This is a genomic window from Amycolatopsis melonis (assembly GCF_040064235.1).
GTDB lineage: Bacteria > Actinomycetota > Actinomycetes > Mycobacteriales > Pseudonocardiaceae > Amycolatopsis > Amycolatopsis melonis.
This window is the reverse complement of record NZ_JBDZYD010000008.1, coordinates 335,329-429,453: the sequence shown is the minus strand read 5'-3', so window position 1 is coordinate 429,453 and position 94,125 is coordinate 335,329. Positions and strand designations below refer to the sequence as shown.

At 71.1% G+C, this 94,125-nt stretch carries 93 protein-coding genes (1 of these 93 only partly in view); 49 read left to right on the top strand and 44 right to left on the bottom strand.

The genetic code is table 11. From position 1 onward, the window contains the following. Positions 1-65: 65 nt before the first annotated feature. Together ABJI51_RS23795 and ABJI51_RS23790 are read left to right on the top strand one after the other, a co-directional pair. Entirely contained in the window at positions 66-356 is a 291-nt protein-coding gene (locus ABJI51_RS23795) for a transposase (RefSeq protein WP_348953522.1), read from the top strand. After that, positions 353-1,234, top strand: a complete 882-nt coding sequence (locus ABJI51_RS23790) for an IS3 family transposase (RefSeq protein WP_348953521.1) — start codon at positions 353-355, stop codon at positions 1,232-1,234. Before ABJI51_RS23795 ends, ABJI51_RS23790 begins: the two co-directional genes overlap by 4 nt. Positions 1,235-1,459: 225 nt before the next feature. Here ABJI51_RS23790 and ABJI51_RS23785 read toward each other — a convergent pair whose 3' ends face one another. Then, a complete protein-coding gene (locus ABJI51_RS23785) occupies positions 1,460-1,912 on the bottom strand; it encodes a hypothetical protein (RefSeq protein WP_348953520.1) in 453 nt (150 codons plus the stop codon). 195 nt (positions 1,913-2,107) lie between these two features. Between ABJI51_RS23785 and ABJI51_RS23780 the strand changes: the two genes are divergently transcribed. Further along, on the top strand, positions 2,108-2,293 hold the full coding sequence (locus ABJI51_RS23780; protein WP_348953519.1) for a hypothetical protein: 186 nt from the start codon (positions 2,108-2,110) through the stop codon (positions 2,291-2,293). Here ABJI51_RS23780 and ABJI51_RS23775 read toward each other — a convergent pair. Then, complete coding sequence (locus ABJI51_RS23775) at positions 2,268-2,903, bottom strand: DsbA family oxidoreductase (protein WP_348953553.1); 636 nt, start codon at positions 2,901-2,903, stop codon at positions 2,268-2,270. The genes ABJI51_RS23780 and ABJI51_RS23775 overlap by 26 nt on opposite strands. An 85-nt stretch (positions 2,904-2,988) precedes the next feature. Between ABJI51_RS23775 and ABJI51_RS23770 the strand changes: the two genes are divergently transcribed. From ABJI51_RS23770 to ABJI51_RS23760, 3 genes are all read left to right on the top strand, one after another. Then, on the top strand, positions 2,989-3,585 hold the full coding sequence (locus ABJI51_RS23770; protein ID WP_348953518.1) for a QsdR family transcriptional regulator: 597 nt from the start codon (positions 2,989-2,991) through the stop codon (positions 3,583-3,585). Positions 3,586-3,897: 312 nt separating this feature from the next. Further along, entirely contained in the window at positions 3,898-4,827 is a 930-nt protein-coding gene (bdeA, locus tag ABJI51_RS23765) for a bis(hydroxyethyl) terephthalate hydrolase (RefSeq protein ID WP_348953516.1), read from the top strand. Positions 4,828-4,900: 73 nt separating this feature from the next. Further along, positions 4,901-5,908: an LLM class flavin-dependent oxidoreductase gene (locus ABJI51_RS23760; protein WP_348953515.1), complete on the top strand. Its 1,008-nt coding sequence runs from the start codon at positions 4,901-4,903 to the stop codon at positions 5,906-5,908. Here ABJI51_RS23760 and ABJI51_RS23755 read toward each other — a convergent pair whose 3' ends face one another. From ABJI51_RS23755 to sigK, 4 genes are all read right to left on the bottom strand, one after another. Continuing rightward, positions 5,909-6,574: a fasciclin domain-containing protein gene (locus ABJI51_RS23755; protein ID WP_348953514.1), complete on the bottom strand. Its 666-nt coding sequence runs from the start codon at positions 6,572-6,574 to the stop codon at positions 5,909-5,911. A 92-nt stretch (positions 6,575-6,666) separates the two neighbouring features. Beyond that, positions 6,667-8,157 (bottom strand): molybdopterin-dependent oxidoreductase, encoded by a 1,491-nt coding sequence (locus ABJI51_RS23750; RefSeq protein ID WP_348953512.1) that lies wholly within the window; start codon positions 8,155-8,157, stop codon positions 6,667-6,669. Beyond that, entirely contained in the window at positions 8,154-8,846 is a 693-nt protein-coding gene (locus ABJI51_RS23745; RefSeq protein WP_348953511.1) for an anti-sigma factor, read from the bottom strand. The genes ABJI51_RS23750 and ABJI51_RS23745 overlap by 4 nt, the downstream gene beginning before the upstream one ends. Beyond that, a complete protein-coding gene (gene sigK / locus ABJI51_RS23740) occupies positions 8,843-9,439 on the bottom strand; it encodes an ECF RNA polymerase sigma factor SigK (RefSeq protein ID WP_348953509.1) in 597 nt (198 codons plus the stop codon). The genes ABJI51_RS23745 and sigK overlap by 4 nt, the downstream gene beginning before the upstream one ends. 454 nt (positions 9,440-9,893) lie before the next feature. Between sigK and ABJI51_RS23735 the strand changes: the two genes are divergently transcribed. Both ABJI51_RS23735 and ABJI51_RS23730 read left to right on the top strand, forming a co-directional pair. After that, positions 9,894-10,307, top strand: coding sequence for an SsgA family sporulation/cell division regulator (locus ABJI51_RS23735; protein ID WP_348953508.1), 414 nt, complete (start codon positions 9,894-9,896; stop codon positions 10,305-10,307). Positions 10,308-10,321: 14 nt separating this feature from the next. Next, the gene (locus tag ABJI51_RS23730) at positions 10,322-11,689 is read left to right on the top strand and encodes a class I adenylate-forming enzyme family protein (RefSeq protein ID WP_348953507.1); all 1,368 of its coding nucleotides are present in this window, start codon (positions 10,322-10,324) and stop codon (positions 11,687-11,689) included. On the opposite strand, the gene ilvD is transcribed toward ABJI51_RS23730, so the two are convergent. Then, positions 11,668-13,359 carry a dihydroxy-acid dehydratase gene (ilvD, locus tag ABJI51_RS23725; protein ID WP_348953506.1) on the bottom strand — a complete coding sequence of 564 codons (1,692 nt, stop codon included), beginning with the start codon at positions 13,357-13,359 and terminating at the stop codon, positions 11,668-11,670. The two genes, ABJI51_RS23730 and ilvD, sit on opposite strands and share 22 nt — an antisense overlap. A 114-nt stretch (positions 13,360-13,473) precedes the next feature. Here ilvD and ABJI51_RS23720 point away from each other — a divergent pair, with 114 nt between their 5' ends. Both ABJI51_RS23720 and ABJI51_RS23715 read left to right on the top strand, forming a co-directional pair. Beyond that, positions 13,474-14,550, top strand: coding sequence for an NAD(P)H-dependent amine dehydrogenase family protein (locus ABJI51_RS23720; protein ID WP_348953505.1), 1,077 nt, complete (start codon positions 13,474-13,476; stop codon positions 14,548-14,550). Then, positions 14,547-15,029, top strand: a complete 483-nt coding sequence (locus ABJI51_RS23715) for a carboxymuconolactone decarboxylase family protein (RefSeq protein ID WP_348953503.1) — start codon at positions 14,547-14,549, stop codon at positions 15,027-15,029. The genes ABJI51_RS23720 and ABJI51_RS23715 overlap by 4 nt, the downstream gene beginning before the upstream one ends. A 54-nt stretch (positions 15,030-15,083) precedes the next feature. Here the strand turns inward: ABJI51_RS23715 and ABJI51_RS23710 are convergent, their stop codons facing one another. Then, a complete protein-coding gene (locus ABJI51_RS23710; RefSeq protein WP_348953501.1) occupies positions 15,084-16,637 on the bottom strand; it encodes a GMC oxidoreductase in 1,554 nt (517 codons plus the stop codon). A gap of 208 nt (positions 16,638-16,845) precedes the next feature. Between ABJI51_RS23710 and ABJI51_RS23705 the strand changes: the two genes are divergently transcribed. Both ABJI51_RS23705 and ABJI51_RS23700 read left to right on the top strand, forming a co-directional pair. After that, positions 16,846-17,211: an RNA-binding S4 domain-containing protein gene (locus ABJI51_RS23705; protein ID WP_348953500.1), complete on the top strand. Its 366-nt coding sequence runs from the start codon at positions 16,846-16,848 to the stop codon at positions 17,209-17,211. A gap of 143 nt (positions 17,212-17,354) precedes the next feature. Further along, positions 17,355-17,876 carry a sigma-70 family RNA polymerase sigma factor gene (locus ABJI51_RS23700; protein WP_348953499.1) on the top strand — a complete coding sequence of 174 codons (522 nt, stop codon included), beginning with the start codon at positions 17,355-17,357 and terminating at the stop codon, positions 17,874-17,876. Between the two features lie 164 nt (positions 17,877-18,040). Here the strand turns inward: ABJI51_RS23700 and shbA are convergent, their stop codons facing one another. Beyond that, positions 18,041-18,673, bottom strand: a complete 633-nt coding sequence (gene shbA, locus ABJI51_RS23695) for an RNA polymerase sigma factor ShbA (protein WP_348953552.1) — start codon at positions 18,671-18,673, stop codon at positions 18,041-18,043. Between the two features lie 143 nt (positions 18,674-18,816). Beyond that, positions 18,817-19,776, bottom strand: coding sequence for a hypothetical protein (locus ABJI51_RS23690; protein ID WP_348953498.1), 960 nt, complete (start codon positions 19,774-19,776; stop codon positions 18,817-18,819). 196 nt (positions 19,777-19,972) lie between these two features. Here ABJI51_RS23690 and ABJI51_RS23685 point away from each other — a divergent pair, with 196 nt between their 5' ends. Both ABJI51_RS23685 and ABJI51_RS23680 read left to right on the top strand, forming a co-directional pair. Further along, positions 19,973-20,125 (top strand): hypothetical protein, encoded by a 153-nt coding sequence (locus ABJI51_RS23685; RefSeq protein ID WP_348953497.1) that lies wholly within the window; start codon positions 19,973-19,975, stop codon positions 20,123-20,125. Positions 20,126-20,187: 62 nt separating this feature from the next. Then, positions 20,188-20,358, top strand: coding sequence for a hypothetical protein (locus tag ABJI51_RS23680; RefSeq protein ID WP_348953495.1), 171 nt, complete (start codon positions 20,188-20,190; stop codon positions 20,356-20,358). Between the two features lie 63 nt (positions 20,359-20,421). On the opposite strand, the gene ABJI51_RS23675 is transcribed toward ABJI51_RS23680, so the two are convergent. Beyond that, positions 20,422-21,492: an amidohydrolase family protein gene (locus tag ABJI51_RS23675; RefSeq protein ID WP_348953494.1), complete on the bottom strand. Its 1,071-nt coding sequence runs from the start codon at positions 21,490-21,492 to the stop codon at positions 20,422-20,424. A gap of 118 nt (positions 21,493-21,610) precedes the next feature. Between ABJI51_RS23675 and ABJI51_RS23670 the strand changes: the two genes are divergently transcribed. From ABJI51_RS23670 to ABJI51_RS23655, 4 genes are all read left to right on the top strand, one after another. Next, positions 21,611-22,156, top strand: a complete 546-nt coding sequence (locus ABJI51_RS23670; RefSeq protein WP_348953492.1) for a hypothetical protein — start codon at positions 21,611-21,613, stop codon at positions 22,154-22,156. Then, complete coding sequence (locus tag ABJI51_RS23665) at positions 22,065-22,958, top strand: ABC transporter ATP-binding protein (RefSeq protein WP_348953491.1); 894 nt, start codon at positions 22,065-22,067, stop codon at positions 22,956-22,958. The genes ABJI51_RS23670 and ABJI51_RS23665 overlap by 92 nt, the downstream gene beginning before the upstream one ends. Continuing rightward, on the top strand, positions 22,948-23,766 hold the full coding sequence (locus ABJI51_RS23660) for a DUF2705 family protein (protein WP_348953490.1): 819 nt from the start codon (positions 22,948-22,950) through the stop codon (positions 23,764-23,766). Before ABJI51_RS23665 ends, ABJI51_RS23660 begins: the two co-directional genes overlap by 11 nt. Positions 23,767-23,851: 85 nt before the next feature. After that, entirely contained in the window at positions 23,852-26,146 is a 2,295-nt protein-coding gene (locus ABJI51_RS23655; RefSeq protein ID WP_348953489.1) for a putative bifunctional diguanylate cyclase/phosphodiesterase, read from the top strand. A gap of 72 nt (positions 26,147-26,218) precedes the next feature. Here the strand turns inward: ABJI51_RS23655 and ABJI51_RS23650 are convergent, their stop codons facing one another. Continuing rightward, positions 26,219-27,031 carry a cyclase family protein gene (locus tag ABJI51_RS23650; protein ID WP_348953488.1) on the bottom strand — a complete coding sequence of 271 codons (813 nt, stop codon included), beginning with the start codon at positions 27,029-27,031 and terminating at the stop codon, positions 26,219-26,221. Positions 27,032-27,134: 103 nt separating this feature from the next. Between ABJI51_RS23650 and ABJI51_RS23645 the strand changes: the two genes are divergently transcribed. The 3 genes from ABJI51_RS23645 to ABJI51_RS23635 all read left to right on the top strand — a co-directional run bounded on the left by ABJI51_RS23645 (position 27,135) and on the right by ABJI51_RS23635 (position 28,283). Next, positions 27,135-27,557 carry a DUF5709 domain-containing protein gene (locus ABJI51_RS23645; RefSeq protein WP_348953551.1) on the top strand — a complete coding sequence of 141 codons (423 nt, stop codon included), beginning with the start codon at positions 27,135-27,137 and terminating at the stop codon, positions 27,555-27,557. 116 nt (positions 27,558-27,673) lie between these two features. Continuing rightward, positions 27,674-27,961, top strand: coding sequence for a hypothetical protein (locus ABJI51_RS23640; RefSeq protein ID WP_348953486.1), 288 nt, complete (start codon positions 27,674-27,676; stop codon positions 27,959-27,961). A 148-nt stretch (positions 27,962-28,109) separates the two neighbouring features. Continuing rightward, entirely contained in the window at positions 28,110-28,283 is a 174-nt protein-coding gene (locus tag ABJI51_RS23635) for a hypothetical protein (protein ID WP_348953485.1), read from the top strand. Between the two features lie 7 nt (positions 28,284-28,290). Here the strand turns inward: ABJI51_RS23635 and ABJI51_RS23630 are convergent, their stop codons facing one another. Further along, a complete protein-coding gene (locus ABJI51_RS23630) occupies positions 28,291-28,665 on the bottom strand; it encodes a MerR family transcriptional regulator (protein ID WP_348953484.1) in 375 nt (124 codons plus the stop codon). A gap of 54 nt (positions 28,666-28,719) precedes the next feature. Between ABJI51_RS23630 and ABJI51_RS23625 the strand changes: the two genes are divergently transcribed. Then, positions 28,720-29,886, top strand: coding sequence for an MFS transporter (locus ABJI51_RS23625; protein WP_348953482.1), 1,167 nt, complete (start codon positions 28,720-28,722; stop codon positions 29,884-29,886). A 43-nt stretch (positions 29,887-29,929) separates the two neighbouring features. Continuing rightward, positions 29,930-30,463: a GNAT family N-acetyltransferase gene (locus ABJI51_RS23620; RefSeq protein ID WP_348953481.1), complete on the top strand. Its 534-nt coding sequence runs from the start codon at positions 29,930-29,932 to the stop codon at positions 30,461-30,463. Here ABJI51_RS23620 and ABJI51_RS23615 read toward each other — a convergent pair. Further along, the gene (locus ABJI51_RS23615; protein WP_348953550.1) at positions 30,453-30,917 is read right to left on the bottom strand and encodes a nitroreductase family deazaflavin-dependent oxidoreductase; all 465 of its coding nucleotides are present in this window, start codon (positions 30,915-30,917) and stop codon (positions 30,453-30,455) included. The two genes, ABJI51_RS23620 and ABJI51_RS23615, sit on opposite strands and share 11 nt — an antisense overlap. A 55-nt stretch (positions 30,918-30,972) precedes the next feature. Between ABJI51_RS23615 and ABJI51_RS23610 the strand changes: the two genes are divergently transcribed. The 3 genes from ABJI51_RS23610 to ABJI51_RS23600 all read left to right on the top strand — a co-directional run bounded on the left by ABJI51_RS23610 (position 30,973) and on the right by ABJI51_RS23600 (position 32,398). Further along, on the top strand, positions 30,973-31,605 hold the full coding sequence (locus ABJI51_RS23610) for a class I SAM-dependent methyltransferase (protein WP_348953480.1): 633 nt from the start codon (positions 30,973-30,975) through the stop codon (positions 31,603-31,605). 95 nt (positions 31,606-31,700) lie between these two features. Then, a complete protein-coding gene (locus ABJI51_RS23605; protein WP_348953479.1) occupies positions 31,701-32,180 on the top strand; it encodes a DUF2975 domain-containing protein in 480 nt (159 codons plus the stop codon). Next, on the top strand, positions 32,180-32,398 hold the full coding sequence (locus ABJI51_RS23600) for a helix-turn-helix domain-containing protein (protein WP_348953478.1): 219 nt from the start codon (positions 32,180-32,182) through the stop codon (positions 32,396-32,398). Before ABJI51_RS23605 ends, ABJI51_RS23600 begins: the two co-directional genes overlap by 1 nt. 33 nt (positions 32,399-32,431) lie before the next feature. Here ABJI51_RS23600 and ABJI51_RS23595 read toward each other — a convergent pair whose 3' ends face one another. Then, positions 32,432-37,294, bottom strand: coding sequence for a phospholipase A2 (locus ABJI51_RS23595; RefSeq protein WP_348953477.1), 4,863 nt, complete (start codon positions 37,292-37,294; stop codon positions 32,432-32,434). A gap of 239 nt (positions 37,295-37,533) precedes the next feature. Further along, positions 37,534-38,016, bottom strand: coding sequence for a MarR family winged helix-turn-helix transcriptional regulator (locus tag ABJI51_RS23590; RefSeq protein WP_348953475.1), 483 nt, complete (start codon positions 38,014-38,016; stop codon positions 37,534-37,536). Positions 38,017-38,108: 92 nt separating this feature from the next. Between ABJI51_RS23590 and ABJI51_RS23585 the strand changes: the two genes are divergently transcribed. Then, positions 38,109-38,543 carry a RidA family protein gene (locus ABJI51_RS23585; protein WP_348953474.1) on the top strand — a complete coding sequence of 145 codons (435 nt, stop codon included), beginning with the start codon at positions 38,109-38,111 and terminating at the stop codon, positions 38,541-38,543. 161 nt (positions 38,544-38,704) lie between these two features. Then, positions 38,705-39,505 carry a glycoside hydrolase family 25 domain-containing protein gene (locus ABJI51_RS23580; protein ID WP_348953473.1) on the top strand — a complete coding sequence of 267 codons (801 nt, stop codon included), beginning with the start codon at positions 38,705-38,707 and terminating at the stop codon, positions 39,503-39,505. A gap of 3 nt (positions 39,506-39,508) precedes the next feature. Here ABJI51_RS23580 and pdxR read toward each other — a convergent pair whose 3' ends face one another. Continuing rightward, complete coding sequence (pdxR, locus tag ABJI51_RS23575; protein ID WP_348953471.1) at positions 39,509-40,909, bottom strand: MocR-like pyridoxine biosynthesis transcription factor PdxR; 1,401 nt, start codon at positions 40,907-40,909, stop codon at positions 39,509-39,511. Positions 40,910-40,955: 46 nt separating this feature from the next. Here pdxR and ABJI51_RS23570 point away from each other — a divergent pair, with 46 nt between their 5' ends. Beyond that, positions 40,956-41,411, top strand: a complete 456-nt coding sequence (locus tag ABJI51_RS23570; RefSeq protein WP_348953469.1) for a carboxymuconolactone decarboxylase family protein — start codon at positions 40,956-40,958, stop codon at positions 41,409-41,411. Positions 41,412-41,504: 93 nt separating this feature from the next. Here ABJI51_RS23570 and ABJI51_RS23565 read toward each other — a convergent pair whose 3' ends face one another. Beyond that, the gene (locus ABJI51_RS23565) at positions 41,505-42,962 is read right to left on the bottom strand and encodes an MFS transporter (RefSeq protein WP_348953468.1); all 1,458 of its coding nucleotides are present in this window, start codon (positions 42,960-42,962) and stop codon (positions 41,505-41,507) included. 86 nt (positions 42,963-43,048) lie between these two features. Between ABJI51_RS23565 and ABJI51_RS23560 the strand changes: the two genes are divergently transcribed. Beyond that, positions 43,049-43,423 (top strand): MarR family winged helix-turn-helix transcriptional regulator, encoded by a 375-nt coding sequence (locus ABJI51_RS23560; protein WP_348953467.1) that lies wholly within the window; start codon positions 43,049-43,051, stop codon positions 43,421-43,423. Between the two features lie 3 nt (positions 43,424-43,426). Here ABJI51_RS23560 and ABJI51_RS23555 read toward each other — a convergent pair whose 3' ends face one another. Beyond that, positions 43,427-44,665, bottom strand: a complete 1,239-nt coding sequence (locus tag ABJI51_RS23555) for a S1C family serine protease (RefSeq protein ID WP_348953466.1) — start codon at positions 44,663-44,665, stop codon at positions 43,427-43,429. A gap of 186 nt (positions 44,666-44,851) precedes the next feature. On the opposite strand from ABJI51_RS23555, the gene ABJI51_RS23550 reads away from it, so the two are divergent. Next, positions 44,852-45,265 carry a hypothetical protein gene (locus ABJI51_RS23550; RefSeq protein WP_348953465.1) on the top strand — a complete coding sequence of 138 codons (414 nt, stop codon included), beginning with the start codon at positions 44,852-44,854 and terminating at the stop codon, positions 45,263-45,265. A gap of 6 nt (positions 45,266-45,271) precedes the next feature. On the opposite strand, the gene ABJI51_RS23545 is transcribed toward ABJI51_RS23550, so the two are convergent. From ABJI51_RS23545 to glyA, 7 genes are read right to left on the bottom strand one after another with little or no spacing between them, the layout of a single operon-like run. Beyond that, positions 45,272-47,698, bottom strand: coding sequence for a GcvT family protein (locus ABJI51_RS23545; RefSeq protein ID WP_348953464.1), 2,427 nt, complete (start codon positions 47,696-47,698; stop codon positions 45,272-45,274). Positions 47,699-47,708: 10 nt separating this feature from the next. After that, positions 47,709-48,551 (bottom strand): formyltetrahydrofolate deformylase, encoded by an 843-nt coding sequence (gene purU, locus ABJI51_RS23540; RefSeq protein ID WP_348953463.1) that lies wholly within the window; start codon positions 48,549-48,551, stop codon positions 47,709-47,711. Further along, positions 48,548-49,021, bottom strand: a complete 474-nt coding sequence (locus tag ABJI51_RS23535) for a sarcosine oxidase subunit gamma (protein ID WP_348953462.1) — start codon at positions 49,019-49,021, stop codon at positions 48,548-48,550. Before ABJI51_RS23535 ends, purU begins: the two co-directional genes overlap by 4 nt. Continuing rightward, the gene (locus ABJI51_RS23530; protein ID WP_348953461.1) at positions 49,011-51,554 is read right to left on the bottom strand and encodes a 2Fe-2S iron-sulfur cluster-binding protein; all 2,544 of its coding nucleotides are present in this window, start codon (positions 51,552-51,554) and stop codon (positions 49,011-49,013) included. The genes ABJI51_RS23535 and ABJI51_RS23530 overlap by 11 nt, the downstream gene beginning before the upstream one ends. Continuing rightward, entirely contained in the window at positions 51,551-51,829 is a 279-nt protein-coding gene (locus ABJI51_RS23525; RefSeq protein WP_348953460.1) for a sarcosine oxidase subunit delta, read from the bottom strand. The genes ABJI51_RS23530 and ABJI51_RS23525 overlap by 4 nt, the downstream gene beginning before the upstream one ends. Positions 51,830-51,838: 9 nt before the next feature. Continuing rightward, positions 51,839-53,050: a sarcosine oxidase subunit beta family protein gene (locus ABJI51_RS23520; RefSeq protein ID WP_348953459.1), complete on the bottom strand. Its 1,212-nt coding sequence runs from the start codon at positions 53,048-53,050 to the stop codon at positions 51,839-51,841. Continuing rightward, positions 53,047-54,294 carry a serine hydroxymethyltransferase gene (glyA, locus tag ABJI51_RS23515; RefSeq protein ID WP_348953458.1) on the bottom strand — a complete coding sequence of 416 codons (1,248 nt, stop codon included), beginning with the start codon at positions 54,292-54,294 and terminating at the stop codon, positions 53,047-53,049. The genes ABJI51_RS23520 and glyA overlap by 4 nt, the downstream gene beginning before the upstream one ends. A gap of 57 nt (positions 54,295-54,351) precedes the next feature. Between glyA and ABJI51_RS23510 the strand changes: the two genes are divergently transcribed. Next, positions 54,352-54,999 carry a GntR family transcriptional regulator gene (locus ABJI51_RS23510; RefSeq protein ID WP_348953457.1) on the top strand — a complete coding sequence of 216 codons (648 nt, stop codon included), beginning with the start codon at positions 54,352-54,354 and terminating at the stop codon, positions 54,997-54,999. On the opposite strand, the gene ABJI51_RS23505 is transcribed toward ABJI51_RS23510, so the two are convergent. After that, entirely contained in the window at positions 54,996-56,117 is a 1,122-nt protein-coding gene (locus tag ABJI51_RS23505) for an aromatic ring-hydroxylating oxygenase subunit alpha (protein WP_348953456.1), read from the bottom strand. The two genes, ABJI51_RS23510 and ABJI51_RS23505, sit on opposite strands and share 4 nt — an antisense overlap. A gap of 294 nt (positions 56,118-56,411) precedes the next feature. Continuing rightward, entirely contained in the window at positions 56,412-56,990 is a 579-nt protein-coding gene (locus ABJI51_RS23500; RefSeq protein ID WP_348953455.1) for a TetR/AcrR family transcriptional regulator, read from the bottom strand. A 98-nt stretch (positions 56,991-57,088) separates the two neighbouring features. Here ABJI51_RS23500 and ABJI51_RS23495 point away from each other — a divergent pair, with 98 nt between their 5' ends. From ABJI51_RS23495 to ABJI51_RS23475, 5 genes are all read left to right on the top strand, one after another. Beyond that, a complete protein-coding gene (locus ABJI51_RS23495; RefSeq protein ID WP_348953454.1) occupies positions 57,089-58,555 on the top strand; it encodes an aldehyde dehydrogenase family protein in 1,467 nt (488 codons plus the stop codon). 32 nt (positions 58,556-58,587) lie between these two features. Continuing rightward, positions 58,588-60,156, top strand: coding sequence for an amino acid permease (locus tag ABJI51_RS23490; RefSeq protein ID WP_348953453.1), 1,569 nt, complete (start codon positions 58,588-58,590; stop codon positions 60,154-60,156). Positions 60,157-60,165: 9 nt separating this feature from the next. After that, on the top strand, positions 60,166-61,833 hold the full coding sequence (gene betA, locus ABJI51_RS23485; RefSeq protein ID WP_348953452.1) for a choline dehydrogenase: 1,668 nt from the start codon (positions 60,166-60,168) through the stop codon (positions 61,831-61,833). 222 nt (positions 61,834-62,055) lie between these two features. Further along, entirely contained in the window at positions 62,056-62,376 is a 321-nt protein-coding gene (locus tag ABJI51_RS23480; protein ID WP_348953450.1) for a bifunctional 3-phenylpropionate/cinnamic acid dioxygenase ferredoxin subunit, read from the top strand. Continuing rightward, a complete protein-coding gene (locus ABJI51_RS23475) occupies positions 62,373-63,506 on the top strand; it encodes an NAD(P)/FAD-dependent oxidoreductase (RefSeq protein ID WP_348953449.1) in 1,134 nt (377 codons plus the stop codon). Before ABJI51_RS23480 ends, ABJI51_RS23475 begins: the two co-directional genes overlap by 4 nt. 135 nt (positions 63,507-63,641) lie before the next feature. Here ABJI51_RS23475 and ABJI51_RS23470 read toward each other — a convergent pair whose 3' ends face one another. Genes ABJI51_RS23470 through pdhA form a run of 5 tightly spaced genes read right to left on the bottom strand, consistent with a single transcriptional unit; the run spans position 63,642 to position 68,448 of the window. Next, positions 63,642-64,628: a hypothetical protein gene (locus ABJI51_RS23470; protein ID WP_348953448.1), complete on the bottom strand. Its 987-nt coding sequence runs from the start codon at positions 64,626-64,628 to the stop codon at positions 63,642-63,644. Beyond that, on the bottom strand, positions 64,625-65,173 hold the full coding sequence (locus tag ABJI51_RS23465; RefSeq protein ID WP_348953446.1) for a hypothetical protein: 549 nt from the start codon (positions 65,171-65,173) through the stop codon (positions 64,625-64,627). The genes ABJI51_RS23470 and ABJI51_RS23465 overlap by 4 nt, the downstream gene beginning before the upstream one ends. A gap of 53 nt (positions 65,174-65,226) precedes the next feature. Then, positions 65,227-66,399, bottom strand: coding sequence for a dihydrolipoamide acetyltransferase family protein (locus tag ABJI51_RS23460; protein ID WP_348953444.1), 1,173 nt, complete (start codon positions 66,397-66,399; stop codon positions 65,227-65,229). Then, positions 66,392-67,387: an alpha-ketoacid dehydrogenase subunit beta gene (locus ABJI51_RS23455; protein ID WP_348953443.1), complete on the bottom strand. Its 996-nt coding sequence runs from the start codon at positions 67,385-67,387 to the stop codon at positions 66,392-66,394. The genes ABJI51_RS23460 and ABJI51_RS23455 overlap by 8 nt, the downstream gene beginning before the upstream one ends. Further along, positions 67,387-68,448, bottom strand: a complete 1,062-nt coding sequence (gene pdhA, locus ABJI51_RS23450) for a pyruvate dehydrogenase (acetyl-transferring) E1 component subunit alpha (protein ID WP_431605659.1) — start codon at positions 68,446-68,448, stop codon at positions 67,387-67,389. Before pdhA ends, ABJI51_RS23455 begins: the two co-directional genes overlap by 1 nt. A 210-nt stretch (positions 68,449-68,658) precedes the next feature. Here pdhA and ABJI51_RS23445 point away from each other — a divergent pair, with 210 nt between their 5' ends. Beyond that, positions 68,659-69,075 (top strand): Lrp/AsnC family transcriptional regulator, encoded by a 417-nt coding sequence (locus ABJI51_RS23445; RefSeq protein ID WP_431605658.1) that lies wholly within the window; start codon positions 68,659-68,661, stop codon positions 69,073-69,075. Positions 69,076-69,081: 6 nt separating this feature from the next. Here ABJI51_RS23445 and ABJI51_RS23440 read toward each other — a convergent pair whose 3' ends face one another. Next, positions 69,082-70,314 carry a pentapeptide repeat-containing protein gene (locus tag ABJI51_RS23440; RefSeq protein ID WP_348953441.1) on the bottom strand — a complete coding sequence of 411 codons (1,233 nt, stop codon included), beginning with the start codon at positions 70,312-70,314 and terminating at the stop codon, positions 69,082-69,084. 72 nt (positions 70,315-70,386) lie between these two features. Between ABJI51_RS23440 and ABJI51_RS23435 the strand changes: the two genes are divergently transcribed. The 5 genes from ABJI51_RS23435 to ABJI51_RS23415 all read left to right on the top strand — a co-directional run bounded on the left by ABJI51_RS23435 (position 70,387) and on the right by ABJI51_RS23415 (position 77,943). Next, positions 70,387-70,893, top strand: a complete 507-nt coding sequence (locus tag ABJI51_RS23435) for a DUF2199 domain-containing protein (protein WP_348953440.1) — start codon at positions 70,387-70,389, stop codon at positions 70,891-70,893. A 233-nt stretch (positions 70,894-71,126) separates the two neighbouring features. Continuing rightward, complete coding sequence (locus ABJI51_RS23430; protein WP_348953547.1) at positions 71,127-73,718, top strand: glycoside hydrolase family 3 N-terminal domain-containing protein; 2,592 nt, start codon at positions 71,127-71,129, stop codon at positions 73,716-73,718. 64 nt (positions 73,719-73,782) lie between these two features. Further along, positions 73,783-75,441 carry a DUF885 domain-containing protein gene (locus ABJI51_RS23425; protein WP_348953438.1) on the top strand — a complete coding sequence of 553 codons (1,659 nt, stop codon included), beginning with the start codon at positions 73,783-73,785 and terminating at the stop codon, positions 75,439-75,441. 53 nt (positions 75,442-75,494) lie between these two features. After that, positions 75,495-76,190 carry a response regulator transcription factor gene (locus ABJI51_RS23420; protein ID WP_348953437.1) on the top strand — a complete coding sequence of 232 codons (696 nt, stop codon included), beginning with the start codon at positions 75,495-75,497 and terminating at the stop codon, positions 76,188-76,190. Beyond that, positions 76,183-77,943, top strand: a complete 1,761-nt coding sequence (locus tag ABJI51_RS23415; RefSeq protein WP_348953436.1) for a sensor histidine kinase — start codon at positions 76,183-76,185, stop codon at positions 77,941-77,943. Before ABJI51_RS23420 ends, ABJI51_RS23415 begins: the two co-directional genes overlap by 8 nt. Here ABJI51_RS23415 and ABJI51_RS23410 read toward each other — a convergent pair. The 4 genes from ABJI51_RS23410 to ABJI51_RS23395 form a co-directional block, all read right to left on the bottom strand. After that, the gene (locus ABJI51_RS23410) at positions 77,922-79,076 is read right to left on the bottom strand and encodes a 4-hydroxybenzoate 3-monooxygenase (RefSeq protein ID WP_348953434.1); all 1,155 of its coding nucleotides are present in this window, start codon (positions 79,074-79,076) and stop codon (positions 77,922-77,924) included. The two genes, ABJI51_RS23415 and ABJI51_RS23410, sit on opposite strands and share 22 nt — an antisense overlap. A 72-nt stretch (positions 79,077-79,148) precedes the next feature. Next, a complete protein-coding gene (locus ABJI51_RS23405; protein ID WP_348953546.1) occupies positions 79,149-79,901 on the bottom strand; it encodes an IclR family transcriptional regulator in 753 nt (250 codons plus the stop codon). Between the two features lie 15 nt (positions 79,902-79,916). Further along, positions 79,917-81,674 (bottom strand): chitinase, encoded by a 1,758-nt coding sequence (locus ABJI51_RS23400; RefSeq protein WP_348953433.1) that lies wholly within the window; start codon positions 81,672-81,674, stop codon positions 79,917-79,919. A gap of 641 nt (positions 81,675-82,315) precedes the next feature. After that, positions 82,316-82,879 (bottom strand): AAA family ATPase, encoded by a 564-nt coding sequence (locus ABJI51_RS23395; protein WP_348953431.1) that lies wholly within the window; start codon positions 82,877-82,879, stop codon positions 82,316-82,318. Positions 82,880-83,160: 281 nt separating this feature from the next. On the opposite strand from ABJI51_RS23395, the gene ABJI51_RS23390 reads away from it, so the two are divergent. Next, positions 83,161-83,583, top strand: a complete 423-nt coding sequence (locus tag ABJI51_RS23390; RefSeq protein ID WP_348953429.1) for a hypothetical protein — start codon at positions 83,161-83,163, stop codon at positions 83,581-83,583. Here the strand turns inward: ABJI51_RS23390 and ABJI51_RS23385 are convergent. Continuing rightward, complete coding sequence (locus ABJI51_RS23385) at positions 83,561-85,405, bottom strand: serine/threonine-protein kinase (RefSeq protein WP_348953428.1); 1,845 nt, start codon at positions 85,403-85,405, stop codon at positions 83,561-83,563. The two genes, ABJI51_RS23390 and ABJI51_RS23385, sit on opposite strands and share 23 nt — an antisense overlap. Continuing rightward, on the bottom strand, positions 85,402-86,163 hold the full coding sequence (locus ABJI51_RS23380) for a hypothetical protein (protein ID WP_348953426.1): 762 nt from the start codon (positions 86,161-86,163) through the stop codon (positions 85,402-85,404). Before ABJI51_RS23380 ends, ABJI51_RS23385 begins: the two co-directional genes overlap by 4 nt. A gap of 273 nt (positions 86,164-86,436) precedes the next feature. Here ABJI51_RS23380 and ABJI51_RS23375 point away from each other — a divergent pair, with 273 nt between their 5' ends. The 5 genes from ABJI51_RS23375 (at position 86,437) to ABJI51_RS23355 (ending at position 92,176) form a co-directional block, all read left to right on the top strand. Continuing rightward, positions 86,437-87,105, top strand: a complete 669-nt coding sequence (locus ABJI51_RS23375; protein ID WP_348953425.1) for a hypothetical protein — start codon at positions 86,437-86,439, stop codon at positions 87,103-87,105. Positions 87,106-87,183: 78 nt separating this feature from the next. Beyond that, on the top strand, positions 87,184-87,960 hold the full coding sequence (locus ABJI51_RS23370; RefSeq protein ID WP_348953424.1) for an ArsR/SmtB family transcription factor: 777 nt from the start codon (positions 87,184-87,186) through the stop codon (positions 87,958-87,960). A gap of 198 nt (positions 87,961-88,158) precedes the next feature. Then, positions 88,159-89,328, top strand: coding sequence for an EfeM/EfeO family lipoprotein (locus ABJI51_RS23365; protein WP_348953423.1), 1,170 nt, complete (start codon positions 88,159-88,161; stop codon positions 89,326-89,328). Beyond that, the gene (locus ABJI51_RS23360; RefSeq protein WP_348953422.1) at positions 89,325-90,524 is read left to right on the top strand and encodes a Dyp-type peroxidase; all 1,200 of its coding nucleotides are present in this window, start codon (positions 89,325-89,327) and stop codon (positions 90,522-90,524) included. The genes ABJI51_RS23365 and ABJI51_RS23360 overlap by 4 nt, the downstream gene beginning before the upstream one ends. A 29-nt stretch (positions 90,525-90,553) precedes the next feature. Then, a complete protein-coding gene (locus tag ABJI51_RS23355; RefSeq protein ID WP_348953421.1) occupies positions 90,554-92,176 on the top strand; it encodes a phospholipase C in 1,623 nt (540 codons plus the stop codon). Between the two features lie 68 nt (positions 92,177-92,244). On the opposite strand, the gene ABJI51_RS23350 is transcribed toward ABJI51_RS23355, so the two are convergent. The 4 genes in view from ABJI51_RS23350 to ABJI51_RS23335 are tightly spaced (at most 34 nt apart) and all read right to left on the bottom strand, a layout consistent with a single transcriptional unit that may run on beyond the window. Beyond that, complete coding sequence (locus tag ABJI51_RS23350; protein WP_348953420.1) at positions 92,245-92,655, bottom strand: ATP-binding protein; 411 nt, start codon at positions 92,653-92,655, stop codon at positions 92,245-92,247. Beyond that, entirely contained in the window at positions 92,652-93,008 is a 357-nt protein-coding gene (locus tag ABJI51_RS23345) for an STAS domain-containing protein (protein WP_348953419.1), read from the bottom strand. Before ABJI51_RS23345 ends, ABJI51_RS23350 begins: the two co-directional genes overlap by 4 nt. A 34-nt stretch (positions 93,009-93,042) precedes the next feature. Then, positions 93,043-93,483: a response regulator gene (locus ABJI51_RS23340; RefSeq protein WP_348953418.1), complete on the bottom strand. Its 441-nt coding sequence runs from the start codon at positions 93,481-93,483 to the stop codon at positions 93,043-93,045. Further along, on the bottom strand, positions 93,480-94,125 hold the final stretch of the coding sequence (locus tag ABJI51_RS23335; protein WP_348953417.1) for a sensor histidine kinase. 875 nt of this gene lie beyond the right edge of the window; 646 of the gene's 1,521 nt are visible here — the last part of the coding sequence; the start codon falls outside the window, past its right edge; its stop codon occupies positions 93,480-93,482. Before ABJI51_RS23335 ends, ABJI51_RS23340 begins: the two co-directional genes overlap by 4 nt.

The window sequence follows — 94,125 nt, the reverse complement described above, 5'->3', positions numbered from 1 at the left end:
GTGGAGTTGCCCCCTGGGGCCGGACACCTTGATTCCAGACAGTGGTCTGGAGGGAGGATGTCCTGGTGTCTCGCAGGTCGAAGTATCCGGAGCAGTTCCGTCGTGACGCGGTCGAGCTGGTCAACTCCAGTGACCGGCCGTTGCGGCAGATCGCTAGGGAGCTGGGGGTTAACCACGAGACGCTGCGCTCGTGGGTGAACACCGCCAAGCAGGCCACCGAGGCCGGCCCGCCAGCAGAGGACCCGGCCACCCTCGATGAGGTGGCGCGGTTGCGTAAACAGGTCGCTGAGCTGCAGAAAGAGAAGGAGATCCTGCGGAAAGCGGCCGCCTATTTTGCGCGCGAGATGGATCGATGATCTACCGCTACCGGTTCATCTCCGAACACCGCACCGAGTTCGGTGTGCAGCGGTTGTGCCAGGTCCTGGGCCTGCGCCGGCAGGGCTTCCACGAATGGGTCGCCGCCGAAGCCGGCCGTGCCCGGCGGGCCGAGGCCGAGGCCGACCTGGTGCAGGTGATCGCCGGGATCCATGCCGAGCACCGCGGTGCCTACGGCGTCCCGCGGATCACCGCCGAACTCCACCGCCGCGGGATCGTGGTGAATCACAAGCGGGTCGAGCGGCTGATGCGCGAACACGGGCTGGCCGGGATCACCCGCCGCAAACGCCGCACCACCACCCGACCCGCGGCCGGGCCGGTCACCCCAGCCGGCGATCTGATCCGCCGGGACTTCACCGCCACCGCACCCGGGACCCGGTTGGTCGGGGACATCACCTGCCTGCCCACCTTCCAAGGCTGGCTCTACCTGGCCACCGTCATCGACCTGCACACCCGCGAAATCATCGGCCACGCCATGGCCGACCACATGCGCACCACCCTGGTCTGCGACGCCATAGACCTCGCCACCGCCCGCGGCCTCATCCAGCCTGATGCGGTGTTTCACTCCGACCGCGGCGTCCAATACACCTCCGGCCAGTTCCGCACCGCCCTCGCCGAGCACCGGATCCGCCCGTCGGTCGGGCGGGTCGGGTCCTGCTACGACAACGCCGTCGCCGAAGCCTTCTTCGCCACCCTCAAAACCGAGATCGGTGTCTCGATCTGGCCCACCCGCGCCCAAGCCCGCCACGACGTGTTCACCTGGCTGCAGTACTACAACCACCACCGGCTGCACTCCACCATCGGCCACCACACCCCAGCCGAAACCCGAACCAACTACGCTCAGGCCCTAGCTGCCTGAAACCCCGTGTCCGCCCCACCGGGGCAACTCCACGTGATTGAGCGGGCATCACGTGTGGCTCGACGGGCATCACGTGTGCCGGAACAGGAACCGCCGGGGCCCGGGCGCGGCAGCCTGATTCCCCTCCAATCACGCGTGATGCCTCCCCAGACACGTGTGATGCCCCGGCAATCACGCGTGATGCCCGGTTGAGCACGCGGACTCGCCGTACGGAAAGCCGTGGTACTACTCGCGGGGCCGTTCGCGGATCTGCCACCGCCCCGACTTGTAACTCCAGTCCGTGCTGGTGTCGTTGCCCAGCACCGAAACCTTCGACGGGACCAGGACGTCGCCCTGGCTCCGGCTCGTCTGCAGCTTGACCTCGGTGATCTGGACGTCGCGGAAGCTCGCGCGGACCTGGTCGGACATGCGGTCGTAGAGGACGTGGACCGCCGCCGGGCAGTCGGGGGCGTGGACCTTGGCCGCGAACTCGATTGCCGTTCGGGACTCGAGGAGGCCGCAGATGATGCCCGTGTTGCCCGTGCTCCACGCGTCGAGGTACGCGCGGGCCGCTTCGCGGAGGCCTGCCTCGTCCTGGCTCGTGCCGATCGAGCCGAGTTCGCCGGTGCCCGGCTGGTCGTCGCCGCAGCCTGCCGCCAGTGTCAGGACGATCGCCGCGATGAACAGTCCGCGTCGCATGGTTCCCCCCGGTCGCCTTTTCCGCCGGGCGCGACCTTAGCGCGGAACCTGCCGGGCCTGCCCGGGAAAAGTACCCACAGCCCGTTTCAGCCCGGGATGCGACGGGCATTACCGGCCACCAAGCCGGAATCCGCCGGTACCGCGAACGTCGCAGCGGCAGGGACCGTTCGGCCCCGCCGCGGAAACGAGGCCGTCATGCTCGCCATTCTCGCCGCCGTGCTCTTCGGGCTCGCCCTGCTCATGGAACTGGCCGGGTTCGGGCTCGGCCCCGTCGTCACGACCGGGACGCTCACCACCGCCGGCCTGCTCTGCGTCGCCCTGCACCTGGCCGGTGTCGCCACCGACCGGTCGCGGTTCACCCGGCGGCGTCGCCGGCGGTGACCTCGGCCGCGCGGCGCAGCACCTGGGCGAACACCTCGGGTGACTGGGCGCCCGCGACGCCGAACCTGCGGTCGATCACGAAGAACGGCACCCCGGTCGCGCCCAGCGCCCTGGCCTGCTCGCCGTCCGCCGCGACTTCGGCTTCGTAGGCGTCCGATTCGAGCGTCGCGCGGGCCTCCGCCGCGTCCAGCCCGGCCTCCGCCGCCAGCTCGACCAGCGAGTCGCGGTCGAACAGCGACCGCCGCTCGGTGAAGTGGGCGCGGTAGAAGCGGTCGACGACGGCGTCGGCCAGCCCGTGGCCTGCCGCGAGGTGGACCAGGCGGTGGCCGTCGACGGTGTTGCCCATGTGGACGCCGTCGAGGTGGTACTCGAGGCCGTCGGCGGCGGCGCGCTGTTCCATCTGCGCCTCCATCTCGTCGGCTTCCTCGAGCGTCCGGCCGTACTTCTCGGCCAGCACCTCGCGCGTCGGCCGCGACGTCCCCCGCGGGAACGACGGGTCGAGCTGGAACGAGTGATGCACCACCTCGACCTCGACGCCGGTTTCGGCGACCGCCCGCTCGAAGCGGCGTTTGCCGAGATAGCACCAGGGACAGACCAGATCGGACCAGATGTCGACTCGCACCCGGCCACGCTAACCCGCGACACCGCGCGCACTTCAAGGTAACCGGCCGCGACCTGCGGACTAGGGTGGGCCGGTGACCGTCTCGACCGACGACATCGTCCGGCACGCGGCGCGGCTGCTGGCCGCGGGCACCCGCCTCGACCTCGGCCGGATGGCGGCCGAGCTGGGGATCTCGCGCACGACGTTCTTCCGGCGCGTCGGCAACCGCGAAGACCTCATGGGCGCGGGGCTGCGGCTGATGTCCGACCGGACGTGGCAGCGCGCCCTCGACGCCTGGCGCGCGGCACACGGCGACGCGGTCCGCTCGCCGGACGGACGGCTGCGGTGCCTGTGGATCATGGAGCGGTACCGCCGCGAGGTCGCCGGCAGCGACGGCATGCGCAAGCTGATCGAGGCGGAGCCGGGGGTGGCGCTGCGCGTGCTGACCGACCCGCGCGGCGCGGTCCAGCCGGTGCTGGTCGACGCGCACGTCGAGCTGTTCCGCGCGGACGCGGCCGCGGCCGGGCTCACGCCGCTGGTCGGCCTGCCGGACCTGGCGTTCGCGGTGGTGCGGCTGGGCGAGTCGTTCCTGTACTCCGACGTCCTGGCCGCGCGGACGGTGGACCTGGCGGTCGCGACGACCCTGGTGGACACCCTGGTGCGGGGTGCGCTGGAGCCTGCCGCCCGCTGACCGCACCGCGCCCTGCCGCCGTCGCCCGCCGTGGTGCCGTGCCGAACGACATGAACGACTCGTTCATGTCATCTGACGACATGAACGAGTCGTTCATGTCGTCAGAAGCCGCGGCCACCCGCGTGAGCGACCGCCCAGTTCGTCAACCACTCACCCGTACGGAGGATGTGGAACATTTCGCCGAGGTGTTTCATATCTCCCACGGGAAAGCGGTTACCGCCGCCCCTGTTCGCGTTGCCGCACCACGGTTGTCTCGATCCGCCCGTCCGTGTCCGGGCGTGCTTTCGCCTGCCCGGGGAAAGAGAGCGAGTCATGTCCGCACTCACCAGCCCGCCGACGTCGTCAGGCCTGGGTGAGAAAGTTTCCCGCCGCCGCCCGTGGCGGTCCAGGGCCGCCGGTGTCGTGCTGGCCGCCTTGGCGCTGACCACCGGCGTCGCCGCGCCGGCTCCCGCTGCCGCCAACCCCTACGAACGCGGTCCCGACCCCACGACCGCCAGCATCGAGGCCACCCGTGGCCCCTTCGCGACCAGCACGATCACCGTTTCGCGGCTGGCCGTCACCGGTTTCGGCGGCGGCACCATCTACTACCCGACGACCACGACCGCCGGCACGTTCGGCGCCCTCTCGATCGCGCCCGGCTTCACCGCCACCCAGTCGAGCATCGCCTGGCTGGGCCCACGCCTGGCGTCACAGGGCTTCGTGGTCTTCACCATCGACACCCTCACCACCAGCGACCAGCCCGACAGCCGCGGCAGGCAGCTGCTGGCCTCGCTGGACTACCTGACCCAGCAGAGCGCGGTGCGCTCGCGCATCGACAGCACCCGGCTCGGCGTCGTCGGCCACTCGATGGGCGGCGGCGGCACGCTCGAAGCGGCGCGCTCGCGCCCGTCGCTGCAGGCCGCGGTGCCGCTGACCGGCTGGAACCTCACCAAGAACTGGTCGACCCTGCAGGTGCCGACGCTCGTCGTCGGCGCCGAAGCGGACACCATCGCGCCGGTGGCGTCGCACTCGATCCCGTTCTACACGAGCCTGCCGTCCACTCTGGACCGTGCCTACCTCGAACTGCGCGGCGCCAGCCACTTCGCGCCGAACTCGCCCAACACGACGATCGCGAAGTACACGCTGTCGTGGCTCAAGCGCTTCATCGACAACGACACGCGGTACGAGCAGTTCCTCTGCCCGCTCCCGCGGCCCGATCTGTCCATTTCGGACTATCGCGGCAACTGCCCGCACAACGGCTAGCCGGGTGGCCCCGGGCCACCCGGGGCCATCCCATTCCGTGGAACACCCGGCGGGCGGGAGCAGAATCGGCAGGGTGTCCCGTCCTCTGCGGAAGCTCGGCTTCCTGACCATCGGCCTGTTCGACCCGGCCGACCCGCGCCGCGGCCACGAATCCACCCTGGAGATCATCGAGCTGGGCGAACGGCTCGGGTTCGACAGCGCCTGGGTGCGGCACCGGCACCTGCAGCACGGCATCTCCTCGCCGGTGGCCGTGCTGGCCGCCGCGTCGCAGCGGACCAGCCGGATCGAGCTGGGGACCGCCGTCATCCCGCTCGGCTGGGAGAACCCGCTGCGGCTCGCCGAGGACCTCGCCACCGTCGACCTGCTCTCCGGCGGACGGCTCAACCCCGGCGTCAGCGTCGGCCCGCCGCTGCGCTGGGACGACGTCAAGCACGCCCTCTACCCGGACACCGCCGACGTCGAGGACTTCGGCTACGACCGCGTCCGGCGGCTGCTGGACTTCGTCCGCGGCGAGCCCGCCACGGGCTTCAGCGGGACGCAGGGCTTCGAGGTCTTCTCCGACCGCGTCCAGCCGCAGTCCCCCGGCCTCGCCCGCCGCCTGTGGTACGGCGGGGGCAGCCTGCGCTCGGCCGAGTGGGCGGGCAAGCACGCCATGAACTTCCTGACCAGCAGCGTGGTCAGGGCCGAAGCCGACAGCACGGACTTCGCCGAGATCCAGCTGTCCCTCATCCGGACGTTCCGCGCGCATCACCCGGACGGCGAGGCCGCGCGCGTCTCGCAGGGCCTGGTGGTCATCCCGACCGACAGCGCGACGCCGCGGCAGCGCGCCAAGTACGAGGAGTACGCCCAGGCACGGCTGCCGCGCACGGCCGAACCGCAGGGCCCGGCGCGGATGCTGTTCTCGCCCGACTACGTCGGCACGTCGGCCGAGATCGCCGAGCGGCTGCGCGAGCAGGCCGCGTTCCGCGAGGTCGACGAGGTGGCGTTCGCCCTGCCGTTCACCTTCGACCACGAAGACTACGTGCAGATCCTCACCGACATCGCCGGACGGCTCGGCCCCGAACTCGGGTGGCGCGGCTGACTACTGGGTGGTGCCCGGCGTCAGCACCTTGTCGATCACGAAGACCGTGGCGTTCTTGGTGGGGATGTTGCCGCACAGGATCTTCGCGCCGTTGACGGTCATGTTCTCGCCGGAGCCCTCGATCTTCAGCGGACCGCCGGCGGTGTTCAACGACTCGACCGTGCCCGCGGCGGCGAGCCCCTTGGCGTCGTAGCGCTTGCCGACGACGTGGTACTGCAGGATCGGCGCCAGCTGGTCCGGCTTGCCCGCCAGCTCGGTGAACTTGGCGTCGCCCAGCGCGGCGAACGCCGGGTCGGCCGGGGCGAACACCGTGATGGCCTGCTGGCTGTTGAGGGTGTCGACCAGGTTGGTGGCCTTGACCGCGGCCACCAGCTTGGTCAGCAACGGGTTGGTCGACGCGGCGGAGGCGACCGGCTGCGGGCCCATCGAGTCCAGCGAACCGGGCGCGGAACCCTGCGGCAGCTGCGAGCAGGCCGGGCCGAAGACGTCGGCGTTGGTGGTCACGCCGTCCGCGGAACCGGAGGCCATGCTGGTGGCCGGGGCGGGCACCGAGGACGACGAGGCCATCGAGCTGCCCGAGGAAGCGGTGTCGCTGCTGCTGCATGCGGTCAGCGAAAGCGCGGCGACGGCGGCGGCACCGATTCCGGCGACACGAAGCTTGGTCACGAAAATCACTCCAATTGGCGGCTGAGAACTGCTTCTTGCCGATGATTCGGAACCCACCCGGAAACGGATGGGACCCATTCAGGTGATCCGGGTCACTGCACGGTGAAAGAAATGCTGTGCCACCCGGTCGCGCCATCGGGAACCGTGCCCGCGCGCTGGCCGGTCTGCGTGTACCCGTTCTTGTCGGTGGCCCGGCAGACGACCTGGTGCCCGCCGGGCGGGACGTCGAACTCGATCCACCACATGCGCCAGGTGTCCCGGTTGACCTCGTGGGACAGCATGGCTTCGCGCCACGGGCCGGTGTCGAGGCGCACTTCGACCTTCTCGATCCCGGTGTGCTGGGCCCAGGCGATCCCGGCGACGCGCACCTTCCCGCCCGGCACCGTTTCAAACCCTTTCGGCGTATCGATGCGCGATTGTGTCTTGATCGGCGCTTCCCGGCCCCAGCCGCGTTTCAGCCAATAGGCCTGACGCGCCTGCCAGGTCGTCACTTCGAGGTCGGTCACCCATTTCGTGGCCGACACATAGCCGTACAACCCGGGAATGACAAGCCGGGCCGGGAAACCGTGCTCGAGCGGCAGCGGCTCGCCGTTCATCCCGATGGCGAGCATGGCGCCTCGCGTGCGGTCCATCGCCGCGGCGACCGGGCTGCCGGACGTCCAGCCGTCCACACTGGACGAGAAGAGCTGCTCGGCGCCCGGCCGCACCCGGGCTTCGCCGAGCAGGTCAGCCAGGTCGACGCCGACGAAGTTCGCCGTGGACACATACGTTCCGCCGACCTCGTTGGAGACACAGGTCATCGTGATGGTGCGTTCCACCAGCGGCCGGTCGCGGATGTCGGCGTAGCGATACCGCACCTCGCGCTCGACCATGCCGTGCAGCCGCAGGCTCCAGTCCTCGGCCCGCACCTGCGGCACGGTCAACGCGGTGTCGACGCGGTAGAAGCCGGCGTTGCGGGTGACGAACTCCGGGGTGCCGAGCTTCACGAAGTCGGCGTCGGCGGGAATCACCGGCGCGGTCCGGGCCGGGATCAGCGGCCCGACGGCGGCCCGTGACGACGCGGCGTCCCGGCGTCCGGCGAGCAGCTGCCCGCCGATTCCCGCCGCGGCGGCACCGGCGACGGCGAGCAGCACCTTGCGCCGCGAGGAGCTCGGGGCGGCGCCGGGCCGGACCCGGTACAGGAGGGCGAACGTGCCGACGCCGGTGACCAGGCTCGCGAGCGGGGCCCACAGGGCGAGCGCGCCGAGATCGGGGCGGGTGTACACCGCCACGAGCCCGACGAGGCCGAACGCGGTGATCACGACGAGACCCGGCCACGGCGTGCGGCGGGAAATGAGCCCCGCCGCCACCGCGGCCAGCACCAGCACGACGGCCATCCCCGACAGCAGCACGAGCTTGTCGTAGGTGCCGAAGGTGCGGACCGCGAAGTCCTTGAGCCATCCGGGAGTCAGGTCGATGGCGCCGTTGCCCACGGCGAGGAACGGCGAGGCGTTGACGCCGACGAGCCCGGCGACGAGGTGCCCGGCGGCCAGGGCCGCGGCGAGCGCGACCAGGGCGGTGATCCACCGGTGTGCGCTGCTCATGATGCTCCGGTCAGGGAAATGCGGGTGACGGCCGGGGTGGTCGGGCCGGGCGAGCCGCCCGCGGGTTCGACGGTGATGCCGATCCGGTCGGTGCCGGGCGGCAGCTCGGTGACGAGCATCCGCTGCGACGGCTCGGCGGTCATCAGTCCCGCCGAGTGCGCGCCGCCGCGGCCGATGAGCCAGACCTGGTAGACGTGCGCGGCGTCCAGCGCCGGCAGCCCGGACGCGAGGAGCACGGCCTGGTTCCGGCTGCGCGACAGCACGAGCGTGGCGCTGCCCTGGCCCGCCCCCGGGATGGCCGACGCATCGGGCGCCGACAGCACCGAGTCGACCGGAGACGGCACGGGCGGACGGGCCTGGACACCGATCACGACCGCGGCCACGGCCGCCGCGGCGGCCCCGAGCAGCGCGGTGCGCAGCTGCCATATCCCGGCCCTGCCAAGCTCCCGAGCCACCTTCGGCGGTAACTGCCGGGTCCGAGCCACCTCGGCCAGCACCACCGCCTTCAGCTCCGGCGGGACCTCGACCGCCGCGGCGGCGCCCAGCCGGGCACCCGTCGCGCGCAGCTCCGCCACCTCCTGGCGGCACGCCGCGCACTCCCCCAGGTGCCGCTCGAACTCGCCACGGTCCACATCGGACACCGCGTCGAGCGCGTAGGCCCCGGTCAGCATGTGCAGCTCGGCGGTCACCGGTCCACCCCCAGGCAGTCGCGCAGGCGGATCAGGCCGTCGCGGATGCGGGTCTTCACGGTGCCCGGCGCGACCTGCAGCACCTCCGCCACCTCCGGGTAGGTGTAGCCGTTGTAGTAGGCCAGCACGATCGACTCGCGCTGCAGGGCGGTCAGCGCCGCCAGGCACTGGCGCACCCGCTGCTGGTCCAGTGTCGCCAGCGTGGACTCGGTGACGTCGTCGAACGGCCGCCGGACGTCCATCCGGCCCGCCCGTTCCTCCCGGTCGAGCCCGGCCTGGTGCGAGCGCACCCGGTCCACCGCCCGGCGGTGGGCGATCGTCAGCACCCACGACAGCGCGCTGCCGCGCCCGGGCGCGTACCGGGTGGCTTTGCGCCACACCTCCACCAGCACCTCCTGTGCCACTTCCTCGGCCTGGGCGTGGTTGCGCAGCACGCGCGTCACCAGCCCGAGCACCGGCCCGGCGATGAGGTCGTACAGCGCCGAGAACGCCGTTTCGTCCCCGGCCGCGACCCGCCGCAGCAGCTCTTCGGCGTCCGGCGCGGGCGCCGGCACCTCGTCCGGCCGCAGCCGCAGCCGTCCACGCTCACCCATGCCCGGCACCCTCCACGTCACCCTGTCCCTTGCCGGGCGTTCGCGGCCGCGGCACGGACCGGACTGGTGGCCGGTGACGCTTCCCACCCGGACGGCGCAACTCCGCCGCAGGAACCCATCCGGGCAGGCCGCGGCTCCGAAAGGCACCTTCGGCGCACATCCCAGCCCACCCGCCAGGTACCGGATCGGCTGGGTTGTCGTGAGTGGTAATGAGGGTTAGAACACTGTTATTCACTCACGACCGCGAACCGGCGGCGAGCACGAAAGCCCGGCGACCTGCAACTTGCTCACCGCATGTGACGGAATTGCCTTTTCGGCCACTCCTCAGGTGACCTCCACCACTTCTTGATCACCCCTAAGTGTGAAAGATTTTCGGATCGCTGGGCGTTGACCTCACCATGGGTTATCCCTGGAACAAGATCATTCCGCTCCACCCGACCCGAAGGTGTCCCCCATGGCCGACCCGCACAGCGTGACCAGCGCCGCCCTCGACTTCGCCCTGCGCACCTTCGGCGCCGGGCCGCGGCCGGTGCCCGCCGAGCTGGAGTACGACACCCGTGACCCGTACGCGGTCGCCGTGGTGCTGCACGCCGGCCCCAGCGCCGTCCGCTGGCTGTTCGGCCGCGACCTGCTCGCCGACGGCCTGCTCGCCCGCTGCGGCGACGGGGACGTCCGGATCGGGCCCGCCGCCGACCCCGCCCTGGTCGTGGTCGAACTCAGCTCCCCCGACGGCGCCGCGGTGCTCGAAGCCCCCGCGAAGGAGATCGCCGCCTTCCTCGACCGGACCTACGACGTCGTGCCGGCCGGGAGCGAGAGCGACTGGTTCGACTTCGACGCCGAGCTGGGGAAGCTGTCGTACCTGGACTGAGTACCGTCTCGCCGGTGAGCTTCTTCCTGACGAAAGTGCTCGCCGCGCTCGACGCCGGTGGTGACCGCGTCCTGTTCCACGCCGGCGGCGTCCCCACCACCTACCACCAGGCCCGTGACCGCCTGCGCCGCCTCCACGGCGGCCTCGGCCCGGTCCGGACCCTGGCCGTCGACCTGCGCAACCGCCCCGACACAGTGCTCGTTCAGCTCGCCGCCCTGCTGCGCGGCGCGACCGTGGTCATGGTCCCGGCCTCGGCCCCGAAGGCCGCCCGGCTCGCCGCGGCCCGCGACGCCCTCGTCGTCACCGACCGCCCGGACGACTGGCCCGGCGACGACGTACGGACCCCCGGCGACCTCGACGGCGACCCGGAACCCCTGGAACTGCCGGAGAAGGTCCGCCTGCTGTTCCCCACCGGCGGCACCACCGGCCCCCCGAAGCTCATCCGCCACAGCGGCATCTACGACGGCATGGCGCACATCTTCGCGCCGTCGCCGGACGGCCCGGGCCGCACCCTGCTCGTCGCGCCGATGACGCACATGACCGGCAACGCCACGGTGCTCGGCGCGCTGCTGCGTCGGGACACCGTCGTCGTGCACGACGGCTTCGACGCGGGCGCCGTCCTGGCCGCCATCGAAGAACACCGGATCGACACGCTCTCGCTGACCCCTCCGCGGCTGGCGGCCCTCCTGGACCATCCCCGCCGTCCGCGGACGGACCTCAGCAGCGTCCGGTCGCTGTCGCTCGGCGCCGCGCCGCTGCCGCCGCACCGGCTCGCGCAGGCCCTCGACGTCTTCGGCCCGGTCGTCGGCCAGGGGTACGGCCTCACCGAGGCCCCGATGATCGCGAGTATCTCCGCCGCCGAGCTGCTCGGCCGCCCGGACCGGCTGGGCTCGGTCGGCCGGATCGTCCCCGGCATGGAGGCCCGGATCACCGACGGCGAGGTCGAAGTGCGCGGACTGTCCATGATGGACGGTTACGCCGGCGCGCCGCCGATCGGCGGCGGCTGGCTGCGCACCGGCGACCTCGGCCGCTTCGACGACGAGGGCTACCTCTACCTGCTCGGCCGCGCGGACGACGTCGTCGTGGCGGGCGAGCACGGCACGAAGGTACCCGCCACCGTCGTCGAACACGCACTGGCCACGCACCCGGCCGTGCGCAGTGCCGCCGTCTTCGGCCGCGACACCGCCGACGGCCAGGTCCTGCACGCCGTCGTGGTGCCGTCGGGAACCGTGACCGCCGAGGAAATCCGGGCACACGCCCGGAAAGCCTTCGGGCAGGAGCACTACGTGCCCGCCGCGGTGGACTTCGTGGCCGCGCTGCCCCTGACCGCCGTCGGCAAGGTCGACAAACGCGCGCTGGCTCAGCTCGTGACGGCGCCGTAGGACGACGACCGGACCAGCTTCACGTACTTGCCCAGCACCCCTTCGCCGAACTTCGACGGCAGCGGCTCCCAGCCCTCCCGCCGCCGCGCCAGCTCGGCCGGGTCGACCAGCAGATCGATGCTGCGGGCCTTGATGTCGACGGCGATCCGGTCGCCGGTGCGGACGAACGCGATCGGGCCGCCGTCGACCGCTTCGGGCGCGACGTGGCCGATGCACAGGCCGGTCGTGCCGCCGGAGAACCGGCCGTCGGTCAGCAGCAGGACATCCCGCCCGAGGCCGGCACCCTTGATCGCCGCGGTGATCGCGAGCATCTCGCGCATGCCCGGACCGCCCTTGGGCCCTTCGTAACGAATGACGACGACGTCGCCGGGCGCGATGCGGCCCTCGTTCAGCGCGGTCATCGCCTCCTGCTCGCGCTCGAACACCCGCGCCGGGCCTTCGAAACTGGCGGTGTCGAACCCGGCGGACTTCACGACCGCGCCCTCTGGCGCAAGCGAGCCACGCAGGATGGTGATGCCGCCGGTCGGGTGCAGCGGGTTGTCCAGGCGCCGCAGGACTTCGCCGTCGATCGGGTCGGGGTCCAGCTCGGCGAGGTTCTCGGCGACCGTGCGGCCGGTGACGGTCAGCGCGTCGCCGTGGATCAGCCCCTCGTCCAGCAGGGCCTTCATCAGCACGGGAATGCCGCCGTGGCGGTCGATGTCGCTCATGACGTACTTGCCGAACGGCTTCAGGTCGCCCAGGTGCGGGACGCGGTCGCCGATCCGGTTGAAGTCGTCGAGCGTCAGCCCGACCTTCGCCTCGTGCGCGATGGCCAGCAGGTGCAGCACGGCATTGGTCGAACCACCGAGGGCCATCACGACCGTGATGGCGTTCTCGAACGCCTCGCGCGTCAGGATGTCGCGGGCGGTGATGCCGCGTTCGAGCAGGCCGACGACGGCTTCCCCGGACAGGCGCGCGTAGTGGTCGCGGCGGCGGTCCGCCGACGGCGGCGCGGCCGACCCCGGCATGCTCATCCCCATCGCTTCGGCCGCCGACGCCATCGTGTTCGCCGTGTACATGCCGCCGCAGGCGCCTTCGCCGGGGCAGATGGCGCGCTCGATCCGGTCCAGGTCGGCGGTCTTCATGCGCCCGGCCCGGCACGCGCCGACCGCCTCGAAGGCGTCGATGATGCTGACGTCCTTCTCGGTGCCGTCGGTGAGCTTCACCCAGCCGGGCGCGATCGTGCCCGCGTAGAGGAACACCGACGCCAGGTCGAGCCGCGCGGCCGCCATCAGCATGCCCGGCAGCGACTTGTCGCAGCCTGCCAGCAGGATCGAGCCGTCGAGCCGCTCGGCCTGCATGACCGTCTCGACCGAGTCGGCGATGACCTCGCGCGAGACGAGCGAGAAGTGCATGCCGTCGTGGCCCATGGAAATGCCGTCGGACACCGAGATCGTGCCGAACTGCAGCGGGTAGCCGCCGCCGGCGTGCACGCCCTCCTTGGCCGCCTGCGCGAGCCGGTCCAGCGACAGGTTGCAGGGCGTGATCTCGTTCCACGAACTGGCGACGCCGATGATCGGCTTGGCCCAGTCGCCGTCCCCCATCCCGACGGCGCGCAGCATGCCCCTGGCGGGCGCGGCCTCGATCCCGTCGGTCACCGTGCGGCTGCGGGGCTTCGGGTCGATCGTCATCGCGGGCCCTCCGATACGACGTCCGGACGAACTGCATGGTACCAACGTTCACGCGGTCCGCTGGCCGGAACGAACTGCTACCCGCACCCGCGCGGGAAGCGAAAACTTCGGCGCATGATCGCCACAATGGTGTGGGGGACGGGCAATGTCGGCCGGGCGGCCATCCGGGCCGTCGACGCCCATCCGGCGCTGAAGCTGACCGCGGTGCTCGTCCACGATCCGGCGAAGGTCGGCCGGGACGCGGGTGAACTGGCGGGCATCCGGGAACTCGGCGTGGCCGCCACGGACGACGTCGAAACCGCGCTGGCCGCGAGCCCGCGCGCGGTCGTGTACGCCGCTTCGGGTGACGTCCGGTTCGACGACGCCTTCGCCGACGTCGTGCGCGCGATCCGGGCAGGCGCGGTCGTCGTGACCCCGGCGCTCTACCCGCTCTACGACCAGCGGAACGCGCCTTCCGAGCTGCGGGAGCCCGTGCTGGCGGCGATCGCCGAAGGCGGCGGCTCGCTGTTCGTCTCCGGCGTCGACCCCGGCTGGGGCAACGATGTGCTGCCCGTGCTGGTCAGCGGGCTCGGCACCACCATCGAGGCCATCCGGTGCCAGGAGATCTTCGACTACTCGACCTACGACCAGCCCGACTCCGTCCGGTACCTGGTCGGCATGGGCCAGCCGATGGACTACGCGCCGCCGATGCTCATGACCGGCGTCCCCACCATGGTGTGGGGCGGCCAGGTCCGGCTGATCGCGCGGGCTCTGGACGTCGAGATCGACGAAATCCGGGAGACACTGGACCGGCGTCCGCTCGAGGAAACCGTGTCCACTGCGGCCATGGGCGAGTTCGAGAAGGGCACGCAGGGCGCGGTGCGGTTCGAGGTACAGGGCATCGTCGGCGGCGAGCCGCGGATCGTCGTCGAACACGTCACGCGCATCCACCCGTCGTGCGCACCGGACTGGCCGGTGCCGCCCAGCGGCGACGGCGCCCACCGCGTGATCATCGAAGGCCGTCCGCGCATCGAGGTCACCGTCGAGGCGAGCGACGAGGGCGAAAACCGGTCGGCGGGCGGCAACGCCACCGCCGTCGGGCGCCTGGTCGGCGCCATCGACTGGCTGGCCGCCGCGGAACCCGGCCTCTACGACGCACTCGACGTCCCGCTGCGCCCGGCAGCAGGCAAGCTCGGAAGGAGGCGTCCGTGAACATCGACATCCCCGCAGGCAAGGACCCGATCGGGTACGTCTGGGGCGAGATGGTGCCCGGCATCGGGATCGCCGCGTCGCAGTTCTCGCTGGCCGTGTACGAGCACACCACGCTGGGGCTGCGGGAGTTCGAAGCCGCGCGGCTGCGGATCGCGCAGATCAACGGCTGCGTCTTCTGCCTCGACTGGCGCACCGAACGCGACGGGCAGAAGGTCGAGGAGGAGTTCGCCGACGCCGTCCTGCAGTGGCGCACGACCGACCGCTTCGACGACCGGACGCGCCTGGCGGCCGAGTACGCCGAGCGCTACGCGACCGACCACCACAACCTCGACGACGAGTTCTGGCACCGGATGTCGGCGCACTACACACAGCGGGAGATCGTCGAGCTGAGCATGAGCCTCGGCGCGTGGCTGGCGTTCGGCCGCCACACCCCCGGCGGGGGGGTGCAAACGTTCTGGTTGCGGCCGCACTCGTCGTGAGTGAGAAACAGTGTTCTAACCCTGTTTCTCACTCACGACAAGCCGCGGCAGACCTCAGAAGTCGGTTGCGATGATCTTCTCGATGTTGCGCTCGGCCAGTGCCGTGATGGTGACGAACGGGTTGACGCTCGTGTTGCCCGGGATCAGCGAGCCGTCGATCGCGTAGAGACCCCGGTAGCCGGCGAGCCTGCCGTAGTTGTCGGTCGCCCTGCCGAGCACCGCGCCGCCGAGCGGGTGGTAGGTGAGATGGTCGCCCCAGATCTTGTACGCGCCGAAGAGGTCGGTCCGGTAGATCGTGCCCTCGGTCGCGTTGATCTTGTCGAAGATGGACTTCGCCATGTCGATCGCCGGCTGCTTCCACGCCGTCTGCCAGTTCAGGTCCACCATCCGCGTCGAGGGGTTCCAGGTGAACTGCCCGCGGTTCGGGTTCTTCGTGATCGACAGGTAGAACGACGCGTACGTCTCGATCCCGGTCGGCAGCGGCGCGACCTCGGCGAACGCGCCCCCCGCGGCCCAGTTGTCGATGCCGCCGCACGGGATGGACGACTGCAGGGCGCCGGTCGGGTCCCACATGTGGTTGGCACGCCCGCACATGACGTTCCCGTTGTCGCCCCAGCCCTTCCCGACCTCGCTGCTGAGGTCGGGAAGCGCGCCGGTCGCCTTGAGCTTCACCAGCAGCTTGCTCGTCCCCACGCTGCCCGCGGCGAAGAACACCTTGTCCGCCGTGACGGTCTTCATCGCCGACACCGCGCCCGCGGTGGTGAGCTGTTCGAGCGTGACGGTGTAGCCGCCGCCGGAGGCGGGCACCACCTGCGTCACGCGGTGCAGCGGCGAGATGGTGACCCGGCCGGTCGCCGCGATCCGCGGCAGGTAGGTCTTCTGCAGGGACTTCTTGCCGTAGTTGTTGCCGTACAGGATTTCCCCGGCCAGCGCCGACTTCGGCACGGTGCCGGCGGCCTCCTGCTCCATGTAGTCCCAGTCGTACACGTCGGGCACGAACACGAACGGGAACCCGGACCGCTGGGCCTGTTTGCGGCCGACGCGCGCGTACTGGTAGCAGTCGGTGGTGTCGAACCAGGCGGGGCGGACGGTCGCGACGCCGAGGGCGGCGTTGGCGCGCGGGTAGTAGACGTCGTACATCTCGTTCGCGTCGACGGTCGGCAGGATGGCGCCGAAGTTCTCCCGCCGCGGCGTGACGGCCATGCCGCCGTTGACCAGCGAGCCGCCGCCGACCCCGCGGCCCTGGTACACGGTGATCCCGCTGAACTCCTCGGCGTCGAGGATGCCGGTGTAGCGCGGGATGTCCCGGTCGATGGGAAAGCCGAGGAAGTTGGACAGCGGCTGCTTGGTCCGGGTGCGCAGCCAGTACGAGCGCTGGTCGGGGCTGGTGGTGTTGGCGAAGATCTTGCCGTCCGCGCCCGGGGTGTCCCAGGCCATGCCCATTTCGACCATGTGGACGTCGATGCCGGCTTCGGCGAGCCGCAGCGCGGCGACCGAGCCGCCGTAGCCGGAGCCGATGACCAGCACGGGGACGCGTGCGGCGTCGGTGATGACGGCGGCCGCCCGCGGCGTTGCGGAAGCCTGGCCGCCTATGACAGCCCCCGCCAATATAGAACCAGTTCCAGCAATGAAGAGACGGCGGGATATGGCGCCAGAAGGTGTTCTCCACACGGGTTCGTCACTCATGTGTTGTTCCTCACCGTTGAGGTATTTAGAACAAGTTATAGCTCGGTGGTGCAGACAAGTCGACATATACCGACGAGTAACCTGGCGGGGTCACGCGGCCGTGCCGCCGAATGGGCCATGATGGACGGCTGTGGAGTCGACCCGAGTGGACCGCTGGCTCTGGGCGGTCCGGCTGACGAAGACCCGCCCGGACGCGGCGGCGGCGTGCCGAGGCGGGCACGTGCGCGTCAACGACAAGCCCGCGAAGCCGGCGACGACGGTCGTGCCGGGCGACGAAGTGCGCCTGCGCATCGGCGGCACGACCCGCGTCCTCGACGTGGTCCGGGTGATCCAGAAACGCGTGGGCGCGGCGGACGCGGCAACGTGCTTCGTGGACCGGACACCGAAACCCCCGCCGGAGTCGGTGATCCCGGTCGCCCGCCGCGACCGCGGCGCGGGACGGCCGACCAAAAAGGAGCGTCGCGTCCTGGACGCCTTCCGCGCCCAGGAACCCTGAGCAGCCTTAGGTCAACTTCCCCGTTGACCTAGGGATCGCGTCCCCCGGCCGGGGTTTGCCGGAAATAGCCGGGAATCCGGACGGCGCCGGTCGGAGTGGACGCAAAGTGGGTAGTCCCCTGCCGGACCGGACGGAGGGGAACGATGACGACCGTAGAGGAAGCCCCGGATCGCCTGCTGGCCGCGGCGCGGCCGCTCGTCGTCCGGTACTGCCGCGCACGCCTCGGCACACCGGACGCCGACGACGTCGCGCAGGACGTCTGCCTGGCCGTGCTCAAGGCCCTCCCGGGCCGCCCACCGGAGCGGCCGTTCCCGAACTTCGTCGCGGGCATCGCCCGCTACAAGGTCGCGGCCGCCCGCAAGGCCGCGGCCCGCCAGCACGACGAGCCGGTCGCCGACCCACCGGACGCGATCGACGTGTCGATGGACCCCGAGCTGCACGCCCTGCGCCGCGAACTTGGGGAACGCATGGCGAAGCTGCTGCAGGTCCTGCCGGAGAAGCAGCGGGAGATCGTGGTGTTGAGGGTGGTGGTCGGCCTGTCGGCAGAGGAGACGGCGGCGGCGGTGGGGTCGACGCCGGGCGCGGTGCGGGTGGCTCAGCACCGGGCGCTCGGTCAGCTGCGGAAGGTTGTCACGGACGCGGCTGGGGCGCACTCGGGCGGCTGAAGGGCGGTGCGGGGCGTGCTCGCCGGTCATGCGGCGCGGGTCGGCCGGGCCGCATGAGCAGGGCTGGAGCCCGACCGCAACCCGCCTCGCACCTCCGCCGCCCAGGCACCCACGGCCACACCTGGCATCTCGGCCCCCACCCGGCCGAGCGACCACGCCACCCCTCAAAGCCCACCCTCGCCGATCATTCCCCTCAACTTGCCCAGCGCGCGGTACTGCGTGATGCGGACGTTGCCCGCCGAGATGCCCAGTGCCTCCGCCGTCTCCGTTGCCGACAGGCCTCCGACCACCCTCAGCGCCAGGATCTCCTGGTGGAGCCGTGGGAGCGTGGCCAGCAGCCTGCCCAGCCTGACGCCCAGGTCCAGCTCCAGTGCGTGGGCCTCCGGCTCGTTGCCGCCCAGGGGGTGGTCCGGAAGCTCCGGGACCGGCTTCGCGCGGTCGCGGGCCACCGCGCGGAACGCGTCGGCTACCTTGTTTGCCGCGATTGCGCGTACCAGGTACAGGAACGAGCCGCCGCGGTCCTGGTAGTTCGGGAGCACCTTGAGGACCGCCAGGCAGACCTCCTGGGCGACGTCGTCGGCCGAGAGGTAGGACAGGTCGCGGCCGCCGATGCGGGCTCGGCAGTACCGCACCACCGTCGGCTTGACCAGGCGCAGCAGTGCCTGGACCGCGTCCGGGTCGCCCGTGCGGGCCGCCGCGACCAGCGGGTCGAGGCGCTCCTTCGCCAGCCTGCCGTCCGGGCGCGGCGATTCCTCGAGCACGACGTAACCGTCGACCGGTGCCTCCACCGGGAGCATGGTTTCCACGGATCCCTCCTCGCGTCCGCCACCGGCACGTCCGTCCACTGTGGAGCACACCGGTGCTTCGACGGTCCGGGTCCGGCATATGGCGTAATCGAGGGGCTGACCAGCAACGTTGCAGGGCGGCAGGATTTGTCCGGCTATTGTCCGGTCCGGCCCCACCGGACGCCGTACGCGAAGCCGGGTGCCAGGTCACGGAACCGCACGTGCACCTCGCCCGCGTCGTCGGCGGCCAGCTCGGCGCCGCGCGGACGGCGGGTCCCGGCGTCGGCCGCGTCGCTCTGGAAGACCTTCTCCAGCCGCACGATCCGCTCCGGCACCCGCGCACCGAACCGGACGTGCAGATCGAACAGGTCGCACGGGTGCCGCGGCACGCAGACGTACCGCGGGCCGCCGAGGTGCGCCCGGAACCGGAGGCCGATCTCGTGCCGCGCGCCGCGCCGCAACGGCTCCGGCAGCCGCAGTGCCAGCCCGACCCGGTCACTCGATTCCATCACGCGGCCGGCGAGCACTCCGCCGTGGAAGACGTCGACCGCCAGATCACCGGGCCCGGATTCACCCGATACGGGTAACGTCAACGCCAGGTCGAGCACGGCGATTTCGTCGGCGTCGGCGATCACCCTGCGGAATTCGAACGCTTCCGGCACCGGCTGGTCGAGAGCGAGCGTGACGCGCAGTTCTTCGGTGTGCCAGCTGCGGCTCGGATAGCGCGGCCGCAGTTCCGCTTCGCGGGTCGCGACGGCCATTGCGGCGATCTGTTCGATGCCCTCGTCGATCCGCCGCCGGACCGTCCGGTCGTCGCGGTCGAGCGTGCTCGCCGCCCAGTGCACCCGCTCCTGGTAGAACGGCTTGCGCGCCCGCTCGTCCAGCGCGAACGCCGCCCGCAGCGCGATCTTCAGGTCGTCCGGCAGCGACTCGACCAGCGGCCGCAGCCGGTCGAGCAGCTTGCGGCGCATCTCCACGGTGCCGTCGGCTTCCGAAATGCCACAAGTGGTGCGCAATGCGGGGCCGATCCGGTCCGCGAGCGGCGTCGTGAAAATTGCCCTCCCTTTGCGCAGTGCCTTGAGCTCGCCGACCACGTCCGCCGCACTGAGGTCCACCGTTCCTCCCCTTTCCACGCACGGGGAGTCAATGTTCGTCAGTGCCACCGCGGATGTCCAGCCGATCACGGCCCGGCAAACGGATCGTTATCCCGGGGTTTCCTTTCCCGCTGCGACGGGAAACGGGAAACTCCTTGCGGTCGCGTTCCCCGCGGCCGCATTCTCGGGTTCGGCCACACGATTCGAAGGAGCCGAAATGAAGATCGTCTGTTCGTTCTCTCAGCTGCTGCGGGCGGGTTTCTGGCTCACGGCGGTGGCACTCGTGACCGGGCTCGCCCTCGGCGGGCAGGACGGCCCGGCGCCGGCGCACCCGCGTCCCCCGGTGGTGGCCGCGGCCCCGGCCGGGTGATCGTGACCCGGCCGTTGCCCCGGCCCCGGTTGGGGGCGGCGGGCGGCGGGTACTTGTTGATCATGAGCCCGAGGATGTGGCGCCTGCTGATCTCGGGGTCGCTGCGGCTGTTCCTGATCAGTGCCGTGCCGGCCGCCGCCCACCTGTCCGTACTCGCCGGCCTGGCGGCGACGGTCATCGCGTTCGTCGTGCCTGCCCCACGGCAGCCGCGCGAGCCCGGCGGCCCCGGCTGACCCGCAGGCGGTCTGCCGCGGCTTGTCGTGAGTGGTAATTAGGGTTAGAACCCGAATTACCACTCACGAGCCCGGACCGGCCACCCAGCCGCGGCGCCGGACGCACCGGCCCCGCAGCACGACCGCGGCCGGATCGGCCAGCTGGGCCAGGTCCTCCCGCGGGTCCCGGTCGTAGACGACCGCGTCGGCCGGGGCGCCCGGTTCCAGGCCGCGCAGTCCCAGGTACTCGCGCGCACTCCACGACGCCGCCGCCAGCGCGTCGTGCGGCTTGACTCCCGCCGCGGCCAGCGCGCGGATCTCGGCCACGATTCCCCCGTGCGGCAGGGAATCCGTGCCCGCCAGCACCCGCACGCCCGCCTCCGCGGCCGCGGCCGTCAGCGCGCCGTGCACCCGCGCGCCGCTCAGGTACCACGTGCGGGCCGGGCTGTCCGGCTCGTTCTCCCGCCGCCGCAGGCTTCCGGTGATCACCGACAACGTCGGCGTCAGCGCCGTCCCCTGCTCGGCCATCCGGGCCAGCAGGCCCGGGTCGAGGCACATCCCGTGCTCCAGGCTGTCGACGCCCGCCGCCACCGCCGCCGCGCCGCCTTCCGGGTGCTGGCTGTGCACCGCCACCCGGCCGCCTGCCGCGTGCACCTCGCGCACCACGGCCCGCAGCACGTCCACCGGCACCGCGGCATCACCGACGCGCCAGTCCGCGATGATCTTCGCCCAGCCCGTCCGCGCGGCCTGCGCGGCCGCCAGTGCGGGCAGCTCGCCGTGGTCCGCGCGACGGCCCCAGCCGTCGAAGAACTGGCCGTGCTGCGCCAGCCACGGGCCCGCGTGCCGGGCGCGCGGCACGTCGGGGTCCTCGCCGAACCACGCGGGCGGCTCGCCCGGCAGTCCCGGGGAGCGGATCAGCGTCACCCCCGCGTCGACGTGCTGGTGCAGCTGTTCCCGGAGCAGCCCGGCGTCCATCGGCTGCCCGGGCGCGGCCGCGCCGGGATGGGTGTGCGCGTCGACCAGGCCGGGCACCAGCCAGCCCTCGGCCACCAGCGTCGCGCCCGGGACCGGGTCGGTCGTCCAGCGGTCCCCGTCGGCGTAGAGGTCGGCGTACTCGCCGTCCGGCAGCGCGTACCCCCTGATGCGCGTGATCACCACGCCGAACGTACCCGCGTACGCAGCCCGGCGTAGGCGCAAGTGCCGTACGCCGTCGGACGACCGCGGGCGCCCGGATCCCGAGGATGGGAGCCACCGAAACCCCGAGGAGGCGACCATGACCCGGCTGGGCATCCGGACCCGCAAGACCTTTCTCGTCGCGCACATCGTGGCGGCCGGGGCGTGGATCGGGATCGACGCGGTCCTCGGCATCCTCGTCACGACCGCGCTCGTCACCGGCGACGCGGGCGTCCGCACCACCAGCCTGGCGGCACTCGGCCTGTTCGCCGTGTGGCCGATGCTGACCGCCGCCGTCCTGACGCTCGCCACCGGCGTCGTGCTCGGCCTCGGCACCCGGTACGGCCTCCTCCGCTACTGGTGGGTGGCCGTGAAGCTCGTGATCAACGTCCTGATGGCAGTGCTGATCCTCGTCGCGCTGCGCCCGGGAATCGCCCAGGCCACCGCGGACCCGCAAGGCCTGCTCTACCCCGTGGTCGTCGCCCCTGCCCTGTTGCTGTTCGCCAGCGTCCTCTCGGTCTTCAAGCCGTGGGGCCGCATCCGGAAGGAGCACCATGACCCTGCCCGTCGCCACGACCGCGCTGACCAAGCGCTACGGACCGGCCGCCGCCGTCGAGGACCTGAACCTGTCCGTGCGGGCCGGTGAGGTGTACGGCTTCCTCGGCCCCAACGGCGCCGGCAAGACGACCACCCTGCGCATGCTGCTCGGCCTGATCCGGCCGACGTCCGGCCGGGTACGGCTGCTCGGCGCCGAACCGGGACCGGCCAGCCTCGCCCGTGTCGGCGCCCTGATCGAAGGACCCGCGTTCTACCCGTACCTGTCCGGCCGGGCCAACCTGCGGGTCCTCGCCGACCACGCCGGGGTGCGGCGGACGCGCGTCGAGGAGGTGCTCGACGTCGTCAGCCTCACCGAGCGCGCCAAGGACCGGTACTCGACGTACTCGCTCGGCATGAAGCAGCGGCTCGGCCTGGCCGCGGCGCTGCTGAAGGACCCCGAGCTGGTGGTACTCGACGAGCCCACCAACGGCCTCGACCCGGCGGGCATGGCCGACATGCGGGTCACCCTGCGCAAGCTGGCCGCCGGCGGGTGCACCGTGCTGCTGTCCAGCCACCTGCTGGCCGAGGTCGAGCAGATCTGCGACCGCGTGGGCGTGCTCGACCGCGGACGGCTCGTCGCCGAGACCACGGTCGCGGACCTGCGGTCCGGCGGCGCGCTGCGCGTCGTCGCCGAGCCGCTCGAGCAGGCACGCGACCACCTGCGGCACCGCTACGGCGGCGTCCGCGTCGACGGCCGGGCCCTCGAACTCGACGTCGACCCCGGTGAGGCCGGCCGCGTCAACGCCGGGCTGGTCGGCGCCGGCTGCACCGTCACCGAGCTGCGCTGGCACGAACCCGACCTGGAACAGACCTTCCTCGCCCTGACCGGAGGTACCCCCGATGCTGCGTGACATCCGCGCCGAGCTGACCAAGCAGGCCCGCCGCCCCGCGACCTGGCTGCTGCTGGCCGTCGCCGTCGTCCTGACCCTCACCTTCGGCTACGCCGTCCCGTACGCGGGCCTGAGCGGGGCCACGTCCGGGCCGCCGGGCTCCGGCCGCGGGCTGGCCGCGATGCTGCCGGACGCTTTCGTCGGCAGCGCCCTCGGCGGCCTGCCGATCTTCGTCGGCGCCCTCGCGCTGATCTTCGGCGTGCTGGTCGCGGGCAGCGAATACGGCTACGGCACGTGGAAAACCGTGCTGGTGCAACACCCTTCGCGCGTCGCGGTGTACGGCGCGAAGCTGGTCACCGTCGCACTGGCGACGCTCGCGGCGGTGCTGACGCTGTTCGCGGCGACGGCGGGGGCGAGCGCACTCGTGGCGTCGCTCGAAGGCCAGGCGCTGACCTGGCCCGCCGTCTCCGACGTCCTGCTCGGCCTCGGCGCCGGCTGGCTGGTCACGACCATGTGGGGCGCGCTCGGCGTGCTGCTGGCGATCGGCCTGCGCTCGGTCGCGCTGCCGATCGGGCTGGGCCTGGTGTGGCTGCTCGCGGTGCAGAACCTCCTCGCGTCGATCGCCGCGCCGCTGCTGGACTGGGTCGCGCAGCTGCAGAAGGTGCTGCCCGGCCCGAACGCGGGTGCGCTGGCCGCGGCGTTCGGGGCGAGCGCGCCGGGCGTCGGGCAGGTCGTCGGATCGGGGCAGGCGACCGCCGTGCTGGCCGGGTACCTGGTCGTGTTCGGCGTCCTCGGCGGCTGGCTGCTGCACCGCCGCGACATCGCCTGACCTGCGCCCGGTGCGGTGAGGCGGGGGCCGGTCACGCCCGGTGTAGGGTTTCCCGGTTCCGACGACCGCGTGAGGTGCCATGACAGTGCGGCGGTACCCAGTCGCGATCCTGCTCGTCGTCCTCACGGTCACCCTGGTCGTGGTCAACGGCTTCGCGTTCTGGGGCGACACCCTCGCGCAGTGGGCCGACGACGCGATGCAGCTCTCGGCCGGGATCGCCGCGGTCGTCAGCGGGGTCCTGCTTGCCCGCCGGACCCGCGGCCACCAGCGCTGGTGGCGGCTGCTCATCGCGTTCGGCATGACGGGCTGGTCGCTCGGCCAGTGCGTCTGGTCGTGGTACCAGCTCGTCGACGGCCGCGGGCTGCCCTCGCCGTCACTGGCCGACGTCGGCTACCTGAGCTTCCCGGTGTTCGCGCTCGCCGCACTGTTCACCCTGGCCAGGGCCCGGATCCGGCCGGACCGCGCACGACGGCTGCCCGCGCAGTGGACGGCCCACTTCGGCGTCGCGGTGGTGCTCGACGGCCTGGTCGTCACCGGCTCGCTGTTCATCCTCACCTGGACCGCGGCACTCGGGCAGGTGGTCAGGGCCACCGGGCCGGACGCGCTGACCTGGGCGGTCGCCATCGCCTACCCGCTGTCCGACCTGGTGATCGTGGTCGTCGCGCTGCTGCTGGTGGTGTTCGACCGGGTGGACCGCCCGTACCGCGCGAACCTGCTGCTGCTCGCCGTCGGGATCGTCGCGCTGGCCTGCTCCGACAGCGTGTTCGCCTACCTGGTCAGCATCGGCGCGGAGAGCATGAAGCCGTGGTCGGACGGCGGGTTCGTGCTCGGGCCGCTGTTCATCGCCTACGCACTGCTGGTGACGCCGAACCAGCGGCGGCGGGACGAGGCGGGCCAGCCGGTCGGCGTCGACTGGTGGCAGCTGGCGCTGCCGTACGTGCCGGTCACCGCGGTCGCGCTGCTGATCACCGTGCAGGTCGTGGCCGGTGCCGGGCCGGACGTCGTCGAGGTCTCGGTCGGGGTGCTGGTCATCTTCCTCGTGCTGGCCCGGCAGCTGCTTTCCCTGCTGGACAACCGGGTGCTGCTGCGCCGGGTGTACGAGGGCCAGCAGCAGCTGACCCACCAGGCCTACCACGACCCGCTGACCGGGCTGGCCAACCGCGCGCTGTTCGCCGACCGGCTGGACCGGGCGGTCGAGGAGGCGCACCGGCCGCTGGTGCTGATCTTCGTCGACCTCGACGACTTCAAGGAGGTCAACGACCGGTTCGGGCACGCGGGCGGCGACGTCCTGCTGCACGCGGTCGCCCAGCGGCTGCTGAGCTGCGTCCGCGCGGGCGACACGGTGGCGCGCCTGGGCGGCGACGAGTTCGCGATCCTGCTGGAGGGCGAGCTGGATGCCCCGCAGGCCGTCGCCGACCGGATCCAGGGCGCGCTGCGGCGGCCGTTCGCCGTCAACGGCACGCTGGTCCCGGTCCGCGCGAGCATGGGACTGGTGGTGCCGGACCCGGACGAGCCGGCGATCACGGCGGACGTGCTGCTGGGCCGCGCGGACACGTCGATGTACGCGGGCAAGCGGCTGGGCAAGGACACCACCGTCGTCTACCGCCCGTCGGAGGACGCGCCACCGGACTTCCCGGCGGCACTGCGCCGCGCGGACGGCGGCATCCCGGAGGGGTTCGGGCTGGTGTTCCAGCCGATCGTCCGGCTGCCCGGCGGCGCCCCGCAGGCGGTGGAGGCACTGGCGCGCTGGACGGCCCGCGACGGCACGGCGGTGTCCCCCGAGACGTTCGTCCGCGCCGCCGAGGGCGCGGGTCTGGGCGCCGAGCTCGACGCGCTGGTGCTGGACCTGGCCTGCCGCGAGATCACCACGGCAGGGGTGGACCTGACGGTGCACGTCAACGTGTGCGCGAGCCGGCTCGGCGCGGCAGCGCTGGAGCAGAGCGTCGGCGCGGCACTGGACCGCTACGGCCTGCCCGCGGAGCGGCTGGTCGTCGAGATCACCGAGACGGTGCCGGTCCCGGACCTGGCCGCGGGCGCGGCGGCGATCCGGCGCCTGCAGGACCTCGGCGTCCGGGTGGCCCTCGACGACTTCGGCGCGGGCTACAGCTCGCTGACGGTCCTGCACGCGCTGCCGGTCGACCTGGTCAAGCTGGACCGCGCCCTGATGACCGGCGACCGCCCGGACCGCGACGCGGCCCTGTGCCGGTCACTGGTCGGGCTGTGCGCCGACCTCGGCGTCGACGTGGTCGCCGAGGGCATCGAGACACGCGCGCAGGCGGAGCTGGTGACGGGCGCGGGCTGCCCGGCGGCCCAGGGCTACCTCTTCGGCCGCCCGGCCCCGCTGACCACCCTCCGGCTTTCGACCCTCTCCGCCGGCTAGCTGTCCAGCGTGCTCTGAAGGCCACCATCAAGGCATCTGGTGCTGTGATGGTGGCCTTCAGAGGCTTTGGAGTCAGCTCACCCCCGAGGGCAGCACACCGAAAATCGTCGCCGTCGAACCCGCTCCACGGCGGTTGATCGGGCCACCCGCCAGCACCCACGCCCCCGTCGTGGGCAGGGCCGCGAGGTTGGCCAGGATCTCCAGGCTGATCCGGTGCCGCCGGTAGACCAGCTTGGACACCGTGTACGTCTCGTCGGTGCCGACGTCGGGGCTGAACGTGTCGGTGCCCGTGCCGCCGCGGCGGCCCAGGCGTCCGGTGTCGATCAGCCACTGGACCGCGGGGACCGAGAAGCCCGGCTGGTGCAGGACGCCGTCCGCGCCGGTGTTGGGGAACGCCGGGGTGCCCCACTTGGCGTCCCAGCCGGTCCAGAGGACGACCACGGACTCCGCCGGGATCCGGCCGTGGCGCTTCTCCCATGCCTTGAGGTCGTCGATCGTCACCGCGTAGTCGGGGTTCGCCGCGGCCTTCGCCCGGACGTCGATCTTCACCGCGGGCCGGAACAGGTCGCCGGGGTCCAGCTCGTCGGCGAGCGGCTCGCCGGTGTTGAAGTGCCCGGGCGCGCCCCAGTGCGTGCCCGTGTGCTCGCCTTCGCGGACGTACTGCAGGTAGTAGCCGTCCTGCGGGATGGTCGCGATGGTCTCCAGCTCGAACGCCGGGTCCCCGGGGAAGACGTTGGTGGTGGCCGGATCGTTGACGTGCGACAGGCTGACCAGGTTCAGCTGGTCGAGCCGCACCGGCGGCGCGGCCTGTGCGGTCCGCCCGGACAGCGCGGCGCCGAACACCCCGGCCAGCCCCGCGGCCAGCACCCTGCGTCTCATCGGCATGAGGGATCACCTTTCACCGGTCCGGCCGCCGCCCGTGCGGCGGCCCTGCCGGTGATATCACCCGTGCTGGGCGGGGCCAAGGAGTTGCGCGAAGATGACGTCCGTGGACGACGACATCGAAGACAACGCCGACACCGGCATCCTCGACCCCGAGGACACCCTCGACGACCGCGACGAGCTGGCGGAAGGGTACTCGCCGCCGGAACGCGCGCAGGCCACCGAGGGCTGGGGCACCACCGCGCGCGAGACGGCGGAGGGCGAGAGCTGGGCGGGCCGCCTCGCCCGCGAAGTCCCGGACGTGACCGACGACGGCGGCGACGGCCTCGGCGACACGGCCGACACCGACGGCGAGCCGTGGGACGACGAGGTCGGCGACGTCCGCGCGGGCCGCCTGGTCGCGTCCGACGAAGGCTTCGGCGAGGACACCGACGAAGAGCTGTACGCCTCCGACGCGGGCATCGACGGCGGCGCGGCGTCGGCGGAGGAAGCGGCCGTCCACGTGATCGACCCGTCCCGGCGCTGGTGATTCCTGCCCGGTTCCGCCCTTGCCGGGAATTCACTGCGGATTTCGCCGCTTCTGCCTCGTCCGGCCGCGGGCGCTCTTTTACGCTCGCGGCCGAACGAGGCAGAAAGGACATTTCTGTGAATCGCATCGAATCGGCCGCCCAGCGCGTCACGTCGGACGACATCGTCCCGCTCACCCCGCTGGAGCCGGTGAGCTGCGCATGGGCGGTGTGGCGCGCGGTCACCCGCCTGGCCTGCGCCCAGCGCGCGACGGCCGAGCGCGAGTTCGCCCGCGCGATCAACCAGGGCACCCCGGACATCAACATCGGCTTCCACCCGTCGGCGGCCGAAGCGGTCCACCACGCGGCGGCTCCGGGCGGCGTGTCGGTGCTGCAGCTGCTGCGCGCCGTCGAGACGCACCTCTGAGGTCGTCAGCACCCTTTCCCGTCATTCTCCGCGATTCTCGGATTCCCCGTCGCCCTTCGGCCGGGGAAAATCGGCTCCCGCCGATACCACGAGAAGGATGACAGTGAATCGCATTGAGAAGGCAGCCGCCGACGTTCGACTGACGCCGTTGGAATGCGTCACGCCCCGGATCCCGGCAACCTGCGCCGACGCGTTCGTCGCCGCCGCGGAGGTCGCGGCCTACGCGACCCGGCGGAACGCCGTGATGCGCGCCATGGTCGCGGCAACCGAACGGACGGCCAACGCCGTGGGCGGCCGCACCTTCGACGTCGGATTCCGCTAACGCACGGTCACACCTGGACGCGGTTGTACTCCCGCACCGCGTCCAGGTACTCCCCGATCGCATCCCGGTTACGCAGCAGGCATTCCGCCCGCCGGGTCATGCGGTCACGTTCCGCCTCCAGAGTCGCGATCATCTCCGGAGTAGCGTCGGGAAAGTAGATCGTCCGCGGCTTGTCGAGGCACGGCAGGATCTGCTTGATGATCCGCGTCGGCAGGCCGGCGTCGAGCAGGCCGCGGACCTGGATGACCCGGTCGACCGTCGGCTCGTCGTAGTCGCGGTAGCCGTTGGGGCCGCGGCCTGCCACGATCAGTCCCTGTTCCTCGTAGTACCGGAGCAGCCGGCGGGACGTGCCGGTGCGCTCCGCGAGCTCGCCGATCCGCATGTGTGCCACCTCACGTAGACCTTCACATCAATGTGAGGGTTTGAGCATAGCCGCATGACCGATCTCCGCACCCGACCGCTTCCCCTGACCGCACTCCTCGCCCTGACGACCGCCGCGTTCGTCACCGTGCTCACCGAGGCGCTGCCCGCCGGTGTGCTGCCCGGGATGAGCGCCGGCCTCGGTGTCGGTGAATCCGCCGCGGGCCAGGCCGTGACGATCTACGCGCTCGGCACCGCCCTCACCGCGATCCCGCTCTCCGCGGCCACCGCGGCCTGGCGCCGCAAGCGCTTGCTGCTGGCCGGGGTCGCCGGGTTCGCCGTCGCCAACACCGTGACGGCCCTGTCGTCGGACTACGTCCTGACGATGGCCGCCCGGTTCGTCGCCGGTGTCGCCGCGGGTGTCGTCTGGGCACTGCTGGCCGGGTACGCGCGGCGGCTGGCGCCCGCGCACCTGCAGGGCAAGGCCATCGCGATCGTGATGACCGGCATCCCGCTGGCCCTGTCGCTGGGCATCCCCGCCGGGACGTTCCTCGGCGGCCTGCTCGGCTGGCGCTCGGCGTTCGCCGTGATGTCGGCGATCGCGGTCGTGCTCCTGGCCTGGATCACCGCCGCGGTCCCGGACCAGCCCGGGCAGACCGGCGCCCGCGTGCCCGTCCTGCGCACGCTGAGTGTGCCGGGTGTGCTCCCGGTGCTGGCCGTGACGCTGGTGTTCGTGCTCGCGCACACCGTGCTCTACACCTATGTCGCCGCGTTCCTCGGGCACGCCGGGATGGGCGGCGCGGTGGACGTCGTCCTGCTCGTGTTCGGCGTCGCGTCGATGGCCGGGATCTGGGCGGTCGGCGCGGTGATCGACCGCGCGCTGCGGACGCTGATGGTCCTCGCCACGATCCTGGTCGCGGTGGCCGCGGCGCTGCTGGCGGTGTTCGCGGGCAGTCCCGCCCTGGTCTACCTCGCCGTGGCGCTCTGGGGCCTGGGCTGGGGCGGCGTCCCGACACTGCTCCAGACGGCGGCCGGGAACGTCGGCGGCGAGGCCGCGGACAACGCGCAGGCCATGCTGGTCACGCTCTGGAACGCGGCGATGGCCGCGGGCGGCGTGGCGGGCGGTGTCCTGCTCGACGCCGCCGGGCCCGCGGCGTTCCCGTGGGCGCTGCTGCTGCTCCTGCTGCCGGTGCTCGCGGTGGTCCTCGGCGCCCGGCGGCACGGATTTCCGGCGCGGTCCTGAGTGGACGGGAACAATCCCCGGCCTTCCGGCGTAACGTCCGGGTATGGAGACCCCGTTGAGCACCGACCGTCTCGTGATCCGGGACTGGACGCCTGCCGACGCCGAAGCCGCGTTCGCGGTCTACGGCGCGGAGGACGTGACGCACTGGCTCACCCCCGCCATGGACCGCGTCGGCGACATCGGCGCGATGCGCTCGGTCCTGCACGCCTGGCAGGAGGCGCAGCCGAACCTGCCGCCGCCGCGGGGCCGCTGGGCCGTCGAGCGCAAGGAGGACGGCGCGGTGATCGGCGGCCTCGGCATCCGGCTGCTGCCGCCGTTCGAGGAGGACCTCGAACTCAGCTGGCAGCTGAATCCCGAGGTCTGGGGCCAGGGCTACGCGTCGGAAGCGGCGTCCGCGCTGATCGAGTGGGCGTTCACGCAGGACACCGAAGAGCTCTTCGCGGTCGCGCGGCCGAACAACACCCGCGCGATCGCCGTGGCGAAGCGGCTCGGGATGCGGTGGGTCGGCGAGACCGACAAGTACTACAACCTGCGGCTGCAGGTGTACCGGATCCGGCACACCGACCTCATCGGCTGACCGGCTCCAGCAGGAACACGCGGATCTCGCGGTGCGCGGCCCGCTCGGCGTAACGGTCGTAGGCGGGCCAGTACGCGGCCACCGCGTCCCACGTCTCCTGGCGCTCCCGGCCGGTCAGGAGCCGTCCGGTGACGTCGATCGTGCGCCCGTCCACGGTCGCCCGCGCCGCCGGGTGCGCCAGGAGGTTCGCCGACCACGCCGGGTGCGCTTCGCCGCCCCAGTTGGAGCCGATCACGACATAGCCGCCGCGTTCGACGTACAGCAGCGGGACCTGGCGGGGTTCGCCGCTGCGCCGTCCGGTCGTGGTGAGCAGCAGGGTCCGCAGCCCGACGGCCGCGCCGACCCCCAGCCGCCCGCCGCTGATCCGCAGCAGCACCCGGTCGGCGGGCACGAGCGCCCGCCCGAGCACCGCGAACGCGCGGCTCTTGCCGAGCCCGGCGAAGACTTTCCGCATCACGCGGGAATCCTAACGTCGCGCAGGCGGGCGCCGGTCTGGCAAGGTCGCGCTCATGACGCGTCCCGAAACGGCCGCCGAGGTGTTCGACGCCCTCGGCACGGACTACGAACACGCCTTCCGCACCGCCACCGCGCAGCGGGCGGCGCTCACCGACCTGCTCGCGGCCCTGCCCCCGGAGGCGAAGGTGCTCGACCTCGGCGCGGGCACCGGGCGGCCCACCGCGGAGCTGCTGGTCGCGGCGGGCCACGACGTCACCGGCTACGACGTCGCGCCGAAGATGGTCGAGATCGCCAGGGCCCAGGTGCCCGCCGCCCGGTTCGAGCACGGGGACATGCGCGAACTGTCCTTTCCGGACGGAACGTGGGACGCGATCACGGCGTTCTTCTCGATGCTGCAGCTGCCCCGCGCCGAGCAGGAGACGATGATCGGCCGGCTGGCGGCCTGGCTGAAGCCGGGCGGGCTGCTGCTGTTCGCGACCGTGCCCGCCGACGTCGACGGCGTCGACATCGTGTTCATGGGCCACCCGGTCCGGGCGAGCAGCTTCCCCGCCGAGGCGCTGGCCGATCGGCTGCGCGCGGCGGGCCTGGAGGTCGTCCGCGAGGACCAGGCGGAGTTCACGCCCGACCACCCGGACGCCGGCCCCGAGCCGCACGTCTACCTGACCGCTCGCAAGCCGATCGATTGACCGCGGAGTTCACCCCCGGCCACCCCGAACCGCACACCTGACCACCTGCAAGCCGATCGATTGACTTTCGATAGAAATCGAGCGATAGTCGGCACATGATAAGCGAGAAGTGGGCCGTCGCCGCGCTCCGGGTGTTCCTCGTCGTGCTCTTCGGCGTCCTCGTCGTGTTCCAGACGCTGTCGCTGCCGGGCGGGATCGCCTACCACACGCAGCAGAACCCGCACGACGCGAACCTGCGCTGGCCGCTGACCGCGATCGCGGTGTTCCTGGTGCTGTGCGTGCAGGCGGTGCTCGTCGCGACCTGGAAGCTGCTGACCCTGGTCAAGAAGGACCGGATCTTCACCAGCGCGTCCCTGAAGTGGGTCGACGTCATCGTCTGGGCGGTGGCCGCGGCGTGGCTGGTGTTCGCCGGCCTGCTGGTGTTCGTCGGGATCAACGCCGACGACCCCGGCATGCCGATGGTGCTGTTCCTGGTGACGGTCGGCATCACCGTGATCGGGCTGCTGATGGTGGTCATGCGCGCGCTGCTGCGCCAGGCCACCACGCTGCGGTCCGACCTGGAAGGGGTCATCTGATGCCGATCGTCGTGCGCATCGACGTCGAGCTGGCCAAGCGCAAGATGAGTGTCGGGGAGTTCGCGGAGAAGGTCGGCCTGACCCCGGCGAACGTCGCGGTGCTGAAGAACGGCCGCGCGAAGGCGGTCCGGTTCAGCACGCTGGAGGCGATGTGCCGCGTGCTCGGCTGCCAGCCCGGCGACCTGCTGGAGTGGGTCGACGGCGAAGACGAACCCTAGGCACACCCCCGCAGGTGGCCGGGTGCCCACCGCTCAGTGCCCGCCCGCGTTCCACGCGTCCTGGGCGAAGTTCTCCACCGCCAAGGAATAAGTGCTGGCCAGCGCGTAACAGCTGCCCCGTTGCCACCAGCTCTGCCCGTCGCACATCCGGCGCAGGTCCCAGTACATCGTGGCGTTGATGCGGTGGAACCAGGGCTGGCTGTCGAGGCCGGCCGTGTAGTGGTTGCGGTAGCCGAAGTCGTGGCGCATGCAGTACGGGCGGAAGTTGAACGCCAGCGGGAAATCGGCCCAGGTGCCGGGCACCCCCGGTACCGAGCAGCCGTCGGTCGACCAGTCGAAGTGGTAGAGGCTCCAGTAGTCGTTGTTGCGGGCGAAGGCCCACTTCGCGTAGCTGTCCGACGTCGGCCCGGTGAAGTCGACGTACACGCTGGCGAAGTTGGGCCATGCCTTCGCCGTCTTCCAGTCCGAGACCGTCTCCCCGGCCAGGTTGTGGGCGATGACCCGGAAGTCGAAGTCCTGGAACGGCAGCAGCGAGGTCTCCGGCACTTCGGCGAAGTAGCTGCTGGTCCCCGGGTTCGCGATGATCGGGGCGTAGGTGTTCACCCAGACGTTGGACGTCGACGGGCCCCGGTGCTGCAGCTGGAAGTACAGCCCGTCGGAGTAGGGGCTTTCCCATTCCGTGCGCACCATCCCGGTCCGCGCGATCGGGAACGCCCGCATCGTCGGTTTCGCGGGCAGCGGTGGCAGGGGCCGGGCGCTGACGGTGTTCGAGAACCCGCTCTGCCCGGCCGCGTTCGCCGCCGTCACCTTGTACTCGATCGTGAAGCCGTTCCACTGTCCGGTGTGGACGAACGAGGTGCCGTAGACCGGCTTCGGGTGATACAGCCACGCGCTCTGTCCCTGCGGGCGGTAGTACACCCAGTAGTACACGTTCGGCGACGGGCTGGCGTTCCACGACAGCGACACCTGCCGGTCGCCCGCCACCGCGGTCAGGCCCGACGGCGCGGCCGGGACCGGCAGGAACGGTGTCGCCGACACCGTGTTCGAGAACCCGCTCTGCCCGCCGAGGTTCGCCGCGGTGACCTTGTACTCCACGCTGAAGCCGTTGAACAGCGGCTTGTGCACAAAGGACGTTCCGCGCACCGGCGTCGCCACGTTGTACCAGGCCGACTGGCCCTGCGGCCGAAAGTAGACCCAGTAGTAGACGTCCGGCGTCGGGCTGGCGTTCCACGACAGGGTCACCTGGGAGTTGCCCGCGGTGGCCCGCAGGTTCGACGGCGCCGACGGCGGTGGCGGCACCGGGGTCGCCGCGACCACATTGGACGGTGCGCTTTCCCCGGCGACATTGTTGCCGAAGACCCGGAACTCGTACCGGTGGCCGTTGGTGAGCGACCGCACCGTCACCGCGTAGGCGTTGATGCCCGCGGGACCCTGCGTCCAGCCCTGCTGCCCGGCCGTGGTGTCGCGGTACTCGACCCGGAACGCGGTCGCGTGCTCGGCGCCCTGCCAGCCGAGGCCGACCTCGCCGTTGCCCGCGATCGCCGTCAGCGACGGCGCCGCCGGGACCGGCGGCAGCGGCCGCGCGCTCGCCACCGGTGTCGTCCTGCTGTCCCCTGCCCAGTTCGTCGTCGCGACCTTGACCTCGTAGGTGTGCCCGTTGGTCAGCGGCGACAGGGTTGCCGTGGTCCCGCTGAACGGCACCGAAAGCTTGCGGAACGACTCCCCGGTGCTCGCGTCGCGGTAGTAGACCCAGTAGTAGACGTCCGATGTCGTGCTCGCGGTCCAGTTGACGACGATCTGGCCGTTGCCGGGGGTGAGCCGGAGGTTGGTCGGCGGCGCCGGGAGCCCGCCGTGCGCGGTCACGGAGACGGTGTTCGACGGCGCACCGAGCCCGCCCGCGTTCTCCGCCCGCACCTGGAACTCGTAGACGTGGCTGTCCTGCAGCCCTTCCCAGCTCGCCGAGGTCTGGTCGGTCGGGTAGAGGGCCTTGGTGAAGGCGGTCTCGCCCGCGGTGACGTCCCGCCGGTACATCCAGTAGTACATGTTCGGCCCGGCGGAGTCCCACGCGAGGTCGACGCTGCCGTCGCCGGCCGCGATGCCGGTGAGGTTGCCGGGCGCGCCCGGCACCGCCACGCTCGCCACGGCGCCGACGACGTCGGAGTCGGGGCCGTCGCCTGCCAGGTTCGTCGCGGCGACCTTGAAGTCGTACCGGTGCCCGTTCGTCAGCAGGCCGACGGTCGTCGACGGCTCGGCCGACGGGTACGGGAGCTTGGTGTACGCCCCGCCCGCCGTGCTGTCGCGGTAGTAAACCCAGTAGTAGACGGCGTTCTGCGCGGTCCAGGTCAGCTTGACCGTGCCGTCGGCCTGCGGGGCCGCGGCCAGGCCGGTGACCTTGGCGGGCAGCGGCGGCAGCGGCTTGGCCGTCACGACCGCGCTGGCGGCGCCCTCCCCGCCCGCGTTGACGGCGGAGACCTTGAACTCGTAGGCGTGCCCGTTGGCCAGCAGCCCGAGTGTCGCGGTCGTGCCGTCGGTGATCGGGTACTGGGCCTGGGTGAAGTTCGTTTCCCCGGCGGTGGTGTCGCGGTAGTAGATCCAGTACCAGAGATCGGGTCCCGGCGCCGTCCACGACAGCGAGACCTGCCCGTCGCCGGGCGTGGCGGTCAGCCCGGTGGGGGCCGGCGGCTTGTCGTAGCGGGCCGTCGCCCTCGCGGGCGCGCTGACCGGGCCGTCGCCGCCGGCGTTGATCGCGGCGACCTGGAATTCGTACTCGTGGCCCGCCATCAGGTAGCCGGGACGGAAGGAAGTCCCGTCGGTGATGGGGTATTCGAGCTTGGTGAACGCGGTTTCCCCCGCGGTGACGTCCCGCTGGTAGATCCAGTACCAGAGGTTGTCCCCCGGCGACGGCGCCGTCCACTGCAGGCTCACCGAGCCGTCGTTGTTCGCCGTGGCCGTCAGCCCGGACGGCGCGCCCGGCTTGTCGTAGCGGATGGTGGCGCGGGCAGGCGCGCTGCGCGGCCCTTCGCCGCCGGCGTTGATCGCGGACACGGCGAACTCGTACTCGTGGCCGTTGAGGAAGCCGCCCGGCTTCGCCGTCGTCCCGTCGGTGACCGGGTAGGTCATCTGCGTGAAGTTCGTTTCGCCCGCGGTGACGTCGCGTTCGTAGATCCAGTACCAGTTGCGGCCCGGCGGTGCCGACCAGGACAGCTGGACGGCGCCGAGGCCGTCCGCCGTGGCGGTCAGCCCGCCCGGCGCGAGCGGCTTGTCGTACCGGGCGGTGGCCTGGACCAGGTTGCTCGGCCCGCTCTCGCCACCGCCGTTGCTCGCGGTCACCTTGAACTCGTAGACGTGCTGGCTGGCCAGGTCCGGCGCGGTCGCGGACGTGGCGAGCGGATCCGGCACGGCCACCGGTGTGAAGTCGGTCTGCCCGGCGGTGACGTCCCGCAGGTACACCGAATAGCGCGCGGTGACACCGACCGGGGCCCAGGTCAGGGCGACCCCGCCCGCGCCGTTCGCGGTGGCCTGCAGGTTCGCCGGTGCCGGTGGCGGCTCGACGTGGACGGTCACGCTCGCCACGGCGCTCGCCGGTCCTTCACCCGCGCTGTTCACGGCGGCGACCTTGAATTCGTAGGTCACCCCGTCTTCGAGGAAGCCGAGATCGGTGGTCGTGGCGGTGTAGCTCGCCGGCATCCGGCTGAAGTAGGTCTGGCCGTGCGTGACGTCGCGGCGGTAGAGGCGGTAGGACGTCGCGCCGGTCACCGGCTGCCAGGACACGGTGACGGGGCTGCCCGTGCCGGTCAGCGTCAGGCCGGTCGGCGCGGCGGGTCCCGTTCCCGGGGCCGACGGCGGCCAGGCGACCTCGGTGAAACGGGCCCGGTAGATCCGGGCGTCGGCGAAGTTCTGGGCGTTGTCGAGCGAGTTGACGTTGTAGGAGATCAGCAGCTTGCCGTTCGCGGCCAGCTCGGGATGGGTACGCGGGTCGTAGATCTGCTGCTGCTTGCCGTTGCCGGGCTCGGGTGCGTCGAACAGGTACCGCGGCGCGTCGAACGGGCCGGTGGGCGCGGGCGCGACGTGCGCGACGATCGACGGCGAGAACGGGGTGTCGGCGTCCTGCGTGACCAGCACGTACTGCGAGCCGATCTTGTCGACGGAGAACGCCGTTCCGACGCCGCTCAGCAGGCGGGTGGACGCGCTTTCGCTCGACGACCAGCCGGTGCCGGTCCAGAACTCCCAGGCACCGGACAGCCCGAGCGGCGTCCGGGCGAGGTGGGCGAACTTCAGCGAGCCGGCGGACTCGGTGCCGTACACGTAGGTGTAGCCGCCGTCGTCCAGCACGGCGGAACCCCAGCCGATCGTGGTGCCGAGGGGCAGCGGCTGGACGCTCGACACGGTGAGGGCGGGCAGCGCGAAGGTGACCAGGGCGGTTCCGGCGAGCGTGAAGTCGAGCGGGCCGTCACCCGTGCGGTGGTAGCGGTTGTAGAACACCTTGAGCGCGCCGCCCGCGACCGTGCCGTCGCCGACCCAGTACATGTCCGCGGGGTCGGTGGCTTCGACCACGGCCTTCGGCGCCGACGCGGTGCCGCCGTAAATGGTCTGGGTCGGTGCGGTCCCGTCCTGCACGACGATGGTGTTGTGCACCATGGGCGTGCCCGGCGGCCGGGAGAAGTCCGGGTTGACGGTGCCGAGGAAGGTGTCGGAGAACAGCCAGGCGATCCGCCCGTCCGGCAGCGGCACCGACGTCGTGCTGTCGGCCCCGGTCCAGTGCCCGCCCTGGTTGCCGTAGGTGGCGAACATGGTGGTGAGCTCGGCCGCCGACATCGTCGCCGGCACCGCCGCGGCGGCGGGCCGGGCGACCGGCGTGCCGAGGCCGAGAACCAGCAGCAGCGGCAGGAGGAGCATCCGGAATCTGCGTGCGGACCGTCGAGAACCCACCGTCGTCCCCCCAGTTCGTCCACCGCCGCAGCGGAAGTTCCGGGAGCATACGTTCGGCACACTTCCGTCCACCAGGGACCGAACGGCCTAACGGAGCATTGTGGACAACCACCCGGCCCGCGTGGTCTGCCGCGGCTTGTCGTGAGTGGTAATTCGGGTTAGAACCCTCATTACCACTCACGACACGGTGGGTCCGCGGACTTGGGCTAGGCCAGGTCGGTGGGGCGCACCCGGAGCTTGGCGGCGATGCGGGCCAGCGCCTGCTGGTCGGCCGCGGTGAGCGGGTCGAGCACGTCCAGCACCGTGCGGACGTGCACCGGCGCGGCCGCGACCACCTTCTCGAAACCGGCGTCGGTCAGCGCGACCAGGGTGTAGCGGCCGTCCTCGGGGTCGGGTGAGCGCCGCACCCAGCCACGCTGCTCGAAGCGTTTGACCACATTGGACAGCCGGGACAGGGAACCGTTGGCCAGGTAGGCCAGTTCGCTCATCCGCAGGCGGCGCCCGGGCGCCTCGGAGACGTGGCTGAGCGTGAGGTACTCGAAGAGCGTCAGGCCCGCTTCGCGGTGCAGCGGCGCCTCGAGCCGTCCCGGCAGCAGCAGGATGAGCGAGACCAGGCCGGTCCAGGCTTCCTTTTCGGCAGCGTTGAGCCAGCGTGGCTGCTCCACGCCTGCTCCGCCGCCCGTGCTCATGACGGCACCATAACCCACCACCCATGACTTCACGTTTGAAGTAAATCCGTGCTACCTTGACTTCAAGCGTGAAGTAAACCGAAGGGATCCCCATGACCGCGCCGCAGTTCTTCGTCACCCCGGGCTACGGCCCCCGCCACCTCGACGCCCTGCACTACACCCAGGCCGTCCGGATCGGCGACCGCGTCGAAATCTCGGGACAGGGCGGCTGGGACGACGACACCGTCTTCCCCGCGGCCCTCGAGGACGAGATCGTCCGTGCCTTCGACAACGTCGAGCGCACGCTCGCCACCGCCGGCGCCAGCTGGGCCGACGTCGTCGCGGTGGATTCGTTCCACGTTCCCACCGCCGGGGACACCATCGGCGACGACCACACCCGCGTCATGGTCGAGCAGTTCCGCAAGCGCATGGGCGAGCGCGCCCCGATCTGGACCCAGCTCGGCGTCGCGGCGCTGGGCGCGCCGGGAATGCGCGTCGAAATCCGCGTCACGGCGATCACCGGGCAGAATACGACTCCGGCCGGGTGAGCCCGCCGTCACCGCCGGTGCATGAATTCGCGGTGAAGGAATTGCGCGGTGGGCCGTTTTGGTGACGGGCAATGCTTTCTCCGCCGTTTTCGCTTGACCGCCATCCCACGGGGGTAACTGCACGATGGCGGATCGCGAAGGCACCGAACGGAGAAGGAACCGTGCGCACGATGTACGACGCGGTGACGGCCGCGAACATCCCCGCCGATGCCGGAATGGTCGCGGGATACATCGACCGGATCAAGCTGGAACCCTGGTCGGCGGCGGACTGGGCGCGGTTTCCCCGTGCCGTCAAGGTCACCATTGTCAAGAAGGCGTCCACCGACGCCGGCCACGTCCTGGACGTCGAGCCGGGCGACGCGACGCCGGCCGAGGCGCCCGGCTGGGTGCGGATGCGCCGCGCGGCGGGCGCCGACCCGACGGTCTACTGCAACCTCTCGACCTGGCCGTCGGTGCGGTCGGCGTTCTCCTACGCCGGGGTCGCGCAGCCGCACTACTGGATCGCGCACTACGACGGCGATCCCGCCATTCCCGACGGCGCGGTCGCCAAGCAGTACCTGGGAAACGTCGCTCCCGGCTACGACGTCTCGTCCGTCGTCGACTACTGGCCGGGCGTGGACGACGCCGGTTCCGCCTCGACTGGAGTGGAGATCATGGAGCGCATCACCGTCACCCCGCCGAACGCCGACCAGAACGCGGTCCGGGTGTTCTTGTCCGGCAGCCCGGGCGCGGCCGTCGTCATCCGGCCGCGCCTCGGCGGTGACGGCTTTTCGAAGCCGATGTGGATCGGGGACATCTTCGCGTGGGGCAGCGACCACCAGGGCGTCGGCCACAACCCCACGCAAACTCCTGGCTACAACAACAAACTGACCTCACACCGGCGTTACGACCTGCCGGGCGCAGTGTGGGCGGACATCAACTACAGCTCCACCGACCCCTTCGAAATCGACATCGTCGGATAGCGCTCACGCCGGCGGCAGCGCACGGCAGAGTGCGTCGAGCGCCGCGGCATAGGCGTGCTCGGGCGGCGTCGCATATCCGACGACCAGGCCGTCCATTGTGGACATCGTGCTGTCCGGGTGGCGGAAACCGGCGAGGCCGTCGAGCGCAAGTCCTTGCCAGGCCGCGGCTTTCAGCGCGGCCCGTTCCGTGCCCGGCGGCAGGCGCAGCACGGCGTGCAGGCCGGCGGCGATGCCGGTGGGGGTCACGTGCGGTGCCCGCTCGGCGAGGGTCGCGACGAGCTGGTCGCGCCGGCGGCGGTAGCGCTGCCGCATCCGGCGGAGGTGACGGTCGTACGCACCCGCGGTGATGAACTCGGCGAGCGTGAGCTGGTCGAGCACACCCGCCCACGCCTCGCGCTCGCCCTTCACCGCCAGCACGGGGTCGACGAGCCGCTCCGGCAGCACCAGCCAGCCGAGCCGCAGCGCCGGGGACAGGCTCTTGCTGACCGAGCCGACGTAGACGACGTGCTCGGGGTCGAGCCCCTGGACCGCCCCGACGGGCTTGCGGTCGTAGCGGAATTCGCCGTCGTAGTCGTCCTCGATGAGCAGGCCACCGGTGGCGCGGACGTGCCCGACGACCGCGGCCCGGCGGTCGTGGTGCAGCGGGCCGCCGGTCGGGAACTGGTGCGCGGGCGTCAGCAGCACGAGCGGCTCGGCCAGCTCCTCGACGCGTGCGCCGTTTTCGTCCAGGGCAAGGGGAATAGTGCGGACGTTCGCGGCGGCGAAGATCGCGCGGTGGAACGCGAGGCCGTAGGACTCGACGGCGAGCGGGCCGGGCAGCACGGCCGGGAACAGCAGCCGCAGGGCGTGCGCGAACCCGGAGCACACGACGATCCGCTCCGGCGACGTCCGCACGCCGCGGGCCCGCGCGAGGTACTGCGCCAGCGCTTCCCGCAGTTCGCGGCGGCCGCGCGGATCACCGGGCCCGAAGGCGTCGTGCGGGGCGACGTTCAGCGCGCGACGCGCGGCGGCGAGCCATTCGGTGCGCGGGAACGACGTCGCGTCGGGCTGGCCCTGCCGGAGGTTGTGCACCGGCCGCGGCGACCCGGGCGCCTTCTTCGGCGTCCGCACGGGCGCGAGCGGTTCGGCACGTTCGGCGACCCGGGTGCCGGAGCCCTGCACGGCGGTGAGCCAGCCCTCGGCGACCAGCTCGGCGTAGGCGTCGGCCACGGTGTTGCGGGCCAGCCCGAGGTCGGCGGCCAGCGAGCGGTAGGGCGGCAGCCGCGTCCCGGGAGCGAGCCGCCCGGCCCGGACGGCGTCCCGCAGCGCGACGATCAGCGCGGCCCGCCTGCCCCGGCCGTCCCCCAGCTCCAGATGCAGGTCGGCGCCGAGCCGCTCCCCCGAATTGACCCACGATTCCGGCACGGAAATGCACCCTACACGGGGGTCAACCGGCCCCTAGGTTTGTGTCATGACGAACCGAGTGAACTTCGCCAAGACCGCCCCGAAGGCCTTCAAGGCCCTGATCGGCTTCGACGCCGCCGCCCGCGCCGGCCTCGACCCCGCGCTGGTCGAACTGGTCCAGATCCGCGCGTCCCAGCTCAACCGCTGCGCGTACTGCCTCCACATGCACACCTCCGACGCCCGCAAGGCAGGCGAAAGCGAGGAGCGGCTGCACATGGTGGCGGTGTGGCACGAGGCCACGAACTTCTTCAGCAAGAAGGAGCAGGCGGCGCTGGCCCTGACCGAAGCGGTCACGCTGATCTCCGGCGGCGTCCCCGACGACGTCTACGCCCGCGCCGCCGCGGAGTTCGGCGAGGAGGAACTAGCCCAGCTGCTCGCGCTGATCTTCACGATCAACACGTGGAACCGCATCGCCATCGCGACGGCGAAGGTGCCGGGCACCGACGAGCGGGTCGCCCGCTGACCCGCCCGGACGCGGTGGGCCCGCAAAAGACGGCGCCCCAAGGTGGCCTTCGGTGCATCCAGCGCACCGAAGGCCACCTTGGGATCTCCCGGTTCAGTCGGCGAGGGCCAGCAGGTCCCCTTCGGCGACCGGCTCCTCGGCGGTCCGCTTCCGGGCCACCAGGCCACTGATCGCCACGAGCAGTCCGAGCACCGCGATGCCGGTGACCACGCTCAGCGCCGGTGTCAGGCCGGTCAGCAGTGCCGCCGGGGAGGCCTCGCGGCCGCCGTTGGCGGTCAGGACCGCCGTCACCACCGCCAGGCCGATTGCGCCGCCCACCTGGAGGGACGTGTTCAGGAGGCCGCCCGCCAGGCCCTGCTCGTCGTCCGCGATGCCGGCCGTGGCCTGGATGTTCAGCGACGAGAACGCCAGCGTGAAGCCGATGCCGAGCAGGATCATGCTCGGCAGCACGCTGCCCGCGTATCCCGAGTGCTCGTCGATGCGCAGGAACAGCGCATAGCCGATGACGTGCGCGACGACGCCCGCGAAGATCGTGCGCGGCGTGCCGAGCCGGTCGATCAGCGGCTCGATGCGCGGTGAGCCGAACGCCACGATCAGCGCCGCCGGCAGGAAGCCGAGTGCCGTCTGCAGGGCCGACCAGCCCAGCACCCGCTGCAGGTACAGCATCACCACGAACTGGAATCCGATGTACGCGCCGAAGAACAGCGCGCCGCCGAGGTTGGCGCGGGCCAGCGGGCCGGACCGGAAGATGCCCAGCCGCAGCAGCGGGTGGCGGCTGCGCTTCTCGATGAGGACGAACGTCACCAGCAGCGCGGCCGCCACGACGAACGTGATCAGCGTGCGCGGCGCCGCCCAGCCCACCTCCGGGGCCTCGACCACGCCGAACACCAGCAGCAGCGAGCCCGCCGCACCGGTGATCGCGCCGGGGAAGTCGTAGCCGCCGGTCTGCTCGGCGCGGTAGGACGGGATCAGCTTCCACGCCGCGACCAGCGCGACCAGGGCGATCGGCGCGGGCAGCAGGAACGTCCAGCGCCAGCCGACCTCGGTCAGCAGCCCGGAGAACACGAGACCGGCGGAGTAACCGCTGGCGCCGAACACGGCGAAGATGCTGATCGCCTTGTTGCGGGCCGGGCCCTCCTGGAACGTCGTGGTGATGATGGACAGCGCGGCCGGCGCGGTGAAGGCGGCGGCCAGGCCCTTGACGAAGCGGCTCGCGATGAGCAGGGCACCGTCGTCGACGAGCCCGCCGAGCAGCGACGCCAGCGCGAACACCGCGACGGCGGTGAGGAAGACGCGGCGGCGGCCGAGCAGGTCGGCGGTGCGCCCGCCGAGCAGCAGCAGCCCGCCGTAGCCCAGCACGTACCCGCTGACGACCCATTGCAGTGCGCTGGTGGACAGGCCGAGGTCGGCCTGGATGGCGGGCAGCGCGACCCCGACCATCGACACGTCGAGCGCGTCGAGACCGATGACGATCGACACGGTGAGCAGGACACCCCAGAGACGTGCGTCCCACCGGGTTGAAGTGGTGGACAAGGACACGGAAGAGCTCATGGCGGCGACAGTACATGCACGCGCATCTAATGTCTACGCATTTAATGAACTTGCATCTGATGCCTGTGCATGCTAAGTTGGTCGCCGTGAGCGACGTCGCCGAGCAGGCATTGGTGCAGGAGTGGCGCGAGCTGCTGGCGCGCTACTCGGCGGTGTTCAGCACGCTCGAGTGCCGCCTGCAGGAGCGCCACGGAATCGGCGCGAACGAGTTCGAGGCCCTGGAACGCCTGGCGACCTGCGACTTCAAGTGCCGCTCCGCCGACCTGACCGAAGCGGTCCACCTCAGCCAGAGCGCGACGTCCCGCCTGGTCGCCCGCCTGGAGAAGGAGGGCCTGGTCGAGCGGGCCCTGTGCGAGATGGACCGGCGCGGCATCTTCGTCACCATCACCGACGCGGGCCGGGAACGCTACCTCGCGGCGAAGCAGACGCACCGCGAGGTGCTCAACGAAACCCTGCGCTGACCCTCAGCCCACCGGGCCTTCGATGGCCTTGACCTGAACCTGCCGCTGCCCACCCGAGGCGTCCACCACCGTCAGCGTCAGCTCGTCGCCCGGATGATGGGTGTCCATCACCGCGGTCAACGCCGTCGCCGAGCCGGTCGCCCGGCCGTCGATCGCCGTGATGACGTCGCCCGCCGCCAGGCCCGCCCGCTGGCCCGGGCCGCGCGGGACCACCTGGCGGATCCGGGCGCCGCCCTGGCCGTCCGACACCGAGACGCCGATGAACGCCGTCTTGCCGATGTGGATCTTGTCCGACGCGGTGCCCGCCACGATCCGGTGGGCGATGTCGACGGCCTTGTTGATCGGGATCGCGAAGCCCTGGCCGCCCGCGCCGCTGCGGCGGCCGTTCAGCTGGTAGCCGGTGGACGCGGCGGTGTTGACGCCGATCACCTGCGCGTCCGCGTTGACGAGCGGGCCGCCCGAGTCGCCCGACTGGATGTCCGCCCGCACCTGGATCACGCCGGTGAGCTGCTCGGACGACCCGGTCGACTCGTCCGACGCGGTGATCGACTGGTCCAGCGCGGCGACCGTGCCCGGCGCGGGCACCGGGTCGCCGCCGCGGCCGCCGGCGTTGCCGAGGCCGAGGATCTGGTCGCCCACCTGGACGGCCGACGAGTCGCCGATGACCGCGGTCGGCAGCCCGGACGCACCCTCCAGCCGCAGCACCGCGACGTCCTCGCTGCGGTCGTAGCCGACGACCTCGGCGCGGTAGGTCCGGCCGGTGCCGATGCTGGTGGCCTTGATGCTGGTCGCCCCGGCGACGACGTGGTTGTTGGTGAGCACCTCGCCGTCCGCGGTCAGCACGATGCCCGTGCCCGCGGCGGCCGCGCCCTGCAGGCCGAGCTGCGAGGTGATGTTGACGATGGCCGGGTTGACCTTGGCCGACACGGCGTCGACGTCGAGGACCGTCCTGGCGGTCTGCGGCTGCCCGGAGAAGCCGAAGTTCTGGTTGCCCGCGACGGGACTGTTCGACGCCGAGATGAGGTGCCCGATCCCGAGCCCGGCGACGACGGCCAGCGCAATGGCGACGACGGTGACGGTCAGCGCGCGCAGCGGGTGCCGCCTGGGTGGCGGCGGCGGTGGCTCGTACGCGGGGTAGCCGTACATCGGCTGGGTGTACTGCGGCGGCGGGTACGGCTGACCCCACTGGTCGCGGGGCTGGTCGTAGTACCCGCCCTGCGGTCCTCGGTCGTACTCGCTCATGCACAGCTCCAACCCTCGGCGTGCGTCCGGCACGTCCAGGAAACTCCTGTTTCCTGAGAAAATCCTTGTCCGGTTCGATGGAGTTGCTATGAATGTCGCAGTGGCGCGAAGCGCCTCCGTTGAGGGCGGCGGCGGGGAGGAAGGTGGATATACCCGTCGTGGACCGGGTCCCGTTAGTTTCCGGTTATGACCCGCGTCACCGTCCTCCTCGCTGCCGCTCTCCTCACCGCCGGTTGCTCGACGACCGGCGGGACGCCCTCGCCCGCCCCGGCGACGACGACGTCGGCCAGTTCCCCGGCCAGCTCCCCGGCCGGGGAGCCGCACCGGCTGGTCTTCGCCGTCACCGGCACGGCGGTCATCACCACGCTGACCTGCACCATCGACGGCAAAGCGACCGAAGAGAAGAACGTGAAGCTGCCGTGGAACCGCACCTTCACGTTCCCGCCCCACACGGGCAAGCACACCTACGACGTCGTCCTCAAGTACACGAACGGGGACGTGAGCGCCACGGCCACGATCGACGGGCAGCCGTGGGGCAGCAGCCGGGGCAGCGGTGACGGCCCGTCGACCCTGTCGCTCAACGGCGACTTCAGCGACTGACCGCCGTCACCGCCGGATCCGCTCCATGCCCGGGTCGACCAGCGGCTCGGCGGCCACCGTCGCGGCGACCCGGCGGCCGAAGTACTCGATCTCGACGCTGCTGCCCACGCCCACCGACGCCGGCAGCCACGCGTACGCGATCGGGCGGCCGACCGTGTAGCCGTAGGCCGCGCTCGTGACGTACCCCGCCGCGACGCCGTCGGCGAACACCGGTTCCTTGCCCAGCACCACCGTGCGGCCGTCGTCGATGGTCAGGCAGCGCAGCCGCCGCGGCGACGGACGGCTCTCCAGTGCGTCCCGGCCCAGGAACGGTCCCTTGGCCGGGCGCACCGCGAACCCGAGACCGGCCTCCTCCGGCGTGTGCTCGGTCGTCATGTCGGTGCCCCACAGGCGGTAGCCCTTCTCCAGCCGCAGGCTGTTGAACGCCGCCCGCCCGGCCGCGATGACGCCGAGCGGCTGCCCCGCCGCCCAAAGTGCGTCCCACAGCCGCAGGCCGTTGTCCGCGCTCGTGTAGATCTCCCAGCCGAGTTCGCCCACATAGGACAGTCGCATCGCGGTCACCGGAACCCCGGCGATGCGCGCCTTCCGTGCCCGGAAGTACTTGAGACCGGCGTTCGAGAAGTCCTCATGCGACAGTGGCTGCACGAGGTCCCGCGCCAGCGGCCCCCACACGCCAAGGCAGCACGTCCCGCCGGTGACGTCCCGGACCCGCACCCCGGGCGGCGCGTGCTTGACGAAGTGGTCGACGTCGATGCCGCCGTTGATCCCGACCTGGAACACCTCCGGCTCCAGCCGCGCCACCGTGACGTCGCTGCGGACGCCGCCGGCGTTGTCCAGCATCAGGGTGTACGTCACCGAACCCACCGACTTGTCCAGCTGGTTCGTCGTCAGCGACTGCAGGAACTCCAGCGATCCCGGCCCGCTGATCTCCACCCGCTTCAGCGGGGTCATGTCGTACAGCGCGACGCCGTTGCGCGTGTGCCACGCCTCGGCCGCCGCGATCGGTGAGTGGAACTGGGCCGACCACGCGTCCCGCGCCGGCGGCAGCCAGTCGTGCGGCAGCTTCTTGAGCAGCGGCGCGTTGGCTTCGAACCAGTGTGGCCGCTCCCAGCCACCCGCCTCCAGGAACACCGCGCCCAGGTCCCGCTGCCGGGCGTGGAACGGCGTCACCCGCAGGTCGCGCGGGGACAGCTTGGGCTGCAACGGGTGCAGGATGTCGTAGACCTCGACGAAGTTCTGCTGTGCCGTCTCGCTCACATAGGACGGTGCAAGCTGGACCTCCTCGAAGCGGTGAACGTCGATGTCGTGCGTGTCCACTTCGGAATGTCCGGTGACGATCAGTTCGGCGACGGCCTTGGCGATACCCGCGGAGTGCGTCACCCAGATCGCTTCGGCGAGCCAGAACCCGCGGACGTCGGCCGACTCGCCGACCAGTGACTGGCCGTCCGGGGTGAAGGAGAAGATCCCGTTGAAGCCCTCCTCCACTTTGGTCTGCCGCAGCGCGGGCAGCAGCAGCTTGCTCTGCTCCCACGACGGCGCGAAGTCGTCCTCGGTGAACGGCAGCATCGACGGCATGGCCGTGTCCGTCACCGCGGGATCCAAAGTGGACTCCTCGACCGGCATCGGCCGGTGTGCGTAGGACCCGATGCCGAGCCGGTCGACGTGCTCGCGGAAGTACAGGTCCTGGTCCTGGTGACGCAGGATCGGCAGGCTCGCCTCGGCCTCCTCGGTGTTGCGCCCCACCAGCTCGGCGACCTGCCCGGTCTTCACGTACTGGTGGGCCAGCGGCAGCAGCGGGACGTCCATGCCGGCCATCGCCCCGATCGACCGGCCCCAGAACCCCGCGCACGAGACGACGACGTCGGCCGGGACGTCACCCTGGTCGGTCCGGACACCGGTGACGCGCCCGTGTTCCTGCAGGATGCCGGTGACGCGGGTGCCGCCGGCGAACCGGGCGCCGCGCGAGGTCGCCCGCGCGGCCAGCACCTCCACCGCCTTCGCCGCGCGCGCCAGTCCGTCGGTCGGGACGTACAGCGCGCCGAAGATCCGCGAGCCGTCGAGCAGCGGCCAGCGCCGGACGCACTCCCCGGCGTCGATCAGCTGTCCCTCGACGCCCCACGACGTCGCCCAGCCGTGCTTGCGCTTGAGGTCCTCCCAGCGGGCCGGGGTGGTCGCGACCTCCATGCCGCCGACCTGCTGGAAGCAGTCCAGGGACAGGAGTTTCTCGACGGTGTAGCGCGCGAAGTCCGTCATGGCCTTGGACGCGTTGGTCTGGAACACCAGGCCGGGCGCGTGCGAGGTGGACCCGCCGGTGCGCGGCAGCGGGCCCTGGTCGAGCACGGTGACGTCGGTCCAGCCGCGGGCGGTCAGCTCGTCGGCCAGGTTCGCGCCGACGATGCCGGCGCCGATGATCACGACCTTCGGTGCGGTCATGGCGGAACTCCTATCGGAAGACGACGGTGCTGTTGCCGTTGAGCAGGACGCGGCGTTCGCAGTGCCAGCGGACCGCGCGGGACAGGGCGAGGGCTTCGGCGTCGCGGCCGACGGTCACCAGCTCGCGCGGCGAGTACGTGTGGTCGACGCGCTGGACCTCCTGCTCGATGATCGGGCCCTCGTCGAGGTCGGGGGTGACGTAGTGCGCGGTGGCGCCGACGTACTTGACGCCGCGGTCGTAGGCCTGGTGGTAGGGCTTGGCGCCCTTGAACCCGGGCAGGAACGAGTGGTGGATGTTGATCGCGCGGCCTTCCAGCTTCCGGCAGAGCGCGTCGGAGAGCACCTGCATGTACCGCGCGAGCACGACGAGGTCCGCTTCGTACTCCCCGACGAGGTCGAGCAGCCGCTGCTCGGCCTCCGGCTTCGTCTCCGGCGTGACCGGGACGTGCACGAACGGCACGCCCGCGGCCTCGGCCATCGGGCGCAGGTCCTCGTGGTTGGACACGACGACGGCGATGTCCGCGCCGAGGCTGCCCGCGCGCCAGCGGAAGAGCAGGTCGTTGAGGCAGTGCCCGAACTTCGAGACCATGACGAGGATCCGTGGCGGGGTCCCGTCGGAGAACTCGAACTCCATCGCGAAGTCCCCGGCCACCGGGGCGAACGAACGGGTCAGATCGTCCACTGTGGTCTTTTCCGCGCACCGGAACGAGGTGCGCAGGAACAGCGAGCCGCGGACGTCGTCGTCGAACTGCTGGTGCTCGACGATGTCGCAGCCCTGTCCCACCAGGAACGTGGTGACGGCGTGCACGATCCCGGCGCGTTCCGGGCACTTGAGGGTCAGGGTGAAGGTCATGCGGCGTACTCCAGGCTCGCGTCGGCCAGCCAGGCCTTGAGGTAGTCCGAAAAGGACTGGCGCACCAGGATGGTAAACCCCTCTTCCCGGACCATGAGCACGATCCCGGTCCGGGCGAGCAGCGTCTGCACGCACGTCCCCGGCGGCGCCACTTCCAGGTCGATCGAGCACCCGTGCGCCAGCACGTCGGCGGCGTGCTTCCCCTCCAGCCGCACGACGACGCGCTGCCCCGACACATCCACGACAGCGTCACTTTCACGTGAAAGTGCCGCCTCCAGGTCGCCACTTTCACGGGAAAGTGGCGGGCCCAGCACGAGGTACTCGTCGGGGCCCATCCAGAGGATGTCGACGCCGTTGCCGCTGGTGTAGGTGCACGGTTCCGGCAGGGCGACGCCGAGCAGCGTGCCGCCGTCGCGGAGGCGGACGGTGAGCTGGGTGCGGACCGGTTCCTCGGTCATCTCAACCGTCACGGCGGGCTCCTTCCTTGTCGAAGAGCACGGATTCGGTCACGGTCACCGGCACCACCTGGTCGCCGACGGGCACGTACAGCGTTTCGCCGATCCGCTCGCGGCCGGAGCGCACCAGGGCGAGGGCGAACGTGCGGCCGAGTGCGGCGCTGTCGTAGCTGGAGGTGACGTGGCCGAGCATCCGCACCGGCGGTTCGGGGACCACTTCGGACTCGATGATCTGCGCGCCTTCGGGCAGCAGCACCGACGGGTCCTGCGGCAGCAGGCCGACGAAGTGCTTGCGGTCCGGACGGCGGTTCTCGGCGCGGGCGAAGGAGCGCTTGCCGATGAAGTCGGCCTTCTTCTTCGACACCACCCAGGACATCCCGAGGTCGTGCGGGGTGACCGTGCCGTCGGTGTCCTGGCCGATGATCGGGTAGCCCTTCTCGGCCCGCAGGATGTGCATGGTTTCGGTGCCGTACGGCGTGGCCCCCTGGTCCACTATGGACTGCCAGAGCGCGGGCCCCTGCCACGACGGGACGTTGATCTCGTAGGCCAGCTCACCGGAGAAGCTGATCCGGCAGACGCGCGCGGCGATCCCGGCGACCTCGGCGTCCTGCCAGGTCATGAACCCGAACGCCTCGTTGCGCACGTCCAGCCCCGGTGCCAGGCGGCCGAGTACCTCCCGCGAGCGCGGCCCGACCAGCGGGATCGTGGCCCAGTGCTCGGTGACCGACGTCGCGTAGACCTGCCGGTGCGGCCACTCCGTCTGGAGCCACTCCTCCATCCAGTCGAGGATCTTCGCCGCGTTGCCGGTCGTCGTGGTGACCAGGAACCGGTTCTCGGCGACGCGGATGACCGTGCCGTCGTCGATCACCATGCCGTCCACCCCGCACATCACGCCGTAGCGGATCCGGCCGACCTTGAGGGTGCTCATCAGGTTCGTGTAGAGCATGTCGAGGAACCAGCCGGCGTCCGGGCCCTGGACGTCGATCTTGCCCAAAGTGGACCCGTCCATGACGGCGACGTCCGTGCGTGCCGCGCGGCATTCGCGCTGGACGGCGTCGTGCATCGTCTCGCCGGGACGCGGGTAGTACCACGGCCGCTTCCACTGCCCGACGTTCTCGAACACCGCACCGTGCTCGACGTGCCACGGGTGGATCGTGGTGACCCGCACGGGATCGTGCAGCTCGCCGCGGTTCCGCCCGGCCAGCGCGGCGAACGACACCGGCGTGTAGGGCGGCCGGAACGTCGTCGGACGGCGGTCGGCGAGGTCGGCACCCAGTGCCTCCGCGGTGATGCCCGCGGCGAGCATGCCGGACGTCCGGCCCTGGTCGTGCGCGGTGCCGATGGTGGTGTAGCGCTTGACGTGCTCCAGCGAGGTCAGCCCGGCACCGGTCGCGCGCAGGACGTCGGACACCGTGGCGTCGCGCTGCTGGTCGACGAACCGCGTGTCCACTTCGGACTCCGGGGCGGGCACCTGCCAGAGCACCTTGGTCTCCGGCAGGCCCTCGCCCGCGGCAGCCCCGACGACCGTCACGTTCGGCAGGCGGCCGTCCGGGACGTACGCGCCGAGCCCGGCGTCGTACCGCAGTGTGCCGCGGGCCTGGCTGTAGAGGTGCACGGCCGGGTTCCAGCCGCCGGACACGAGCAGCAGGTCGCACTCGACGCGCTCCCCCTGCAGTTCGCCCAGTTTCGCGATGTGCGCCGCGGTGATGTGCCCGTCGGCGCCGCCGTCGGTGCCGATGACGCCGTATCCCTCACGCGCGTCGACGATCCGCACGATCTCGGCTCCGGCGCGGGCCAGGTCGGCGGCGGCGTCGAGCGCGGAGTCGTTGGTGGTGAACACGATCACCCGGCGTCCGGCCAGGACGCCGTAGCGGTTCAGGTAGGTCCGGGCGGCCGAGGCGAGCATGATGCCGGGACGGTCGTTGTCCGGGAACACGATCGGCCGCTCGTGGGCACCGGTGGCGAGGACGATCCGCTTCGCCCGGATCCGCCACACCCGCTGCCGCGAAATCCGTTCCGGGGCCGCGGGTTCGCCCCGGCGTTCCAGCGCCAGCACGAATCCGTCGTCGTAGATGCCGAACGCCGTCGTGCGCGAAAGGAACCGGACACCGTCCGGAGCTTCGCCGCCGGGCTGGTCGTCGACGAGCAGAACACGGCCTTCCGCCGCCCGGGCCGCCGCGAGGCCCGCGGGCCCGGCGCCGACGACCAGGACATCGCAGTGGGCGTGCTTGGCGTCGTACCGCGCCGGGTCCGGTTCGGTGGCCAGCCGTCCCTGACCACGCAGGCCACGGGCCTCCAGGCCGTCGTACAACTCGACGGTCGTGGCGCTCAGCATCGGTTCGGGGAACGGCTTTTCGATCTGCACCAAGGCGTTCGGGTCCTCGACCCCGGCGCCGACGATGCCGCGCGGCCGTCCGTACTTGATGCTGGTGGCGACCCGGTGGATGCCGTTGGCCAGCAGCGCGGACGCCAGTGTGTCGCCGAGGTACCCGGTCAGCTCCCGGCCGTCGAAGGTGAACTTGAGCGGGATGCCGGACAGCCGGGTCACGGGATCACCGGCCGGGGCTCGTCGAGGCGGTAGACCGCCAGGAGGTCGTGGGTGCGGGTGTCGCGGACGGCGTTGAACCACCGGCGGCAGCCCGCCGAGTGGCTCCACCGCTCGGCGAACGGGCCGCTCGGGTTCTCGCGGAAGAAGACGAACTTCGCCCAGTCCTCATCGGACAGTGCGGCCGGGTCCGCCGGGTAAGCGACGTGGGCCTGGCCGCCGTAGTGGAACTCGGCTTCCTCACGGGGCCCGCACCACGGGCAAGGGATCAGTTGCATCGAAGTCTCCTAGTGCGCGACGGCGGCAGCGCCGTGCTCGTCGACGAGGGCACCGGTGGTGAACCGGTCCAAAGTGAACGGTTCGGCGTACTCGTGTGGCTTGCCGCGCGCGATGGTCTGCGCGAAGACGTCGCCGACGCCGGGGGTGGCCTTGAACCCGCCGGTCCCCCAGCCGCAGTTGAGGAACAGGTTCTCCACCGGGGTGAGCCCGATGATCGGCGAGGCGTCCGGGCTGACGTCGACGATGCCCGCCCACGTCCGCAGCAGGTGCGCCCGCGCGAACACGGGGAACAGCTCCAGTGCGGCCGCCATCTGCTGCTCGATGATGTGGAACGAGCCGCGCTGGCCGTAGCCGGTGTAGCTGTCGATTCCGGCGCCCATCACCAGTTCCCCCTTGTGTGCCTGGGAAACGTAGACGTGCACGGCGTTCGACATGACGACCGTCGGGTGGACCGGCTCCAGCAGCTCGGACACCAGCGCCTGCAACGGGTGCGACACCAGGGGCAGGTCCAGGCTCACCATCTTCGCGAGGACCGACGTGTGCCCGGCCGCACACAACGCGACCTTGCCCGCGGCGATCCGGCCACGGGACGTCTCGACGCCGGTCACCCGGTCGTCCACTGTGGATATTCCGGTGACCTCGCAGTTCTGGACGAGGTCCACGCCCATCGCGTGGGCGGCGCGCGCGAAACCCCAGGCCACGTAGTCGTGTTTCGCGATGCCCGCGCGGGGCTGGAAGGTCGCGCCGAGCACGGGATAGCGGACGTCCGGGGAGGTGTTGACGATCGGGCAGATCTCCTTGACGCCGTCGGCGTCCACCCACTCGGCGTCGATCCCGTTGAGCTTGTTGGCTTCGACGCGGCGGACGCTGTCGCGGACGTCCTGCAGGCTGTGCGCCAGGTTGAGCACCCCGCGCTGGCTGAACAGGATCGGGTAGCCGAGGTCCTCTTCGAGGCCTTCCCACAGCTTGAGGGAGTGCTCGTAGATGCCGGAGCTTTCGTCCCAGAGGTAGTTGGAGCGGATGATCGTGGTGTTGCGGGCCATGTTGCCGCCCGCGAGCCAGCCCTTCTCCAGCACGGCGACGTTCGTGATGCCCTGCTTGGCCAGGTAGTACGCGGTGGCCAGGCCGTGCCCGCCACCGCCGACGACGATGACGTCGTAGGCCTTCTTGGGTTCCGGATCGCGCCAGAGGAAGTCCGGGTGCTCCGGCAGGTCGGTCATCGGGTCTCCTCCGGGTACAGCGGGAACTGCGCGGCCAGTGCGGCGACGCGGGCCCTGAGCTTTTCGGCGTCGTAGCCCGGTTTGAGCGTCTCGGCGATGACGTCGGCGGCCTCGCGGAACTCGGCGTCGCCGAAGCCGCGGGTCGCCAGTGCCGGGGTCCCGATCCGCAGGCCGGAGGTCACCATCGGCGGCCGCGGGTCGAACGGGACGGCGTTGCGGTTGACCGTGATGCCGACTTCGTGCAGCCGGTCCTCGGCCTGCTTTCCGTCCAAATCGGACCGGCGAAGGTCCACCAGCACCAGGTGGACGTCGGTGCCGCCGGTCAGGACGTCGATGCCTTCCTCCAGCAGCCGCTCGGCGAGGATCTTCGCGCCGCGCAGGGTGCGCTGCTGGCGTTCGGCGAACGCCGGCTCGCCCGCCATCTTGAACGCGACGGCCTTGGCGGCGACGACGTGCTCCAGCGGGCCGCCCTGCTGGCCGGGGAACACCGCGGAGTTGACCTTCTTGGCCAGCGCGGGGTCGTCGGTGAGGACGACACCGCCGCGCGGGCCGCCGAGGGTCTTGTGCGTGGTGGTCGTCGTGACGTGGGCGTGCGGGACCGGCGACGGATGCAGGCCCGCCGCGACCAGCCCGGCGAAGTGGGCCATGTCGACCAGGAGGTACGCGCCCACTTCGTCGGCGATTTCCCGGAACCGCGCGAAGTCGAGGTGCCGCGGATAGGCCGACCAGCCGGCGATGATCAGCTTCGGCCGGTGCTCCTTCGCCAGCCGTTCGACTTCGGCCATGTCGACGCGGTAGTCCTTTTCGGACACTTCGTACGCGGCGACGTCGTAGAGCAGGCCGGAGAAGTTGATCCGCATGCCGTGTGTCAGGTGGCCGCCGTGGGCGAGCGAGAGGCCGAGGATCTTGTCGCCGGGCTTGATGAGCGCGGCCATGGCGGCGGCGTTGGCCTGCGCGCCCGAGTGCGGCTGGACGTTGGCGAACCCGGCGCCGAACAGCGCCTTGACGCGGTCGATGGCGAGCTGTTCGAGGACGTCGACGTGCTCGCAGCCGCCGTAGTAGCGACGTCCGGGGTAGCCCTCGGCGTACTTGTTGGTCAGCACCGAGCCCTGGGCCTGCAGGACACTCAGCGGCGCGAAGTTCTCCGACGCGATCATCTCCAGCGTCGTCCGCTGGCGGCGCAGCTCCGCGCCGATCGCTTCGGCGACCACGGGGTCGTATTCGGCCAAGGAGCGGTTGAGCATCGCAGTCCTTCCGTGGTCGACTTCTGATATATCAATCGTCGATGTAGGCTAGGCGTCATGTACCCGCAGGTCAATGCCCCCTCACTGGCGGAGCAGGCGTACCTCTTCGTCCGCGACCGCCTGGTCATGCTCGACATCCCGCCGGGCTCCCCCATCAACGAAGAGGAACTCGGCACGGCACTCGGCATGGGCCGGACGCCGATCCGCGAGGCGTTGAAGCGGCTGGAGTCCGAACGCCTGGTCGTCGCCTACCCGCGACGCGGGACGTTCGCCACCGACGTCAACATCTCCGACCTCGCGCACATCTCCGAGGTGCGGCGCACGCTGGAGCCGATGGCGACGGCCGCCGCGGCCGCCCGCGCCACCGACGCCGACCGGGCCACGCTGACCGAGCTGCGCGCGCAGCTCGACGCGGGCGTCCCCAGCGGGGACAACGCCGAGCTGCTGCGCACCGACCTCGCCCTGCACCGGGCGATCTACCGGTGCGTGCACAACCCGTTCCTCGAAGACACGCTGATCCGGTACGACAACCTGGCCACCCGGATCTGGTGCGTGTTCGTGCCCCGGCTGTCCGGGATGGCCGGTCACGTCGACGAGCACGTCCCGCTCCTCACCGCGATCATCGAGGGCGACGCCGAGAAGGCCGCCGCGTTGACGCTGGAGCACGTCACCGGGTTCGAGGCGGCCATCCGGGCGCTGATCTAGAGCTCCAGCCGCGTCCTGACCCAGTCGTGGAAGGCGCCGATGTGGTGCTCGCTGGGCACGAGCACGCCGCCGTTGGCGTACGAGCGGGAGTCCATTGCCAGCTGGCAGCGTTCGCACGCTTCGAAGTCCTGCAGGTTGACGCGGTGGAACAGCTCGACCGAGCGGGAAAGGTCCGTGCCGGATTCGACGACTTCGGGCAGGTAGAGCCAGTCGCAGCGGACCAGCGTCCGGTCCGGCGCGAGGGGGATCATCCGGTGCAGGATGACGTGGTCCGGGACGAGGTTGACGAAGACCTGCGGCTTGATCGTGATGGCGTAGTACCTGCGGTCCTGTGCCTCGGTGACGCCGGGGAGGCGGTCGACGCCCTCGCTGCCGTCGACGGTGAAGCCCTTGATGTCGCCGCCGAACTCGGCGCCGTGGCCGACGTAGTACTGCGCGGCGTACCCGCCGGCGAACTCCGGGAGGACCTCGGTCAGCTCCGGGTGGATCGTCGCGCAGTGGTAGCACTCCATGAAGTTTTCGATGATCTGTTTCCAGTTCGCCTTCACGTCGTACTCGATGCGCTTGCCCAGCGCCAGGCCGTCGATGCCGTAGGCGTCGATCTCGGTGGGCCCGCCCAGCCGTTCGGTGACGGCGCCGATCACGGTGTCTTCGAACGACGGCGGTTCGTCGGCCAGGCAGACCCAGGCGTACCCGAGCCACTCCCGCAGGTGGAGTTTCGTCAGGCCGAATTCGGTGCGGTCGACGTCCGGCATCCCGGTGAGGTTCGGCGCGGCGACGAGCTTCCCGTCGAGGCCGTAGGTCCAGGCGTGGTAGGGACACTGGAAGGCACGCTTGACGCTGCCGCTTTCGGACGTGCACAGCCGCGCGCCGCGATGGCGGCAGACGTTGAGGAAGGCGTTGAGCTTCCCGTCCCGCCTCCGCGCGACGAGCACGCTTTCCTTGCCGATCTGAACGGTCTCGAACGAGCCGGCGTCCGGCAGGTCCGCGCTGCGCACGGCGCAGAACCAGTCCGCCTCGAAGATCTTCGCCTGCTCCAGCGCGAAGATCGCCGGATCGGTGTAGAAGGTGCCGGGCAGCGTGGCGAGCAGGCTCGGCGGCAGATCGGTAGTGGTCACCGGCGTGGTCCTCTCCGCGGATCAGGACGGGAGTAGTTGCGCAGAACGCGTCTTGTTGCTCACTCCGCACCAGAGTGACTGCCCCCACACGCCCCTGTCAACCCAAGATTTTTCAACCCCGCCAAGCATTCCTGCGCCATTCGGGGCATCACGCGTGACTGAGCGGGCATCACGCGTGACTGGAAGGGCATCACGCGTGATCCAGCGGGCATCAGCGCGATGCCCCTCCAATCACGAGTCATGCCCCTCCAATCACACGTGATGCCTCTCCAATCACGCGTGATGCCCCTTCCGTCACATGGCGGGGCCGTGGATGGCTCGGCGGAAGAGGGTTTCGATCTCTTCGCGGGACGGGCGGGGGTCGGCCAGGGCCGCCTGCATCAGGAGGCCGCAGAACAGGCCGGCCAGGAGACGGCCGGTGAGCGGGTCGGTGCGGGAGCCGAAGAACGCGATCAGGGCGTCGTCCCAGGCCGCGCTCGCCTTGCGGAGCCGGGGACGGTGCAGGGCCGCGACGTACAGGTCGTACTCGACGACCGTTGCGCGGTACTGCTCGTTGATGTAGCCCATCACCAGGTCGGCGAGCGCCGCGGCGAAGTCGGCGTCCGGCGGGAGCGCCGACTCCCACTCCTTCAGCGCGTGGACGTTCTTCTCGGCCGCCTCGGCCAGCGCGACTTCCAGCAGGTCGTCGAGGGTGGCGAAGTGGTAGGTCGTCGAGCCGAGCGGGACGCCGGCGGCGGCCGCGACCGCGCGGTGGGTGAGCCCGTCGATGCCCCTCTCGGCGACGACTTCGATCGCCGCACGGGCGATCCGCGAACGCCGCTCCGGGTCGTTGGGGCCGCGGCGGCGGGTCGCCGCGGCTTCCTTGTTCGCCATCGGTGCCGAACCCCCTTGTTGGACATCTGTACACACTTCGCGTACAAATGTACGCACTCAAGGCACCGAGCAGCCACTACCGATCCGGGAAGGGCCGCATGAAGGACCTCTACATCGACGGAATCTGGACGGACGCCTCCGCCGAAGCCCACTTCGACGTGCTGAATCCCGCCACCGGCGAGGTCATCGAGACCGTCGCCGAAGCGGGCCGCGAGGAGGTCGAGGCCGCCGTCAGAGCCGCGAGGCGGGCCTTCGACGAGGGCCCGTGGCGCCGCACCACCGCGGCCGAGCGCGGCGAACTCCTGCGCCGGACCGCCGACCTGCTGGTCCGCGACCGCGAGGACCTCGCCCGCACCGAAAGCCTCGACACCGGCAAGACGCTGGGCGAAGGCCGCATCGACATCGACGATGTGACGAACGTCTTCCGCTACTACGCCGACCTCGCCGACAAGGACGCCGGGCGCCTGGTCGACGCGGGCAGCGCGAGTGTCGTCAGCCGGATCGTGCACGAGCCCGTCGGCGTCTGCGCGCTGATCGCGCCGTGGAACTACCCGCTGCTGCAGATGTCGTGGAAGGTCGCGCCCGCCCTCGCCGCGGGCAACACCGTGGTGCTCAAGCCCAGCGAGGTCACGCCACTGACGACGATCAAGCTCGTCGCCCTGCTCGAAGAGGCCGGGGCACCGCCGGGTGTGGTCAATCTCCTGCTCGGCCCGGGTCACGTCGGCGCGGCCATGGTCGAGCACCCGGCCGTGGACCTCGTCTCCTTCACCGGCGGCTACGCGACCGGCGAGAAGATCATGACCGCGGCGGCGAAGGGCGTCCGCCGTGTCGCGCTGGAACTCGGCGGCAAGAACCCCAATGTGATCTTCGCCGACGCCGACTACGAAACCGCGCTGGACTACGCCCTGATGGCCGCGTTTGTCCATTCCGGACAAGTCTGTTCGGCGGGCGCGCGGCTCATCGTCCAAGATGGAATCCATGACCGGTTCGTCGCGGACCTCGCCGCGCGCGCCGACCGGATCCGCGTCGGCAACGGCATGGACCCGGACACCGAAACGGGCCCGCTCGTTTCGGCACAGCACCGCGCGAAGGTCGAGGCCTACATCGAAAGCGCTCTCACCGAGGGCGCGAAACTGGAGGCGGGCGGCAACCGTCCCGAGGGCCCGGAGTACGAAAACGGGTTCTTCCTGCGCCCCACCGTGTTCTCCGGCTGCACCCGGGACATGGCGATCGTCCGGGACGAGGTCTTCGGCCCGGTCGTCACCGTGGAACGGTTCACCGAAGAGGCCGAAGCGATCGCGCTGGCCAACGACACCGAGTACGGGCTCGCCGGTGCCGTGTGGACGTCGGACGCGTCCCGCGCCCAGCGGGTCGCCGGGGCCCTGCGCCACGGCACCGTGTGGATCAACGACTACCACCCCTACCTGCCGCAGGCGGAATGGGGCGGTTTCGGCAAGTCCGGCATCGGCCGCGAACTGGGGCCGTCCGGGCTGGCCGAGTACCAGGAGAGCAAGCACATCTACCAGAACATCGATCCCGTTCCGCAGCACTGGTTCAAGGGCTGATTCCCCGTCCCCCACCACGTGAGGACACGACGATGACCACACAGGAAATACCGGCGGGCGGGGGGCCTGCTGCCGACGACTCGTCGGAACTCGAAAAGTTCGGCTACCGCCAGGAACTCGAGCGCTCGCTCGGGTCGTTCTCCAGTTTCGCCGCCGGCTTCAGCTACATCTCCATCCTGACCGGCGTGTTCCAGCTCTTCTTCTTCGGCTTCGGTTCGGGGGGACCGGCCTTCATCTGGACGTGGCCGCTGGTCTTCATCGGACAGTTCGCCGTCGCGCTGTGCTTCGCCGAGCTGGCCGGGCAGTTCCCGCTCGCCGGCTCGGTCTACCAGTGGGCCAAGCAGATCGCCAAGCCCGCGACGTCGTGGCTGGCAGGCTGGATCATGATCATCGGCGCGATCGTGACGGCGGCGGCCGTCGCGGTCGCCTACCAGATCATCCTGCCGCAGGTGTCGACCGCGTTCCAGATCGTCGGCAGCGACTCCGACGCCGGGCTGACGTCGACGCCGGGCGGCGCGCAGAACGCCATCATCCTGGCACTGGTGCTGGTGGTGTTCGCCACGATCGTCAACATCATCGGCGTCAAGCTGATGGCCAAGATCAACAACTTCGGCGTCGCCGTGGAACTCGGCGCGAGCATCCTGCTGGTGATCGCGCTGGCCGTCCACATCAAGCGCGGTCCCGGCCTCGTCTTCGACACCCACGGCACCGGCGAGGGTCACTCGTTCGGGTATCTCGGGGCGTTCCTGGTGGCGTCGCTGATGAGCGCGTACGTCTTCTACGGCTTCGACACCGCGGGTTCGCTGGCCGAGGAGACGACCCAGCCGCGGCGCCACGCCCCGCGCGCGATCCTGCGCGCCATCACCGCCGCGTTCATCGTCGGCGGGCTGATGATGCTGTTCGGCATGATGGCCGTCGGCAACCTGAACGCCGAAGAGCTGACCACGTCCGGCATGCCGTACCTGCTGAAGAGCACGCTCGGCGAGGGGCTCGGCGACGCCTTCCTGATCTGCTCGGCGATCGCGATCACCGTGTGCTGCCTGGCCGTGCAGACCGCGGCCATCCGGATGACGTGGGCGATGGCCCGCGACGGCCGCCTGCCGTTCAGCAGGGCGATGTCCAAAGTGTCCCCCCGCTCCAAGACGCCGGTGCTGCCCGCGCTGCTCACCGGCGGCCTGACCGTCGTCGTGCTGCTGATCAACCTCGGCAACCAGCGGGCGTTCTTCATCCTGACCTCGACGGCGATCATCCTGTTCTACATCCCCTACCTGATGGTCACCGGCCCGATGCTGGTGCGCCGCCTGCGCGGGCACTGGCCGCGCCCGGAGCACGGCCCGTACTTCAAGCTGGGCCGCTGGGGCACGCTGGTGAACCTGGTCGCGGTGCTCTACGGCGCCGCCATGACGGTCAACCTGATCTGGCCGCGCGCCGAGGTCTACGGCGACGACCACTGGTACTTCCAGTGGGGCGCGGTGATCGTCACCGCGCTGATCGTGATCATCGGCGCGATAATGCTCTACGTCCGGCGCCGCACCTGGGGTTCCGCGCACACCAGCCCCGAGCACCTGCCCGACACGGCACCGGATTCCCTGCCCGGCTGAGGAGGCTCCATGAGTACCGAAACCTACGACTTCGTCATCGTCGGCGGCGGCTCGGCGGGCTGCGCGCTGGCCAACCGGCTCTCCGCCGACCCGTCGAACAAGGTCCTCGTCCTGGAGGCGGGCCGCTCGGACTGGAAGTGGGACGTCTTCATCCACATGCCTGCCGCGCTGACCTTCCCGATCGGGTCGAAGTTCTACGACTGGGGCTACCGCAGCGAACCCGAGCCGTACATGAACCGCCGTCGCATCTACCACGCGCGCGGCAAGGTGCTCGGCGGGTCGTCCAGCATCAACGGGATGATCTTCCAGCGCGGCAACCCGATGGACTACGAGCGCTGGGCGAGCGACCCCGGGATGTCCACTTGGGACTACGCGCACTGCCTGCCGTACTTCCAGCGCATGGAGAACTGCCTCGCCGACCCGCCGGACGGGCAGTGGCGAGGCCACAGTGGACCGCTGGAGCTGGAACGCGGCCCGGCGACGAACCCGTTGTTCCAGGCCTTCTTCGACGCCGCCGAGCAGGCGGGCTACCCGCGCACCGACGACGTCAACGGCTACCGGCAGGAGGGCTTCGCGGCGTTCGACCGGAACGTCCGAAAAGGACGTCGGCTGTCGGCTTCGGGCGCGTACCTCCACCCGGTGATGCACCGGCCCAACCTCACGGTGAAGACGCACGCGTTCGTGTCGCAGATCCTCTTCGACGGCACGCGCGCGGTCGGCGTCGAGTACGCGCAGGGCCGGGGCGTGCCGGGCGAGGTGTACGGCAAGGAGATCATCCTCTGCGGCGGCGCGATCAACACGCCGCAGCTGCTGCAGCTTTCGGGCGTCGGCAACGCCGCCGAGCTGGAGAAGCTCGGCATCGACGTCGTCAAGGACCTGCCGGGCGTCGGCGAAAACCTGCAGGACCACCTGGAGGTGTACATCCAGTACGCCTGCAAGCAGCCGGTGTCGATGCAGCCGTCGCTGGCGAAGTGGAAGCGGCCCTACATCGGGGCGCAGTGGCTGTTCCTGCGGTCCGGGCCCGCCGCCACCAACCACTTCGAGGGCGGCGGGTTCGTCCGGTCCAACGACGAGGTGAAGTACCCGAACCTGATGTTCCACTTCCTGCCGGTGGCGATCCGCTACGACGGGTCGGCGCCCACGGAAGGCCACGGCTACCAGGTGCACGTCGGCCCGATGTACGCCGACACCCGGGGCTCGGTGAAGATCAAGTCGACCGACCCGCGGGAGCACCCGGCGATCCGGTTCAACTACCTGTCGACCGAGAACGACCGGCGCGAATGGGTCGAGGCCGTGCGGGTGGCGCGGAAGATCCTCAACCAGCCCGCGCTCGACCCCTACAACGGCGGGGAGATCTCGCCGGGGCCGTCGGTGGAGACCGACGAGGAGATCCTCGACTGGGTCGCCAAGGACGCCGAGACCGCGCTGCACCCGTCGTGCACCGCGAAGATGGGCGTTGACGAGAAGTCCGTCGTCGACCCGGAGAGCATGCGCGTGCACGGCACCGAAGGCCTGCGCGTCGTCGACGCGTCGGTCATGCCCTACATCACCAACGGCAACATCTACGCGCCGGTGATGATGACCGCCGAGAAGGCCGCCGACCTGATCCTCGGCAACACCCCGCTCGCCCCGATCAAGCTGCCGTTCTACCGGCACGGCGAGCCCGCCGCGAAGTAGCCGCCCGGTGCCACTTTCACGTGAAAGTGGCACCGGCCCGGCTCCGGAGCGCCCGTGCCGCCATCCCCGGTACGGGCGCTCCGGCATGTTCGCGATCTCCGTTACCCGGTAACGGAAACTACCCGGGCGTACCCCCTTGACGCGGCCTCCCGGCGGACTCAGACTTGAGTTGCGTATCGCAGTGAAAGTTCCCCAATGCGCAACAATTCTCCCGGAGGCGTCATGATTCGCGCGTGCACGGTGGACGAGCTGCCCCCTGGCGAGTCCGTCCGGATTGCCGGCACCCCGGCCATCGCGGTGTTCCACACCGAGGACGGGCAGCTGTACGCCATCGACGACACGTGCACCCACCAGGACGCCTCCCTCGCCGACGGCTGGCTCGAAGGCTGCTTCGTCGAGTGCCCGCTGCACGCGGCGCTGTTCGACCTGCGCACCGGCATGCCAACCTGCCTGCCGGCGAAGGACCCCGTGCGCACGTACGCGGTCGTGGTCGAGGACGGCGTCATCTACGTCCAGGACCCGGCGAACGAAGACGCCGCGTGAAGCGCGTCGCGATCGTCGGTGCCTCGCTCGCCGGGGTCCGGGCCGCGCAGGAGCTGCGCGCACAGGGCTACGACGGCGGCATCGTGCTGATCGGCGCGGAGAAACACCTGCCGTACGACCGGCCACCGCTGTCGAAGGCGTTCCTGGCCGGGACGGCCGCACGCGAGTCGCTGGACCTGCTCGACGCCGGGGACCTCGCGTCGCTGGCGCTGGACTTCCGGCTCGGCGTCCACGCGACGGCACTGGACCCGGCGAACCGCCGGATCCTGCTGTCGGACGGCGGCTCGGTGCACGCCGACGGCGTCGTCATCGCCACCGGCGGCCGCCCGCGCACGTTGCCGGGCTTCGAAGGTGCCCACACGCTGCGGACGGTCGACGACGCTTTGGCGCTGCGGGCGGCCCTGGTCCCGGGGGTGCGCGTGGTCGTCGTCGGCGCCGGGTTCATCGGCGCCGAGGTGGCTTCGACCTGCCGGGCGCTGGGGCTCGACGTGGTCGTCCTCGAGGCGCTGCCCGCGCCGCTGGCGCCGGTCCTGGGCCCGGAGCTGGCGGCGGTGTGCGCCCGGCTGCATGCCGAGCACGGCACCGACCTGCGCTGCGGGGTGTCGGCGACGGGCATGGACGCGGCCGGCGTCCACCTGGCCGACGGTTCCCTCGTCCCGGCCGACGTGGTCGTGGTCGGCGTCGGCATGACCCCCGCGACGGAATGGCTGGCCGGCTCGGGTTTGAAGGTCGGCAACGGCGTCCACACGGACGCGGGCCTGGTGACCGACCTGCCGCAGGTGGTGGCGATCGGGGACGTCGCCCGGTATGCCGGACGGCGGCACGAGCACTGGACGAACGCGTCGGAGCAGGCCCCGGTCGCGGTGGCGAACCTGCTGGCCGGGCGGACGGTGCGGACGTACGAGCCGAGCGGGTACGTCTGGTCTGACCAGTACGCGGGGACGTTGCAGCTGGCGGGCCACCCGCGTCCGGACGACACGCTGTCCTTCGTCGAAGGTTCGGCGGCGGACTCGTCGTTCGTGGCGACGTTCTCGCGGAACGAGGAGACGGTGGGAGTGTTCGCGTTGAACAACGCGAAGCTGTTCAACCGCCTGCGACGGCAGGCACTGCGCCGTCCGGCCACGGTCTGAAGGTCTCAACGGGCATCACGCGTGACTGGAGAGGCATCACCCGTGATTGAAGGGGCATCACCCCGATGCCCGCCGGATCACACGTGATGCCCGCTCAATCACGCGAGATGCCCGCCGGATCACGCGAGAGCCGGGCTAGAGGGCGAGGTCGTCGAGTTCGGATTCCAGCCTGGCCCGCCAGGTCCAGCGGCGTTCGGTCTTGTCCGCGCCGTCCGGGGCCGGTGGGCCCAGCGGCAACGCCTGGTCGGTGACCCCGAACGTCACCCGGTACGCCAGCACCGACGCGGCCGTCCGGATCCATGCGTCCCCGGAGGTACCGGCAGGCGGGGCCACGCCCAAAGCGTGGCCGAACCACGTCGGGAGCAGCGCGTTCGATCCCAGCGCGTCGGTGATCCGGGTCCGCAGCCGGACCTGCAGGTCGTGCCACGCGCGTTCGGCGCGCTCCAGCTGCGGGACCACCCGCGCCTCGACCGCGTCCGCCTCGCGCAACGCCAGCCGCGCCGTCTCCGCCGCCTCCGTCGCCGCCGGGATCTCCTCGTCCAGCAGCGTGCGGCGGCGGGTCGTCAATGCCCGCAGGCGGGACTCCGCGTCGCCGCGGGCGCGGGACCCGCGGTCCGTCGACGCCAGGACCTCGATGACGTCCAGCAGGTCCAGGTCGCACTGCGCGTGCGCCGCGCGTACCACCTCCAGCCGGGCGATCTCCTGCTCGTGCCGCGCGCGCTGCTCCTTCGTCACCAGCTCCTTGTGCAGGTCGTCCCAGCGCGCCGCCTCCGCCGCGAGTGCCCGGGTCTCCGGCCCGACGTCGTCGAGGTCGGCCTGCGGGACCCCGTCGGACACGCGCACCGCGCGCTCCAGGGCCTGCACCTGCTGCTGCAGCCGGTCCAGCCGTCGTCCGAGCAGGTCGAGCCGGTCCTCCTGGGCGCCCGCACCGCCGGTTTCGAGCCGTTCGGTCAGGTCGGCGACGTCCTGGCGCAGGCGGTCGTCGGTCTCCTCGACCGCCGCGCGCAGCCCGTCGACCGCCGCGAACAGCTCGTCGAGGTCGCGCCGGGTCGTGTCGACGGGCTCGACGTACTGCTCCTCGAACTCCGGGTCGTCGCCGTAGGTCGCGTAGCCGTGGCTCACGGGATCCGGCTTTCCCGCCACAGCAGGGCGATCGTGCCCGCGACGCCCAGCGCCGTCAGGATCGTGCAGACGACGGCCGCCGGCCACGGCAGCAGCGCCAGGACCAGCAGCACGGCCGTGGCGCTGCCCGCCCAGGCCGCCCACGTCCGTTCGCGGATCACCTCGGCCACGCGGCGGACCGGCGCGAAGCCGATCCACAGGCCCGCCGCGAACAACGGCACCAGCGCGAACAGCCACATCGGCGACAGCACGTCGAACAGCACGAGTGCCCCGGCGACCAGCGGCACCAGCGCGGGCGCGGCCGCGAACCAGACGACCGCGCGCTGCGTCGCCGCGTGCCGCGCCTCCAGCTCGGCGTTCGCGAGCCGGTGCTTGGCCTCGTCGAACGCCTGCTCGGCGTCGAGCAGGCGGTGGGCGGTCGCCACGAGCCGGTCCATCGTCCCGACGTCCCCGGGCGGGTGCGCCAGCCCGTCCCGCAGGTCCTGCTTGAGCCGGGTCACGCGGGCTTTCGCCTGGTCCCGGTCGTGCTGGGCTGGAGTCGTCACGCCGCCACTTTAAGTGCCGCGGCCGTCACCACCGGCCAATGCGGCCGGTGCGTCTACAAATCACCGAGGGCGGTGACGGGTGACTCGACGCAGTCGGCGACGAACCGCAGGAACCCGCCCGCCGTGCCGCCGTCGCAGACGCGGTGGTCGAAGGCCAGCGTCAGCTCGCAGATCTTCCGCGCGACCAGTGCGCCGCCGACGACCCACGGCCGGTCGATGATCCGGCCGATGCCGAGGATCGCCGCCTCGGGGTGGTTGATGATCGCGGCCGAGCCGTCGACGCCGAAGACGCCGTAGTTGTTCACGGTGAAGGTGCCGCCGGTCAGTTCGGCGGGCGCCAGCTTGCCCTCGCGGGCGGTGCGGGCGCGGTCGCCGATCGCCGCCGACAGGTCCCGGGTGGACAGCTCCCCCGCGTTCCGCACGACCGGCACGACCAGCCCGCGGTCGGTCTGCGCCGCGAACCCGAGGTGGATCTCGTCGAGCAGGACGATCTCGTCGCCCTCGACGCGCGAGTTCAGCTCCGGGAACTTGCGCAGCCCCGCGACGGCGAACCGCGCGATCAGGCCGAGCAGGCTGACCGGCCGGTCGGACTTGGCGTTCAGCGCGGCCCGCGCGGCGACCAGCTCGGTCGCGTCGACGTCCACCCAGACCGTCGCCTCGGGGATCTCGCGCCGCGACGCCGTGAGCTTGTCCGCGACGGCCTTGCGCACCCCCGTCAGCGGAATCCGGCGGCCCGGCGTCTTCGGCCGCGCGAGAAGGGCTTCGACGTCGGCGCGGCGGATGATCCCGTCCGGGCCGGTGCCGGTGACCTTCGCCAGGTCGATCCCGTTGTCGGCGGCCAGTTTCCGCACGAACGGCGAAATCACGCCGGGTGCCTGCTTCGGCCGGGACGGCGCGGGGCGCCGGACACGCTTACGCCGGGTCGCAGGCGCGGTGCCGTAGCCGATGAGGACGTTGCCGCTGCCGGACGACGTCGTGACACCGGGCTCGGCGAACCCGCCGACGGTCAGGAGCGGCGCGCCGACCGGCAGCAGCTGGCCCGGCTCGCCGTGCAGCGCGGCCACCACGCCGGCGAACGGCACCGGCACCTCGACCGCCGCCTTCGCCGTCTCGACCTCGACGACGACCTGGTCGACCTCGACCGTGTCGCCGACCTTCACGCGCCAGTCCACGATCGCCGCCTCGGTCAGGCCCTCGCCGAGGTCCGGCAGCAGGAAGTCAGGCACCGGCCACCACCAGGGTGTCGTCCCACTGCAGGCGCGCGACGGCGTCGAGGATCCGGTCGACGTCCGGCAGGTGGTGGCGCTCCAGTTTCGGCGCCGGATAGGGGATGTCGAGCCCGGTGACGCGCAGCACGGGCGCGTGCAGCTGGTGGAAGCACTGCTCGGTGACGCGGGCGACGACTTCGGCGCCGTAGCCGCCGAAGCCCGCGGCTTCGTGCACGACCACCGCCCGGCCGGTGCGGCGCACGGACGCCGTCACGGTCTCGTCGTCGAACGGCGACAGCGACCGCAGGTCGACGACCTCGACGTCCCAGCCCTCGGCCGTCGCCGCCTCGGCGGTTTCCAGCGCGGTGGCGACCATCGGGCCGTACGCGATGAGCGTGACGTCCTTGCCTGCCCGGCGCACGACCGCCTTGTCCATGGCCGGGCCCGTCCGGGTGAAGCTCACCTCTTCGCCGGACCAGTAGCGGGCCTTCGGTTCGAGGAAGATCACCGGATCCGGTGAGTCGATGGCGTCGCGCAGCAGGTCGTAGGCGTCCTGCGCGGTGCCGGGCGTGACGACGCGCAGGCCGGGCGTGTGCGCGTAGTAGGCCTCGCTGGAGTCGCAGTGGTGCTCGACGCCGCCGATGCCGCCGGCGTAGGGAATGCGGATCACCATGGGCAGCGACAGCGCGCCGCGGGTGCGGTTGCGCAGCTTCGCCACGTGCGAGGTGATCTGCTCGAACGCCGGATAGGCGAAGGCGTCGAACTGCATTTCGACGACCGGGCGGAACCCGCCCATCGCCATCCCGACGGCGAAGCCGACGATGCCGGACTCGGCCAGCGGGGTGTCGAAGCAGCGGTCCTCGCCGAAGTCGGCGGTGATGCCGTCGGTGACCCGGAAGACGCCGCCGAGCGCGCCGACGTCCTCGCCGAACACGAGCACCCGGTCGTCGTCCTTGAGGGCGTCGCGCAGGGCGGCGTTGAGTGCCTGCGCCATCGTGGTCGTCATCAGGCCTCCAGCTCGGCTCGGAGTGCGGCCCGCTGGGCTTCGAGGTGGCGGGTCGGCTCGGCGTAGACGTGGTCGAACAGCGACAGCGGGTCCAGCTCGGGTTCGGCGTTCAGGGTGTCGCGGACGGTCTGGGCGAACGTCTCGGCGTCGGCCTTGAACTGCTCGATCTCCTGCTCCTGAAGCAGGTCCCGGCTCTTGAGGTAGGTCTCGAGCCGCTTGAGCGGATCCGCTTCACGCCACTTCGCGACTTCGCTCGCGTCGCGGTAGCGGGTCGCGTCGTCGGCGTTGGTGTGGGCGTCGATGCGGTAGGTGTGGGCCTCGACGAGGACCGGCCCGCGGCCTGCGCGGGCGTGCTGCACGGCGTCGCCGAGGACGGCCAGGACGGCGACGGCGTCGTTGCCGTCGACCTGCTCCGAGCGCATGCCGTAGCCGATGCCCTTGTACGCGAGCGCGGCCGCGGCGCTCTGCTTCTCGAAGGGCACCGAGATCGCGTAGCGGTTGTTCTGCACGAAGAACACTGCGGGTGCCTTGAAGACGGCCGCGAAGTTGAGCGCCTCGTGGAAGTCGCCTTCGCTGGTGGCGCCGTCCCCGATGAGCGCGAGCGCGACGGCGTCTTCGCCGCGTCGCTGCATAGCGTGCGCGAGACCGGCGGCGTGCAACGTCTGCGTCGCGAGCGGAGTGCACTGGGGCGCAACGCTCGTCTCGACGGGGTTGTAGCCGCAGTGCGCGTCGCCGCGAAGCAGCGTCAGCACTTCGCCGGGCTTCAGGCCGCGGGCGACGAGGGCGACGGAGTCGCGGTAGGTCGGGAATAGCCAGTCGCGGTCTTCGAGGACCAGCGCGGCGGCGACCTGGCAGGCCTCCTGTCCGGCGCTGGAGGGGTAGACGGCGAGGCGGCCCTGCTTGGTGAGCGCGGTGGCCTGGACGTCGAACCGGCGGCCGAGGACCATCAGCCGGTAGGCCTCCCTGAGCCGGTCGCTCGCGGGTTCGGCGTAGGCGCCGTGCCGGTCGGCGCGAGTCCCGTCCTCGGCGACGAACCGCACCGGCGACGCCGACGGCAGCATCGTTTCCTGCGGCAAAACGCACACCACCTCTCGGCAGACATATGATGCTGAGATGGTGGTTCCTGCTGGTCGTCTGTTCAAGGTCCCGGCGAAATGAGCGACAAACGGCCTCCCGAAGCGGCTGCGGCCGACCAAACGTCCGCGTCGCCGCTGGCCGTGGCCGGGCTCACGGGACGAACGGCCCCGGCCCTCGACGACATCGACCGCGCGATGCTGGCCGAGCTGGCGGCGGACGGACGTCTCGCGGTCCGCGCCTTGGCGGAAAGGCTGCACATTTCGCGCACGAACGCGTACGCGCGGCTGGAGCGCCTGATGGCGGAGGGAGTGATCACGGGCTTCGGCGCCCGCATCGACCCACGCCGGGCGGGCCTGGGCACCTCGGCGTACATCATGGTGACGGTGGAGCAGACGTCGTGGCGCACAATGGCAACGGAGCTGCACGCAATCCCGTACGTCGACCACGTAGCCCTGGTCGGCGGCGACTTCGACATCCTGCTGCTGGTCCGGACGCCGGACAACCAGACGCTGCGCGACGTGGTCCTGGAGCGGCTGCAGGCCCTGGAGGGCGTGCGGTCGACGCGGACCTGGCTGATCTTTGAGGAACTGCCGGGCTCGATCCTGGGCTGACGGGGGTCAGTCGAGGTCGTCGTCCGGCGGCCGCGGCTTCCACTCGGGCGGCACGTACGGAACGCCGTCCAGCGCACAGCCCACGAACCGGACGGCCTCGCTGAACCTGACGTTCTTGAAGTCGACCTGGCCGCCGAACTCGACGTCGATGAACCAGCCGTCCCGCGCGAAGGTCACCTCCACGAACCGGGCGTCCCGGCCGAAGTCGACCCCGGGCAGGTAAGCCTCGTCGGCAAAGGTGGCCCGGGAGAAGTCGGCGCCGCCACTGAACGCGGACCTGCTGAAGATGACCTTCCCGGCGAACTCCGCCTTCTCGAACCGCGCCGGACCGTGGAACCGCGCGCCGCGGAACACCGTCGCCCCGCGGAAGGTCGCTTCGTCGAACCTCGCGTCGCCGTGGAAGGTGACCCCGTCGAACCGGGTGCTGTCCGAGAACTCCGCCTCCGCGAACCAGGCTTCCCCTTCGAAGACCGCATCGTCGAACCGCGTGCTTCCGCGGAACTTGATGCCCAGCAGCGACGCCTGCCCGACGAACCTGGCTCGCGCGAAGTTCGCGTTCCGCAGGGAGCAGTCGTGCAGCTTCAGGTCGATCAGCACAGCGCCGCCGAGATCCAGATCGAGGTCCGCCCAGAAGCGGCCGCGGTCGGCACCGGCCGGCGCGAGATGCCCGGTGAGGATCTGCTGCGCGGTCATCCGCACCTCGCGTTCCTCCAGGCAGGCGCGGTGCTCCGGCTTCGGCGTGCCCTCGCCCGGCGGGTCGTACGGCATCCGCAGGTACGCGCTGATCACGTTGACGATCGTCTGCCGGTGCGCGCGGTTGTCCTGCGCCAGCCGCTCCAGGGCGTAGAGCCCGGCCAGCCGGACCGGCGCCTTCTCCGCGCCGAGCTGCTCGACGGCCTTGAGGTACAGGTCGCTGATCCGCCGCTCGGCGGCGTCGTGGCGGGCGTCGTCGTTCGCCTGCTCGCGCAGGAGGACGTCCCGGCGTTTCGTCGCCAGGTCGTGCTCGGCCGTCTGCTGGCGGCGGGCCGCCAGCAGCAACGCGATGAAACCACCCGCGCCGAGCACGATGGTGCCGACCGTGCGGACGCTCTCCAGCCGTGCTTTGTCGGCGTCGGTTCCGCGGCCGTAGAGCGCGAGCAGCACCCAGCACGCCCCCGCGGCAACCAGGATCAGGACGACCGCGGCCACCAGGATCGTGCGGTTCGACAGCAGCCGATTGCCCCCGTGCCCCTCCGCCATCATCCCAGGATCGCAGTTTTTCCGGCGCGTCCCCGAGATTCGCCCGGTCGGCCGACACCCTAGGCTCGCCGGATGACGACCGACCTGGGGTACACCTGCACCTGCTGCGGCGAGAGACACGACGAACTCCCCTTCGCCTACGGCGCTCCCGCACCCGCCTTCTGGAACGACAGCCTGGCCGGAACGCCGGGCAACGTCCTCGAACCCGAACGCTGCGTCCTCGGCGGCACGCACTTCTTCCTCCGCGGCCGCCTTGTGCTGCCGGTTCTCGACGCCGGCGACGACTTCGAATGGGGCGTCTGGGTGTCGGTCAGCCGGGAAAACTTCCTCCGCGCCGAGGAACTCTGGGACGACCCGGCCCGCGTGTCCGAGCCGCCGTATTTCGGCTGGCTGGCGACCGAGCTGCCCGGCTACGAGCCCGCCACCCTGAACCTCAAGACCAACCTGCACACCCGGCCACCCGGCGAACGGCCCCTCGTCGAGGTCGAGCCCACCGGACACCCCCTCGCCGTCGAGCAGCGCGAGGGCATCACGCTCGTCCGCGTCCAGGCCGTCGCCGAACTGCTGCGGCATCCATGACCGAACGGGCAAACCCCTTGCCCGGCAGTCCCCTTGACCCCGCGCGACCTGCGGGTTAAGAAGTGACTCAGCATCATCAGGACTCTTAGTTTATGTCGAAAAATAACTATTGACGCCATGGCCTCCGCCCGGTGAGGATCGGCCGGTCCGCCGTTCGACGCAGAATGGACCAGACCATGGCCGGAAGATCACGCGCGTGGGCTCGTGCGCGCCGAAGTTCGCTCGTCACGCTGATGAGCCTGAGCCTGCTGGGTGCCGCGGCACACGCCACCCCGGCCCAAGCCGACGCCCCCGCTCAGCCCGTCATCGGGCAGCCCGCCAAAGACAAGGACGGCTGCGCCCGGATCGAAAAGAGCCTGCCGACCCTCGCGGACTGGCCCAAGGTCGACAGCCGGTTCAAGGGGAAGGCCGGTGACGAGCAGCGGATCGCCGAAATCCTCAAGGGCATGACCCTCGAGGAGAAGGTCGGGCAGATGACGCAGCCCGAGATCGCCGCCATCACCCCCGACGAGGTCCGCCAGTACGCCATCGGCTCGGTCCTCAACGGCGGCGGCTCCTGGCCCGGCGGGAAGAAGCACGCCACCCAGCAGGACTGGCTGAACCTCGCCGACGCCTACTGGAACGCCTCGAAGACCAGCCGCACGAAGATCCCCGTCATCTGGGGCATCGACGCCGTGCACGGCAACAACAACGTCTACGGCACCACCGTCTTCCCGCACAACATCGGCCTCGGCGCCGCACACGACCCCTGCCTGGTCCGCGACGTCGCCGGCGCCACCGCGCGGCAGATCCGCGCCACCGGGCAGGACTGGGCCTTCTCGCCCACCCTCGCCGTCGTGCAGGACGACCGCTGGGGCCGCACCTACGAAGGCTTCTCCGAGGACCCGCGCATCACCCGCGCGTACGGCTTCGAAGCCATCAACGGCCTCCAGGACGGCGCCACCAAGCGCATCGGCTACAACGGCGTCATCGCCACCGCCAAGCACTTCATCGGCGACGGCGGCACCCTCAACGGCCAGGACCAGGGCGTCAACCCGTCGTCCGAAGCGGCCATGATCAACATCCACGGCCAGGGCTACTACGGCGCGCTCGCCGCGGGCTCGCAGACCGTGATGGTGTCGTTCAACAGCTGGACCAACGCCGACCTCGGGATCAACGAGGGCAAGCTGCACGGCAGCGACAAGGCGCTCAACCAGATCCTCAAGGGCAAGATCGGCTTCGACGGCCTGGTCGTGTCCGACTGGAACGGCATCGGCCAGGTCACCGGCTGCACGAACTCCTCGTGCCCGCAGGCGATCAACGCCGGCATCGACATCGTGATGGTGCCGAACGACTGGAAGGCGTTCATCACCAACACCGTCGCGCAGGTCCAGAACGGCCAGATCCCGATGTCCCGCATCGACGACGCCGTCACCCGCATCCTGCGTGTCAAGCTGCGCGACGGCCTGTTCGAGTCGCAGAAGCCGTCCGACCGCTCCTACGCCAACTCCGACGAGGCGCTGAAGGACAACTGGCTGGCGCGGGACGCGGTCCGCGAGTCGCAGACGCTGCTGAAGAACAACGGCAACGTGCTGCCGCTCAAGCCGTCGTCGAAGGTCCTGGTCGTCGGCAAGAGCGCCGACAGCATCCAGAACCAGACCGGCGGCTGGACGCTCAGCTGGCAGGGCACCGGCAACACCAACGCCGACTTCCCCAACGCCACCTCGATCCTGGGCGGCCTCAAGGAGGATCTCGGCGCCGCGAACGTCACCTTCGACCCCACCGGCACCGTGGACCCGAAGGGCTTCGACGCGGTCATCGCCGTCATCGGCGAGACGCCGTACGCGGAAGGCGTCGGCGACCTGACCCGCAAGAGCCTCGAAGCGGCGCGCCTCTACCCCGAGGACCTGGCCGTGCTGGACAAGGTCAGCGGCAAGGGCACCCCGGTCGTCACCGTGTACGTCGGCGGCCGTCCGCTGTACATGAACAAGGAGATCAACCGCTCCGACGCGTTCGTGGCGGCCTGGCTGCCCGGCACCGAGGGCGGCGGCGTCGCGGACATGATGGTGCGGGGCAAGGACGGCACGGGTTACCGGGGCACGCTGTCGTACTCGTGGCCGAAGAGCGCGTGCCAGACGCCGCTGAACCCGTGGTCGCCGGACTACGACCCGCTGTTCAAGCTGGGCTACGGCCTCAAGACCGGCCAGCAGGCCACGGTCGGCAAGCTCGACGAGACGCCCGGGCCGGCATCGTGCACCGCGACCGGCGGCGGCGGGACGGCGACCGAGGACCTGGCGATCTTCGACCGCACCGACGTCCCGCCGTACACGAGCCAGATCGGCTCGGCGGAGAACTGGGGCGGCACGGTGATCGGCCCCGACGGCACGGCGGCGCACACCGAGATCAACGTGGTCCCCACGGACGTCAACGTGCAGGGCGACGGACTGAAGACGACCTGGACGGGAGCCGGACCGGGCCAGCTGTACATGCAGAACACGGCGGGCACGAACGACCTGCGCGGCTACCTCAACGCGGACGCGGCGCTGGAGTTCGACACGATCGTCCACCAGGCACCGGCCAACCGGACGGTGATCAGCATGCACTGCGTGTACCCGTGCTTCTCCGAGGTCAACGCGACAAAGCTGTTCACCGACCTGGCGGGCGGCCCGAAGACGACGGTGAAGATCCCGGTGTCCTGCTTCGACAACGGGCTCGACTTCGAGCACATCAACACCCCGTTCCTGGTCTACACCGACGGCACGTTCCAGGCTTCGTTCGCGAACGTGCGGTGGGTCCCGCAGGGGGCGAAGGATCCCGACGCGAGACCCTGTTCGAGCTTGACCTGACGGCGACCGGGCCGGGAGCGCAGTTCGCTCCCGGCCCGGTCCGGTTTTCGGCCACGATGGGGAGATGACCGCCGAAGCGCGCGCACTCGCCGACGAACTCCTCGACGTCCTGGGCTCCTGGACACCGCTCGAAGCGACCTTCGCAGGCATTCCCGGCCACGACGCCGAGCTGCCCGATCCGAGTGAAGCCGCCCACGCGGAGTTGCGCGCGCGGGCTGCCGACATCCTGGGCCGTGCCCGGGCTTCCGGCGATCCCGACCGCGTCACGCTCGGCGTCGTCGAGCAGCAGGCCGAAGCCGTCCTCATCCGGCTCGACGCGAAAGACGTCGAGTTCACCCTCGCCGATCCCCTGTCCGCCATCGGGATGTCCCATCTCGCCTTCCTGCCCCAGGTCGTGCAGGCCGAGGAGGACTTCCTGACGCGGCTGGCCGCGCTCCCCGCGTTCTACGAAGCGCTGGCGCAGCGCCAACGCAACGGCCTGCGCGCCGGACGGACACCGGTGGACCGCGCGGCGCACAACGCGATCGCGTTCGCCGACCGGTTCCTGGCGCAGGAAACGCCGTTTCCCCAGCTGCTCACCGGGGACCGCGGCGAGCGGCTGGTGACCGAGGTCGTCCGGCCTGCCCTCGAGCGCTACCGGGAGTTCCTCGCGACCGAAGTCGCCGGGCACGGCCGTCCCGACGACCGGCCGGGCCTCTGCTGGCTCGAAGACGGCGAAGCGCACTACGCAGCCCTGGCCCGCCTTCACACGACGACCGATCGCACGCCGCAGGAGCTGCACCAGCTGGGTCTCGACGTCCTCGCGGGGCTCGAAGCCGAGTACGCCGAGATCGGCGGCCGCATCTTCGGGCTGACCGATCCGGCGGAGGTCCGCAGGCGGCTGCGCAGCGACGAAAGCCTCCGCTGGCGCGACGCCGAGGAGATGCTCGAGACCGCACGCGCCGCCGTCGCCCGCGCGACCGCGGCCGCACCGGACTGGTTCCCCCGGATGCCGTCGGCCGAGTGCGTCGTCCGGGCGGTCCCGGAAGCGGAGGCGCCGGTCGCCGCGGCGGCGTACTACATGCCACCCGCCCCCGACGGCTCACGGCCGGGTGTCTACTACACCAACACGTACGAGGTGCAGACGCGGGACCGGTTCATCGCCGAGACGGTGGCGTTCCACGAAGCGGTGCCGGGCCACCACTTCGCGGAGTCGCTGGCGCTGGAGCTGACCAATCTGCCGCAGCTGCGCCGGATCGCGATGATCACCGCCTACGGCGAGGGCTGGGCGCTCTACACCGAACGGCTCGCCGACGAGATGAGCCTGTTCTCCGATGACCTGATGCGCCTGGGCATGGTGGCCGAGGACTCGGTCCGCGCGGCACGCCTGGTGGTCGACACGGGCTTGCACGCGCTGCGGTGGACGCGGCAGCAGTGCGTCGAGTTCCTGCGTTCGCACACGGTGCTGAGCGAGGTCGAGGTGCAGTCCGAAACGGACCGGTACATCGAGTGCCCCGGCCAGGCACTGGCATACATGACCGGACGGCTGGAAATCCTGCGCCTGCGCCGGTTCGCGGAGGAGAAGCTGGGCGAGTCGTTCGACATCAAGGAGTTCCACGGCGTCGTGCTCGGCGGTGGGCAGCTGCCGATGAAGGTGCTGGACGAGGTCGTGCGCGCGTGGGTGGATCGGTGCCTCAGCCCGTCCGGGTCAGACACACGCGGCCCTGCCACCCCCAACGTATGAAGATCCGGTCAGGATCCGGTCGCGACGGTGTCAGGGCGCCTAACCTCGACGCCGTGTGCGCACGTGTGCTGGTCGCCGAGGACGACGAGAAGCAGGCCGAAGTCCTCCGGCTCTACCTCGAAAGCGAAGGCCACTCCGTGGTGCTCGCCCCGGATGGCCGGGCGGCGCTCGACGAGGCCCGGCGTACCCCGCCTGACCTGCTGGTTCTCGACGTGATGATGCCGCAGGTCGACGGCCTGGACGTCTGCCGGATCCTGCGGGCCGAGTCCGATGTCGCCGTGCTGATGCTCACCGCGCGGGCCACCGAAGACGATCTGCTGCTCGGCCTCGACCTCGGCGCGGACGACTACCTCACCAAGCCGTACAGCCCGCGGGAGCTGATGGCGCGGGTCCGGACGCTGCTGCGGCGGACCGCGGCCCGGCGGGAACCGCCGGACACCGCCTTGCGGGCCGGCGGGCTGCGGCTGGATCCGGTGCGGCACGAGGTGTCGGTCGACGGCCGCCCGGTGGACACCACGCCGGGTGAGTTCCAGCTGCTGGAGGTGCTGATCCGGCAGCCCGGCCGGGTGTTCACCCGGCGGCAGCTGCTGGAGCTCACGCGCGGGGACGACCGGTTCGTCAGCACCCGGATCATCGACGTCCACGTGCTCAACCTGCGCAAGAAGCTCGAAGCGGACCCGCAGCACCCCGTCTACCTGCGGACGGTGTTCGGCGTCGGCTACAAGCTGACCGCGGCGGACGGTGCGTAGCTTCCCGCGCCGGCGCAGCCTGGTCGTCCGGCTCACCGCCGTCTCGCTGCTCATCGCGCTCGCCTCGATCGCGGCGACCGCGTGGCTCGCCGTGCAGACGACCACGCGGGCCATCCAGCAGGAGCAGGGGCAGGCACTGTCCGGCGACGCCACGATCTACACCGAGCTGCTTGGATACGCCGCGGTCAACCACACCTGGGACCAGGCCGGGCCCCGGCTGAAGACGCTGTCGGAGCAGACCGGCCGCCGGATCGTGCTGACCACGCTGGACCGCCGCGTCCTGGCCGACTCCGGCGGCGCGCCGGTCACGCTGCCGGTCAAGGCGACCGCGTCGGTCGACCCGCTGCACGTCGACCCGGTGCTGCTGCCGCAGGCCGGGACCAGCGGCATCGACCCGCGGGCGGTGGGCCCGTTCCGGCTGCCGCCCGCCGAGCGCGCCGAGGTCGACGCGCTGGCCAAGCGGGCCGCCGCCTGCCTGACGGCGTTCGGCCTCCCCAGCCAGGTGCGGGACTCGCCGAGCGGGCGCGCGCAGCTCACCGGGCTCGACCCGCTCGCCGCCCGCTACCTCGCGGGCAAGTGCGGGCTGTACGAGCTGGCCACCCCGACGCCGACCGAGCAGGCCGCGCTGACCAGCCTGAACGAAGCGGTGAACAAGTGCCTGGAGAAGCAGGGTGCCGAGCAGGTGAAACTGGGGCTCGACCTGCAGGTCCTCGGCGCCACCGACCAGCAGCCGACGCAGGGGTGCGTCGACTCCGCACGCCGCGCGCAGCTCGCCCCATATGTCGCGCCGCCCGCGCTGCTGTTCACCCTCGGCCCGGGCGGGTCGCAGCTGCCGACGTTCACGCTGTCGAAGGAGAATCTGACGCGCATCCTCGCGGTCACCGGCGGTGTGCTGCTGCTGGCCGTCGCGCTGACCGTGCTGGTGGCGCGCCGTCTGTCCCGTCCGCTGCGGGCGCTGACCGAGGCCGCGAAGCTGGACCGCCCGGCGCCGGTGAAGTCCCGCGACGAGGTGGGTTACCTCGCCGCCGCGTTCAACGACCTCACCGCGCGGCGGGAACGCATCGAGGAGCAGCGCAAGGCGATGGTCAGCGACATCGCCCACGAGCTGCGCAACCCGCTCAACGTCATCCGCGGCAGGCTGGAGGCGGCCGAGGACGGGCACCTGCCGTTCGACCGGGCGCTGACCGCGTCGCTGCTGGAGGAGACGGTGCTGCTCCAGCACATCGTCGACGACCTGCAGGACCTCGCCGCGGCCGACGCCGGGCAGCTGCGCCTGCACCCGGAGCTGCTGGACGCGGCCGAGCTGGCCGGCCACGTCGTGACGGCGCACGCCGACCGCGCCGCCGCGGCGGGCGTCACGCTGACCGTCGAGGCGTCCGGCGAGGCGGCACTGACGGCGGATCCGGTGCGGCTGCGCCAGGTCGTGGGCAACCTGGTGACGAACGCGATCCGCCACACCCCGCCCGGCGGCCGGGTGACGGTGCACGTGTCGTCCACTGTGGACGAGGTGACGCTCGCGGTGGCCGACACCGGCAGCGGCATCGCCGCCGAGGACCTGCCGCACGTGTTCGAGCGGTTCTGGCGCGCGGAGAAGTCACGCAGCCGCCAGACCGGCGGCAGCGGGCTGGGCCTGGCGATCGTCCGGCACCTCGTGCAGGCACACGGCGGCACGGTGACCGCGGAGTCCGAAGTAGACGCCGGATCGACGTTCACCGTCCGGCTTCCGGTGCGCTACAACGGCAATCCGGCGTAGTTGTCGGCCAGCTCCTTCGCCGCGGCTTCCGAGGTCACCGTCCGGTGCAGCTGGGCCAGCTGGAGCCGGGCGTCGAAGTCGTCGCCGTGGCGGTGCAGCATCGACGTCATCCACCACGAGAAGTGCGTGCACCGCCAGACCCGCCGCAACGCCGTCTCCGAATACTGCGCGGCAAGCTCGTCCTGCCCGTGCTTGAGCGACGCGGTCAGCGCGGTCGCCAGCAGCGCGACGTCGGCCACCGCCAGGTTCAGCCCCTTCGCGCCGGTCGGCGGCACGATGTGGGCGGCGTCCCCGGCCAGGTAGAGGTTGCCGTACCGCATCGGCGTCGCGACGAAGCTGCGCATCGGCAGCACGCTCTTCTCCGTGATCGGCCCGGTCCGCAGCGTCCAGCCCGCCACGCCCAGCCGCTCCGCCAGCGCCGTCCAGATCCGGTCGTCGCTCCACCGCGCGACGTCCTCGTCCGGCGCGACCTGCAGGTAGAACCGGCTCACCCGCGGCGACCGCATGCTGTGCAGCGCGAAGCCGTCCGGGTGCCAGGCGTAGATCAGCTCATCCGCCGACGGCGCGACGTCGGCCAGCACGCCCAGCCACGCGAACGGGTACGTCCGTTCCCAGACCTGCGGCGCGGGGATCGCGGCGCGGCTGGGCCCGTGGAACCCGTCGCAGCCGACAACCACGTCGGCGTCGATCCGCCGGGCCGCGCCGTCACTGTCCACAAAGGTCACATACGGGCTGCCGGTGACGTCGTGCAGCGTGACGTCCGACGCCGAGTAGTACGCCGGGCGGCCCGCTTTCTCCCGTGCCGCCATGAGGTCCTTCGTGACTTCCGTCTGCCCGTAGACGGTCACCGACCGTCCGACGAGGTCGACGAAGTCCACGTGGTGCCGGTTTTCCGGCCACTGCAGGTAGATCCCGCGGTGTTCCATGCCCTCGACGGCGAGCCGGTCGCCGAGCCCGGCCTCGCGCAGCAGCCGGACCGTGCCTGCCTCCAGGATGCCCGCGCGGATGCGGGACTGGACGTACTCGGCGGTCTGCCGTTCGAGCAGCACGGAGTCGATGCCTTCGCGGCCGAGCAGGTGGGACAGCAGCAGGCCGGCCGGGCCGGCGCCGACGATGACGACCTGGGTACGCACGCCGAACGTCCTTTCACGCGGGGAGCCCCGAGCATGGAACGCCCGGTGCGACGCGCTCCAGGCCATTCTCATTCAGTGAGAGGAATTCCCCATCGCGCGGGAGATGCCGCGGGCCGCCGCCTGCAACGCGGGGATCTGCGCCCGCGCGTTCCGGTCGTTGGGGACGATCACCGACAGCGCCGCGACGACGTCGCCGCCCGCCCCTCGCAGCGGGACGGCGATGCCGGTGGTCTCCTCGTCGATGAAGCCCGCGCAGAACGCGTAGCCGTTCCGCCGGACGTCGGCGAGGAACCGCCGCAGCCGCGCCGGCTCGGTCAGCGTGGTGCGGCGGAAGGCGCCGAGTGGGCCGGCCAGCACCTGTTCCTGCAGGTCGGCGGGCGCGTGGGCGAGCAGCACGAGCCCGGACGACGACGCGTGCAGCGGCAGCCGCCCGGCCACGCGCGTCACGTTGAGCGTCGCGCCGGGCGCCGAAAGCCGCTCGACGAACAGCACCTCGCGGTCCTCCAGCACCGCGAGCTGGGTGTGGTGCCCGACGACGGCGTGCAGGTCCTCCATGAACGGCATGGCGGCTTCGCGCAGCCCGAGCGTCGGCGACGCGCGCGAGGCGAGTTCCCACAGCCGGACGCCGACGCGCACGCGCCGGTCGGGGTCGCGCTTCAGCCAGCCGTGCCCGACCAGCTCGTCGATCAGCCGCGACGCGGTCGCGACGTGCAGCCCGGCCCGCCGCGCGATGTCGGTGACGCGCAGCGCGGGCGTGTCCGGGCCGAACGTCTCGAAGATGCGGACGACGCGCGAGAGCACCGACTCGCCCTGCGCCGGCTTCACCACGTCAGCAGTGTGTCACGGGAGGCCGTTGAGGAAGGGTTCGTGGCTGTTCTGGAACTCCCAGTTGTAGTACCGGTCCCAGTTGATCGACCAGGTCATCAGGCCGCGCAGGGCGGGCGAGGTGCCGCCACGCAGCGTGTACGAGCCGCAGCCGGTGCCCTTGACCAGGCAGTTCACCGCGGTCTGGACGTCGGCGGGCGAGGTGTAGCCGTTGCCTGCGCTGACCGCGGCGGGCAGGCCGATCGCGATCTGGTCCGGGCGCAGGCCGGGGAAGAACTGGCCGGTGTTCGCCACGGTGAAGCCGGCCTTGAGCATGTCGGTCATGGCGATGTGGAACTCCGGGCCGCCCATGGTGTGGTACTGGTTGTCCAGGCCCATGACCGGGCCGGAGTTGTAGTCCTGGACGTGCAGCACGGTGAGCGAGTCGCGCAGGGCGTGGATGACCGGCAGGTAGGCGCCGGTACGTGCGTCGCCGGCGCCCGAGCCGCCGTAGAACTGGTAGCCGACCTGCACGAAGAACGTCTCCGGCGCCATCGTGAGGACGAAACCGGTGCCGTACTTGGCCTTGAGCGTCTTCAGCGCGGAGATCAGGTTGACGATCACCGGTGTGGTCGGGTTGCGGAAGTCGGTGTCGCCGGGGTTCAGTGACAGTGAGTGACCTTCGAAGTCGATGTCGAGGCCGTTGAGGCCGTACTTGTCGATGATGGCGGAGACGGAACTGACGAACTTGTCCCGCGCGGCGGTGGTGGTCAGCTGGACCTGGCCGTTCTGCCCGCCGATGGAGATGAGGACCTTCTTGCCCTGAGCCTGTTTCGCCTTGATCGCGGCAACGAAGTCGGCGTCGCTCTCGACGTTCGGGCACTCGGTGACGGGACACCGGGTGAAGCGGATGTCGCCGGAGGTGACGGAGGTCGGCTCCCCGAAGGCGAGATCGACGATGTCCCAGGCGGCGGGGACGTCGGCCATCCGGACGTAGCCGGAGCCGTTGGCGAAGCTGGCGTGCAGGTAGCCGACGAGCGCGTGCTTCGGCAGCCCGGTGTCGACACAGCCGGTGGTGGTGGCACTGACGGCCGAGCTGCGCGGAGACTCCCCGGCGCTGTTGTAGGAGGCGACGACGTAACTGTGCGTAGAGCAGGCGGCCAGCCCGCTGACGGTGGCACTCGTTCCGGTGACGGTGGCGACGACGGCGTTGCCTTCGTAGACGCGGTACCCGGCGACGGTACCGGTGCTCGCACCCCAGCTGAGTCCGACGGAGGAGTAGCTGACGGCGGTGGTCCGAGGGGCGCCGGGAGTGCTTGGTGTGCCGGGGGTGCCGCCGCCGGGGCCGTCGAGGACGACGTCGTCGGCGTAGTAGGTGCCCGCGCCGTACCAGCCGTGGAGGTAGAGCTGGGCGGAGGTCTGGTTGGCGGTGGTGAAGGTGAGGGTGAGCTGGTTGTAGGCGCTCTGGTTGCCCGACCAGGTGGAGGCGCCGCCGGTGATGCCGAGGTAGACGGGGTTGCCGCGCACCCAGGCGGAGACGGTGTAGGTGGTGTTGGGCTGAACGGAGACGGTCTGCGAGCACTGACCGTAATCGGAGGCGGCGAGGGCATACCCGCCGGAGTGAACGGGACTGGTGACGACGGAGGCGCCCGGGCTGGAGCACGTCCAGCCGGAGAGCGAGCCGGCCTCGAAGCCGGGATTGTCGAGAAGGTTGGCAGCTTCGGCTCTCGGCGACAGCCCGGCGAGGGCGAGCAGGCAGGCGGCGAGGGTTACGGACAGTCGGGAACGCCTCATGGGGTCCTCCAGTCGGGGAGTTCCCCTGTATTGTCTGGACCAATTTGGGAAATGTCCAGACCAACTCGGGCGACACCGGGCTTGGGCGGTCTGCCGCGGCTTGTCGTGAGTGAGAAACAGTGTTCTAACCCTGTTTCTCACTCACGACTGCGGACCGGCAGCAAGCAGCCCGCACGCCGTTGCCAGCCCGGGCCGTCCGCCGACCCCACAGCCCGCGCCCGTCCCCAGCCGAGGCCGCCGCAGCCCGCAGCCGCCCCCAGCCCCAGGCCGCCACTCAGACCCGCCGCGGCCCGCGCTCGCCCCCCCAGCCCGCATCCCGTCGCAAGCCAAACCGCCCGCCAAACCCACCACAGCCCGCCACCCCAGCCCGGGCCGCCACCCAAGCCCGCTGCAGCCCGCGGTCGTCCCCAGTCCACACACCCCGGCCCGTCCGCCAAACCCGCCACAGCCCGCCGCCGTCAGCCCGCATTCCGTCGCCAACCCGGCCCGTCCGCCAAACCCACCGCAGCCCGCCGCCGCCAGCCCGCATCACGTCGCCAACCCGGACTGCCCGCCAAACCCACCACAACCCGCGGCCACCTCAGCCCGGGCCGCCAGTCGAACCCGCTGCAGCCCGCGGTCGCCCCCAGCCGGGCCGCCGCCTAATCCCGCCGCGAACCGCTCAACTCCCCGGCCACCAGCCGCGTTCGTTCCGCCTGGTGGCGATCGATCACCCGTACTTCCCGCCACCCCGGCGGCACCCGCCCGGCGAGCAGTTCCTCCCGCCACTTCCCCACCCGCCGCACATGCCGCGCGAACGACCGCGGCCGCACCAGCCTTCCGCGGCTGTGCTGCCCTGCCAGGGCCTGCTCTGCCGTCACGTCCAGGAACAACAGCCGCACCGATCTGCCGGTTGCCGCGCCGATCAGGGCCAGCAGGGCTCGGGTCGAGGCTCGCGTCGAGGGCTCGTGGACGACGATCGGCCCGTCCGCCGCGAACGCCCGGCCGGCTATGCGGAGCCGGTGGCACGCGTGCACCAGCGGCCGGTACCAGCGATACGGCACCGACGGCACCACCGCGCCGAGCCGGGCGCGGACCTCGTCGGAGTCCAGGACCGGCAGCCCGGGCGCCGCGTGGCGGAGCATCGTCGTCTTGCCCGCTCCGGGCAGGCCCGCCACGACCAGCATGTCGCGTGGCCCGAGTTCGAGGACGGCAGGCTCGCTCATGTCCGCCCAACGCCCCAGCAAAAGTAATGGTTCCTTTACCTTCACTTCACGCACAGTGACCGGCGTTCGCGATGAGCCACCCGGGCATCGGATACCACCCGGCCGGACGCACTGTCGTCACGCGGCGTGCCACGCGTCACCCACTGGCCTGAAAACCCATGCGCGGCAAGGCATTCGACGCCGGAAACCGCTTCGGGTGAAGATCGGCCGCAGGCCTTCCCGGCGCCCGGAAAATCCCTATCTTCTGAAAGGGACGCTCGGCTAGAACAGGGGAACTCGTCATGACCCAGTCGCTGGAACTCCCGGTCCAGGAATTCTGTCTCGATTGGACGCTCACGGGCGACGAAGGCGCCCGGGTCGGGGTCACCCTCTCCGGGCAGGTGTCCCTGCTCGACAACAACCGGTTCTACAAGATCGACGGCGTCGTCTACGTCACGGAGGGTGACGAAGACATCCGCGCGGTCGGCAATCCGCGGATCTCCGTGCGCCGCAACGGCGTCGAGAAGAGCGGGCGGCAGTGGGGCTGGGAGATGTGCTCGGCCCGCAAGACACTCGGCGCGCTGAACACAATGGAGGGCTACTTCGTCCGCACCGGTTACTGGGCGCCGGCCGACCGGGCGATCCAGCTGAGCCTGTGCGCCGAGCACGGGTGGAGCCGGCGCAAGAGCTACAGCCCGCACGTCACCGTCCGGATGATCGACTGACCACTGTGGACGCTCGCCACCGCGCCGCCGCGACGACCAGCCCGGCCGCGACGGCGCCCGCGACAGCACACCCGGCGCCGAACCCCGGCGACGGTTCGTGCACGCGCAGGACGGAAACGCACAGCCACAGCGCGGCGCCGAACAGCAGTCCCAGCACCGGCCCGCCGACGGTCGCGCCACGCCAGCGGTGGCCGTTGCGGAGGGTGCGCAGCCCGGATTCCAGGTAGGCGAGGGCGAACAGCGCCAGGATGAGGCTGCCCGCGCCCATGGCGCTGGCGAGCGGGTGCTGGCTGGTGAGCAGCGTGAAGGTGTGAGTGGAGGCGCCGGTCCGCACCTCGGCGGTGACGGCACCGCCGACGATCCACCGCGCAATCCCCGGCAGGGTGAGCTGCGCGGTGAAGCCGTTGCCGCCGGGTTTCGCGTCGGCGACGGCGGAGCCGAGCGGAATCCCGGCGGCGGAGAGATCGAGCACGACCCGCCCGGGATTCCCGGGCCCGCTGAGCGTGAGCGGCTTGCTGAGATCAACCTCGACCGGCGCGGCCACGGGCGCACCCCCGAGATCGAGGCCGGTCGCCACGGGATGCGGCAGCCGCGCGGGGTTGAGCAGGGCCAGCACGATCAGTACGACGGCGGCAGCACCCGCGGCCAGCCGCAGCCACAGGACGACGGCTTGGGAGGAGCTGCCCGGACCGCCGGACCCCGCTTCAGCGCCCGCCGCCGAACCGGCCGGGCCGCCGGATCCAACCTCAGCGCCCGGCGCGGACCCACCCGGACCGCCCGGCCACCCAGAACCGGCCTCAACACCCGCCGCGGAACCACCCGAACCAACCCACCCCGCAGCACCCGGATCCACCAGCGTCGCTCCCGGCCGCGACACCGGTCGCGTCCGGGCCTCCCCCGGAACCGATGGCACCGTCGCCGCGTTCAGCCCAGCGATCACCCGGGGTGTCAAATGCAGGACCGGGACCTCCGCCCGCTCCAGCCAGCCCGGCCCGAACACCGCCGTCGCCGCTGCCGCCAAGTCGGCCGCGAACGACTCCGCCTCTCGGTACCTCGATTCCAGCTCCCGTGCCAGGCTTCGCATCACCACCGCCGCGATCGGGGCCGGGACGCCCGCTATCGGCTTCGGGTCCGTGAACATGTGCTGGCGCATCATGCTGATCGCGCCGCGGGTGTTGTCGAACGGGAGCTCTCCCGACAGCAGCTCGTACAGCACCGTTCCCGCCGCGTACACGTCCGCCGCCGGGCTCAGGGCGTTGCCCATTGCCTGCTCCGGGGCGATGTACGCCGGGGTTCCGAGGATCTCGCCACCGTGTGTCACCAGTGTTGCGCCCTCGCTGATCACCCGGGCTATGCCGAAGTCGGCCACCTTCATCACGCCCTGGGTGGTGAACAGCAGGTTCCGCGGCTTGACGTCGAGGTGCAGCACCCCCGCCCGGTGCGCCGCGTGCAGCCCGGCCAGCGTCGCCAGCCCGATCGCGCACGCCTGCTCGCCGCTGACCCCTCCGCCGTGGAAGCGGCTGTGGACCGTTCCGCCGTCGAGCCGTTCCATCACCAGCAGGTGCTCGCGGCCCGTGCGCACGTAGTCGTACACCGGCACGATGTGCGGGTGGTCCAGGCTGGCCAGCACCCGCGCCTCACGGTCGAACAGCTCGCTGCTCGCCGCGTGGTTGAGCACGTCCCACGGCAGCTGCTTGATCGCGACGCTGCGGCCCAGCGTCCGGTGCACCCCCGCGAACACCACGCCCATGCCGCCTTCGCCGATCGACTCGCCGATCTCGTACTGCGGCAGGGCGGCGACCAGCTCGGCCGGTGCGCTCATCGGGTGAATTCCAGCCGGACCGTGGTGTCACTGCCGGTGACGACCGGGTTCGGGGTCAGGTAGCCGAGCAGGAACGCGATCGCCGCCGCGCCGAGCACCACCGGGAGCTCGATCGCCGGCTCGGGCGGGACCAGCCGCAGCACCGACAGGCTGATCACCGCGACCAGCCCGGTGCCGAACCCGGCTGGCAGGAACCGCAGGCCACGGCGCCAGCGGTTCGGCGCCAGCCGGTGGCGGGCGAGCGCCAGCAGCGCCGTCACCCAGGCCAGCACCGTGAGCACGAGCATCGCCAGCCCGAAGACGCCGTACACCGACCAGAAGGACCCTTGGACGTCGGCGACCGTCGTCACTTCACCGAGCGTGACACGCTGCGCGTCGAGCAGCTCGACCGACGCCGGCAGCAGCCCGGTCGCCTGCCCGCTCAGGTCGGCCAGATCCAGGACGAACGTCCGGGTGACCGTGCCGTGGGCCGGGACTTCGAAGGGGGCCGTCGTGTCGTAGGCGAAGAACGTCAGCGCGAGCGCGACGCCGGACAGGCGCACGCTGCGGACCTTCACCGGTGCGGTGCCGGAGTTGGTGGCCACCACCTGCAGCTCGACCTGGTTCGCGGGGTCGATGGGCACCGTGGCGTCCTCGACCGGCCGCCGGTCGATCGACACCTGCAGGCCCAGCGAGCCGGAATCGGCCACCGCGGGCGGCGCGCCGAGCAGCACCGCACACAGGCCCAACGCAACCCCCGCCGCGATGACACGTCCCATTGGGCATCCCCTACTTGCGTTCTCCGACTGGTCCGGAATGCTACAGCGAGCACACCGGGGAGGGACGTCCCAATGCGATTCGTGGTTCGGCTGTTTTCCGGCACCGTGGCCGGAACGTTGCTTCTTCTCGCCGTTGCGGGTACCGCCCACGCACAATACACCTCGTCGGTTGGTTTGAAACCGTCGAGCGGCGCGGCCGGGAGTTCCTTCACCATTTCCTGGAATTTCTATCCCTGCAAAGGACCGGTCACCTTTTCCTGGAACGGGACGCCGATGTGGTCGGCCGACGCCACCCTCGACAACACCAGCGGCACCGTCGCGGCCAAGGTGCCCGCCGGCGCCCAGCCCGGCACCTACCCGGTCACCGGCACGTGCACCAACGCCCGGACCGGCCTGCCGCTCAGCGCGGGCAGCCGGTTCACCGTGACCGGGACACCCACGACCACGCCGCCACCTCCGGTGACCACCACCCCGCCGCCGCCCGTGACGACGCCACCGACCAGGCCGAGCAGGCCGACCACCACCACAACCCCGCCCACGACCACCACGACCCCGCCGCCGACGACCACGCCGAGCGTCCCGCCGCCGACGTCGAGCACCCCGCCGAAGCCCGGCGAGCTGGTGCTCGACCACCCGAGCATCCAGCCCGGCGACCGGCTGTCGGCGTCGGGCAAGGGCTGCGCGCCGAGCCGGCTGGTGACGCTGACGTCGGACGGCGTCGAGGTCGGGTCCGCCTACACCGACAGCGTCGGAGCCTTCACCGCGCCGGTCGAGTTCACCCGCATCGAGGCCGGGCGCCACACCGTGATCGCCGAGTGCGGCGTGCGGCTGACCGGCGCCGTCGACCAGGTGGTGACCCGCTCCTCCGGAGGGCAGACCGGCACGCTGGCCGTCCTGGTCTTCTTCGTTCTCGCGGGGATCACGGTGATCCGTTTCCGCTGAGTCCCGGTTGACATGCAGCCAGTCGGCTGCCTATCGTCAAAAGGCAGCCAAACGGCTGCATGTCAACCGAGAGGCGCGATGGACGAGGTCTTCAAGGCGCTGGCCGATCCCAGCCGCCGTCAGCTGCTCGACGTGCTCAACGAGCGCAACGGCCAGACCCTGCGCGAACTGTGCGCGGGACTGGACATGGCCCGCCAGTCGGTGAGCAAGCACCTGGCCGTGCTCGAAGCCGCCGGCCTGGTCACGACGACCTGGCGCGGCCGGGAGAAGCTGCACTACCTCGACGCGGCGCCGATCAACGCGATCGCCGAACGCTGGATGACCCGCTACGACCGCAGGCGGGCCGGCGCGCTGGCCGACCTGAAACGAGCACTGGAGTCCGCACCGATGAACGACTTCGCCTACACGACCTACATCAACACGACGCCGGAAAAACTCTGGCAAGCGCTTACCGATCCCGCTTTCACGCGGCAGTACTGGGGCGTGTCCTTCGAAACCGACTGGAAAACGGGTTCGCCGATGACGTGGACCGAGCGGGACGCGACAACCAGCGATCCGGAACAAATCGTCCTCGAAGCGGATCCGTATCGGCGGCTGTCCTACACCTGGCACACTTTCACCGCGGAATGGGCGAAAGCGAACGACATCGACGAGGAAACGCTCGCGAAACTGCAGGGCGAAAGCCGCACCAAAGTCACTTTCACTCTCGAACCACACGGGGATTCGGTGAAGCTGACGGTCCTGCACGACGGCTTCGACCCCGGCAGCACAGCGCTCACGATGTGCAGCCAGGGCTGGCCCGCCCTGCTGTCCAGCCTGAAGACGCTGCTGGAGACCGGCGTCCCCCTTCCGTGATCCCGGCCAATCGGTCGTTCGGCCCGAACGGGACGGACCTGGCACAGGGAAACGTCTGATTTCTCCCCCTTTCGTGTTACGGACGCCGAAATCCCGGTGAACTTCCTTCTCTCGACGCCATCCGATGCGGTTTTGCGGGCGTTAGGCTCGCATAATCCGTGACCGGTGATAGTCCGATCGAGTGACAGGAGAACGTGCGTGCCGGGGTCAGTCCGCGTCCGCTGGATCGTGGCGGCGGTCGTGCTCGCCGTGGTGGCGGGTGCCGTCGTGGTGTTCTGGCCCGATGACGCCGTCGCGAGCGATCCCGAGATCGCCGTCTCGCGCTCGGCGTGCGGTACCGGCTGGTCCGACCCGAAGCCGGGGCCGCAGACGTTCCGCCTGCACAACACCGGATCCGTGACGGCCGAGGTCGACCTGATCGACCCCGCGACCGGTGTCATCTACGGCGAGGTCGAGGGCCTCGGCCCCGCGACGACCCGGCCGCTGCAGGTCAACCTCGGCAACGGCAGTTACGCCTTCCGCTGCCTGCCCGAAGACGCGGGCGCGATCGTCGGGCCCGCTGTGCGGATCACCGGCGGCGCCGAGCGGAGCGGCCCGGGCGTCGCGCCGGTGACGCACGACGAGCTGCTCGGTCCGCTCAAGGCCTACCAGCAGCACGTCACGGCCGGGCTCGGCGAGCTGGTCGCGAACACCGGCGCGCTGAAGAACGCCGTCCACGGCGGCGACCGCGCCGCGAGCCAGGCCGCCTGGCTGACCGCGCACCTGACCTACGAGCGGCTGGGCGCGGCCTACGACGCGTTCGGCGACTCCGACGGCGCGCTCAACGGCACGGCCGACGGCCTGCCGGGCGGCCCGGCGGACGCGGGATTCACCGGCTTCCACCGGCTGGAGCAGGGCCTCTGGCACGGCGAAGACCTGGGCGCGCTCACGGCCGTCGCCGACCGGCTGGACACCGACGCGCGCGCGTTGCAGACGTCCTTCGCCGACAGCCAGGTCGACGGGAACGACCTCGGCCTGCGCGCGCACGAGATCATGGAGAACACGCTGCAGTTCGAACTCACCGGCCGCACCGACTACGGCAGCGGCACCAACCTGGCCACGGCGCGGGCCAACCTCGACGGCACCCGCGCGGTCCTGGACGTCCTGCGGCCGCTGCTGGCACCCCGCTACCCCGGTCTGTCCAAGGTGGACAGCTGGCTGGCCCGCACCCAGTCCGCTTTGGACGCCACGCGCCGTCCGGACGGCAGCTGGACACCGCTGGCGCAGCTGGACGCCAAGCAGCGGCAGAAGCTGAACGCCGACGTGAGCGAGCTGACCGAGCTGCTGGCCCCGATCGCCGCCATCGCCGAGCCGAGGAGGGTCTCGTGACCGGCCTCCCCCGCCGCTCCTTCCTGCGCCGCGCCGCCATGGGCGCCGGTCTCACCGTCGCCGCCGGGGCCGGGCTCGGTGCCTCCTCCGCCGTCACCGAGAGCACGTCGCCCGTGCCGTTCCACGGGCCGCACCAGGCCGCCATCCTGCGGAAACCGCCCACGCAGACGATCGTCGCGTCGTTCGACGTCGTCGCCGAAAACAAGGCGGAACTGACCGAGCTCTTCCGCGCGATCACCGACCGGGCGCGGTTCCTCACCGTCGGCGGGGCGCCCGCGTCGCTCGGCATCACCGCGCCGCCCGCCGACTCCGGGGTGCTCGGGCCGGTCGTGCCCGGCGGCGACCTCGGCGTCATCCTCGGGGTCGGGGCGAGCCTGTTCGACGAGCGGTACGGGCTCGCGAAACTCAAGCCCGCCAAGCTGAAGCCGATGACGACGTTCCCGAACGACGCCCTCGACCCCGCCCAGTGCCACGGCGACCTCAGCCTGATCCTGTCCGCGAACGACACCGACACCGTGCTGCACGCCCTGCGCGACGTCGCCCGCGCGACCCGCGGCGGCATGCAGCTGCGCTGGAAGCTCAACGGCTTCGTCTCGCCACCGCGGCCGGACGGCACGCCGCGGAACCTGATGGGCTTCAAGGACGGCACCGCGAACCCCACCGGGTCCGAAGTGGACAGTCTGGTGTGGACGAACGGCGGCGGCGAGCCCGCCTGGACCACCGGCGGCAGCTACCAGGTGATCCGGCTGATCCGGATGCTGGTGGAGTTCTGGGACCGCGTTTCACTTGCCGAGCAGGAGAACATGTTCGGCCGCCGCCGCGACACCGGCGCGCCGCTCGACGGCACCGCGGAAACCGACGTCCCGCGCTACGCCGACGATCCGGTCGGCACGGTCATCCCGCTGACCAGCCACATCCGGAAGGCGAACCCGCGCACCCCGGAGACCGACTGCAGCCGCATCCTGCGCCGCGCGGTGAACTACGACCGCGGCATCGACAGCAACGGCAACCTCGACATGGGCCTGCTCTTCGTCTGCTACCAGCAGGATCTCGAGCGGCAGTTCGAGGCGGTCCAGACGCGGCTGGCCGACGAACCACTGACCGACTACATCTCCCCGTTCGGCGGCGGCTACTTCTTCGCGCTGCCGGGCGTCACCGGCCCGGACGACCACTTCGGGCGTTCCCTGCTCACCTGACCCCACCCACCACGAAAGGAACCACCACAGTGGACACCAGACCCCGCCGCCGTCGGCGCGGACTGCTCGGCGCCGGCGCGCTCGCCTCGGTGGCCGTGCTGGCCGTCGCCACCGGATCCGCGGCGAGCACCGCGGACGCCCAGCCGCTGCACCCGTTCCCGGCGCAGTGGATCCCGACGACGACGCCGATCAAGCACGTCGTCGTCATCTTCGGCGAGAACATCTCGTTCGACCACTACTTCGGCACGTACCCGAACGCGGCGAACACCGACGGCACCCCGTTCACCGCCGCGCACGGCACCCCGAAGGTCAACGGGCTCGACCACAAGCTGCTGACCGACAACCCGAACGCGTACAACCCGAAGCGGCTGGGGCCGTCGCAGGCGATGACCTGCGACCAGAACCACGAATACGGTGCGGAGCAGGCCGCCTTCAACGGCGGCAAGATGGACAAGTTCGTCGAGAAGACCGAGTCGGACAAGTGCACCGGGCAGCCGATTTTGTTCGGCGAACCCGGCCTGGTGATGGACTACTACGACGGCAACACCGTGACGGGCATGTGGAACTACGCCCAGCACTACGCGCTGAGCGACAACTCGTTCAACACGGTGTTCGGCCCGTCGAGCCCGGGCGCGATCAACCTGATCTCGGGCAACACCCACGGCGTCCAGGCGGTCGACCCGGTGACGCACGAGCCGGTCAGCGACGCCTACGCCGTCCAGTCGCCGGACGCGAACGGCATCGGCACGATGATCAACGACCCGGACCCGGCGTGGGACGACTGCTCGGGCAAGAACCACACGAGCAAGGACAACCTGGCCACGATGCACGGCCGCAACATCGGTGACCTGCTCAACGAGCGCCACGTGACGTGGGGCTGGTTCCAGGGCGGCTTCCGGCCCACCGGCACGGCGAACGGTTACGCGGTCTGCGGCCAGAAGCACACGAACGTGGGCGGCAACGCGGTCGTCGACTACAGCCCGCACCACGAGCCGTTCCAGTACTACCCGCAGACGGCGAACCCGAAGCACCTGCCGCCGTCGTCGGTGCACGCGATCGGCCAGACCGACCGCGCGAACCACCAGTACGACATCACCGACTTCGACGCCGCGCTGCAGGCGGGCTCGATGCCGGCGGTGAGCTTCCTCAAGGCCCCGGAGTACCAGGACGGGCACGCGGGCTACTCGGACCCGCTGGACGAACAGCAGTTCGTGGTCGGCGAGATCAACAAGATCCAGCAGTCCCCCGAGTGGAAGTCGACGGCGGTCGTGCTGGCCTACGACGACTCCGACGGCTGGTACGACCACCAGAAGTCCCCGATCGTCAACGGCTCCCACGACGCTTCGCAGGACCAGGCGATCTGCACGGCGAAGCCGACGAAGGTGGGCACGTACGCGGACCGCTGCGGCTACGGCCCGCGGCTGCCGCTGCTGGTGATTTCGCCGTACAGCAAGGTGAACCACGTCGACCACACGCTGACCGACCAGACCTCGATCCTGAAGTTCATCGAGGACAACTGGTGCACCGGCCGGATCGGCGACTCGTCGTTCGACACCCGCGCCGGCTCGCTGGCCGGGATGTTCGACTTCTGGTGGCCCCAGGCGAAGAAGCTGCCCCTGGACCCGAAGACCGGCGCCGTGGTCCACAGCTGACCCAAAAGCCTCTGAAGGCCACCATCACAGCACTGGACGCTGTGATGGTGGCCTTCAGAGAAATGGGGTCAGGGGCGGGCCGGGGTCAGGTCCCAGGTCAGGGTGACCACGGTTCCGGTGTCGCCGGAGGAGATGTCGGCGTGGTCCGCGCTCGCCCGTAGCAGCAGCAATCCGCGGCCCCGCAGGGAAACCGGGCGGTGGTCCGGGACCGGGGTGCGCCACTGGCCGTGGTCGGCGATCACCACCTCGATGCGGTCGGCGAACGCCGCCGCGTCGAGGTCCACCACGCCCGTGCCCTCGCCGTCGTAGGCGTGGTCGGCCACGTTCGCCAGTGCCTCGTAGCTCGCCAGCACGATGTCGCCTGCCCGGTCCTCGTCGACGCCCGCCGCCAGCACCCACGCCGTCAGGTCGTGCCGCAGCCGCCGCAGCGCCTCCGGCACCGCCTGCACGCCGTGACGGCGGAACGGATCCGCCGTCATCGGAGTGCTTCGCCGACCGTCGGGTGGATCGTGATCCACGTGTCCAGTCCCGTCGTCTTCAGCGGCCCCGACGTCACCGCCGAATCGCTCACCACGCGCAGCGCGCCCTCGGCCAGCCTGCGGTGGGCCGCCGCCAGCACCTGCAGGCCCGCCGAGCAGAAGAACGTCACCGCACGCAGGTCGACCACCAGGATTTCCGGTTCCCCGGCGAGCACCGCGTCGACGACGTCGGCGAACTCCGGCGCGCTGAGCAGGTCGATCTCGCCCGCCACGGCCAGCACCGCGGCCCGGCCCCGCCGGTCGAGCGTGACCGACAGCTCGGTGGCGGGCAGGTCCGCTGAGGAAGACGTCACGGTCCCTCATCGTGCCGCACTCCCCGCCAAAGGGCTACCGGGGCGGCAGCCGCACGACGGTGACCCAGAAGTCGTCGATCTTGCGGACCACCTCGGTGAACTTCTCGAAGTCGACCGGCTTGGCGACGTAGGCGTTCGCGTGCAGCTCGTAGCTGCGCACGATGTCCTCCTCCGCCTCGGACGTGGTCAGCACGACCACCGGAATCGTGCACAGTGCCGGATCCCGCTTGATCTCGCCGAGCACTTCCCGGCCGTCCTTGCGGGGCAGGTTGAGGTCGAGCAGGATCAGCCCCGGCCGCGGCGCGTCGCGGAACCGCCCGCGGCGGTTGAGGAACTCGAGTGCCTCGACGCCGTCGGTCGCGACGTGCAGCGCGTTGCGGATCTTGTGGTGCTCGAACGCTTCCCGGATCATCAGCACGTCGCCGGGGTCGTCCTCGACGAGCAGGATGTCGATCGGGGCGGGCGCCTGCGTCATGCGTCCCCCTTGTCCTTGCGGGCCGGCAGGGTGAAGCGGAACGTCGTGTCGGCGGCCTCGGTGTCGAGCCAGATCCGGCCGCCGTGGTACTCGACGATCCGGCGGCACAGCGCCAGCCCGATGCCGGTGCCCGGGTAGGCGGTGCGCGTGTGCAGCCGCTGGAACAGCGCGAACACCCGTTCCGCGTACTCGGGGTCGATGCCGATTCCGTTGTCCGACACGGAAAACACCCAGTCGTCGCCGTCGCGCTCGGCGGCGATCCGCACCTCCGGCGGCGCGTCGCCCTTGAACTTCAGCGCGTTGCCGATGAGGTTCTGGAACACCGCGGTCATCAGCGCCGGCTCGACCCGCACCTCCGGCAGGTCGCCGCGGGTGACCTTGCCGCCGCTGAGCGACAGCGCGACCTCCAGGTTCGCGAGCGCGTCGTCGACCAGCGTGCCCGCGTCGGTCACGACGTGCTCGCCCGGCTTGCGCCCGACGCGGGAGAACGCCAGCAGGTCGTTGATGAGCACCTGCATCCGCTTCGCGCCGTCGACGGCGTACTCGATGTACTGCTCGCCGCGCTCGTCGAGCAGGCCCTGGTACCGCCGCTGGAGCAGCTGGCAGAAGCTGGCCACCTTCCGCAGCGGCTCCTGCAGGTCG

Bases quoted from the DNA above. Each gene is read 5' to 3' on its own strand.
- ABJI51_RS23670 (WP_348953492.1), top strand. From the start codon at position 21,611: ATGACCCGGCTGGGCATCCGGACCCGCAAGACCTTTCTCGTCGCGCAC.
- ABJI51_RS23435 (WP_348953440.1), top strand. From the start codon at position 70,387: ATGACGACCGACCTGGGGTACACCTGCACCTGCTGCGGCGAGAGACAC.
- ABJI51_RS23750 (WP_348953512.1), bottom strand. From the start codon at position 8,157: ATGAGCAGCGCACACCGGTGGATCACCGCCCTGGTCGCGCTCGCCGCG.
- ABJI51_RS23510 (WP_348953457.1), top strand. From the start codon at position 54,352: ATGTACCCGCAGGTCAATGCCCCCTCACTGGCGGAGCAGGCGTACCTC.
- ABJI51_RS23735 (WP_348953508.1), top strand. From the start codon at position 9,894: ATGGCCGACCCGCACAGCGTGACCAGCGCCGCCCTCGACTTCGCCCTG.
- ABJI51_RS23395 (WP_348953431.1), bottom strand. From the start codon at position 82,879: ATGAGCGAGCCTGCCGTCCTCGAACTCGGGCCACGCGACATGCTGGTC.
- ABJI51_RS23480 (WP_348953450.1), top strand. From the start codon at position 62,056: ATGATTCGCGCGTGCACGGTGGACGAGCTGCCCCCTGGCGAGTCCGTC.
- ABJI51_RS23625 (WP_348953482.1), top strand. From the start codon at position 28,720: ATGACCGATCTCCGCACCCGACCGCTTCCCCTGACCGCACTCCTCGCC.
- ABJI51_RS23550 (WP_348953465.1), top strand. From the start codon at position 44,852: ATGACCCGCGTCACCGTCCTCCTCGCTGCCGCTCTCCTCACCGCCGGT.
- ABJI51_RS23370 (WP_348953424.1), top strand. From the start codon at position 87,184: ATGGACGAGGTCTTCAAGGCGCTGGCCGATCCCAGCCGCCGTCAGCTG.
- ABJI51_RS23610 (WP_348953480.1), top strand. From the start codon at position 30,973: ATGACGCGTCCCGAAACGGCCGCCGAGGTGTTCGACGCCCTCGGCACG.
- ABJI51_RS23790 (WP_348953521.1), top strand. From the start codon at position 353: ATGATCTACCGCTACCGGTTCATCTCCGAACACCGCACCGAGTTCGGT.
- ABJI51_RS23385 (WP_348953428.1), bottom strand. From the start codon at position 85,405: ATGAGCGCACCGGCCGAGCTGGTCGCCGCCCTGCCGCAGTACGAGATC.
- pdhA (WP_431605659.1), bottom strand. From the start codon at position 68,448: ATGCTGCCGTCGGCGTCGCCGGTGCGGTTCGTCGCCGAGGACGGGACT.
- ABJI51_RS23500 (WP_348953455.1), bottom strand. From the start codon at position 56,990: ATGGCGAACAAGGAAGCCGCGGCGACCCGCCGCCGCGGCCCCAACGAC.
- ABJI51_RS23605 (WP_348953479.1), top strand. From the start codon at position 31,701: ATGATAAGCGAGAAGTGGGCCGTCGCCGCGCTCCGGGTGTTCCTCGTC.
- betA (WP_348953452.1), top strand. From the start codon at position 60,166: ATGAGTACCGAAACCTACGACTTCGTCATCGTCGGCGGCGGCTCGGCG.
- ABJI51_RS23340 (WP_348953418.1), bottom strand. From the start codon at position 93,483: ATGACGCAGGCGCCCGCCCCGATCGACATCCTGCTCGTCGAGGACGAC.
- ABJI51_RS23400 (WP_348953433.1), bottom strand. From the start codon at position 81,674: ATGAGGCGTTCCCGACTGTCCGTAACCCTCGCCGCCTGCCTGCTCGCC.
- ABJI51_RS23785 (WP_348953520.1), bottom strand. From the start codon at position 1,912: ATGCGACGCGGACTGTTCATCGCGGCGATCGTCCTGACACTGGCGGCA.
- ABJI51_RS23495 (WP_348953454.1), top strand. From the start codon at position 57,089: ATGAAGGACCTCTACATCGACGGAATCTGGACGGACGCCTCCGCCGAA.
- ABJI51_RS23780 (WP_348953519.1), top strand. From the start codon at position 2,108: ATGCTCGCCATTCTCGCCGCCGTGCTCTTCGGGCTCGCCCTGCTCATG.
- ABJI51_RS23630 (WP_348953484.1), bottom strand. From the start codon at position 28,665: ATGCGGATCGGCGAGCTCGCGGAGCGCACCGGCACGTCCCGCCGGCTG.
- ABJI51_RS23380 (WP_348953426.1), bottom strand. From the start codon at position 86,163: ATGGGACGTGTCATCGCGGCGGGGGTTGCGTTGGGCCTGTGTGCGGTG.
- ABJI51_RS23545 (WP_348953464.1), bottom strand. From the start codon at position 47,698: ATGACCGCACCGAAGGTCGTGATCATCGGCGCCGGCATCGTCGGCGCG.
- ABJI51_RS23490 (WP_348953453.1), top strand. From the start codon at position 58,588: ATGACCACACAGGAAATACCGGCGGGCGGGGGGCCTGCTGCCGACGAC.
- ABJI51_RS23350 (WP_348953420.1), bottom strand. From the start codon at position 92,655: ATGACGGCGGATCCGTTCCGCCGTCACGGCGTGCAGGCGGTGCCGGAG.
- ABJI51_RS23615 (WP_348953550.1), bottom strand. From the start codon at position 30,917: ATGCGGAAAGTCTTCGCCGGGCTCGGCAAGAGCCGCGCGTTCGCGGTG.
- ilvD (WP_348953506.1), bottom strand. From the start codon at position 13,359: ATGACGATCGACCCGAAGCCCCGCAGCCGCACGGTGACCGACGGGATC.
- ABJI51_RS23445 (WP_431605658.1), top strand. From the start codon at position 68,659: ATGCTGGCCGAGCTGGCGGCGGACGGACGTCTCGCGGTCCGCGCCTTG.
- ABJI51_RS23665 (WP_348953491.1), top strand. From the start codon at position 22,065: ATGACCCTGCCCGTCGCCACGACCGCGCTGACCAAGCGCTACGGACCG.
- sigK (WP_348953509.1), bottom strand. From the start codon at position 9,439: ATGGGTGAGCGTGGACGGCTGCGGCTGCGGCCGGACGAGGTGCCGGCG.
- ABJI51_RS23600 (WP_348953478.1), top strand. From the start codon at position 32,180: ATGCCGATCGTCGTGCGCATCGACGTCGAGCTGGCCAAGCGCAAGATG.
- ABJI51_RS23585 (WP_348953474.1), top strand. From the start codon at position 38,109: ATGACCGCGCCGCAGTTCTTCGTCACCCCGGGCTACGGCCCCCGCCAC.
- ABJI51_RS23390 (WP_348953429.1), top strand. From the start codon at position 83,161: ATGACCCAGTCGCTGGAACTCCCGGTCCAGGAATTCTGTCTCGATTGG.
- ABJI51_RS23620 (WP_348953481.1), top strand. From the start codon at position 29,930: ATGGAGACCCCGTTGAGCACCGACCGTCTCGTGATCCGGGACTGGACG.
- purU (WP_348953463.1), bottom strand. From the start codon at position 48,551: ATGACCTTCACCCTGACCCTCAAGTGCCCGGAACGCGCCGGGATCGTG.
- ABJI51_RS23555 (WP_348953466.1), bottom strand. From the start codon at position 44,665: ATGAGCGAGTACGACCGAGGACCGCAGGGCGGGTACTACGACCAGCCC.
- ABJI51_RS23455 (WP_348953443.1), bottom strand. From the start codon at position 67,387: ATGACGACCACGATGGCGCAGGCACTCAACGCCGCCCTGCGCGACGCC.
- bdeA (WP_348953516.1), top strand. From the start codon at position 3,898: ATGTCCGCACTCACCAGCCCGCCGACGTCGTCAGGCCTGGGTGAGAAA.
- ABJI51_RS23720 (WP_348953505.1), top strand. From the start codon at position 13,474: ATGATCGCCACAATGGTGTGGGGGACGGGCAATGTCGGCCGGGCGGCC.
- ABJI51_RS23520 (WP_348953459.1), bottom strand. From the start codon at position 53,050: ATGACCGACCTGCCGGAGCACCCGGACTTCCTCTGGCGCGATCCGGAA.
- shbA (WP_348953552.1), bottom strand. From the start codon at position 18,673: ATGCTCCCGGTGGAGGCACCGGTCGACGGTTACGTCGTGCTCGAGGAA.
- ABJI51_RS23660 (WP_348953490.1), top strand. From the start codon at position 22,948: ATGCTGCGTGACATCCGCGCCGAGCTGACCAAGCAGGCCCGCCGCCCC.
- ABJI51_RS23700 (WP_348953499.1), top strand. From the start codon at position 17,355: ATGACGACCGTAGAGGAAGCCCCGGATCGCCTGCTGGCCGCGGCGCGG.
- ABJI51_RS23430 (WP_348953547.1), top strand. From the start codon at position 71,127: ATGAGCCTGAGCCTGCTGGGTGCCGCGGCACACGCCACCCCGGCCCAA.
- ABJI51_RS23375 (WP_348953425.1), top strand. From the start codon at position 86,437: ATGTGGTCGGCCGACGCCACCCTCGACAACACCAGCGGCACCGTCGCG.
- ABJI51_RS23570 (WP_348953469.1), top strand. From the start codon at position 40,956: ATGACGAACCGAGTGAACTTCGCCAAGACCGCCCCGAAGGCCTTCAAG.
- ABJI51_RS23650 (WP_348953488.1), bottom strand. From the start codon at position 27,031: ATGCCGATGAGACGCAGGGTGCTGGCCGCGGGGCTGGCCGGGGTGTTC.
- ABJI51_RS23525 (WP_348953460.1), bottom strand. From the start codon at position 51,829: ATGCAACTGATCCCTTGCCCGTGGTGCGGGCCCCGTGAGGAAGCCGAG.
- glyA (WP_348953458.1), bottom strand. From the start codon at position 54,294: ATGCTCAACCGCTCCTTGGCCGAATACGACCCCGTGGTCGCCGAAGCG.
- ABJI51_RS23565 (WP_348953468.1), bottom strand. From the start codon at position 42,962: ATGAGCTCTTCCGTGTCCTTGTCCACCACTTCAACCCGGTGGGACGCA.
- ABJI51_RS23440 (WP_348953441.1), bottom strand. From the start codon at position 70,314: ATGGCGGAGGGGCACGGGGGCAATCGGCTGCTGTCGAACCGCACGATC.
- ABJI51_RS23590 (WP_348953475.1), bottom strand. From the start codon at position 38,016: ATGAGCACGGGCGGCGGAGCAGGCGTGGAGCAGCCACGCTGGCTCAAC.
- ABJI51_RS23680 (WP_348953495.1), top strand. From the start codon at position 20,188: ATGAGCCCGAGGATGTGGCGCCTGCTGATCTCGGGGTCGCTGCGGCTG.
- ABJI51_RS23595 (WP_348953477.1), bottom strand. From the start codon at position 37,294: ATGCTCCTCCTGCCGCTGCTGCTGGTTCTCGGCCTCGGCACGCCGGTC.
- ABJI51_RS23685 (WP_348953497.1), top strand. From the start codon at position 19,973: ATGAAGATCGTCTGTTCGTTCTCTCAGCTGCTGCGGGCGGGTTTCTGG.
- ABJI51_RS23425 (WP_348953438.1), top strand. From the start codon at position 73,783: ATGACCGCCGAAGCGCGCGCACTCGCCGACGAACTCCTCGACGTCCTG.